The 113668-nt window shown below is 72.0% G+C and carries 103 protein-coding genes, 2 tRNA genes and 1 riboswitch (1 of these 106 cut by a window edge); of the genes, 51 read left to right on the forward strand and 54 right to left on the reverse strand.

The genetic code is table 11. The annotated features are described in order from the left end of the window. Positions 1–99 precede the first annotated feature (99 nt). The 6 genes from ACZ4MF_RS07400 to ACZ4MF_RS07425 form a co-directional block, all read right to left on the reverse strand. A complete protein-coding gene (locus tag ACZ4MF_RS07400; protein WP_467490705.1) occupies positions 100–1377 on the reverse strand; it encodes a hypothetical protein in 1278 nt (425 codons plus the stop codon). Then, positions 1374–2486 carry a hypothetical protein gene (locus tag ACZ4MF_RS07405; protein WP_467490707.1) on the reverse strand — a complete coding sequence of 371 codons (1113 nt, stop codon included), beginning with the start codon at positions 2484–2486 and terminating at the stop codon, positions 1374–1376. The genes ACZ4MF_RS07400 and ACZ4MF_RS07405 overlap by 4 nt, the downstream gene beginning before the upstream one ends. After that, on the reverse strand, positions 2483–3364 hold the full coding sequence (locus tag ACZ4MF_RS07410; RefSeq protein ID WP_467491551.1) for a hypothetical protein: 882 nt from the start codon (positions 3362–3364) through the stop codon (positions 2483–2485). The genes ACZ4MF_RS07405 and ACZ4MF_RS07410 overlap by 4 nt, the downstream gene beginning before the upstream one ends. A gap of 50 nt (positions 3365–3414) precedes the next feature. Further along, positions 3415–4128 carry an LPXTG cell wall anchor domain-containing protein gene (locus tag ACZ4MF_RS07415; protein WP_362821494.1) on the reverse strand — a complete coding sequence of 238 codons (714 nt, stop codon included), beginning with the start codon at positions 4126–4128 and terminating at the stop codon, positions 3415–3417. A gap of 150 nt (positions 4129–4278) precedes the next feature. Beyond that, complete coding sequence (locus ACZ4MF_RS07420; RefSeq protein WP_467490709.1) at positions 4279–4872, reverse strand: ATP-binding protein; 594 nt, start codon at positions 4870–4872, stop codon at positions 4279–4281. Positions 4873–5141: 269 nt separating this feature from the next. After that, on the reverse strand, positions 5142–5519 hold the full coding sequence (locus ACZ4MF_RS07425) for an STAS domain-containing protein (protein WP_356027327.1): 378 nt from the start codon (positions 5517–5519) through the stop codon (positions 5142–5144). 249 nt (positions 5520–5768) lie between these two features. Here ACZ4MF_RS07425 and ACZ4MF_RS07430 point away from each other — a divergent pair, with 249 nt between their 5' ends. Both ACZ4MF_RS07430 and ACZ4MF_RS07435 read left to right on the forward strand, forming a co-directional pair. Next, on the forward strand, positions 5769–6677 hold the full coding sequence (locus tag ACZ4MF_RS07430; RefSeq protein WP_071374639.1) for an RNA polymerase sigma factor SigF: 909 nt from the start codon (positions 5769–5771) through the stop codon (positions 6675–6677). 359 nt (positions 6678–7036) lie between these two features. Next, positions 7037–8566, forward strand: a complete 1530-nt coding sequence (locus ACZ4MF_RS07435; protein WP_467491552.1) for a ricin-type beta-trefoil lectin domain protein — start codon at positions 7037–7039, stop codon at positions 8564–8566. Positions 8567–8589: 23 nt separating this feature from the next. Here the strand turns inward: ACZ4MF_RS07435 and hutI are convergent, their stop codons facing one another. The 4 genes from hutI to hutU form a co-directional block, all read right to left on the reverse strand. Beyond that, the gene (gene hutI, locus ACZ4MF_RS07440) at positions 8590–9765 is read right to left on the reverse strand and encodes an imidazolonepropionase (RefSeq protein WP_467490711.1); all 1176 of its coding nucleotides are present in this window, start codon (positions 9763–9765) and stop codon (positions 8590–8592) included. Positions 9766–9785: 20 nt separating this feature from the next. Beyond that, positions 9786–11123, reverse strand: a complete 1338-nt coding sequence (locus tag ACZ4MF_RS07445; RefSeq protein ID WP_467490713.1) for a formimidoylglutamate deiminase — start codon at positions 11121–11123, stop codon at positions 9786–9788. After that, on the reverse strand, positions 11120–12322 hold the full coding sequence (locus ACZ4MF_RS07450; RefSeq protein ID WP_467491553.1) for an allantoate amidohydrolase: 1203 nt from the start codon (positions 12320–12322) through the stop codon (positions 11120–11122). The genes ACZ4MF_RS07445 and ACZ4MF_RS07450 overlap by 4 nt, the downstream gene beginning before the upstream one ends. An 89-nt stretch (positions 12323–12411) precedes the next feature. Then, entirely contained in the window at positions 12412–14076 is a 1665-nt protein-coding gene (hutU, locus tag ACZ4MF_RS07455; RefSeq protein WP_071374642.1) for a urocanate hydratase, read from the reverse strand. A 123-nt stretch (positions 14077–14199) separates the two neighbouring features. On the opposite strand from hutU, the gene ACZ4MF_RS07460 reads away from it, so the two are divergent. The 5 genes from ACZ4MF_RS07460 to ACZ4MF_RS07480 all read left to right on the forward strand — a co-directional run bounded on the left by ACZ4MF_RS07460 (position 14200) and on the right by ACZ4MF_RS07480 (position 17916). Further along, positions 14200–15588 (forward strand): type III PLP-dependent enzyme domain-containing protein, encoded by a 1389-nt coding sequence (locus tag ACZ4MF_RS07460; protein WP_467491554.1) that lies wholly within the window; start codon positions 14200–14202, stop codon positions 15586–15588. Positions 15589–15766: 178 nt separating this feature from the next. Beyond that, positions 15767–16162 (forward strand): hypothetical protein, encoded by a 396-nt coding sequence (locus ACZ4MF_RS07465; protein WP_356027279.1) that lies wholly within the window; start codon positions 15767–15769, stop codon positions 16160–16162. After that, positions 16159–16971 carry a transcriptional regulator gene (locus ACZ4MF_RS07470; protein WP_467490716.1) on the forward strand — a complete coding sequence of 271 codons (813 nt, stop codon included), beginning with the start codon at positions 16159–16161 and terminating at the stop codon, positions 16969–16971. Before ACZ4MF_RS07465 ends, ACZ4MF_RS07470 begins: the two co-directional genes overlap by 4 nt. Positions 16972–17017: 46 nt before the next feature. Further along, positions 17018–17521, forward strand: a complete 504-nt coding sequence (locus ACZ4MF_RS07475) for a roadblock/LC7 domain-containing protein (protein ID WP_467490718.1) — start codon at positions 17018–17020, stop codon at positions 17519–17521. A gap of 20 nt (positions 17522–17541) precedes the next feature. Further along, complete coding sequence (locus tag ACZ4MF_RS07480) at positions 17542–17916, forward strand: roadblock/LC7 domain-containing protein (RefSeq protein ID WP_467490720.1); 375 nt, start codon at positions 17542–17544, stop codon at positions 17914–17916. A gap of 4 nt (positions 17917–17920) precedes the next feature. On the opposite strand, the gene ACZ4MF_RS07485 is transcribed toward ACZ4MF_RS07480, so the two are convergent. From ACZ4MF_RS07485 to ACZ4MF_RS07495, 3 genes are all read right to left on the reverse strand, one after another. After that, positions 17921–18532 (reverse strand): hypothetical protein, encoded by a 612-nt coding sequence (locus ACZ4MF_RS07485; protein WP_467490722.1) that lies wholly within the window; start codon positions 18530–18532, stop codon positions 17921–17923. A gap of 106 nt (positions 18533–18638) precedes the next feature. Further along, positions 18639–19520: a MurR/RpiR family transcriptional regulator gene (locus ACZ4MF_RS07490; protein WP_467490724.1), complete on the reverse strand. Its 882-nt coding sequence runs from the start codon at positions 19518–19520 to the stop codon at positions 18639–18641. After that, complete coding sequence (locus ACZ4MF_RS07495) at positions 19517–21034, reverse strand: aromatic amino acid ammonia-lyase (RefSeq protein ID WP_467490726.1); 1518 nt, start codon at positions 21032–21034, stop codon at positions 19517–19519. Before ACZ4MF_RS07495 ends, ACZ4MF_RS07490 begins: the two co-directional genes overlap by 4 nt. Before the next feature lie 141 nt (positions 21035–21175). Here ACZ4MF_RS07495 and ACZ4MF_RS07500 point away from each other — a divergent pair, with 141 nt between their 5' ends. From ACZ4MF_RS07500 to ACZ4MF_RS07525, 6 genes are all read left to right on the forward strand, one after another. Then, complete coding sequence (locus ACZ4MF_RS07500; RefSeq protein WP_467490728.1) at positions 21176–22210, forward strand: ABC transporter ATP-binding protein; 1035 nt, start codon at positions 21176–21178, stop codon at positions 22208–22210. Further along, positions 22207–22848, forward strand: coding sequence for an ABC transporter permease (locus tag ACZ4MF_RS07505; RefSeq protein ID WP_467490730.1), 642 nt, complete (start codon positions 22207–22209; stop codon positions 22846–22848). The genes ACZ4MF_RS07500 and ACZ4MF_RS07505 overlap by 4 nt, the downstream gene beginning before the upstream one ends. A gap of 1 nt (position 22849) precedes the next feature. Continuing rightward, positions 22850–23548, forward strand: coding sequence for an ABC transporter permease (locus ACZ4MF_RS07510; RefSeq protein WP_467490732.1), 699 nt, complete (start codon positions 22850–22852; stop codon positions 23546–23548). A gap of 13 nt (positions 23549–23561) precedes the next feature. After that, a complete protein-coding gene (locus ACZ4MF_RS07515) occupies positions 23562–24494 on the forward strand; it encodes an ABC transporter substrate-binding protein (RefSeq protein WP_467490734.1) in 933 nt (310 codons plus the stop codon). 156 nt (positions 24495–24650) lie between these two features. Further along, positions 24651–25283: a carbonic anhydrase gene (locus ACZ4MF_RS07520; RefSeq protein ID WP_467490736.1), complete on the forward strand. Its 633-nt coding sequence runs from the start codon at positions 24651–24653 to the stop codon at positions 25281–25283. Positions 25284–25399: 116 nt separating this feature from the next. Further along, the gene (locus ACZ4MF_RS07525) at positions 25400–25831 is read left to right on the forward strand and encodes a hypothetical protein (RefSeq protein WP_467490738.1); all 432 of its coding nucleotides are present in this window, start codon (positions 25400–25402) and stop codon (positions 25829–25831) included. Between the two features lie 18 nt (positions 25832–25849). Here the strand turns inward: ACZ4MF_RS07525 and ACZ4MF_RS07530 are convergent, their stop codons facing one another. After that, entirely contained in the window at positions 25850–26611 is a 762-nt protein-coding gene (locus ACZ4MF_RS07530; RefSeq protein ID WP_467490740.1) for an SDR family oxidoreductase, read from the reverse strand. Positions 26612–26758: 147 nt separating this feature from the next. Here ACZ4MF_RS07530 and ACZ4MF_RS07535 point away from each other — a divergent pair, with 147 nt between their 5' ends. Beyond that, positions 26759–27607, forward strand: a complete 849-nt coding sequence (locus tag ACZ4MF_RS07535; protein ID WP_467490742.1) for a helix-turn-helix transcriptional regulator — start codon at positions 26759–26761, stop codon at positions 27605–27607. Positions 27608–27977: 370 nt separating this feature from the next. On the opposite strand, the gene ACZ4MF_RS07540 is transcribed toward ACZ4MF_RS07535, so the two are convergent. Beyond that, positions 27978–29369: a cystathionine beta-synthase gene (locus ACZ4MF_RS07540; protein WP_356027247.1), complete on the reverse strand. Its 1392-nt coding sequence runs from the start codon at positions 29367–29369 to the stop codon at positions 27978–27980. A 164-nt stretch (positions 29370–29533) separates the two neighbouring features. Between ACZ4MF_RS07540 and ACZ4MF_RS07545 the strand changes: the two genes are divergently transcribed. The 3 genes from ACZ4MF_RS07545 to ACZ4MF_RS07555 all read left to right on the forward strand — a co-directional run bounded on the left by ACZ4MF_RS07545 (position 29534) and on the right by ACZ4MF_RS07555 (position 33000). Continuing rightward, positions 29534–30553 (forward strand): SGNH/GDSL hydrolase family protein, encoded by a 1020-nt coding sequence (locus ACZ4MF_RS07545; protein ID WP_467490744.1) that lies wholly within the window; start codon positions 29534–29536, stop codon positions 30551–30553. Between the two features lie 163 nt (positions 30554–30716). Next, entirely contained in the window at positions 30717–31934 is a 1218-nt protein-coding gene (locus tag ACZ4MF_RS07550; protein ID WP_467490746.1) for an acetyl-CoA C-acetyltransferase, read from the forward strand. A gap of 283 nt (positions 31935–32217) precedes the next feature. Next, on the forward strand, positions 32218–33000 hold the full coding sequence (locus ACZ4MF_RS07555; RefSeq protein WP_467490748.1) for a hypothetical protein: 783 nt from the start codon (positions 32218–32220) through the stop codon (positions 32998–33000). Positions 33001–33021: 21 nt separating this feature from the next. Here ACZ4MF_RS07555 and ACZ4MF_RS07560 read toward each other — a convergent pair whose 3' ends face one another. Next, the gene (locus tag ACZ4MF_RS07560) at positions 33022–33333 is read right to left on the reverse strand and encodes a hypothetical protein (protein WP_079172946.1); all 312 of its coding nucleotides are present in this window, start codon (positions 33331–33333) and stop codon (positions 33022–33024) included. Between the two features lie 99 nt (positions 33334–33432). Here ACZ4MF_RS07560 and ACZ4MF_RS07565 point away from each other — a divergent pair, with 99 nt between their 5' ends. After that, positions 33433–33663, forward strand: coding sequence for a DUF4287 domain-containing protein (locus tag ACZ4MF_RS07565; RefSeq protein ID WP_067045839.1), 231 nt, complete (start codon positions 33433–33435; stop codon positions 33661–33663). A 62-nt stretch (positions 33664–33725) separates the two neighbouring features. Here ACZ4MF_RS07565 and ACZ4MF_RS07570 read toward each other — a convergent pair whose 3' ends face one another. From ACZ4MF_RS07570 to ACZ4MF_RS07580, 3 genes are all read right to left on the reverse strand, one after another. Then, positions 33726–34601, reverse strand: a complete 876-nt coding sequence (locus ACZ4MF_RS07570; protein WP_467490750.1) for a Bax inhibitor-1/YccA family protein — start codon at positions 34599–34601, stop codon at positions 33726–33728. Positions 34602–34771: 170 nt separating this feature from the next. Beyond that, positions 34772–35947, reverse strand: a complete 1176-nt coding sequence (locus ACZ4MF_RS07575) for a 4-hydroxybenzoate 3-monooxygenase (RefSeq protein ID WP_467490752.1) — start codon at positions 35945–35947, stop codon at positions 34772–34774. 151 nt (positions 35948–36098) lie between these two features. Then, a tRNA-Leu gene (locus ACZ4MF_RS07580) sits at positions 36099–36185 on the reverse strand. A gap of 429 nt (positions 36186–36614) precedes the next feature. Between ACZ4MF_RS07580 and ACZ4MF_RS07585 the strand changes: the two genes are divergently transcribed. Further along, on the forward strand, positions 36615–37385 hold the full coding sequence (locus ACZ4MF_RS07585; protein ID WP_356027230.1) for an ABC transporter ATP-binding protein: 771 nt from the start codon (positions 36615–36617) through the stop codon (positions 37383–37385). Continuing rightward, entirely contained in the window at positions 37385–39913 is a 2529-nt protein-coding gene (locus ACZ4MF_RS07590) for an ABC transporter permease (RefSeq protein ID WP_467490754.1), read from the forward strand. Before ACZ4MF_RS07585 ends, ACZ4MF_RS07590 begins: the two co-directional genes overlap by 1 nt. 65 nt (positions 39914–39978) lie before the next feature. Here the strand turns inward: ACZ4MF_RS07590 and ACZ4MF_RS07595 are convergent, their stop codons facing one another. Then, complete coding sequence (locus ACZ4MF_RS07595; protein WP_467490756.1) at positions 39979–41283, reverse strand: class I SAM-dependent methyltransferase; 1305 nt, start codon at positions 41281–41283, stop codon at positions 39979–39981. 202 nt (positions 41284–41485) lie between these two features. Continuing rightward, positions 41486–42862: an NAD(P)/FAD-dependent oxidoreductase gene (locus ACZ4MF_RS07600; RefSeq protein WP_356027222.1), complete on the reverse strand. Its 1377-nt coding sequence runs from the start codon at positions 42860–42862 to the stop codon at positions 41486–41488. A gap of 537 nt (positions 42863–43399) precedes the next feature. On the opposite strand from ACZ4MF_RS07600, the gene ACZ4MF_RS07605 reads away from it, so the two are divergent. Next, positions 43400–43606, forward strand: coding sequence for a hypothetical protein (locus tag ACZ4MF_RS07605; RefSeq protein WP_467490758.1), 207 nt, complete (start codon positions 43400–43402; stop codon positions 43604–43606). Positions 43607–43777: 171 nt separating this feature from the next. On the opposite strand, the gene ACZ4MF_RS07610 is transcribed toward ACZ4MF_RS07605, so the two are convergent. The 13 genes from ACZ4MF_RS07610 to ACZ4MF_RS07670 form a co-directional block, all read right to left on the reverse strand. Continuing rightward, a complete protein-coding gene (locus ACZ4MF_RS07610; protein ID WP_467490760.1) occupies positions 43778–44731 on the reverse strand; it encodes a Ppx/GppA phosphatase family protein in 954 nt (317 codons plus the stop codon). Further along, positions 44728–45276, reverse strand: coding sequence for a DUF501 domain-containing protein (locus ACZ4MF_RS07615; protein WP_467490761.1), 549 nt, complete (start codon positions 45274–45276; stop codon positions 44728–44730). Before ACZ4MF_RS07615 ends, ACZ4MF_RS07610 begins: the two co-directional genes overlap by 4 nt. Positions 45277–45333: 57 nt before the next feature. Further along, on the reverse strand, positions 45334–45810 hold the full coding sequence (locus tag ACZ4MF_RS07620) for an FtsB family cell division protein (protein ID WP_467490763.1): 477 nt from the start codon (positions 45808–45810) through the stop codon (positions 45334–45336). Between the two features lie 122 nt (positions 45811–45932). After that, on the reverse strand, positions 45933–47219 hold the full coding sequence (gene eno / locus ACZ4MF_RS07625) for a phosphopyruvate hydratase (protein WP_467490765.1): 1287 nt from the start codon (positions 47217–47219) through the stop codon (positions 45933–45935). Positions 47220–47555: 336 nt separating this feature from the next. Continuing rightward, positions 47556–48272, reverse strand: coding sequence for a transglycosylase family protein (locus ACZ4MF_RS07630; RefSeq protein ID WP_467490767.1), 717 nt, complete (start codon positions 48270–48272; stop codon positions 47556–47558). A 4-nt stretch (positions 48273–48276) separates the two neighbouring features. After that, positions 48277–48451, reverse strand: a riboswitch (cyclic di-AMP (ydaO/yuaA leader). A gap of 182 nt (positions 48452–48633) precedes the next feature. Then, positions 48634–49737 (reverse strand): transglycosylase family protein, encoded by a 1104-nt coding sequence (locus ACZ4MF_RS07635; protein WP_467490769.1) that lies wholly within the window; start codon positions 49735–49737, stop codon positions 48634–48636. Between the two features lie 192 nt (positions 49738–49929). Continuing rightward, complete coding sequence (locus tag ACZ4MF_RS07640; protein ID WP_467490771.1) at positions 49930–51252, reverse strand: cytochrome P450 family protein; 1323 nt, start codon at positions 51250–51252, stop codon at positions 49930–49932. 26 nt (positions 51253–51278) lie between these two features. Beyond that, positions 51279–52277 carry a nucleoside triphosphate pyrophosphohydrolase gene (locus ACZ4MF_RS07645; RefSeq protein ID WP_467490773.1) on the reverse strand — a complete coding sequence of 333 codons (999 nt, stop codon included), beginning with the start codon at positions 52275–52277 and terminating at the stop codon, positions 51279–51281. A 119-nt stretch (positions 52278–52396) separates the two neighbouring features. Beyond that, a complete protein-coding gene (locus ACZ4MF_RS07650; protein WP_356027320.1) occupies positions 52397–53053 on the reverse strand; it encodes a SurA N-terminal domain-containing protein in 657 nt (218 codons plus the stop codon). A 147-nt stretch (positions 53054–53200) separates the two neighbouring features. After that, positions 53201–54028 (reverse strand): glycoside hydrolase domain-containing protein, encoded by an 828-nt coding sequence (locus ACZ4MF_RS07655; RefSeq protein WP_467490775.1) that lies wholly within the window; start codon positions 54026–54028, stop codon positions 53201–53203. A gap of 72 nt (positions 54029–54100) precedes the next feature. Then, positions 54101–55594, reverse strand: a complete 1494-nt coding sequence (locus tag ACZ4MF_RS07660) for a protein kinase domain-containing protein (RefSeq protein WP_467491555.1) — start codon at positions 55592–55594, stop codon at positions 54101–54103. Positions 55595–55632: 38 nt separating this feature from the next. Beyond that, positions 55633–56268, reverse strand: a complete 636-nt coding sequence (locus ACZ4MF_RS07665) for a hypothetical protein (protein ID WP_467490777.1) — start codon at positions 56266–56268, stop codon at positions 55633–55635. Between the two features lie 127 nt (positions 56269–56395). Then, positions 56396–58768 (reverse strand): N-6 DNA methylase, encoded by a 2373-nt coding sequence (locus tag ACZ4MF_RS07670; protein WP_467490779.1) that lies wholly within the window; start codon positions 58766–58768, stop codon positions 56396–56398. Positions 58769–58959: 191 nt separating this feature from the next. Here ACZ4MF_RS07670 and ACZ4MF_RS07675 point away from each other — a divergent pair, with 191 nt between their 5' ends. Continuing rightward, positions 58960–59676 carry a hypothetical protein gene (locus ACZ4MF_RS07675; RefSeq protein ID WP_467490781.1) on the forward strand — a complete coding sequence of 239 codons (717 nt, stop codon included), beginning with the start codon at positions 58960–58962 and terminating at the stop codon, positions 59674–59676. An 84-nt stretch (positions 59677–59760) separates the two neighbouring features. After that, on the forward strand, positions 59761–60495 hold the full coding sequence (locus ACZ4MF_RS07680; protein WP_467490783.1) for a hypothetical protein: 735 nt from the start codon (positions 59761–59763) through the stop codon (positions 60493–60495). A gap of 75 nt (positions 60496–60570) precedes the next feature. Here ACZ4MF_RS07680 and ACZ4MF_RS07685 read toward each other — a convergent pair whose 3' ends face one another. From ACZ4MF_RS07685 to ACZ4MF_RS07705, 5 genes are all read right to left on the reverse strand, one after another. Then, positions 60571–61314, reverse strand: a complete 744-nt coding sequence (locus ACZ4MF_RS07685; RefSeq protein WP_467490785.1) for an N-acetyltransferase — start codon at positions 61312–61314, stop codon at positions 60571–60573. Between the two features lie 51 nt (positions 61315–61365). Beyond that, the gene (locus tag ACZ4MF_RS07690; protein ID WP_467490787.1) at positions 61366–62088 is read right to left on the reverse strand and encodes an HNH endonuclease family protein; all 723 of its coding nucleotides are present in this window, start codon (positions 62086–62088) and stop codon (positions 61366–61368) included. Between the two features lie 244 nt (positions 62089–62332). Further along, on the reverse strand, positions 62333–65866 hold the full coding sequence (gene mfd, locus ACZ4MF_RS07695) for a transcription-repair coupling factor (protein WP_467490789.1): 3534 nt from the start codon (positions 65864–65866) through the stop codon (positions 62333–62335). A gap of 188 nt (positions 65867–66054) precedes the next feature. After that, entirely contained in the window at positions 66055–68637 is a 2583-nt protein-coding gene (locus ACZ4MF_RS07700) for an ABC transporter permease (RefSeq protein WP_467490791.1), read from the reverse strand. Further along, positions 68634–69422: an ABC transporter ATP-binding protein gene (locus tag ACZ4MF_RS07705; protein ID WP_071374676.1), complete on the reverse strand. Its 789-nt coding sequence runs from the start codon at positions 69420–69422 to the stop codon at positions 68634–68636. Before ACZ4MF_RS07705 ends, ACZ4MF_RS07700 begins: the two co-directional genes overlap by 4 nt. Positions 69423–69907: 485 nt before the next feature. On the opposite strand from ACZ4MF_RS07705, the gene ACZ4MF_RS07710 reads away from it, so the two are divergent. The 10 genes from ACZ4MF_RS07710 to ACZ4MF_RS07755 all read left to right on the forward strand — a co-directional run bounded on the left by ACZ4MF_RS07710 (position 69908) and on the right by ACZ4MF_RS07755 (position 80176). After that, positions 69908–71434, forward strand: coding sequence for an MFS transporter (locus ACZ4MF_RS07710; RefSeq protein WP_467490793.1), 1527 nt, complete (start codon positions 69908–69910; stop codon positions 71432–71434). A 203-nt stretch (positions 71435–71637) separates the two neighbouring features. Further along, positions 71638–72093 carry a DUF485 domain-containing protein gene (locus ACZ4MF_RS07715; protein ID WP_467490795.1) on the forward strand — a complete coding sequence of 152 codons (456 nt, stop codon included), beginning with the start codon at positions 71638–71640 and terminating at the stop codon, positions 72091–72093. Then, positions 72090–73736, forward strand: a complete 1647-nt coding sequence (locus ACZ4MF_RS07720; protein ID WP_467490797.1) for a sodium/solute symporter — start codon at positions 72090–72092, stop codon at positions 73734–73736. The genes ACZ4MF_RS07715 and ACZ4MF_RS07720 overlap by 4 nt, the downstream gene beginning before the upstream one ends. 248 nt (positions 73737–73984) lie before the next feature. Then, a complete protein-coding gene (locus tag ACZ4MF_RS07725) occupies positions 73985–75190 on the forward strand; it encodes an ATP-binding protein (RefSeq protein WP_467490799.1) in 1206 nt (401 codons plus the stop codon). Further along, the gene (locus ACZ4MF_RS07730; RefSeq protein WP_356027171.1) at positions 75187–75588 is read left to right on the forward strand and encodes a roadblock/LC7 domain-containing protein; all 402 of its coding nucleotides are present in this window, start codon (positions 75187–75189) and stop codon (positions 75586–75588) included. Before ACZ4MF_RS07725 ends, ACZ4MF_RS07730 begins: the two co-directional genes overlap by 4 nt. Next, a complete protein-coding gene (locus ACZ4MF_RS07735) occupies positions 75585–75956 on the forward strand; it encodes a DUF742 domain-containing protein (protein ID WP_356027169.1) in 372 nt (123 codons plus the stop codon). Before ACZ4MF_RS07730 ends, ACZ4MF_RS07735 begins: the two co-directional genes overlap by 4 nt. Further along, positions 75931–76545, forward strand: coding sequence for a GTP-binding protein (locus ACZ4MF_RS07740; protein WP_467490802.1), 615 nt, complete (start codon positions 75931–75933; stop codon positions 76543–76545). Before ACZ4MF_RS07735 ends, ACZ4MF_RS07740 begins: the two co-directional genes overlap by 26 nt. 100 nt (positions 76546–76645) lie before the next feature. Beyond that, positions 76646–77950 carry a cytochrome P450 family protein gene (locus tag ACZ4MF_RS07745; RefSeq protein ID WP_467491556.1) on the forward strand — a complete coding sequence of 435 codons (1305 nt, stop codon included), beginning with the start codon at positions 76646–76648 and terminating at the stop codon, positions 77948–77950. 157 nt (positions 77951–78107) lie between these two features. Then, positions 78108–79370: a cytochrome P450 gene (locus ACZ4MF_RS07750; RefSeq protein WP_467490804.1), complete on the forward strand. Its 1263-nt coding sequence runs from the start codon at positions 78108–78110 to the stop codon at positions 79368–79370. Further along, entirely contained in the window at positions 79367–80176 is an 810-nt protein-coding gene (locus ACZ4MF_RS07755) for an enoyl-CoA hydratase/isomerase family protein (protein WP_467490806.1), read from the forward strand. Before ACZ4MF_RS07750 ends, ACZ4MF_RS07755 begins: the two co-directional genes overlap by 4 nt. A 208-nt stretch (positions 80177–80384) precedes the next feature. Here ACZ4MF_RS07755 and ACZ4MF_RS07760 read toward each other — a convergent pair whose 3' ends face one another. The 3 genes from ACZ4MF_RS07760 to ACZ4MF_RS07770 all read right to left on the reverse strand — a co-directional run bounded on the left by ACZ4MF_RS07760 (position 80385) and on the right by ACZ4MF_RS07770 (position 85377). Continuing rightward, positions 80385–81269, reverse strand: a complete 885-nt coding sequence (locus ACZ4MF_RS07760; RefSeq protein WP_467490808.1) for a cellulose-binding protein — start codon at positions 81267–81269, stop codon at positions 80385–80387. 309 nt (positions 81270–81578) lie between these two features. Beyond that, positions 81579–84356, reverse strand: a complete 2778-nt coding sequence (locus tag ACZ4MF_RS07765) for an SUKH-4 family immunity protein (RefSeq protein WP_467490810.1) — start codon at positions 84354–84356, stop codon at positions 81579–81581. A 10-nt stretch (positions 84357–84366) separates the two neighbouring features. Continuing rightward, positions 84367–85377: an SMI1/KNR4 family protein gene (locus tag ACZ4MF_RS07770; protein WP_467490812.1), complete on the reverse strand. Its 1011-nt coding sequence runs from the start codon at positions 85375–85377 to the stop codon at positions 84367–84369. 262 nt (positions 85378–85639) lie between these two features. Between ACZ4MF_RS07770 and ACZ4MF_RS07775 the strand changes: the two genes are divergently transcribed. Both ACZ4MF_RS07775 and ACZ4MF_RS07780 read left to right on the forward strand, forming a co-directional pair. Further along, entirely contained in the window at positions 85640–86155 is a 516-nt protein-coding gene (locus ACZ4MF_RS07775; RefSeq protein ID WP_467490814.1) for a YwqJ-related putative deaminase, read from the forward strand. A gap of 82 nt (positions 86156–86237) precedes the next feature. Then, positions 86238–86774 (forward strand): SUKH-3 domain-containing protein, encoded by a 537-nt coding sequence (locus ACZ4MF_RS07780; RefSeq protein ID WP_467490816.1) that lies wholly within the window; start codon positions 86238–86240, stop codon positions 86772–86774. 30 nt (positions 86775–86804) lie between these two features. Here the strand turns inward: ACZ4MF_RS07780 and ACZ4MF_RS07785 are convergent, their stop codons facing one another. Beyond that, positions 86805–88121 (reverse strand): sensor histidine kinase, encoded by a 1317-nt coding sequence (locus ACZ4MF_RS07785; RefSeq protein WP_467490818.1) that lies wholly within the window; start codon positions 88119–88121, stop codon positions 86805–86807. Between the two features lie 166 nt (positions 88122–88287). Between ACZ4MF_RS07785 and ACZ4MF_RS07790 the strand changes: the two genes are divergently transcribed. From ACZ4MF_RS07790 to ACZ4MF_RS07820, 7 genes are all read left to right on the forward strand, one after another. After that, positions 88288–89154 carry a hypothetical protein gene (locus ACZ4MF_RS07790; RefSeq protein ID WP_467490820.1) on the forward strand — a complete coding sequence of 289 codons (867 nt, stop codon included), beginning with the start codon at positions 88288–88290 and terminating at the stop codon, positions 89152–89154. A gap of 22 nt (positions 89155–89176) precedes the next feature. Next, positions 89177–89248: transfer RNA gene (locus ACZ4MF_RS07795), tRNA-Gln, on the forward strand. Between the two features lie 122 nt (positions 89249–89370). Beyond that, positions 89371–90819 carry a bifunctional UDP-N-acetylglucosamine diphosphorylase/glucosamine-1-phosphate N-acetyltransferase GlmU gene (glmU, locus tag ACZ4MF_RS07800; protein ID WP_467490822.1) on the forward strand — a complete coding sequence of 483 codons (1449 nt, stop codon included), beginning with the start codon at positions 89371–89373 and terminating at the stop codon, positions 90817–90819. A gap of 154 nt (positions 90820–90973) precedes the next feature. After that, on the forward strand, positions 90974–91954 hold the full coding sequence (locus ACZ4MF_RS07805) for a ribose-phosphate diphosphokinase (protein WP_467490824.1): 981 nt from the start codon (positions 90974–90976) through the stop codon (positions 91952–91954). A gap of 173 nt (positions 91955–92127) precedes the next feature. Continuing rightward, complete coding sequence (locus ACZ4MF_RS07810; protein ID WP_467490826.1) at positions 92128–92721, forward strand: 50S ribosomal protein L25/general stress protein Ctc; 594 nt, start codon at positions 92128–92130, stop codon at positions 92719–92721. A 75-nt stretch (positions 92722–92796) separates the two neighbouring features. Beyond that, positions 92797–93399, forward strand: coding sequence for an aminoacyl-tRNA hydrolase (pth, locus tag ACZ4MF_RS07815; RefSeq protein WP_467490828.1), 603 nt, complete (start codon positions 92797–92799; stop codon positions 93397–93399). 52 nt (positions 93400–93451) lie between these two features. Next, positions 93452–93958 (forward strand): hypothetical protein, encoded by a 507-nt coding sequence (locus ACZ4MF_RS07820; RefSeq protein ID WP_467490829.1) that lies wholly within the window; start codon positions 93452–93454, stop codon positions 93956–93958. Between the two features lie 78 nt (positions 93959–94036). Here ACZ4MF_RS07820 and ppc read toward each other — a convergent pair whose 3' ends face one another. Next, positions 94037–96781: a phosphoenolpyruvate carboxylase gene (gene ppc / locus ACZ4MF_RS07825; protein ID WP_467490831.1), complete on the reverse strand. Its 2745-nt coding sequence runs from the start codon at positions 96779–96781 to the stop codon at positions 94037–94039. Between the two features lie 298 nt (positions 96782–97079). Here ppc and ACZ4MF_RS07830 point away from each other — a divergent pair, with 298 nt between their 5' ends. Beyond that, a complete protein-coding gene (locus ACZ4MF_RS07830) occupies positions 97080–98087 on the forward strand; it encodes an acyl-CoA desaturase (protein ID WP_467490833.1) in 1008 nt (335 codons plus the stop codon). Then, positions 98084–98761: a TetR/AcrR family transcriptional regulator gene (locus ACZ4MF_RS07835; RefSeq protein WP_071379360.1), complete on the forward strand. Its 678-nt coding sequence runs from the start codon at positions 98084–98086 to the stop codon at positions 98759–98761. Before ACZ4MF_RS07830 ends, ACZ4MF_RS07835 begins: the two co-directional genes overlap by 4 nt. A 10-nt stretch (positions 98762–98771) precedes the next feature. Here the strand turns inward: ACZ4MF_RS07835 and ACZ4MF_RS07840 are convergent, their stop codons facing one another. Together ACZ4MF_RS07840 and ACZ4MF_RS07845 are read right to left on the reverse strand one after the other, a co-directional pair. Beyond that, positions 98772–99155, reverse strand: coding sequence for a VOC family protein (locus ACZ4MF_RS07840; protein WP_467490836.1), 384 nt, complete (start codon positions 99153–99155; stop codon positions 98772–98774). A 2-nt stretch (positions 99156–99157) separates the two neighbouring features. Further along, positions 99158–99982: a trans-aconitate 2-methyltransferase gene (locus ACZ4MF_RS07845; RefSeq protein WP_467490838.1), complete on the reverse strand. Its 825-nt coding sequence runs from the start codon at positions 99980–99982 to the stop codon at positions 99158–99160. 88 nt (positions 99983–100070) lie between these two features. Here ACZ4MF_RS07845 and ACZ4MF_RS07850 point away from each other — a divergent pair, with 88 nt between their 5' ends. Continuing rightward, positions 100071–100568, forward strand: coding sequence for a MarR family winged helix-turn-helix transcriptional regulator (locus tag ACZ4MF_RS07850; RefSeq protein WP_356027122.1), 498 nt, complete (start codon positions 100071–100073; stop codon positions 100566–100568). On the opposite strand, the gene ACZ4MF_RS07855 is transcribed toward ACZ4MF_RS07850, so the two are convergent. After that, a complete protein-coding gene (locus ACZ4MF_RS07855) occupies positions 100527–101294 on the reverse strand; it encodes a response regulator transcription factor (RefSeq protein WP_356027120.1) in 768 nt (255 codons plus the stop codon). The two genes, ACZ4MF_RS07850 and ACZ4MF_RS07855, sit on opposite strands and share 42 nt — an antisense overlap. A 319-nt stretch (positions 101295–101613) precedes the next feature. Here ACZ4MF_RS07855 and ACZ4MF_RS07860 point away from each other — a divergent pair, with 319 nt between their 5' ends. From ACZ4MF_RS07860 to ACZ4MF_RS07875, 4 genes are read left to right on the forward strand one after another with little or no spacing between them, the layout of a single operon-like run. Next, the gene (locus tag ACZ4MF_RS07860) at positions 101614–102060 is read left to right on the forward strand and encodes a GNAT family N-acetyltransferase (protein WP_356027117.1); all 447 of its coding nucleotides are present in this window, start codon (positions 101614–101616) and stop codon (positions 102058–102060) included. Between the two features lie 30 nt (positions 102061–102090). Next, positions 102091–102381 (forward strand): hypothetical protein, encoded by a 291-nt coding sequence (locus ACZ4MF_RS07865; protein ID WP_467490841.1) that lies wholly within the window; start codon positions 102091–102093, stop codon positions 102379–102381. Continuing rightward, positions 102378–102551 carry a hypothetical protein gene (locus ACZ4MF_RS07870; protein ID WP_467490843.1) on the forward strand — a complete coding sequence of 58 codons (174 nt, stop codon included), beginning with the start codon at positions 102378–102380 and terminating at the stop codon, positions 102549–102551. Before ACZ4MF_RS07865 ends, ACZ4MF_RS07870 begins: the two co-directional genes overlap by 4 nt. Further along, the gene (locus ACZ4MF_RS07875; protein ID WP_467490845.1) at positions 102548–102691 is read left to right on the forward strand and encodes a hypothetical protein; all 144 of its coding nucleotides are present in this window, start codon (positions 102548–102550) and stop codon (positions 102689–102691) included. The genes ACZ4MF_RS07870 and ACZ4MF_RS07875 overlap by 4 nt, the downstream gene beginning before the upstream one ends. Before the next feature lie 33 nt (positions 102692–102724). Here ACZ4MF_RS07875 and galK read toward each other — a convergent pair whose 3' ends face one another. The 3 genes from galK to galT are packed head-to-tail and all read right to left on the reverse strand — an operon-like array spanning position 102725 to position 105908. Beyond that, complete coding sequence (gene galK, locus ACZ4MF_RS07880; protein WP_467491557.1) at positions 102725–103879, reverse strand: galactokinase; 1155 nt, start codon at positions 103877–103879, stop codon at positions 102725–102727. Positions 103880–103887: 8 nt separating this feature from the next. Further along, positions 103888–104850 carry a UDP-glucose 4-epimerase GalE gene (gene galE, locus ACZ4MF_RS07885; RefSeq protein WP_467490847.1) on the reverse strand — a complete coding sequence of 321 codons (963 nt, stop codon included), beginning with the start codon at positions 104848–104850 and terminating at the stop codon, positions 103888–103890. Next, on the reverse strand, positions 104847–105908 hold the full coding sequence (gene galT / locus ACZ4MF_RS07890) for a galactose-1-phosphate uridylyltransferase (protein WP_467490849.1): 1062 nt from the start codon (positions 105906–105908) through the stop codon (positions 104847–104849). The genes galE and galT overlap by 4 nt, the downstream gene beginning before the upstream one ends. Positions 105909–106097: 189 nt before the next feature. Here galT and ACZ4MF_RS07895 point away from each other — a divergent pair, with 189 nt between their 5' ends. After that, positions 106098–107789, forward strand: a complete 1692-nt coding sequence (locus ACZ4MF_RS07895; RefSeq protein WP_467490851.1) for a sodium:solute symporter family protein — start codon at positions 106098–106100, stop codon at positions 107787–107789. A 21-nt stretch (positions 107790–107810) separates the two neighbouring features. Then, the gene (locus ACZ4MF_RS07900) at positions 107811–108134 is read left to right on the forward strand and encodes a hypothetical protein (RefSeq protein ID WP_467490853.1); all 324 of its coding nucleotides are present in this window, start codon (positions 107811–107813) and stop codon (positions 108132–108134) included. A 90-nt stretch (positions 108135–108224) separates the two neighbouring features. On the opposite strand, the gene ACZ4MF_RS07905 is transcribed toward ACZ4MF_RS07900, so the two are convergent. From ACZ4MF_RS07905 to ACZ4MF_RS07920, 4 genes are all read right to left on the reverse strand, one after another. Continuing rightward, positions 108225–108908: a helix-turn-helix transcriptional regulator gene (locus ACZ4MF_RS07905; protein WP_467490855.1), complete on the reverse strand. Its 684-nt coding sequence runs from the start codon at positions 108906–108908 to the stop codon at positions 108225–108227. Between the two features lie 213 nt (positions 108909–109121). Further along, complete coding sequence (locus ACZ4MF_RS07910) at positions 109122–110939, reverse strand: outer membrane protein assembly factor BamB family protein (protein ID WP_467490857.1); 1818 nt, start codon at positions 110937–110939, stop codon at positions 109122–109124. Positions 110940–111033: 94 nt separating this feature from the next. Then, positions 111034–112848, reverse strand: coding sequence for an outer membrane protein assembly factor BamB family protein (locus ACZ4MF_RS07915; RefSeq protein WP_467490859.1), 1815 nt, complete (start codon positions 112846–112848; stop codon positions 111034–111036). A gap of 257 nt (positions 112849–113105) precedes the next feature. Further along, positions 113106–113668, reverse strand: partial view of an ABC-F family ATP-binding cassette domain-containing protein gene (locus ACZ4MF_RS07920; RefSeq protein WP_467490861.1) — the 3' portion only. The gene runs 1246 nt beyond the window's last position; the window shows 563 of its 1809 coding nt (coding positions 1247–1809); its start codon lies off the right edge, out of view; its stop codon occupies positions 113106–113108.

A 113668-nucleotide genomic window follows, 5' to 3' on the forward strand; every position in this document is an offset into this window, starting at 1 on the left:
ACGACTCAATTTGCTCGACCGTCAGCACATCAGCACACAGTCACATCAACGACAGGCGACGTTGATCGTCACCCCAGATGCGGTTGCAGTACTAGGGGTTTATCGCGTCCTGCGTCCCGGCATGAACGTGAACACCGCGCCGCCCAGCAGGATCGCCGTGCCGGCCACCAGGCCCAGTGCCTTCAGGGCGCCGTGGTCGCTCGCGCCGGTGTCGGCGAGGCCGCCGGAGCCGCCGCCGGAGCCGGTGGTGCCGCTCGTGCCGCCGCCGGTGGACGTGCCGCCGGACGCGCCGCCCGGCTGCTGGCTGGTGTCCAGGGTGAGCGAGACCTCGGTCTTCGTCGGCGTGCAGGTCGTGGTCGTACCGAGCGCCTTGACCGTGAGCACGCCGGGGGACAGCGTCGAACTGCCGCTCGCGCCCGGTTTGTAGGTGCCGGTGAGGTCCGGGATGGTGATCGGGTCGCCGGACTTGATTGGGCCGGCGTTCATCGGCCCCTCCACATGCACCGTGCCCTTGTCCGCGCCGCCCAGCACCACCTCCATGGACGGCTTCACGGAGTTCGCCGGGATGTCGGCGGGGCTGTTCATCACGGACTTCTTGAACTGCACGGTGAGGTCGAAGTTCCCGCCGTTCTTCCTGGCGTTGATCTGCACCGGCGAGGTCGCGCTCTTGTCGCCGATCGGGGTCTTGCAGGCGTACGGGATCTGCACCTCCTTGCCGGTGAAGTCGGTCTGACCGCCGCCGCCGGTGGACGTGGCCGTGGGCGTGCCCGACGGGGTCGGGGTGGCCGTCGGCGTGGTCGTCGGGGTGGTCGTCGGCGTCGTGGTGGGTGTGCCGCCACCGGCGCCCGTCACCTGGATCGTCGCCGCCTTCTGGACGGTCTCCTTGGGCGTGCACTTGGTGTCGGTCGACATCGCGTTGACGGTGTACGCGTCCGGCGTCAGCGTCACCTCGCCGGCCGTCGTCAGTTTCAGGCTGCCCTTCATGTCGGACAGCACCATGTCGCCGCCCTTGGGGATCGCCGGGTTCTGCCGCGGGCCCTGCATGGCGATGTCGGCGCTCTGCGCGCCGGCCGCCTTCAGCACCCCGGACGGCTGGACCGAGTTCGCGGGCAGGTCGATGATGTTCGGGTTCTTCGACGCGGCCTGGACGAACTTCCACACGACGTCCACCGTGTCGCCGACCTTCGCGGTCGCCGGTGCGGTGATCTCGACCTTGGTGGTGCCGTCGACGGGGGTGATCCCCGCGGGCGGCACGCAGTGGGTGGCGAACGACACCTCGGCCGCCTGTGCGGGGGTCGCGGCGAAGCCGAGCAGGACGCCCGCACCGCACAGCGCCAGCGCGGCGCCCGCGGCCGTACCTCTCCTTCTGTTGCTCACGTGGGTCCCTTCGTGGTGGGAGTCGTAGGACTCGTCGGGCTGTCGGTGTGCGGTGCGGAGAGCCGGCCGGCCGGGCCGCCCGGGACGGAGTCCGGGGCGAACCACGGCAGGGTCGGGGTCGAGGGGGGCGGATCTTCGGAGCCGGAGCCGGTCCGGGAGCGGGGCAGCGGCAGGCGCAGGGCGGGCAGACGCACGCCGCGGGTGCGGTGGGCGCCGCCGGGGCGAGGGGGCCGTACCCGGTCCACGACGGCCATGCCGATCCGGAACAGCGCGGCCGGGACCACGAGGCAGAGCAGCAGCCAGAACAGGGTCACGCCCCAGGGCCGGCCCACGCCCCACGGCTGCTCGGCGAGCACCTTGCCGTCGTACTTCAGGGACACGGTGTAGTCGCCGTGGGCCCCGGCCGTCAGCTCGACGGGCAGCTTGACCTGCGCCTTCTTACCGGGCGCCAGAGTGCCCTGCCACTGCCGGTCGTCCCACTGCGGCGCGAAGACGCCGTGCGCGGAGCCGACCTGGAACACCGGGTCCTTGATCGCGCTCGTGCCGGTGTTGCCGATCGTGAAGACCAGGCTGCGGCTCGGCGGCGCCCCGAACCAGGTCAGCAGGCCGCTCGAACCGGTCAGCCGGGTGTCCGACAGGATCGCCAGCCGACCGCCGGACGGCTCGGCGGGCAGCGGGGCGACCGGATGCCCGGCGACCTCCAAGGCCGCGTCCGCCGTCGCCTGCGCCCCGGTGACCGTGGCCACGTGCACCACACAGGGGCAGGGCACGGGCGGTTCGGCGACCGGGAGTCCCTTGCTGAAGGCGCCCTGCGCGTCGGTGGTCACGGCTCGGCCGTCGCCGTTGGCACAGGAGTTGGTGCCGCCGATCACGCCCCGGGCGGGTGTGGCGCGACCACACACCAGCAGCATCAGCAGCGTGTTCGGCCGCCAGCCCGTACCGCTCGCGGTGACCGAGCCGCCGGTGCCGGCCTGGGTCGTGGACAGTTTCACGGTCGGGCCGTCCGCCGCGTGCGCCGGGGCGGCGAGGGGGAGGGCCGCGCAGAACAGAAGCAGCGCGAGCACCGTCGCGCCCACCGGCCGCCGCGCACGCCCCACATGTCCGCTCACTTCACCGCGCCTTCCGTCAACTCAAGGTCAGGACACGGGAGTTCGGCAGACCCCTGCGGGACGTCCGCCGGTGCGCGGCCCCGTCGGCGGCGTACGGCGAACAGCGCGCCCGCCCCGGCCAGGACGACACCGCCCGCCCCCGCCGACGGCGCCCACGGCACGAACCGGGCCGACGCGGCCGCCGTGTCGCGCGCGCCGCCCGGCGCCGTGACCGTCAGCCGTACGTCGACGGCGTCCAGCGCGGGCCGGTCGGGCCAGGGCTCGGTGAGCCGCACCCGGGCGCCGGGGCGCACCCGGAGCGCAAGGGCGCGCGGGGCGCGGTCCAGCACCAGGCCGAACACGCCGTCCGCGCGCACCGCGAGGGTCGGCGCGAGCACGGTTGTACCCCGGTTGACCAGGTCGTACGTGATGCTGTGGGCGTGCACGGCGAGGTGTTCGACGGTCAGCGCGGCGAGCGCCGGACCGCCCACCCGGAGCCGGACCGGCACGCTCACGGTGCGTCCCTTCGTGTCCCGTACGACGACGGCGCCGGAGCGGACTCCGGGTGCGTCGCCGGCCGGGACGGTCACCGTGAAGGGCACCTCGGCGCGGGTGCGGGCGGGGACCCGCAGCGACGGCCGGGCGAACACGGTCCGCAGGCCGGTGCCGGAGAACCGGACGGCGAGCGGCGCGCGCCCGGAGTTGGTGACGGACACCGCGTCCTGGAGGACGGTACCGGGCGGGCCTTCGGCGTAGAAGGACGGCCGGCCGCCGCCGACGGGTGCGACGGACCAGCCCGGGTCCGCGGCTGCGGCGGGCGGCGCCGCGCCCAGCACGGCGAGGAGCAGACAGGCGGCCAGGGGCAGGGGGCGGGTCAGGGCGCGGGCGGCGGACGGCATGGGCGGCTCCAGCGGTGGCCAGGGGGCGGCGGCGTACGGCTCGACCGGGGTCAGCGGCGTACGGACTGCCCGCGGCGGGTCAGCCACAGCGCACCGGCCGCGCCGGCGAGGAACACCGTCGCGCCGAGCGTGCCGAGGGCGACCGCCGAGTCCTCGGGGCCGGTCTGCGGGAGCTGTCCGGCGGCGGAGGTGCCGCCCGAGGCCGACGAGGACGACCCCGCGGAGGACGAGCCGCCCGAGGAGGAGGAACCGCCGGCCGCCGTCACGTCCAGGGTCAGGCCCGGCCCCGGGCTGTTGGTCGGCGTACAGGTCGTCGTCGTACCGAGCGCCTTGATGGTGAGCGTGCCCGGTGTGAAGGTGACCTTGCCGGTCTTGTTCGGGGTGTACGTCCCGCTCAAGTCACTGATCTTGATGGGCGTGTTGGCGGGGATCGCGGCCGCGTTGGGGGGCCCGCTGACCGGGAGCGAGCCGCTGTCGGCGCCGCCCAGCCGGATGGTGGCGCTCGGGGTCATCGCCCCCTTGCCCAGCTCGACCGGGCTGGAGGAGACACCCTTCTGCCAGGACATCGTGATCTTGTAGTTGGCGCCGCTCTTGACGCCCGTCATGCTGATGGGCGAGACGGCGCTCTTGACCCCGATCGGCGTCTGGCAGCGGTAGTTGACGTCGACGACATCGGCATGCGCCGCGGGCGCCGCCAGCAGCAGCACCGACCCGGCGAGGGTCGCGGCGGACGCGAGCGCGGCGGTTCGTTTCGGGTACGACACGATCGGCCCACCCCATTCCTGACGGTTCATCAGATGGGCCGTCAAGGTACGCCGGGGCGCGTGAGGAAGGAAGAGACGGTACGGGGGAGGATTCGTGACGAAGACGGTCCGCGGGCGGCGAGCTCAGGAGCTGCGGCAGCCCGACGGCGCTCACAGCGGGGCGCCCAGCTCCGCCCACACCGTCTTGCCCGCCCGCCCCGGGGCCCGGACGACCCCCCAGTCCAGGCAGAGCCGCTGCACGATGAACATCCCGTGGCCACCCGGGCGGCCGGCCCGGTGCGGGGTGCGCGGGGCCGGCTGGCCGGTGCCGCGGTCGGAGACCTCCAGCCGGATCACCTTGTCGTCACGGACGAGGACGAGTTCGTCGGGGCCCTCGGCGTGCAGGCAGGCGTTGGTGACCAGTTCGGAGACGACGAGCAGCACGTCCTCGGCGGCGGCGCGCTGGTCGGCGGTGGCGGCGGGCAGCCAGCCCCACGCGTACAGCGCCTGGCGCGCGAAGTCGCGGGCGAGCGGGACGACCCCGCTCTCGCCCTCCAGGGTCAGCCTGCGGGTCTGCCGCCCGCCGACGCCCTGCGTACCGCCGGCGTCCCCGGCCTGCGCGTCCGTCTCCGCCCGCACGGGCATGCCCGCGGCCGCCGCCTCCATGGGCGCGCCCGTGCCCGGCGCACCCTCCTCGGACGCCCCGGAAGCGCCGCTGGACTCCGGGCCGCGGTCGCCCGGCGAGCAAGGCCGGGTGGTGCTCATCAGCGCTTCACCTCACCGATCCACCAGTTCACGTTTCAAAGGCCGACAGCGGTCCGCACCGACCGGCCGCCACCTGCCCACTCCTGCTTACTTCTGCCCACTCCCGTGTCCACTCCCGCCCCCTCCTGCCCTCTCCTGCCCGACCGATCCGGCGGAACACCCCCCGATTTCGTCACAAGGGGGGCGCGGGACACGAACGCCGTCCGACGGAGCGGCGGGCGGGAGCGCGGGCAGGGCGCGAAGGACGGGGCGAGCGGGGCCGGGCGGACTCAGTCGGCGCCGGGCGCCAGGGCCGCGGCCACGGAGTCGTGCACGGTGAAGACCGCTTCGGCTCCTGTGATCTCGAACACGCGGGCCACCACCGGCTGCATCCCCGCCAGATGGACCCCGCCGCCGGCGGCCTCGGCCTTCAGCCGGGCGCCGAGCAGGACGTTCAGGCCCGTGGAGTCGCAGAACTCCAGGCGCGTGCAGTCCACGACGAGGCGCGAGAAGCCCTTGGCCAGAAGGTGGTCGAGGGGCTCGCGCAGCAGATCGGCGGTGTGGTGGTCAAGCTCACCCGCCGGCTGGACGACGGCACTGGAGCCCTCTTCCCGCACCTCCACCAGGAGCCGGCCCGACTGTGCGCTGCCGACCATCCCGTGGTCCATGCCGTTCTCTCTCCCGAGGTCGTGGCCGCTGATGCCCTCGAACATTACGCCTTCCGAACGCACTCCGACACCTGAACAACCTCACATATTCGGACATATGCGAACGGAACGCACTTGCGATCGCCTCACGGAAGCCGGTAGGGCTAGTAAGGACACAAACCCCACCGGGCCGCGACGGCCCACGTCGGCTTTGGAGGCGCCGCACTCCGCAGTGCACGCATTGGCATCGGCAGCCATACGCCGAGAACGATGGAGGACACCATGTCACCCCGGCTCGACGCATCGCATACCCAGTCCGCGACGTCGACACCCCCACCGGAACAGCTGGATCGGACCATCGACCCCCTCGACCCCGTCGAGGGACTCCCGGAGATCCCGCCGTACGACGAGATCGGCCCGGTCGACGCGCGGGCCCTGTCCAAGACCCTCTTCGAGCGTCTCGCGACGCTGGAGGAAGGGACGCACGAGTACGCGTACGTCCGCAACACTCTCGTCGAGCTGAATCTCGCACTCGTCAAGTTCTCGGCCTCGCGCTTCCGCTCCCGCAGCGAGCCGATGGAGGACATCATCCAGGTCGGCACGATCGGCCTGATCAAGGCGATCGACCGCTTCGAGCTGTCGCGCGGGGTGGAGTTCCCCACCTTCGCGATGCCGACGATCATCGGCGAGATCAAGCGGTTCTTCCGTGACACGTCATGGTCCGTGCGCGTCCCGCGCAGGCTTCAGGAACTCCGCCTCGACCTGGCCAAGGCCGGGGACGAGCTGGCCCAGAAGCTGGACCGCTCCCCCACGGTCGCCGAGCTGGCCGAGCGGCTCGGCCTGAGCGAGGACGAGGTCGTCGAGGGCATGGCCGCCTCGAACGCCTACACCGCCTCCTCGCTGGACGCCCAGCCCGAGGAGGACGAGACCGAGGGCGCGCTGGCGGACCGGATCGGGTACGAGGACCACGGGCTGGAGGGCATCGAGTACGTCGAGTCCCTCAAGCCGCTGATCGCCGAACTCCCGTCCCGGGACCGGAAGATCCTCTCGCTGCGCTTCGTGGCGAACATGACCCAGTCGGAGATCGGTGACGAACTCGGCATCTCCCAGATGCATGTGTCCCGGCTGCTCTCCCGCACACTGGTGCGCCTGCGCAAGGGGCTGACGGTGGAGGAGTGAGCTCCGCCCCGCGACCCCGCGACGCCGTTCCGAGGTGACACCGCCGCAGCGACGGCCCGGCCGCCGGCCCGCACCGGCACCGGGCCGCTGCGGCGTGTGCGGGCGGGTGACGCATGTGCGGGCCGGCTGACGCATGTGCCCCCAACCGTTATCCGGTTACCCCGGGAAACCTCTTTTCCCGCCCGGCACCCTCCACCACCATGGGCCCACAAACCGGCCGGTAGGTCGGACGGGGGCCCGGGCTGCGCGGCCGCCCGGCGTCGCGAGGAGGCGGGACGATGGCTCAGGGGGACGACGCCGGGGCGGACGGGGCCGGGGCGGACGGGGCCGTACCGGAAGGCGGCGCGCCGGAACGAGGCATGCCGGCAGGGGACACATCGGAGAGCGGCTTGGCGGACGCGCCGGACTCGCGCCTCGCCGAGCTCCTCCGCACACCCATCCCCACGGCGTACCCCGCGTTGCAGGAACTGCGCCGACGGCACCACCCGGCGGTCCTCGCCTACGCCCGGCTGTGCGCGGCGAGCGAGTCCGCCGCCCGCCGGCTGGCGGCCGAGACCTTCACCACGGCGGCCCGCGAAACGGCGCGCGGCGTCGACCCGGCCGTCCCGCTGCGCCACCGCCTCCTGCTGCTGACCGCCCGGCTGGCGACGGCCTGGGCGCGCGACGAGCGCTCCACGGGAGTCGATCCCGGCCTGCTGCTCGTGCGGAACGCGTCCGGCCTGCCCGACGGCCCCGTGCCGCCCCTCCTCCCGGCGTTCCGCTCGCTGCCCTCCCGCACCCAGGGCCTGCTCTGGTACGGCGTACTGGAACAGGAGCCGCAGGAGCGCACCGCCGCCTTCCTCGGCCTGAGCCGCACGGACGTGACGTACGGCACCCCGCAGGCCCTCACCTCCCTGTCCCGGGCCTGCCTGCGCCTGCGCCTGGCCGCCTCCGACGACCCTCGCTGCGCCGACTTCCGCCGGCTGATCGAGGAGGCGGTACGGCCGGACGGCCCGCGCCACAGCGCCGACCTGGACGCCCACAGGGCGCGCTGCCCGCACTGCACGGCCGCCTACGAGGACCTGCGGGCCCTGCGGGACGCACCCCGGCCGACCCTGGCGGAGGGCCTGCTGCCCTGGAACGGCGCGGCGTACCTGCGCACCGAGGAGCCACCGGCCACCGCCGGCCCGCCCGCCGCCCGGCCGGGAGCGACGTGGCCCGCCGGGCGCCGCGCCCTGCTGACCTCGGCGGCCCTGGGCGTGGCCCTGATCCCGCTCCTGGTCTTCCTGCTCACCCCGGACCGCACCCGGGAGCGGGAACCGGTGTCGGCGACCCCGCCCCCTCCCCCGGTGACGGCGACGGCGACGGTCTCGGTGCCCCCGCGCCCGTCCGCGTCCGCGTCCCCGTCAGGCTCCTCGCACTCCCCCTCCCCCAGTGGGACTTCCCTTGGCCCGACCACACCGGCACCGGCACCCACACCGCGCCCCACGCCCTCGTCCACACCCCCGGGAACGTCGTACGCCCAGGTGGTGAACCTCGCCACGGGCCGCTGTCTGGACATCCGCGACGGCGACCCGGAGCAGGGCAACGACGTCGTCACGGCCCCCTGTTCCGACTCCCCGACCCAGCGCTGGCGCGTGGACACCCGCCTGGGTGTGGTCCGTTCGGCGGCCGACGACTCGTTCTGCCTGGACAGCCGGGGCGCGACCGACCGGGGCGTCGGCGTCTGGACCTGCGACTCGGTCCAGGGCCGCAACGGCGCCAACCTCCGTTTCACCGTCACCCCCGACGGCACGATCCGCCCGGCCATCGCCCCGGACACGGCGGTGACCCCCGACGGCCGCCACGACGTCTCCCTGAACCCGCTGGACGGGGGCGACGAGCAGCGCTGGCGGGCAGGGGCTGCCTGAACTCCGCGAACGGCGCGGGCCGTTCAGACCACCCGCTCCCCCCGCCGCCACACCCCGCTGACCAGGGGCACGCCCGGCCGGTAGGCGAGGTGGACGTGGCTCGGCGCGTCCAGGAGGGTCAGGTCGGCGCGGGCGCCCGGGGTGAGGCGGCCGATGTCGGTGCGGCGCAGGGCCGCCGCACCGCCCGCCGTGGCCGACCAGACCGCCTCGTCCGGGGTCATCCGCATGTCGCGCACGGCCAGGGCGATGCAGAAGGGGACGGAGGAGGTGAAGGACGAGCCCGGGTTGCAGTCCGTGGACAGGGCGACCGTCACGCCCGCGTCCAGCAGGCGGCGGGCGTCCGGCCACTCGGCGCGGGTGGAGAACTCGGCGCCGGGCAGGAGGGTGGCGACCGTGGCGCTGTTCGCGAGGGCGTCGACGTCCTCGTCGGTCAGGTGCGTGCAGTGGTCGGCGCTGGCCGCGTCGAGTTCGACGGCGAGCTGGACGCCGGGGCCGTAGGAGAGCTGGTTGGCGTGGATGCGGGGGTGCAGGCCCTTCGCCCTGCCGGCGGTGAGGATCGCGCGGGCCTGGTCGCCGTCGAAGGCCCCCTTCTCGCAGAACACGTCGATCCAGCGGGCGTGCGGGGCGCAGGCGTCCAGCATCTCGCCGGTGACCAGGGCGACATAGGCGGCCGGGTCGTCGGCGTAGTCGGGGGAGACGATGTGCGCGCCGAGGTACGTCACCTCGTCGGTGTGGCGCGCGGCGATGCGCAGGGCGCGGGACTCGTCCTCGACCGTGAGGCCGTAGCCCGACTTCGTCTCGAAGGTGGTGGTGCCCTGACGGAGCGCCTCCGCCAGGTGGTGGGTCAGATTCGCCTCCAGGTCCGCGTCGCTCGCGGCGCGGGTGGCCGCGACCGTGGTGCGGATGCCGCCCGCCGTGTAGGAGCGGCCGGACATACGGGCGTTGAACTCCTGGGTGCGGTCGCCCGCGAAGACCAGGTGGGAGTGGGAGTCCACGAAGCCCGGCAGCACCGCCCGGCCGCCCGCGTCGACCCGGTTGTCAGTGGCGGGTGCTTTGCTGGATTCACCGGTCCACGCGACGCGGTCGCCGTCGAAGACGACGGCCGCGTCCTGGATCAGACCGAGAGGGGAGCCGTCACCGAGGGAGGGGTCGTTGGTGACCAGCGTGGCGATGTTGGTGATGACGGTGCTGCTGCTCATGGTGTCCTCGTGGGTGGTGGTCAGGAGCGGAGGGCTTCGACTGCCCGCGCGAGGGCCTGCGGCACGTCGGGTACGAGCGTGTGCGCCCCGTCGCGTACGACCTGCCGCCCGCCCACGACCGTGTGCCGTACGTCCGCCCCGGTCGCCGCGAATACGGCCGTCTCGGCGCCCAGTCGGGGCAGCGGACCCGCTGTCCTGACCGAGTCGAGGGCGATCGTCGTGAAGTCGGCGAGAGCGCCCGCCTCCAGCGTGCCGGCCTCGTCCCAGCCGAGGGCGGCGTGGCCGTCGGCGGTGGCGGCCCGCAGCAGGGAGTTCGCGGTCCAGTGGCCCCGGGTGCGGGTGCGCAGCCGCTCGTTCAGCTCCATCGCGCGCGCCTCTTCGAGCAGGTCGATGACGGCGTGGCTGTCGGAGCCGAGCGAGAGCGGGGATCCGGCCCGCTGGAGGGCGACGGCCGGGCCGATGCCGTCGGCGAGGTCGCGCTCGGTCGTCGGGCACATGCAGGTGCCGGTGCCCGAGCCGCCGAGCAGGGCGATGTCCTCGTCCGTGAGGTGGGTGTTGTGCACCCCGGTGGTGCGCGGCCCGAGGACACCGTGGTCGGCGAGCAGCCGGGTGGGCGTGCAGCCGTGGGCGGCCTGGCAGGCGTCGTTCTCGGCGGTCTGCTCCGACAGGTGCACGTGCAGCGGGGCCCGCCGTTCCTCGGCCCATCGGCCCACGGTCGCCAACTGGGCGGCGGGCACGGCCCGTACGGAGTGGATCGCCGCCCCGATCCGTGCGTGATCCCGTTCCTTGAGAACTGCACAGCGTTCGGCCCAGGCCTCCGCGCTGCCGTCGGAGAACCGCAGTTGGTGGGCGTTGGGGGCCTCGCCGAATCCGGCGGAGAGATAGCAGGTGTCGAGGAGGGTGATCCGGATGCCGGCCTCGGCGGCGGCCCCGATCAGCGCCTCGCCCATGGCGTTGGGGTCCGCGTAGGGGGTGCCGCCGGGCGCGTGGTGCACGTAGTGGAACTCGCCGACGGCCGTGATGCCGGCGAGGGCCATCTCGGCGTACACCGCGCGGGCGAGCGCGTGGTAGGTCTCCGGGCTGAGCCGGTCGGCGACGGAGTACATCACCTCGCGCCAGGTCCAGAAGGTGCCGCTGCCGACCTGGACGGTGCCGCGCAGCGCCCGGTGGAAGGCGTGGCTGTGGGCGTTGGCCAGGCCGGGCAGGGTCAGGCCGCGCAGCACCTCGGCGCCGGGCGGCGGGGCGGTGACACCGGTGCGGACGGCGCTGATCCGCCCGTCTTCCACGTCCAGGGCGACGCCCGGCTCGACGGTGGTGTCGAGCCAGGCGTGCTCCAGCCAGTAGGTCGCCTTGGTCACGTGCGGGCCAGCCCTTCCAGTACGTCGGCGAGCGCGTGCACCCCGGCCAGGCAGTCGTCCTCGGCGGCGGACTCGGCCGGGGAGTGGGAGACCCCGGTGGGGTTGCGCACGAACAGCATGGCGGTCGGAATGCTCCCGGAGAGGATTCCGGCGTCGTGTCCGGCCCCGGTCCCGAGGACGGGGACGGTCAGGCCGGTGTCCTTGCCCAGGATGCGGCCGAGTTCGTCGCGCAGGGCGTGGTCGAACTCGACGACGGGGGTGAAGGACTCCCGGACGACGTCGAGGTCGATGCCGTGGGCGTCCGCGTACTCCCGGGCCGCCTTCTCGATGCCGCCGACCACCGTGTCCAGGGTGTCCTGGTCGGCGGCGCGGGAGTCGAGCCAGCCGCGCACGAGGGAGGGGATGGCGTTGACCCCGTTGGGCTCGACGGAGATCTTCCCGAAGGTGGCCACGGCACCGGCGAGCGCGGCCTCCCGGCGGGCGGCGAGCACGGTCTCGGCGTAGGACAGCATCGGGTCGCGCCGGTCCACCAGCCGGGTGGTGCCGGCGTGGTTGGCCTCGCCCCGGAAGTCGAACCGCCAGCGTCCGTGCGGCCAGATGGCACTGGCGATGCCCACCTGGTCCCCGGACAGGTCCAGCGCCCGGCCCTGCTCGACGTGCAGCTCGACGAAGGCGCCGATCCGGGCCAGCCGCTCGGGGTCGGCCCCGATGGCGTCGGGGTCGTACCCCGCGGCCTCCATGGCGCGCGGGAGCGTGACCCCGTCCGCGTCGGCCAGCAGGTGCGCCTGCTCGACGGTCAGCTGCCCGGCGGTGAGCCGCGACCCGACGCAGGCGAGCCCGAACCGGGCGCCCTCCTCGTCGCCGAAGTTGACGATGGCCAGGGGCTTGCCGAACCGCACGCCCCGGCCGCGCAGTTCATCGAGCGCGGCGAAGGAGGACACGACCCCGAGGGGCCCGTCGAAGGCCCCGCCGTCCGGCACGGAGTCGAGATGCGACCCGGTGACGACGGCGTCCCCGGCCGCCGGGTCACCGAGCCAGGCCCACTGGTTCCCGTTCCGGTCGACCTCGTAGGCCAGCCCGCGCGTCTCGGCCTGCTCCTTGAACCAGGCCCGGCACTCGGCATCGGCCCCGGTCCAGGCGTACCGCCGGTAGCCACCGGAGTCGGAGTTCCGGCCGACGGGGAGAAGCTCGCGCCACATCTCCTGGAAGGAGGGCGTGCGGTGGCCGGCGGGGCCGACGGACGGTGTGCCGTCGGCCCGTACCGGCCGGGGCGCGGCAGAGCGCTGGGTCACGCGCCGTCACCCTCACGCATCGGCACCCGGACCCCCCGCTCGGCCGCGACCGACTCGGCGATGTCGTACCCGGCGTCCACGTGCCGGATGACGCCCATGCCCGGGTCGTTGGTGAGCACGCGACGGATCTTCTCGCCGGCGAGCTTCGTGCCGTCGGCCACGCTGACCTGCCCGGCGTGGATGGACCGTCCCATGCCCACGCCGCCACCGTGGTGGATGGAGACCCAGGAGGCACCGGAGGCCACGTTCACCATGGCGTTCAGCAGCGGCCAGTCGGCGATGGCGTCGGAGCCGTCGAGCATGGCCTCGGTCTCGCGGTACGGCGAGGCCACGGAGCCGCAGTCCAGGTGGTCGCGGCCGATCGCCAGCGGGGCGGCCAGCTCGCCGGAGGCGACCATGTCGTTGAAGCGCTCGCCGGCCTTGTCGCGCTCGCCGTAGCCGAGCCAGCAGATGCGCGCGGGCAGGCCCTGGAAGTGGACGCGCTCGCGGGCCATCGTGATCCAGCGGGCCAGGGACTCGTTCTCCGGGAACAGCTCCAGGATCGCCTTGTCGGTCTTGGCGATGTCGGCCGGGTCGCCGGAGAGCGCGGCCCAGCGGAAGGGGCCCTTGCCCTCGCAGAACAGCGGGCGGATGTAGGCGGGGACGAAGCCGGGGAAGGCGAACGCGCGGTCGTACCCGGCGAGTTGGGCCTCGCCGCGGATGGAGTTGCCGTAGTCGAAGACCTCGGCGCCTGCGTCCATGAAGCCCACCATGGCCTCGACGTGCTTCGCCATGGACTCACGCGCACGCGTGGTGAAGCCGGCCGGGTCCTTGGCGGCGGCGTCGGCCATGTCCTCGAAGGCGACGCCCACCGGCAGGTACGACAGCGGGTCGTGGGCGGAGGTCTGGTCGGTGACGATGTCGATCGGCGCGTTCATCGCGAGCAGCTGCGGGACCAGCTCGGCGGCGTTGCCGAGGACGCCGACGGAGAGCGGGCGGCGGGCGTCGCGGGCCTCGGTGGCGAGCTGGAGGGCGTGGTCCAGCGAGTCGGCCTTCACGTCGAGGTAGCGGTGCTCGATGCGGCGCTCGATGGCGCGCGGGTCGCAGTCGATGCAGATCGCGACGCCGTCGTTCATGGTCACGGCGAGCGGCTGGGCGCCGCCCATGCCGCCGAGGCCGGCGGTGAGGGTGATCGTGCCCGCGAGGGTGCCGCCGAACTTCTTCGCGGCGACGGCGGCGAAGGTCTCGTAGGTGCCCTGGAGGATGCCCTGGGTGCCGATGTAGATCCAGGAGCCGGCGGTCATCTGGCCGTACATGGTCAGGCCGAGGGCCTCCAGGCGGCGGAACTCCTCCCAGTTGGCCCAGTCGCCGACCAGGTTGGAGTTGGCGATGAGGACGCGCGGGGCCCACTCGTGGGTCTGCATGACGCCGACCGGGCGGCCGGACTGGACCAGCATGGTCTCGTCCTGCTTGAGGGTCCTCAGGGTGCGGACCATCGCGTCGAAGGAGCGCCAGTCACGGGCGGCCTTGCCGGTGCCGCCGTAGACGACGAGCTTGTCGGGGTGCTCGGCGACCTCGGGGTCGAGGTTGTTCTGGAGCATCCGCAGGGCGGCTTCCTGCTGCCATCCCAGGGCACTGAGTTCCGTGCCGCGCGGGGCTCGTACGGGGCGGGGTCCCGACATCGTCTGCCTCCTCCTGTTGCTATGTCTATTCACATCCTGACTTCCTGAATAGACCTAGTCAATACATCGGGGGGAGCGCGTTCGCACGTCGTCGGTGTTTGGCTGGATGCACCTGAGGCCGACCTGAGGGGAGACACCGTGGAGCGGGATGTCGATACCGAGGCGCGGGAGCGCGCCGCCCGGCGGGACGAGGCGGTGCGCGCGGCCGTGGAGCAGGGGCTGCTCGGTCCGGGCGCGGCCGTGGTGGGACTGCTGGACGTGACCGGGATCCGGCGGTCGGCGGCGGCGCTGCGGGCGGCGTTCGACACGGCCGTACCGCCCGGCACGCCGGTGCTGCACGCCTTCGCGGTGAAGGCCACCCCGCTGGTGCCGGTGCTGCGGCTGCTGCACGAGGCGGGGCTCGGCGCGGAGGTGGCGAGCCCCGGCGAGCTGGCGCTGGCGCGGGCGGCCGGGGTGCCGGCGGAGCGGACAGTGCTGGACGCGCCCGCGAAGACCCCGGCCGAGCTGCGCGAGGCACTGGCCCTCGGCATCGCCGTGAACGCCGACAACCCGCAGGAGCTGGACCGGCTGGACGCACTCGTCCGCACGGGGTCCACCCGCTCCCCGCTGGGCCTCAGGGTCAATCCGCAGCTCGGCGGCGGCTCGATCCGGGCGACGTCCACGGCGACGGCGACCTCCAAGTTCGGGGTGCCCCTGCGCGACGAGGGGGCGCGCGAGTGGGTCGTGCGGGCGTTCCTGGCGCGGCCGTGGCTGACCCGGCTGCACGCGCACACCGGCTCACAGGGCATCCCGCTGCCGCTGCTGGCGCGGGGCGTGGCGGAGACGTACGCGCTCGCGGAGGAGATCAACGCGCGCGCCGGCCGGCGGCAGGTCGACACGCTCGACGTCGGCGGCGGGCTGTCCGTGGACTTCGCCTCGGAGGTGACGGAGCCGACGTACGCGCAGTACGCGCGCGTGCTGGCCGATCAGGTGCCGGGACTGTTCGACGGGCGCTACGGGCTGGTGACCGAGTTCGGGCGCTCGCTCATGGCACGGCACGGGACGGTGGTGGCGCGGGTGGAGTACGCCAAGAGCGCGGGCGGACGGCGGATCGCGGTGACGCACGCGGGCGTGCAGGTGGCGACGCGGACGGTGTACGCGCCCGAGGCGTGGCCGCTCAGGATCGCCGCCTACGACGCCAAGGGGCGCCCCAAGCAGGGGCCGGAGGTGGTGCAGGACGTGGCCGGGCCGGCCTGCTTCTCGGGCGACCTGCTCGCCGAGGGGCGCGCGATGCCCGCGCTGGAGCAGGGCGACCACGCGGCGGCGCTGGACACGGGCGCGTACTACTTCGCCCACCACTACGCCTACAACTCCCTTGCCCGGCCCGGCATCTACGGCTTCGCACCGGACGGCGCGGGAGGCGTCGCCTTCGCGGTCGTACGGGAGCCGCAGACCGTCGCCGAGGTGGTGGCGGAGTCCGGAGGGGCGCACGCGGACGCGCTCACCATCCTGCGGGCGCCTGGGAGCCGTTGACGCACGCCGCTCCCCCGCGCACAACTGGATCAACTCCAGCGTCACAGAGGCCAGTTGGCCCACACTAGTACGCCGGACGCATGTTCCACTGGAAAATGCCAAAGGCCTCACCCGCGGCGCGCACGGTGCGTAGTGTCGGCGTCACTCAGCCGGAGTCCCAGGCGGGAGGGGAGCCACGGTGCCCGGAATCGACGAGTGCCTGCTGGAAGCGATGCGGTTGCCCGGTGCGCGGGGTGCCTCGCTCGTGGACTGGACGAGCGGACTGGCGCTCGGCACGGTCGGGGAGGCGCCCGGCGGCGATCACGAAACGACCGCCGCCGAGGCCGCCGAGCTGGCCCGGATGGCCGCCGAGCACGGCGCGTTCGCCCTCCACGGTGACGGCGCCGACGACGGGCGGCCACCCGTCGAGGACGTGATCGTCAGCAACCGCGACAGCTACCACCTGCTGCGGTTCGTGGACACGTCCTTCGACAGCAGCGTGTTCCTGCACCTGTGGCTCGGCCGCGAGGACGGCAACCTCGCGCTCGCCCGGATCCGCCTCGGCGAGATGGCCGCCCGGCTGGTGCTGGGATGACCGTGACGCACATACCTCCGCTGCCGGTGCGCGACAAGGCGGCCGGCCGGGCCCTGTCACCGATGCTGACCCGGCTGGCCGAGGAGCGCGCCACCGGCGTCCTGGTGCGCGAGCACGGCGTCCTGCACCTCGCCGAGGGCCGGGTGGTGCACGCCGAGAGCCCCTTCTCCCCGGGCCTCGACGTGCTCCTCACGGCCCACGGCACCCTCGCGGCCGGTGCCTGGCAACAGGCCGCCGCGCGCACCACGGGCCCGCCGCGGACCGTCGAACTCCTGCTGGAATCGGGGCTGTTGCCCGCCGGCGCGCTGGAGCTGTGCCACCTGGACGCGCTGTACGACGCCGGGTACTTCGCGCTGGCCCCGAGCAGCACCCCGGGCCGCTTCCGCTACGACAACGCCCCCCGGCTCGGGCCGCTGCCCTCGGTGCCGGTCGTCGCGCTGGAACGCGAGACGCTGCGCCGTCGGCTGCTGCTGCACCGGCTGTGGCCCGACCCGGCCGCCGACAGCGCCCCGCTGATCCGGGCCGACCCGGTGGCACCCGCGCCGCTCACGCCCCGGCAGCGGGCGGTCCTGGACCGCGTGGACGGCGTCCGCACGGCCACCGGGATCGCCCGGAACCTGGGCCGGCAGGCCTTCCACACGCTGGTCGACGTGCGCCGGCTCGCGGCGGCCGGCCGGCTCGCGGCGGCCGGCCGGCTCGCGCCGGTGCCGCCCGCGATCCCGGACCCCGTGCCGCCGTACCCACCCCCGGTCGCCGACCCCGACATCGCGCTGCTGAAGAGGCTCAGGGATGCGCTGGAGGCGCTTTGAACGGCACCGCCCCGCCGAGCACCGCCCCGCCGAGAGGAGAGAGCTGATGGTGTCCGAGGAGGACCTCCGGGCGGTCCTGGAGGAGCTGCACCGGCTGCGTACCCGGGTGCCGCAGCTCACCGGCGCCCTGGCGGCCGGCGTCGACGGACTCGTCGTCGCCCACGACACCCCCGGCGTCGACCCCGAGGGCCTGGCCGCGCTGACCGCCGCCGCGCTCGGCGTGGCCCTCCGGGTCAGCGACGCGACGGGACACGGCGGCTTCCGCGAGCTGCTGGTGCGCGGCGAGGGCGGCTACGTCGCCACCTACGCCGCGGGCGGCACCGCCGTGCTGACCCTGCTCGCCGAGGGCCGGGTCAACGTCGGGCGGCTGCACCTGGAGGGCCGCCGGGCCGGCGCCCGGATCGGGGAGCTGCTCGACGCCGCCGAAGCCACCGCCCGGGCCGCCCGCCCGCCCCGCAGGGCGCTCGGCGCCGTCAGCCCCGCACCCCCGACCCGCCCCCGTACGACCCGCACCGCGAGCGCCGACGTGCGCACCGCAACCGACAGTTGAACGATCCGAGAGGACTCACCATGGCGAACACCGAGACCGCGCTGAAAGAGGCGCTCACCTCCATCGAGGGCGCCACCGGCGTCGCGCTCGTCGACTACACCAGCGGGATGGCGCTGGGCACGATGGGCGGCAGCAAGACCTTCGACCTGAACGTGGCCGCCGCCGGAAACACCGACGTGATCCGCGCCAAGATGCGCACGATGGAGATGCTGGGCCTCAAGGGCGGGATCGAGGACATCCTGATCACGCTGACCGACCAGTACCACCTGATCCGCCTGCTCAGCAGCCGCGGCGGCAACGGCCTGTTCCTCTACCTGGTCCTGGACTCGTCCCGGGCCAACCTGGCGATGGCCCGGCACCAGTTGAGGAGGATCGAGGAGGAACTGGAGGTCTGAGCCTCTAGGCGAGCGCCGCGGTGCGGCGGCGGGCTCCGCCCGGGGCCGCGTCGCCGGCCGCGATGCCCGTACCGCGCAGGCCCGTCACGGCCTTCCCCACCGGGTTACCGCCGCGCGGGCCCAGCCGGTCGACGCGCACCCACAGCAGCGTCTGCCCGGCCCGCTCGCGCCGCCCGATCCAGGCGGCCTTCAGCCGCAGTCCGGTGCCGAGCCCGGCGAGCAGCAGGCCGCCGGCCGCGGGGAGGACGAAGGACGAGCCCAGCGCCAGGGCGAGGGCGAGCAGCAGCCGCCAGCGGTGGCCCCGGCGCCAGACGCGCACGGTCACCGCCCGGTCCTGGAGCACGTCGTACTTGCCCGCGCGGGCCGCGCCGCGCGCGAGAACGTCGTACCGCCCCCGCCGCGCGAGCGGTACGGCGGCCGCGGCCACGAGGAACAGCGCGGCCCCGGCCAGCACCCCGGTCCGGCGTCCGGTCAGTCCGGGCGGCAGCCCCCCGATCCCGGCCGCGACCACCCCGGACCACCACAGCGGTGCGGCCCCGGCCCGTACGACGACGGCCACCCGGGCCAGCCCGCGTCCCCCGCGTCCCCCGCGTCCTTCTCGTCCTGCGCGCGCCACGTCGGCCTCCCGTGTCACGTGTTCCCACAGCGCCTCTATGTCGCAGGGAAGCTAGTGGGCGAACCTGAGACGAGTCTGAGAGCATCCGCGAGAGCCCGCAGGCGGGTCACTCCACGAACAGGCCCCGGGCCGCCGCCTTCGCGTCGAACTCCTCCAGCCGGGCCTGCGCCTCGGGCAGGTCGTCGCAGACCGCCTCCAGCAGCACCCGGCCGAGCAGCATCGGCGCGCACGCGGTGTCGAAGGCGAGCCCGGTGCCGACGGCGGCGGGCAGCAGCAGGTCGGAGTACTTGGCGACCGGTGCGAACGCGGAGTCGGCGACCGTGACCGTGGTCAGCCCCACGTCCTTGGCGTAGGCGAGGGTGTCGACGACCTCGCGCGGATGCCGGGGCAGCGCGAAGCACAGCAGGGCCGACGCGCCCGCGCGGACGACGGCGTCGATGCGGTCCTGGAGCATCGTGCCGCCCTCGTCGAGCAGCCGGACGTCCGGGTGGACCTTGGCCGCGAAGTACGAGAAGCCGTACGCCTGGGAGGCGGCCGCGCGCAGCCCGAGCACCGGCAGCGGCCGGGACGCGGCGAGGATCCGGCCGGCCCGCTGCACCGGGCGCGGGTCGGCGAGCAGTTCGGCGAGGTGCCGCAGGTTCTCGATCTCGGCCTCGACGGCCTGCTGGTACTCGTTGAACGCGCCCGCCTCGGCGGCCGGTTCGGCGGGCACGACCTCGCGCAGATGCCTGCGCAGCGCCGGATAGCCGTCGAAGCCGAGCGCGACGGCGAACCGGGTCACCGACGGCTGGCTGACCCCGGCCAGTTCGGCCAGCTCCACGCTGGACAGGAAGGCCACGTCGGCGGCCCGCCGGACCATGCTGTGCGCGATCCGGCGCTGGGTCGGGGTGAGCCGGTGCCCCTCGAAGAGCGCCTGCAACCGGCCCGCGGGACTGTCCGGGGCGCCGGACGGCACACTCTCGGTGTCGGTACTCCTGTCCACGCTCATGACGCGCTCCCCCTCCAGATGTCCGTGAACCGGCCGAGCAGTGCGGCGGCCGCCGCCACGTCGTCCGTGAGCGGCCGGTCGGCCGGGTCGGTGCCGAGGACCGGCTCGGCGAGCGCGAAGGCCCGGCCGGCCGGCAGCCCCGGGTCGGGCCGCAGGTCGCGCAGGCGCAGCGCGCGGACGGCGGCGACGAGCTCGCAGCCGACCACCAGACGATACGCACCGCACGCGCGCAGGGTCTGCCGCGCGGCGAGCGAGGCGAAGCTCGCCTGTTCCTCGACGCCCCGGGAGAGTACAGCGTGGCCGAGCGAGGCGGGCGCGGAGAAGGCACGCAGGTCGCCGAGGGCGGCGGCGGCCGCGTACTCCAGGATCATCACGCCGGAGGCGGCCGGTGCGGAGTCGGCGAGGAAGGGCCGCAGCCGGGTGTAGGCGGGCTCGTTGAGGGTGGACAGGCGGGAGGTCGACAGCCGGGCCACCTGGGTGAGGGCCAGCCTGAAGTGGTCGAGGGCGAGGGCGAGTCGGGCCGCGTAGAAGCCGCCGTGGTGGTAGGCGGCCTGGTCCTCGGGGACGATGAGCGGGTTCTCGGCGGCCGCGTTGATCTCCACGTCCAGCACCCGCTCCAGGGCGTCGGCGGCGTCGTGCGCGGGGCCGTGGATCTGGGGCAGGCACCGGAAGCCGTAGGGGTCCTGGATCCGGCCGAGCGGCGGAGTGGGCCGGTCGGCGGCGCCGATCAGCTCGCGCATCCGCCGGGCCGCCTCGGCGCTGCCCCGGTCCGGGCGGGCGGCGTGCACGGGGGCGGCGTAGGCCTCGTGGGAACCGTCGACGGCGAGCAGGGACAGGGCGGCGACGACCTGGGTGGCGGCGACGAGCCCGCGCAGCTCGTGCAGGGCGAGCGCGGACTGGCCGAGGGTCAGGGCGTTGCTGCTGATCAGGGCGAGGGCGTCGTTGTTGTCGAGGCGCCGCGGGGCGGGGGCGCCCGCGCCCCGCCACGGGTGTTCCCCGGCGAGGGCGAGGCCGACCTGGGCCAGGCCCGCTATGTCGCCGGTGCCGACCGAGCCGAACTCGTTGACGACCGGGTACGCGCCCGACTCCAGCGCCTCGCACAGCGCGGTGACCACGCTCGGCCGCAGCCCGGCGCCGCCGGCCAGCAGCTGGTTGGCGCGGACGGCGAGGGCGGCGCGCACCTGCCGGGCGGGGAGTTCCTCGCCGATCGCGCCGGCATGGCTGCGCAACAGGCGCAGGCCGTGATCGGAGGCGGCCTCGGTGGGCACGTCCTCGTTCCGGTTGGCGCCGACGCCGGTGGAGCGGCCGTAGACGCGCCCGGTGGCGGCGATCTGCCGGGCGGCGTTCCAGGACTCCTCCACGCGCAGCATCGCCTCGGGCGCGGGGACCGGCCGCGCGCTCCCGTCGGCGAGGCGCACGACGTCCTCGACACCGAGTCCGGACCCGTCCAGCACCACGGTCGCGGATCGCGCAGACGACACGGACGGCGATGCATCCACTATGCGAGACGACAACACGCCCAAGCTCCCCTCAATCCGGACACCCGATCTTGCCCTTCGGTCATCCGTTACAGCGGATTAACGCCGAACCGTTGACAAGCTATTCACACACCAAGAACTCTGCATGACGTTATACAGCCGGGCAAGGGACATCTCATGATCCAGTTCGACGCGGTCCACAAGCGCTTCCCCAACGGCACCACAGCGGTCCACGACCTGAACCTGGAGATACCGGAGGGCGGCATCACCGTCCTGGTCGGATCCTCCGGTTGCGGCAAGACCACCACCCTGCGGATGATCAACCGGATGGTCGAGCCGACCTCCGGCACCATCCGCGTCGGCGGCCAGGACGTCACCCGGCAGGACGCGGCCGCGCTGCGCCGCTCCATCGGCTACGTCATCCAGCAGGCCGGCCTCTTCCCGCACCGCACGGTGCTCGACAACATCGCCACCGTCCCGCTGCTGCTCGGCAGGCGCCGCAAGGAGGCCCGGGCCCGCGCCGCGGAACTCCTGGAGACCGTGGGCCTGGCCCCGGAGGCCGGCCGGCGCTACCCCCACCAGCTCTCCGGCGGCCAGCAACAGCGCGTCGGCGTCGCCCGCGCCCTGGCCGCCGACCCGCCCGTCCTGCTCATGGACGAGCCGTTCGGCGCGGTCGACCCGGTGGTACGCGCCCAGCTCCAGGACGAACTACTGCGACTCCAGGCGGAGTTGAGCAAGACCATCGTGTTCGTCACGCACGACATCGACGAGGCGGTGCGGCTCGGCGACCAGATCGCCGTGTTCCGCACGGGCGGCCACCTGGTCCAGTGCGCCCCGCCCGCCGAACTCCTGGCCCGCCCGGCCGACGACTTCGTGGCCGACTTCCTCGGCGCCGAGCGCGGACTGAAGCTGCTGTCCCTGACAACCCTCGCCGATGTCCCGCAGGGACCGGCACCCGAAGGCGGCCCCTGGACCCTCGCCCTCGACGCGCAGCGCAAGCCCCTCCACTGGGCCTCTCAGGACGCCGAGATCCCGGTCCGCCCGCTGCGGGACACCGACTCGCTCCTCTCCGCCCTCAACGAGTCGGTCGCCTCTCCCACCGGCCTGATCGCCCGCGTCGACCCCGACGGCGTCCTCACCGGCGTCACCTCCCGCGACGACATCCACGAGCGCGCCGGCCGCGCCCACGCGGAAGTGCGGGTGGCCGCATGACGATCGACTGGTCCTGGATATCGGCCCACACCGACGACCTCACCACCCTGACGCTCTCCCACCTCCAGGCCGCTCTCACGGCCGTCGCCCTCGGCCTGCTGATCTCGCTGCCGCTGGCCGTGGTCGCCCACCGGCTCCCCCGGCTGCGCGGCCTGCTGCTCGGCCTGTCCAACGTCCTGTTCACGATCCCGTCGATCGCGATCTTCGTCCTGCTGCTGCCGGTCAGCGGCCTGACCCGCACCACCACCGTCACCGGGCTGACCGTCTACACCCTGGTCGTCCTGCTGCGGAACACCGTCGAGGGCCTGGACTCGGTCCCCGTGAAGGTGAAGGAGGCCGCGAAGGCGATGGGCACGCGCCCGCTGCGCACGCTGCTGACCGTCGAGTTCCCCCTCGCGCTCCCCGTGATCTTCGCCGGCGTCCGCATCGCCACCGTCATGTCGATCTCCCTGGTCTCCGTCGCGACCTACATCGGCGACGGCGGCCTGGGCCAGCTCTTCACCGACGGCTTCCAGCGCAACTTCCCGACCCCGGTGATCGCCGGAGTGGTCCTCACCCTGATCCTCGCCGTCGTCGCGGACGCGGCGCTGGTCGCCGTCCAGTACACCCTCACCCCGTGGACCAGGAGGCGAGCCTGAGATGTACGAGCTCCTCAAGAACCTCGGTGTCTGGCTGACCAGCAGCTCCCAGTGGACCGGCCCCGACGGCATCGCGCACCGCCTCGCCGAACACCTCCAGTACTCCCTGCTGGCCACGCTCATCGCCGCCGCCATCGGACTGCCGCTCGGCCTGCTGATCGGCCACACCGGCAGGGGCGCGTTCCTCGCGATCAACCTCGCCTCCTTCGGCCGCGCCCTGCCGACCGTCGGCCTGGTCGTCCTGGTCTTCCTGGCCGGCGGCCTGTCGATGCTGCCGGTGTACGTCGCGCTGGTCGCCCTCGCCGTCCCCGCGATCGTCACCAACACCTACGCCGGCATGACGGCCGTCGACCCGGACGTGAAGGACGCTGCGCGCGGCCAGGGCATGCGCGGCCACCAGGTCCTGTTCCAGGTGGAACTGCCGCTCGCGCTGCCGCTGATCATGACGGGTCTGCGCCTCGCCCTGATCCAGGTCGTCGCCACGGCGACCATCGCCGCGTACGTCTCCTTCGGCGGCCTCGGCCGCTACGTCTTCGACGGCCTCGCCCAGCGCGACCTGGTCCAGGTGCTCGGCGGCGCGGTGCTGGTCGCCGTCGTCGCCATCGCCCTGGACATGACCCTGGCCGCCCTCCAGCGCTTCCTCTTCCTCCCCCGCTCTCGACTTCGCTCGAGCGGGGGGACCCCCACCCGCACCGCTTAGGGAACCCCCTGACATGAATCGACGTACCGTCCTCGGCGGCCTGTTCGCGGTCGCCTCCGTCCCCGCCCTCTCCGCCTGCGCGAGCGGCGTCACCTCCCTCAACGGCTCGGGCTCCGCCGCCGGCGGCGGTGGCTCCAGCAAGGGCGGAGTCACCATCGGCACCGCCAACTTCACCGAGAACCAGGTGCTCGGCTACCTGTACGCCGCCGCCCTCCAGGGAGCCGGTGTGAAGACGACCGTCCGCCCCAACCTCGGCACCCGCGAGATCGTCATCCCGGCCCTCAGGGGCGGCGACATCGACCTGCTGCCCGAGTACCAGGGCGCCCTCCTCAACTACCTCGCCCCGAAAGCCACGGCCACCGAGTCGGGCGAGATGCAGAACGCCCTCACGCAGGCCCTCCCGGCCGGCCTCCAGGTGCTGCCGTACGGCACGGCGGAGGACTCCGACGCCTTCGTCGTCACCAGCGAGACCGCGAGGAAGTACGGGCTGACGTCCCTCGCCGACCTGAAGAAGCAGAACGGCAGGCTGGTCATCGGCGCCGCGCCCGAGGTGAAGAAGCGCCAGGTCGGCGCGGTCGGCCTCAAGGACGTGTACGGCGTGGAGTTCAAGGAGTTCAAGTCGCTCGACTCCGACGGGCCGCTGGTCAAGGGCGCGCTGAAGAAGGGCGACGTGGACGTGGCGAACCTGTTCACCACCGACACCGACATCAGGGCCAACGGCTGGGTGGTGCTCACCGACCCCGAGCACCTGATCCCCAGCCAGCACATCGTCCCGCTCATCGCCGACCGCAAGGCCGACGACACCGTCCGCAAGGCCCTCGCCAAGCTGGGCAACCTGCTCACCACGGCCCAGCTCACCGAGCTGAACCGGCAGGTGGACAACGACAAGAAGGACCCCCAGGACGTCGCGGACGCCTATGCCAGGCAGCACGGACTGGTGAAGTAGCCGGACCGGTCGCAATGATCTGACGACGAATCAGCCAAGTGTCGTTAAACGGAAACGGAACGTAACGATTCCGCTGCGTACCGTGAAGAGAAGCTCCATGAAAGGCGCTGAAGACACTCCTGGTTACGGCACTGGTACGACTCCTGAGGACGCGTCATGGCCTCCGATCGCAAGGCCTTCCTGACGGCCGCCCCGGCACCGGCCGCGCCCCGCCCCATACCCCCGGGCGGCCCGGCCGGGCTCCCGGCCACGGCGGCCGCCGCGCTCGACGAACTCCTCGCCGGCAACGCCCGCTACACCACCGGCCGCTCCCGGCGGCACCTGCCCGCCGCCGGGGAGCAGCCGTTCGCGGTGATCGTCGGCTGCGTCGACTCCCGGGTGCCGCCCGAGCTGGTCTTCGACCAGGGCCTCGGGAACCTGCTGTGCACCAGGACGGCCGGGCAGGTGCTGGACGAGGCGGTGCTCGCCTCCGTGCAGTACGGCGTCCAGGAACTCGGCATCCGGCTCGTGCTGGTGCTCGGGCACGAGCGGTGCGGCGCGGTCGCCGCCACGCTGGAGCACCTGCGCACCGGGGCGGCCGTGCCGGGGCATCTGGAACTGCTGGTGGACGAGATCACACCCGCCGCGCACCGCACCCGGGGGCAGGGCGGGGACTGGGCCGAGCACACCATGCGAGCGCACACCACGTGGGTACGGGACGTCATCCGGGCCGACCCGGCGTTCGGCTCCGCCGGGGTGGAGGCCGCGCGATTCGACCTGGACAGCGGGATGGTGAGCCTGCTGCGCTGAGCCTGTTGTCCTGAGCCCGCCGTTCCACCCCTGCTGTCCCACTCCCGCCGTCCCCGCCCCGGACAGGGGGGCTATCCCCAGTGCGGCGAGGGCGGCCGCTCCCTAACCTGAACGGCATGAGCACTCTGGACCCACGGGACGTGGACCTGCGCAAGGATCTCGACGCCACGGTGCGGGCCCGCCGCGAGCTGGGCGAGGACTACGACACGGCGCTGCTGGACTCCTTCCTGGAGAAGGCCGAGCGGCGCATCGACGACATGGTGGGCCGCCGGGTGCAGCGGCACCTGGCCGAGCAGCGGATGGCGAGCGCGCGCGGCGCGCGACGGCCGAAGGACGCCGACACCTGGGTGGAGCGCTTCGGGTTCGCGATCATCTCGCTGGTCCTCGCGATTCCGCTGACCGCCGTCTGCGGCGGCATCGCGGGGACGACCGGGACGATCGCCGCCTGGGTCGGCATCGTCGGCGTCAACTTCGCCCAGGCGGTCCGGCTCAACCCCGAACTGCTCGCCGGCCGGCGCGACCGCGACCGCTCCCGCGACGACGGCTGAGCGGACGCCGGGAGCGGATCAGACCTGCCGGGTCGGAAGGACCATGATCTGGCGGAGGTTGACGTGCCGGGGACGGCTGGTGGCGTAGGCGACGACGTCCGCGACCTCCGCCGCCGTCAGGCCGCCGAGCACGTCGAACATGCCGTCCAGCTGCCCGGACAGCTCCGTGCTGTCGATGTGCGTCGCCAGCTCGGTCTGCGTCAGGCCCGGCTCGATGTTCGTCACCCGCACGTCCCGCGGCCCGAACTCGCCGCGCAGGGACTGCGAGAGATAGGTGACCGCGGCCTTCGTGGCGCCGTACACCGCGTAGTTGGGGTACGGGACGTGGGCGCCGACGGAGGAGACGTCGACCAGGTCGGCGGTGCGGCCCTCGCCGGCGGCGGCCACCAGGTCGGCGCCGAAGGCGCGGATGACCCGCAGGACGCCGCCGACGTTGGTGTCGAGCATCCGCTGCCACTCGTCCATCCGGCCGTCGGCGACGGGGTTCGGGAGCATGACACCGGCGTTGTTGACGACGAGGTCGACGGCCCCGAAGGTCTCGTGCACCAGGTCCCGGGCGGCGTCCACGGACGCGTCGTCGGTGACGTCGGCGGCCACGGCGAGCGCCTCGCCCCCGTCGGCCCGGATCTTCTCCACCAGCGTCCGGAGCCGCTCGGCGCGCCGGGCGAGCAGCGCCACCCGGGCGCCCTCGGCGGCGAGCTGGACGGCGAGCGCCTCGCCGATGCCGCTGGCGGCTCCGGTGACGACGGCGGTGCGGCCGGACAGGTTCGCGTACGACATGGGCGTTCCCCCTGGGGATCGGCGCCGGGGCTGCTCCCCGGCGGCTGACACCACCCTCGCCGGGCCCGGCGGCCGTACCCAGGGATGCGCTTTTCCTGGGTATGCCAGTACCAGGTTCGCGTCCGCCCGCTCCCCTACGATCGAGCCATGGACGGGGACTGGCTGGACGGCGAGATCGGCGGCTTCCTGCGCTCGCGGCGCGCACGGATCCAGCCCGAGGAGGTGGGGCTGCCCAGCCATGGGCGGCGCCGCGTACCGGGCCTGCGCCGCGAGGAGGTGGCCCAGCTCGCGGGGGTGAGTGTCGACTACTACATCCGGCTGGAGCAGGGCCGGGGGGCGAGCGTCAGTGACGCGGTGCTGGACGCGGTCGCGCGGGTGCTGCGGCTGGACGAGACCGAGCACGCCTACCTGCGGACGGTGGCCCGCCCGCAGCACCGGCACCGGGGCGAACGGCCCGGGCACCGGCCCGCGCCGCAGGTCCGCCCCGGCGTGCAGAGCCTGCTCGACAGCATGGAGCGCAGCCCGGCGTTCGTGCTGGGCCGCCGCATGGACGTGCTCGCCTGGAACGCGCTCGGCGACGCGGTGAACGGCTTCAGCCGCGTCGCCCCGGCCGGGCGGAACATGCCCCGGCAGGTCTTTTTGAACCCGTCCGCCCGTGAGCTGTATCCGGAGTGGCCGGCGGTGGCCGCCACGACGGTGGCCAACCTGCGGATCGCCGCCGGCCGGCACGCCGACGACCCCGAGCTGTGCGCTCTGGTCGGCGAACTCTCCCTGAAGAGCGAGGACTTCCGCCGGCTCTGGGCGGACCACGAGGTCAGGGAGTGCGCGTACGGCGTGAAGAAGATCCGGCACCCGGTCGCGGGCCTGCTGACCCTGCCGTACGAGACGTTGACGGTCGGCCAGGACCCGGAGCAGACGCTCGTGGTGTACACCCCGGAGAAGGGGTCGGAGACGGCGGAGCGCCTGGCCCTGCTGGCGAGTTGGACGACCGTCTAGACAGCTGACGGCCGTCCGCGAGCGCCGACGGCCGTCCGGAAAGCTTTCGCGGGGACCGCCGCACCCCCGTTTCCGGGGGGCGGGACGACGGCGGTCCCCGCGAGGGACGCGGGCCGGGTCAGGGCCGGGCATCACGCGTCCGTGGCGTCCATGGAGGTCCGGGAGCCGCTCCGGAGGTCCTTGGCGCCGTTCGGCGTCGGCCTGGGCGGGGAGCCGCTCCCACCCCTGCCGACGCCCACCAATGTGCCGGACCCGTGTTAAGCGTGTGCTGCGCGGACGTGACACGCTCGTACCACTTCCGCGAAGTCCGCCCGACCGGCAGGCCACCCGCAGGTGCCGCACGGAAACCGGCGCTTCACCGTGCGTTCGGCTACTGCTTGCCGCCCTGGGCGAGGAAGGCCAGCAGGTCCTGGCGGCTGACCACGCCGGTCGGCTTGCCCTCGACGAGGACGATCGCCGCGTCCGCCGAGCCGAGCACCTGCATCAGGTCGCCGACGGACTCGCCGGAGCCGACCTGCGGCAGCGGCGGGCACATGTGCTTCTCCAGCGGGTCCTCCAGGGAGGCGCGCTGCGAGAACAGGGCGTCCAGCAGCTCCCGCTCCACGACCGAGCCGACGACCTCGGCGGCCATCACGTCCGGGTGGCCGGCGCCCGGCTTGACGACCGGCATCTGCGAGACGCCGTACTCGCGCAGCACCTCGATGGCCTGGCCGACGGTCTCCTCGGGGTGCATGTGCACGAGGGAGGGGATGGTGCCGCCCGCCTTGTGGTTCAGGACGTCGGCGACGCGGGCGCTGGGGCCCTCGTCCTCCAGGAAGCCGTAGTCGGCCATCCACTCGTCGTTGAAGATCTTGCTGAGGTACCCGCGCCCGCTGTCCGGCAGCAGCACGACCACGACGTCGTCCGGGCCCAGCCGCTCGGCGACGCGCAGGGCGGCGACGACGGCCATGCCGCAGGAGCCGCCCACCAGCAGTCCCTCCTCCTTGGCCAGGCGGCGGGTCATCTGGAAGGCGTCCTTGTCGGACACGGCGACGATCTCGTCGGCGACGGTGCGGTCGTAGGCGGTCGGCCAGAAGTCCTCGCCGACACCCTCGATCAGGTACGGCCGCCCGGAGCCGCCGGAGTACACGGAGCCCTCCGGGTCGGCGCCGACGACCTGGACCTTGCCGTCACTGGCGTCCTTCAGGTAGCGGCCGGTGCCGGAGATGGTGCCGCCGGTGCCCACGCCCGCCACGAAGTGGGTGATCTTCCCCTCGGTCTGCTCCCAGAGCTCGGGGCCGGTCGAGTGATAGTGGGAGAGCGGGTTGTTGGGGTTGGAGTACTGGTCCGGCTTCCACGCGCCCGGGGTCTCGCGGACGAGCCGGTCGGAGACGTTGTAGTACGAGTCGGGGTGCTCGGGGTCCACGGCGGTCGGGCAGACCACGACCTCGGCGCCGTACGCGCGCAGCACGTTGATCTTGTCGGTGCTCACCTTGTCGGGGCACACGAAGATGCACTTGTACCCCTTCTGCTGAGCGACGATCGCGAGCCCCACACCCGTGTTGCCGCTGGTCGGCTCCACGATGGTGCCGCCCGGCCTCAACTCGCCGCTCTGCTCGGCGGCCTCGATCATGCGCAGGGCGATGCGGTCCTTCACGGAGCCGCCTGGGTTGAAGTACTCGACCTTGGCAAGGACGGTCGCCTGGATGCCCTTGGTCACGTTGTTGAGCCGCACCAGCGGGGTGTTGCCGACGAGGCTGATCATCGAGTCGTGGAATTGCACCGTTGTCTCCGGTTGCTGTGCACAAAAACAGTGGTCGTAGTGGTTCCGCCAGCCTACGGCCCAGGCGTGCGACGTGGTGGTCGTTCACTCCCCGTTGAGATTGGCGCACGGGCTGTACGGGGCAAGGAGTGGGTGTACGGCTACGAGGGAGGTGGCGGCGACGCATGACGAGCATGTCGAGGGCCCGGGTGGCCCGGCGCATCGCGGCCGGAGCGGCGTACGGCGGTGGTGGGGTCGGCCTGGCCGGCGCGGCCGCCGTCGGCCTGCTGCTGGCGGAGGTACGGCTGGCCCGGCGCCATGTGGGCAACGGCAGCGGCGGCCGGGTGCCGGTGGCCGACGGGATCTACGGCCACACCTACGACGTCCCCGGCGAGCCGCCCCTCAGGCTGGCCATGCTCGGCGACTCGACGGCGGCCGGGCAGGGCGTGCACCGGGCGGGCCAGACGCCGGGGGCGCTGCTGGCCTCGGGACTCGCGGCGGTGGCGGAACGCCCGGTGGAGCTCCGTGTCGTCGCCCAGCCCGGCGCCCAGTCGGACGACCTGGACCGGCAGGTGTCCCTGACCCTCGGCGGCCCCTCGCCCGTCCCCGACATCTGCGTGATCATGGTGGGCGCGAACGACGTCACCCACCGGATGCCGCCGACCCGTTCGGTACGGCACCTGTCGTCGGCGGTACGGCGGCTGCGCACGGCCGGGGCCGAGGTGGTGGTCGGCACCTGTCCCGACCTCGGCACGATCGAGCCGGTGCAGCAGCCGCTGCGCTGGCTGGCCCGGCGGGCCTCGCGGCAGCTGGCGGCGGCCCAGACGATCGGCGCGGTGGAGCAGGGGGGCCGCACGGTGTCGCTGGGCGACCTGCTGGGCCCGGAGTTCGAGGCGAACCCCCGGGAACTGTTCGGCCCGGACAACTACCACCCCTCGGCCGAGGGCTACGCGACGGCGGCGATGGCGGTCCTGCCCACGGTGTGCGCGGCGCTCGGTCTGTGGCCGGCGGAGGAGGAGCGTCCGGACGTGCTGCGGCGCGAGGGCTTCCTGCCGGTGGCCCGGGCCGCGGCCGAGGCCGCCTCGGAGGCGGGCACGGAGGTCACCGCGGCGATGCCGACGGGCCCCCGCGGCCCCTGGGCCCTGCTGAAGCGCCGGCGCCGCCGCCGTGTCCCGGAAGCCGAACCGGCGACTCCGTCGGTATGACCGCCCCGGCCCACCCGCGCCTCTCTCGGCCGAGCAGCCGGACGTCCAAGCAAGCGCTTAGTAAATTGCGGTCAGAGTCACACCACCACACACGTGACCTGGACCATACGGAGCGGTAACTTCCCAGACGGCCCTGCCCAACTTCCTGTCCACTGGAGCCGTGATGCCCGAAGCCGTCATCGTCTCGACCGCCCGCTCCCCCATCGGCCGCGCCGGCAAGGGTTCCCTCAAGGATCTGCGCCCCGACGACCTGACCGCCACGATCATCCAGGCCGCCCTCGCCAAGGTCCCCGAGCTGGACCCGAAGGACATCGACGACCTGATGCTCGGCTGCGGCCTTCCCGGCGGCGAGCAGGGCCACAACCTCGGCCGCATCGTCGCCGTGCAGATGGGCATGGACCACCTGCCGGGCTGCACGATCACCCGCTACTGCTCCTCCTCCCTGCAGACCTCCCGCATGGCCCTGCACGCCATCAAGGCCGGCGAGGGCGACGTCTTCATCTCGGCCGGTGTCGAGACGGTCTCCCGTTACGTCAACGGCAGTTCGGACATGCCGAGCGGACGCAACCCGCTCTTCGCCGAGGCCGAGGCCCGTACCGCCGCCGTGGCCGAGTCGACCGGCTCCACCTGGCACGACCCGCGCGAGGACGGTCTGCTGCCCGACGCGTACATCTCGATGGGCCAGACCGCCGAGAACCTGGCCCGCGTCAAGGGCGTCACCCGCCAGGAGATGGACGAGTTCGGCGTCCGCTCGCAGAACCTCGCCGAGGAGGCCATCAAGAACGGCTTCTGGGAGCGCGAGATCACCCCGGTGACACTGCCCGACGGCACGGTCGTCAGCAAGGACGACGGCCCGCGCGCCGGCGTCACCCTGGAGGGCGTGTCCGGGCTCAAGCCGGTCTTCCGCCCCGACGGGCTCGTCACAGCCGGCAACTGCTGCCCGCTCAACGACGGCGCCGCGGCCGTCGTCATCATGTCCGACACCAAGGCCCGCGAGCTGGGCCTGACCCCGCTCGCCCGCATCGTCTCCACCGGCGTCTCCGGCCTGTCCCCCGAGATCATGGGCCTCGGCCCGGTCGAGGCCAGCAAGCAGGCGCTGCGCCGCGCCGGCCTGACCATCGGCGACATCGACCTGGTCGAGATCAACGAGGCCTTCGCCGCCCAGGTGATCCCCTCCTACCGGGACCTCGGCATCGACCTCGACAAGCTGAACGTCAACGGTGGCGCCATCGCCGTCGGCCACCCCTTCGGCATGACCGGCGCGCGCATCACCGGCACGCTCATCAACTCCCTCCAGTGGCACGACAAGCAGTTCGGCCTGGAGACGATGTGCGTCGGCGGCGGCCAGGGCATGGCGATGGTCATCGAGCGCCTCAGCTGAGCCACCAACCGTGACGGGACGGGCACGTCCCGTCATGAATCGGCCCGGAACCGAGGAAACGCCACGGTTCCGGGCCTTTTCGTGATCCAATCTCACCCAGGATGTGACCTATCTCGCCTGCCGGTCATATCAGTGCAGGTCAACGCAGGTCAGCGCGGTACGGGGGGAGTCCACGAGGTCAAAGTCCTGTCCGTTTCGTGACGTTACGCACTGACAGCTGGATAGTCCGCCCTTCAAGCTGATGTAGGAAGTCGGGGGTCGACTTTGAACCGGGAGTACGTCAGTGAGCGCCATGCCGATCGCCCTGCTGCTCACCACGGTCGCCACGGGCGCCGTGGGCGTCGCCGTCCTGCGCACTGTCCTGCAGCTGCGCCGCCAGCTCGCGGCGCTGCAGCAGCAGCTCGCCGAGGACCGGGCCGCCGCCACGCGCGCCCTGCTGCCGAGCGCCCGCACGCAGGCCGACGCGGAGCAGATACGTGCCGCCGTGACCGAGGCGCTCGCCGAGGAGCGGGAGCGCGAGCTGGCCGAGGCGCGCGCCTTCTGGGCCGCCCAGGAAGCCCGTGACGCCTCCGACGCGCCGTCCCTGCTCGGGCTGAGCGACACCGAGCTGTTCCTGCCCCGGCAGGGCGACTTCGCCGGCCTGGAGCCGGTGTCCGAGCCGACCGCCGAGCCCGACGAGTTCGCGGGAGACTCCCCGGAGCTGGCCGCCGCCCGCCGCCGGCACCCCTCGCACCCCGACTTCGTCCCGGTGCAGTCCCCGGTCGTGGGCGACCACGAGCGCACGGTGACCACGCTGGAGCAGCTGGCCGCCGACCGTGTCGAACTGGCCGACGTCCGCCCGGGCCCGCTCGGCACCCTCGACGTCTACGTCTTCGCCGACGGCACCACCCTGTGCATGACCCCGGGCCACCGGGAGACCGCCGAACGCCTGGCAGCGGCCGTGGAGTCGGGCGACACCCCCTACCTCCTCGGCGGTTCGGGCATCTCCGGCGCCTACACCCTGACCTTCGCCTGCGGCGAGGAGATGGTGTACATCCTGGCGGACCGGGTCATCGCGTCCCTGTAAGGGCTCCTTCGCGGCGGGCCCTCAGACCCCCGCCTTCTGCCGCGCCTCCTCGACCAGCCGCACCGCTTCGGCCACCTCGTCCTCGGTCCGCAGCACCAGTCCCACATCATGTGCGGCCACGAGGATCTGATCGGCGGCGGCGAACATCCCGGCATCCGGCATCTCCCGGGGCTCGCTCCCCGGCTCCTCGACACGCTGCGCCCACCGGGCCAACTGCCGGGCCAGCGCCAGCGCCTCCGCGGCCGCGCCTCGTTGCAGCCGGCTCTGCGGGGCGGCCCGCAGCCGGTCGGCGAAGAACTCCACTGCTTGGGTCAGGGGCGTCGTATCAACCACGCGCCGAGCGTAACCCGCCGCACTGTTGCCAACACGCGAACGCTCAGGCACGGTGACGTGAAGGACCGGCTTACATCCCCTTTGCGTTCGGAGGCGCCGATGTCCCAGCTCTTCTCCGAGGAGACCCACCGCAATCTGCTCGCCCGCATCCCCCACTGCACCGGTCGTGAAGTCTCCGACTGGCTGCGCACCGTAGAAGAAGGCCCCGCCCTGGTCCGCTTCGAGGAGAAGGTCAGCTGGCTCAGGCACGAGTACGACCTCGCGTACGGCCACGCGAAGGCGATCGTGCACGAGTACGACTTGAGGAGGGCGGCCCGCAAGCTGCTCTAGACGCGAGAAGGCCCCGGGCCGTGACAGCCCGGGGCCTTTTCAGTCGACTTCGGCCTCGGCCGCTAGTCGTTGCTGGTGAAGATCGCCACCAGCCGCAGCATCTCGACGTAGATCCACACCAGGGTCATGGTGAGACCGAACGCGGCGAGCCAGGACTCGTTCCGCGGGGCGCCGTAGGCGATGCCGTCCTCGATCTGCTTGAAGTCCAGCGTCAGGAAGAACGCACCGAGCAGGATGGCGAAGATGCCGACGAGCGCGCCGAGCGGGCCGAAGCTGCGCAGGCCGCCGTTCTCGGCGACGCCGAACACGACCAGCAGCAGGTTGACCGCCATGACGGCCATGAAGGCCATCGCGATGGCGAGGCCCATCCGGGCGTAGCGCGCGGTGACGCGGATCCAGCCCGCCTTGTAGACCAGCAGGGTGGCGCCGGCGACCGCCATCGTGCCGAGCACCGCCTGGAACGGGGCGCCGCTCCAGCGGCTGTTGTACATCTCGCTGATGACGCCGAGGAAGACGCCCTCGAACGCGGCGTACCCCAGGATCAGGGCGGGGGACGGGGTGCGCTTGAAGCTCTGGATCATCGCCAGGACGAACGCGACCAGCGCGGAGCCGACGGCCAGGCCGTAGCTCGTCGTCGACACCGGCAGCAGCGCCCAGGCGAGGACGGCGCCGAGGGCGACCGTGCCGAGCGTCATGGCCGAGCGGACGACGACGTCGTCCATGGTCATCCGGTCGGTGGTGACCGGGGCCTGCGGGGGCGCGCCCTGCTGAAGGCTTTGCTGGGCGTACGGGTTCTGGGCATACGGGTTCTGCGCGTAGGGGTTCTGCGCATACGGGCTGCCCTGTGCGTACCCGGCCTGCGGTGCGGTGTTGAAGCCGGCGTAGCCGTTGTCGCGGCTGAACCCCCGTCGCGAGAAGACCGGGTTACTGCTCCTCATCTCACTCCTCCATGGCTGCCGTGCGCAGCCTTGGCTCAAAGCGTAATGGATTGGCAAAGGACCGACCATGATACCTGAGGAGGATCTTTCCCCTGCCGTGCTGCGCAACACGCTACGCGTGCGGGCGATTCCCGGCCACGGGTGATCGCGTTCCATGACGAACCTGGGACCTAACCGAGAGGAAACCCCGTGTACGCCTCGGCCAGGTCGGTCTGCGCCGCGCGCGAGGAGGCGATCCGCTCCAGCCGCGCCCGCTGGAGCCCGGCCTCGAAGGGCGTGGTGTCCGGGGCCGGATGGAGCAGGGTCGTCATGTCGTAGGAGAAGCGCTCGGCCTGCCACACCCGGCGCAGACAGGTCGCCGAGTAGGCGTCGAGCAGGTCCGGGGAGCCGGTCTCCCGCTCGTGGACGAGCGCCCGGGCGAAGGTGACGACGTCGCCGACGGCGAGGTTCAGCCCCTTGGCGCCGGTCGGCGGGACGATGTGAGCGGCGTCACCGGCGAGGAAGAGGCGGCCGTGGCGCATGGGTTCGTGGACGAAGGAACGCATGGGCGTGACCGACTTCTGGGTGATCGGCCCGCGCTCCAGCCGCCAGTCGTCGTCCGTCTCCAGCCGCCGGTCGAGTTCCGACCAGATCTCGTCGTCGGTCCACTCCTGCGCCCGCGTGCCCTCCGGCACCTGGAGGTAGAGGCGGGAGACGGACGAGGACCTCATCGACAGCAGGGCGAAGCCGCGGTCGTGGCGGGCGTAGACGAGTTCGTCGTGCGAGGGCGGGACGTCGGCGAGGATGCCGAGCCAGGCGTAGGGGTACGTCCGCTCGGACACGCGGGCGACCGCGGCCGGCACGGCGGCCCGCGCCACGCCCCGGAAGCCGTCGCAGCCGACGACGTAGTCGCACTCCAGCACGTCCTCGCGCCCCTCGTGCCGGAACCGCACCCGCGGGCGGTCGCCGGCGGCCCCCTCGACGCCGAGCGCCTGCGCCTCGAACAGCAGCGGTCCGCCCTCCGCCAGTTGGAGGGCGATGAGGTCCTTGCAGACCTCGGTCTGGGCGTAGACCATCACGGACCGTCCGCCGGTGCGGGCGGGGAAGTCGACGCGGTGGCGGGTGCGGTCGAAGCGCAGCTCGATGCCGTCGTGCCGCAGGCCCTCGCGGTCCATCCGCTCCCCGGCGCCCGCCGCGCGCAGCACGTCCACGGTTCCCTGCTCCAGGATCCCGGCGCGCTGGCGCTGTTCGACGTAGGCCCGGTCGCGGCTCTCCAGGACGACCGCGTCGATGCCCGCGCGGTGCAGCAGTCGCGCGAGCAGCAGCCCGGCCGGCCCCGCTCCGATGATCCCGACGGTGGTGCGCATGGATCCTGCCCCTTCCCGCAGCGACGAGCCCGCTGTCCGCCATTGCCGTTGTTCGCCTGGTGAAATTTTCTTCACCACTTGGCGGGCATGAGTCTCCGCCGGGGTGTGGGTGATGTCAATGGCTGAACGGTGAAGGCGGAGAGCGGCGCGGTGGTGCCCGGAGCCGGACTTGAACCGGCACGCCCGCGAAGGGGCAGCGAGGTTTAAGCTCGCCGTGTCTGCATTCCACCATCCGGGCAGGCCATGGGCTCCGCGTCGAGGTTCCGAGCCTATCGGGGCCCATACCCCGAACAGCGGAAGGGCGGACCGATGTTGTCTTATTTTATTGACGTCTGAGGGTGCATCAGCCCATGGAACGCGCCATCCGCACTTGCCAGACAGCGTGACGTGAGGGGGGCACGCGCGTACGTGAAATGACGGAATTTCACCGTTCGAACGAGGGCGTTCCACCTGTTCTCGACACTGCCGCGACCACCGCGCGGGCGTGCCTCCTTCGATGTGGTTCCTCAGGGTCCGCCGTCCTCCCCAGGTATGACACGGCGGCCTCTTGTCCGCCCCGAGTCGCCCTCGGGAACCGGAACAGCGACTGACGCGGAGCGCCGTTCACGCCGAGACGATGGAGCGGTCCTCAGGAACACACGTCACCCCCCGACAGGAGCACCTCCCCGTGACCACCACACCCACCGCAGGCCGGACCACCGCCGTGGCCGCACGTGCCACGGAGCTGTCGAAGATCTACGGGCAGGGTGAGACCCGGGTGGTCGCCCTGGACCGGGTCTCCGTCGAGTTCCGGCAGGCCGAGTTCACCGCGATCATGGGCCCCTCCGGCTCCGGCAAGTCCACGCTGATGCACTGCGTGGCGGGCCTGGACACCTTCTCCTCGGGTTCCGTGCGCATCGGCGAGACCGAGCTGGGCTCCCTGAAGGACAAGCAGCTCACCAGGCTCCGCCGGGACAAGATCGGCTTCATCTTCCAGGCCTTCAACCTGCTGCCGACGCTGACCGCGCTGGAGAACATCACGCTCCCGATGGACATCGCGGGCCGCAAGCCCGACAAGGCGTGGCTGGAGCGGGTGATCGAGATGGTGGGCCTGTCCGGGCGGCTCAGCCACCGGCCCTCCCAGCTCTCCGGCGGCCAGCAGCAGCGCGTGGCGGTCGCCCGCGCCCTCGCCTCCCGGCCCGACATCATCTTCGGCGACGAGCCGACCGGAAACCTCGACTCGCGCTCCGGTGCCGAGGTGCTCGGCTTCCTGCGCAACTCGGTGCGCGAGCTGGGCCAGACCGTCGTCATGGTGACCCACGACCCGGTCGCCGCCGCCTACGCGGACCGCGTCGTCTTCCTCGCGGACGGGCGGATCGTGGACGAGATCCACGGCCCGACCGCCGACGCCGTCCTCGACCTCATGAAGCAGTTCGACGCGAAGGGCCGTACCAGCTGATGTTCCGCACCGCCCTGCGCAACGTCCTCGCGCACAAGGCCCGGCTCCTGATGACGGTCCTCGCCGTCATGCTCGGCGTGGCCTTCGTCTCCGGGACGCTCGTCTTCACCAACACCATCTCCGACGCCTACCAGAAGAGCTCCGCCAAGGGCTTCGACCAGGTCGACGTCGCCGTCCGGGCCACGTACCAGAACTCCGAGGGCGACAGGGTCGGCAGGACGCCGGACCTGACCCAGGCCGTGCTGGACAAGGCCGCGAAGGTCCCCGGCGCCGCCTCCGCGACCGGCGTCGTCAGCGGCTTCACCGCCGTCGCCGGCAAGGACGGCAAACTGCTCGGCGGCGACTGGCAGTCCGCCGGCGGCAACTACTGGGGCACCAAGGACGCCCGGTACCCGCTGGTCAGCGGCCACGCCCCGCGCGGGAGGGGCGAGGTGCTGCTCGACTCCGAGACCGCGAAGCGGGCGGGCTACAAGGTCGGCGACACCGTGCGGCTCTCCGTCGACGGCCCGGTCCTCACCCCGACCGTCGCGGGCATCTTCACGACCGACGACGGCAACGTCGCCGCGGGCGGCAGCCTCGCCCTGTTCGACACGCCGACCGCGCAGCAGCTCTTCGGCAAGAAGGGCGGCTACGACGAGATCGACGTCAAGGCCGCGGCCGGCACCAGCCAGACCGCGCTGAAGTCCGCGCTGGACTCGACGCTGCCGAAGCATCTGGTGGAGACCACCACCGGCAAGCAGCTCGCCGACGACCAGGCGAAGACGATCGCGAACTCGATGAGCGGTCTGAAGCAGGCCCTGCTGGTGTTCGCCGGCATCGCGCTGTTCGTCGGCACGTTCATCATCGCCAACACCTTCACCATGCTGGTCGCCCAGCGCACCCGGGAACTGGCCCTGATGCGCGCGGTCGGCGCCTCCCGCCGCCAGGTCACCCGCTCGGTGCTGATCGAGGCGTTCGCGGTCGGCGCGGTCGCCGGTGTGGCCGGTCTGGCCGCCGGTATCGGCATCGGCGCGGGACTGCGCTCGCTGCTCGGCTCCTTCGGCGCGAGCGTGCCCGACGGGCCGCTGGTGATCAGTTCCGGCACCGTGGTCGCCGCGCTCGCGGTCGGCGTCCTCGTCACCATGCTGGCCGCCTGGCTGCCCGGCCGCCGGGCCGCGAAGATCCCGCCGGTGGCGGCGATGAGCAGCGTGCACGCCAAGGCCACCACCAAATCGCTGGTGCTGCGCAACACCTTCGGCGCGCTGTTCTCCGGGGCGGGCGTCGCCGTGGTCCTCGCGGCCACGTCGATGAACGCCGACTCCGCCCAGGGTCCGATGGGCATCGGCGCGGTCCTGCTCATCATCGGCGTGTTCATCCTGACCCCGCTGCTGTCCCGCCCGCTGATCGCGGCCGCCGCCCCGGTGCTGCGCGTCTTCGGTGTCGCGGGCAAGCTGGCCCGGCAGAACTCGGTGCGCAACCCGCGCCGTACGGCGGCCACGGCCTCCGCGCTGATGATCGGTCTGACCCTGATCACCGGCATGACGGTGATGGCGGGCAGTCTGCAGACCGCCATCGACAAGATGGCCTCCTCGGCGATCCGCGCGGACTACGTCGTCTCGATGGCCAACCGCTCTCCGCTCTCCCCCGAGGTGGCGACGAAGCTCGCCACGGCCGACGGCGTCACCGCCAGCAGCCCGCTGCGCAACGCCGCCTCCCGCATCGACGGCAAGACGGAGTTCCTGACGGGCGTCGACGGCGCGTCCATCGCGAAGCTGACGGACCTGAAGGTCGACGACGGCACGTTCAAGGTCGGCGGCTCGCAGGTCGTCGTGGACAAGGACCGGGCCAAGGAGTACGGCTGGACGCCCGGTTCGCACTTCACCGCGCACTTCGAGGACGGCAGGGCCCGGCAGCTGACCGTCGCCGGTGTCTACGAGGGCAACGACATGATCAACGGGATCATGCTCGACGACAAGGTCCTCACCCCGCACCTGAAGAACCCGGCCGACATGCAGGTCATGGTCAAGACGGCGGACGGCGCCTCCGAGGCGACGAAGGACCGGCTGGCCAAGGACCTGGGCACCAACCCGGCGATCAAGATCCAGGACAAGAAGGACATCTCAAACCAGATCGCCCAGATGTTCACGACGATGCTGAACATGCTCTACGGCCTGCTCGGCATGGCGGTGATCGTCGCGGTCCTCGGTGTCATCAACACCCTGGCCATGTCCGTCTTCGAGCGCTCCCAGGAGATCGGCATGCTCCGCGCGATCGGCCTGGACCGCAGGGCGGTCAAGCGGATGGTCCGCCTGGAGTCCCTGGTGATCTCCCTGTTCGGCGGCGTGCTCGGCATCGGCCTGGGCGTCTTCTTCGGCTGGGCGGCCGGCCAGCTGCTCGGCACCAAGATGCCGACGTACGAACTGGTCCTGCCCTGGGGCCGGATGGCCCTCTTCCTGCTGCTGGCCGGCGCGGTCGGCGTCCTGGCCGCCCTGTGGCCGGCCCGGCGCGCGGCCAGGCTGAACATGCTGACGGCGATCAAGGCCGAGTAGCCGCAGGGCAGCGAACGGGAAGGGGGGCCTCGCGGCAGCGGGGCCCCCCTTCCCGTCACGGGCCCTCAGGCGGTGTTCCAGGTGCGGGTGCGCGGCGGCAGCCCCGAGGCGCCCGACTCCGGGGTGCGCACGGCCAGGACCTGGTTGACGCCGATGCGGTTGCGCTCGAAGGAGAGCGCGCAGGCGGCCATGTACAGGCGCCAGACGCGGGCGCGGCCGGGGCTGGTGAGCCGGACCGCGCGGTCCCAGTCCGCCTCCAGGTTGCCGACCCACCGGCGCAGGGTGCGGGCGTAGTGCTCGCGGATCGCCTCCACGTCCCGCACCTCGAACCCGGCGCGTTCCAGCTGGGTGACGGTGGTGCCGATGGGGGCGAGTTCGCCGTCGGGGAAGACGTAGGCGTCGATGAAGTCGTCCACCTCGTACGCCGTCTCGTCGCGCTGCGGGCGGCGGGCGATCTGGTGGTTGAGCAGCCGGCCGCCGGGCTTGAGCAGGGCGTACAGCTGGCTCGCGTACTCCAGATAGCGTTCGGCGCCGACGTGTTCGGCCATGCCGATGGAGGAGACGGCGTCGAAGGGGCCGTCCACGACGTCCCGGTAGTCCTGGACGCGGATCTCCACCAGGTCGGCCAGCCCCTCGTCGGCGACCCGCTTGCGGGCGTAGGCGGCCTGCTCCTGGGAGAGGGTGATCCCGACGACGTTCACGCCGTGCTCGCGGGCCGCGTGGATCGCCATCGAGCCCCAGCCGCAGCCGACGTCCAGCAGCCGCTGTCCCTCCTTCAGGCCGAGCTTGGCGCAGACGAGTTCGAGCTTGTCGCGCTGGGCGGACTCCAGGGTCTCCGCATCCTCGACGGTCCCCCAGTATGCGCAGGAGTAGACCATCGAGGGGCCGAGGACCAGCTCGTAGAAGTCGTTGCCGACGTCGTAGTGGTGGCTGATGGCCTGCCTGTCGGTGCGCCGGGTGTGCAGATGCCGGCGGGGCCGGCGGACCTCCTCGCGCGGCGGGGCGGGCGGCAGCGGGGGCCCGGCGAGCCTGAGCAGGTCGAGGGCGGCGGCGCGTACGCCGGGGTCGCGCAGGGCCTGGCGGAGGGTGCGGTCGTCCTCGCCGCGCTCCCACACCAGGGACGCCATCGCGTCCAGCGCGGTGTACAGGTCGCCCTCGACGTCCAGGTCGCCGGCGACCCAGGCGCGGGCGAGGCCCAGTTCACCCGGTTTGAACAGGATGCGGCGCAGGGCGCGGCGGTTGCGCACGACCAGTGCCGGCGCGCCCGGCGGCCCGGCCTGCGATCCGTCCCAGGCCCGGATCCGTACCGGGAGCGGAACTCCCAGCATCTGCTCGGCAAGACGACTCAGCCGCGACGCGGCGTCGGCCATGGCGCACACCTCCAAGACGACGATCCCGGATGCCGGTTACCACGTAAACACCACGACGGCCTCGGTGCAGTCCCGCAAAGGAGTTACGACTGGGCAAAACCGCTGTAGCGGCCATGTACTTTCCGGGTCCCGGGAACGCCGAAGGACCTCCCGCACCACGGATGGCGGGAGGTCCTTCGGGGTGTGCTCAGGTGACGCGAGGTCAGGAGGCCTTGGCCTTCTCCTCGGTCTTGGCGGCGACCGGAGCCGGCTTGGCCGCCTCGTAGAACTCCTCGCGCGGGTTCTCCATCGCGCCGAGGGAGACGACCTCGCGCTTGAGGAACATGCCGAGGGTCCAGTCGGCGAAGACGCGGATCTTGCGGTTGAAGGTCGGCATCGCCATGCCGTGGTAGCCACGGTGCATGTACCAGGCGAGACGGCCCTTGAGCTTGATCTTCATCTTGCCCATGACGATCATCGCCACGCCCTTGTGCAGGCCGAGACCGGCGACCGCACCCTTGTTGGCGTGCTCGTACTCCTTCTGCGGGAAGCCCCGCATACCGGAGACCACGTTGTCGCCGAGGACCTTCGCCTGGCGCAGCGCGTGCTGGGCGTTCGGCGGGCACCAGGCGTTCTCGTTGCCCGCCTTGCGGCCGACGAGGTCCGGGACCTGCGCGTTGTCGCCGGCGGCCCAGATGTAGTCCGTGCCCTTGACCTGGAGGGTCGGCTCGCAGTCGACGTGGCCGCGCGGGCCGAGGGGCAGACCGAAGCGGGAGAGGGCCGGGTTCGGCTTGACGCCGGCGGTCCAGACGATCGTGTTGGAATCGACCTCGAGGCCGTTCTTCAGCACGACGTGGCCGTCGACGCAGGAGTCCATGGAGGTGGAGAGGTAGATCTCCACGCCCCGGCTCTCCAGGTGCTCCTTGCCGTACTGGCCGAGCTTCGGGCCGACCTCGGGAAGGATCTTGTCAGCGGCGTCGACGAGGACGAACCGCATGTCCTCACGGGAGACGTTCTTGTAGTACTTGGCCGCGTCCCGGGCCATGTCCTCGACCTCACCGATGGTCTCCGCACCCGCGAAGCCACCGCCGATGAAGACGAAGGTGAGCGCCTTGCGGCGGATCTCCTCGTCGGTCGTGGAGTCGGCCTTGTCCAGCTGCTCCAGCACGTGGTTGCGCAGGCCGATGGACTCCTCGATGCCCTTCATGCCGATGCCCTGCTCGGCGAGGCCGGGGATCGGGAAGGTGCGGGAGACCGCGCCCATCGCGATGACGAGGTAGTCGAAGGGCAGCTCGTACGCCTCGCCCACCAGCGGGGCGATCGTGGCGACCTTGCGGTCCTGGTCGATGGTGGTGACCCGGCCGGTGAGGACCTCCGCCTTCGGCAGCACGCGTCGCAGCGGGACGACGACGTGGCGAGGGGAGATGTTGCCGGCGGCGGCTTCGGGAAGGAAGGGCTGGTAGGTCATGTACGACCGGGGGTCGACGACCGTGACGGTCGCCTCTCCGAAGCGCATCTTCTTGAGAATGCGCCGAGCTGCGTACAGGCCTACGTACCCACCGCCTACTACGAGGATCCTGGGACGCTCCGTGGTGCTCATGGCATCGAGTATCCACCCGCTCCCGGGGGGGTGCTCGTGCGCCCCTTCACAAGCTTCGACAGTGCCCGTGCTACACTCCGCGGCTCGCGTGACACAGGTCATGACGGACGAGGGGAACCGCAGCAGCCCGATGTCCGTTGTCAAGGCCGTGTGAGCTGCCCCTCCGGGTCACGACCGGGGGTGCGAGCCGCTCGGAACACCCCCCTCGGCGCGCGATCCGAAGGTGGCGCACGGACCCCCATCTGAACGCGTTCAAAGGGCTCTTCGGCCCCCGAAAGGCCCAACAGGACCCCTTACGCGCCCCGACCGGGCCCAATTCCTTGTGAAGAACTTCACGAAGTTTTCCGACGGCACGTCACCGAGGGGCCCCGGAGACCCCCGGGAAGCCGCTCAAACGTTATCCGACCTGCTCAGCAGAAGGCTACCGGGGAGTAATAAAGGGAGCCGTGGAACAGCGCGTCACCCGGTCGCCCGGCCGTTCACCCGTCAGCCACGCACCGCGCGAGAGCCGGGCGAAGCTCCCCTAGCGTGCCAAACATGAACACTTCACAGAAGGCCTCCCGTAAGGCCGTCAAACGTATAAGCGCGATCAGCGCGGTCCTGGGTGTCGCACTCGCCGCGGGGACGGCGACGGCCGCATCAGCCGTGGCGGCGACACCCGCCTCCCACCTCACCACCATCCAGGCGGCCGCCCCGGCCGGCGGGCACGGATGCCACGCCCTCATCGGCATCCTCTGCGCCTGACGGTCATCCCCCGTGACCGAGGCGACGGCCCTGGTTCCTCCCCCTGCGGAACCGGGGCCGCTCCGCGTCACCGCGGCACTGGGGGGTGTCGTTCGGATCATCCCGGCGTCGCGGGGTCGAGTCGGCCGGCAGGCGCCGTTCCGCACGGCCGGCCTGATCCGAACGACACCCCTAGCGAAGCTCCTCCGCCACCGCCCACGCGATGCCGTCGAGGATGTCGTGCTCGCTCACCACGACCTCTCCGGCGCCGATCCGCTCCATGATCGCGAGCAGGACGAGGGCGCCCGCGCCGATGACGTCGACCCGGCCCGGGTGCAGGGACGGGATCGCGGCGCGCTCGGCGTGCGTGGAGCGCAGCAGCGACTCGGTGATCTCGCGGACGCGGTCGTAGGAGACCCGGGAGTGGTGGATGCGCGCCGAGTCGTACTCCGGCAGGTCCTGGGCGATGGCCGAGACGCTGGTGACGGACCCGGCGAGACCCACCAGGGTGTGCGCCTCGCGCAGCGGGACGGTCTGTTCGGCGAGGTCCAGGGCGGCCTCGATGTCGGCCCTCATGGCGGCGATCCGCGTCGCGGAGGGCGGGTCGGAGACCTCGCCGCCGTGCACCAGGTGCCGCTCCGTCATCCGCACACAGCCGACGTCGACCGAGCGCGCGGCCCGCACGTGCTCCTCGCCGACGACGAACTCGGTGGAGCCGCCGCCGATGTCCACGACCAGGTACGGCCGGGCCAGGTCGGCGCGGCCGGTCAGCTCCTTCGTGGCGCCGGTGAAGGAGAACTCGGCCTCCTGGTCGCCGGTGATCACCTCCGGTTCGACCCCGAGGATGTCCAGCACACCGCGCACGAACTCGTCGCGGTTCTCGGCGTCGCGGGAGGCGGAGGTGGCCACGAAGTGGAGCTTCTCGGCGCCGTGCTCCTTGATGATCGCGGCGTACTCGCGGCAGGCCGCGAAGGTCCGCTCCAGCGCCTCGGGCGCGAGCCGCCCGGTGCGGTCGACGCCCTGGCCGAGCCGCACGATGGTCATCCGGCGGTCCAGGTCGACCAGTTCACCCGTGGCCGGGTCGCAGTCCGCGACCAGCAGCCGGATGGAGTTGGTCCCGCAGTCGATGGCGGCGACACGCGTCACTTCTCGTCCCCCTCGGTGGCCTCGGTGACCCCGGTGGGCGTCACGCACGCGCCCTTGCGCCACCACTCCGGCAGCATCGCCAGCGCCTCGTCGCCGAGCGGGTTCACACCCGGGCCGGCGGCCAGCGAGTGGGCCACCAGGACGTGCAGGCACTTGACCCGGTCCGGCATGCCGCCCGCGCTCGGGAAGCCCTTCAGCTCCTCGATCTCGTCCCGGCGCCGGATGTAGTCCTCGTGCGCGGCCCGGTAGGCGGCGGCCAGCTCCGGGTCGGCCGCCAGGCGCTCGGTCATCTCCTTCATCACGCCGTTGGCCTCCAGCGTCCCGATGGCGGAGGACGCCTTCGGGCACGTCAGGTAGTACAGCGTCGGGAAGGGCGTGCCGTCGGGCAGCCGCGGCGCCGTCTCCACGACGTCCGGCTGGCCGCACGGGCAGCGGTGCGCGATGGCCCGCAGACCCCGCGGCGGGCGGCCCAACTGCTGCTTGAAGGCCTCGACGTCCGCGTCGGTGGGCTCGGTGCGCGAAGTGGGCGGCGGAGGGGTTTCCATGACTGCTTTCAGAGCGGCTTTCTCAGAAGGGGCGGTGGATCGGGGCGTGCTGTCGGTTCACTGGTCGGAGGCGTCGGACTTGTCGACCCCGTCCCAGACGTTGGCGTACCAGGGCCGCTGGGCGGCCTTCAGGTCGGCGCGGGACTGCTTGGCCGTACCGGGATCGACGACCGTGTACCCGGTCTCCCCCGGCATCACATAATGCAGCCGCCGCCGGATCTCCTGCTCGGCGTAGGCGTCGTCCTGCCAGCGTGCCTTGAGGTCGCGCAACTGCTCGACGCGCCGCTCGGCCTGTTGCCTCTGGCGCTGGAGGTCGGAGATCTGCGCGCGCTGGGAGACGTACTGGCGCATCGGGTACGCGAGCGCGACGATCATCGTGCACAGCACCAGCACGAGCAGCGCCGCGCGCCCGGTGAGCCGGGAGCGGCGGGCCTGCCGCTTGGTCTGGGAGCGGTAGACCCGGGCCGCCGTCTGCTCGCCGAGCAGCCGCAGCCTGGTCGCGGTGGAGAAACGGTCCCGGTCCCTCGCGGCCATCTGGCTCTCGCCTCCCCTTGCGCTGTGCCTGGCACGCCTCACACGTGCGTACGTCCCCGGACACGGTACGGGACCGGTACGGGGACGTACGTACGACTGGCTAGGACTTACCTCTTAACGGCTCAGCCCTTGAAGCGCGGGAAGGCGGAGCGGCCCGCGTACACCGCGGCGTCGTCGAGGATCTCCTCGATGCGCAGCAGCTGGTTGTACTTGGCGACGCGCTCGGAGCGGGCCGGGGCGCCGGTCTTGATCTGGCCGCAGTTGGTGGCGACGGCCAGGTCGGCGATGGTGACGTCCTCGGTCTCGCCGGAGCGGTGCGACATCATGCACTTGAAGCCGCTGCGCTGGGCCAGCTCGACGGCGTCCAGGGTCTCGGTCAGCGAGCCGATCTGGTTGACCTTGACCAGCAGGGCGTTGGCGGTGCCCTCCTCGATGCCGCGGGCGAGGCGCTCGGGGTTGGTGACGAACAGGTCGTCGCCGACGAGCTGGACCCTGTCGCCGAGGCGGTCGGTGATGACCTTCCAGCCGGCCCAGTCGTCCTCGAACAGCGGGTCCTCGATGGAGACGAGCGGGTACGCGGAGACGAGCTCCTCGTAGTACTCCGTCATCTCGGCGGCGGAGCGCTCCTTGCCCTCGAAGAGGTACTTGCCGTCCTTGTAGAACTCGGAGGCGGCGACGTCGAGCGCGAGGGCGATCTGCTGGCCGGGGACGTAACCGGCCTCCTTGATCGCCTCCAGGATGAGGTCGAGGGCGGCGCGGTTCGACTCCAGGTTCGGGGCGAAGCCGCCCTCGTCGCCCAGGCCGGTGGACAGGCCCTTGGACTTCAGGACCTTCTTCAGCGTGTGGTAGACCTCGGCGCCCCAGCGCAGCGCCTCGGAGAAGGACTCGGCGCCGATCGGAGCGATCATGAACTCCTGGATGTCCACGTTGGAGTCCGCGTGCGAGCCGCCGTTGAGGATGTTCATCATCGGCACCGGCAGCAGGTGCGCGTTGGGGCCGCCCAGGTAGCGGAACAGCGGCAGGTCGCTGGCCTCGGAGGCGGCGTGGGCGACGGCGAGGGAGACGCCGAGGATGGCGTTGGCGCCGAGGGAGCCCTTGTTGTCGGTGGCGTCCAGGTCGAACATGGCCTGGTCGATCAGGCGCTGCTCGGTGGCGTCGTAGCCGACCAGCTCCGGGCCGATCTGCTCGATGACGGCGAGGACGGCCTTCTCGACGCCCTTGCCCTGGTAGCGGTTCGGGTCACCGTCGCGCAGCTCGATGGCCTCGAAGGCACCGGTCGAGGCGCCCGACGGAACGGCGGCACGACCCGTGCTGCCGTCGTCGAGGCCGACCTCGACCTCGACCGTGGGGTTGCCTCGGGAGTCCAGGATTTCCCGGGCTACGACGACGTCGATGGACGGCACGAGCATCTCCTTCTTGGATGTGACGCTGGAAGTGCGGGGCGGTGTGCCTTGCGGCTGCGCCGTGCGACTAGAGCCTAACCGTCTCCGGGGGATCGGCCCGCGACCGACCGCCCCGTGAACGCGGTGGGACATGCAGACGGTACCCATTGTTCACCCTCGGAACAAAGGGGGCCGTCGATGAGGCCCGGCTGAAGAGTGGGGAAACAGAAAGCCCCGCCCCGGCGCGTACGGGGGAACACGCGCCGGGACGGGGAGCCCGTGGGGACGGGGGTGACCCTCACGGGGTCCTCAGTGTGGGGGGTGGGGATGTGAGGGCGCTGTGCGTCCGGCCGGAGCCGGATGTCACTTCAGGTGCAGCTGCTGACCGGGGAAGATGAGGTCGGCGTTGTCGACGATGTCCTTGTTCAGCCGGAACAGCTTCTGCCAGCCGCCGGCGACGTGGTGCTTCTCGGCGATGGAACTGAGGGTGTCGCCCTTGACGACCTTGTACTCGCCGTCGCCCTTCTTGACCTTCTTGCCGGTCGGGGTGGTGACGGTCTTGCTCGCCTTCGGGGCCGTGCGCTCGGTGGAGCGGGTGGCGGCCTGCTGGTCGGCGGAGCGGGTGGTGGCGCTGCCGGAGGAGCCGCTGCCCGCCGAGCCGCTGCCGGTGGAGCCGGAGCCGGTGCTCGGGGCGGAGCCGTTGTACGGGGCGGAGGACAGGCCCGTGCCGCAGACCGGCCAGGCGCCCTTGCCCTGCGAGGCGAGGACCTTCTCGGCGACGGCGATCTGCTGCGCCTTGGTGGCCTGGTTGGCGGTCGAGGCGTAGGCGGTGCCGCCGTACGCGGCCCAGGTGGAGGCGGAGAACTGGAGGCCGCCATAGAAGCCGTTGCCGGTGCTGATGGACCAGTTGCCACCCGACTCGCACTGGGCGACCGCGTCCCACTCGGAGGCGGTGGCGGCGGAGGCGTTGCCTGCCGCCATCAGCGGGGCGGCGACGGCGGCACCGGTGACACCGGCCAGCGCGACGACGCGGACGGCCTTGGACGGACGGCGGTGCTTGCCCTTGCCGGAAAACAGCATGGATCGATCCCCTCACCGACGCCTGCGAGGTGAGCTGTCGGGTTCGGGCCGGTTGAGTTGCCCGGCCGCACGCCCGCTGTCGCGGGCCTGCGGCTTCACCCCAAGCCGGATCCGGCGTCAACTGCCGGTTCCAGCGCCTACCTTGGGTCCCCCGCTCCTGCCTACGGCGCTTGACGCGACGACTGTTCCCGGACGGCCGCTGGCAGGATTCGGCGTTGCGGCAGCCGGAGCTCGTGGTGACGAGCGGTCCTGACCGTAGACAGGCGATCGACGGAATTTCAAAGACGATCAGGGCTTCTGAGACTCATCCCACACTTTCGCCAAAACGGACATTAGCGATCAAGCGGGGCGCCAACTCGCCTTACTCCGCGTCCTTTTCGTGACCGACTTCCAGGGTCTGACCGGCGGCGATCTGGTTCGGGTCGGCCCCTATCACCTTCTTGTTGCCGTCATAGAGCGCGCGCCATCCGCCGTCGACGCCGAGAGAGTCGGCGATGGAGGCGAGCGTGTCGCCCTCACGGACCGTGTAGGTGCCCGTCGGGCGACCCGCGTGGCGACCCGAGGACGCGGCATCCTGACCGTTTGTCACGTTTTCGTCCGCACTTCCGCCGCGGTGACGTCCGCCACTGCTGAGCGCTCCCGTGTCGACGAGGCTCCAGGAACCGGTGCTCTGCGGGTAATTGTCCGACTCGTCGGTTCCGGGGGTGGCACTGGGCGAACTGTCGCCGCCCTGCGCACCCCCGTCACCGGAGGAACCGGTGGAACCATCGAAACCGGACGTGCCCGCCTTGTCGCCCTTATCGGACTTGCGGCCGCCTGCACCCTTGGAGCCGTGCGACGCGCCCGACCCCTTGCCGTCCCCGTCGCTCGCACTCGGTCCGGGCGTGGCGCCGGTGCCCGAGGAAGCGTCCGCGCCGGAGCCGGACGTCGAGCCGGAGTGGGCGCCCGACCCGTCCCCGGAGCCCGAGTCGGACCCGGATGAATCCGACAGACCGGACGAGTCGGAACCGTTCGTCGATCCGGAGTCGCCACCCGAGCCCTTGCCGTTCCCGGAGTTCCCGACGCCCGTGTCGACGTCGACCGAACCCGAGTTGGAGGTCAGCCCGGCGGTCAGCGCGCACATGGTCCACGGCTTGGTGCCCTGGTCGGCGAGGATCTTCTCGGCGACGGCGATCTGCTGATTGCGGCTGGCCTGGTCGGCGCTGTCGGCGTACTGCGCGCCACCGTACTTGTCCCAGTCGTCCTGCGATATCTGGAGACCGCCGTAGTACCCGTTGCCGCTGTTCTGGCTCCAGGAGCCGCCGCTCTCGCACTCGGCGACCTTGTCCCACGTGGTGCCGTCGGCCGCGTGGGCGCTCGCGGCGCCGAGCAGCGGGATGGCGATGGCGGAGCCGGTCACGCCGGCCGCGACGAGGAGGGCCGGAGCCTGACGGGGGCGACGGTGACGACCGTTCCCGGTGAGCATGCGGAAGCCTTTCGTGCGACAGCAGGACCGGCGCGGCGGCGGACGGTGCCGGTCGCCACGCTGATGGGTGAACGTATCGGCACACGATCACTTGTCACAAGTTAATGCCGCGCAGATCACGTGAAGATCACAAGGTTGAATCCCTGTCATGTTTCGTTTCCCACGAGGCCGTTACGCCGGTTTCGCCCACCCCTACGACGCTTGTACGGCAGCGGCGGTTCCCCCGCCGGCGGGGGCCGGGGTGAACTCGACCGGCAGGGTGCGCAGCCCCCGCATGATGAGCCCGCCGCGCCAGCGCAGCTCGGCCGGATCGGCGGCGAGCCGCAGGTCGGGCAGCCGGGTGAACAAGGTGGCGAGCGCGCTCTGGCCCTCCAGGCGGGCGAGCGGCGCGCCGAGGCAGTAGTGGATGCCGTGGCCGTAGCCGAGGTGTGGGTTGTCCCGGCGGGAGAGGTCCAGCACGTCCGGCTCGGCGAACCGCTCCGGGTCCCGGTCGGCCGCCGCGAGCACCACGAGCACCGGGTCGCCGGGCGCGATGTCCTGCCCGCCGATGACGAGCGGCTCGGTGGCGAACCGCCAGGTGGCCAGCTCCACCGGGCCGTCGTAGCGCAGCAGTTCCTCGATACCGGTCTCCAGCAGGTCCCGCTCCCCGCGCGCCAGGGAGTCCTGGAGCCGCCGGCGCTGCCCGGGGTGGGTGAGCAGGGCGTAGGTGCCGTTGCCGATCAGGTTCACCGTGGTCTCGAAACCGGCGAACAGGAGGATGAAGGCCATGGCGGCGGCCTCGTTCTCGGTGAGGTGCTCGCCGTGGTCGAAGGCGCGGATGAGGCCGGAGAGCAGGTCCTCGCCGGGCGCGGGCTCGGCGGGCAGCGCCTCGCGCTTCTTGTGGATCAGCTCGGCGAGGTAGCCGCGCATCTTCTTGACCGACCGCGCGACCCCGCCGCGCGGACCTCCGCCGTGCCGGATCATCATCCCCGCCCAGTCCCGGAAGTCGTCCTGGTCCTCGCGCGGGACGCCGAGCATGTCGCAGATGGCGTAGATGGGCAGGGGGAAGGCGAACTCGTGGATGAGGTCGGCGGACCCCCTTTCCGCGAAGCGGTCGATGAGCTGGTCGGTCAGCTCCTGCACCCGGTGTGCGAACTCGGCGACACGGCGGGGTGTGAACGCCTTGCTGACCAGCCGTCGCAGCCGGGTGTGGTCCGGCGGGTCGATGTTCAGCAGATGTGTCATCAGCTCGGCCTTGCGCTCGCCGGGGATACCGGTCTTGCCCTTGGCGTGCGCGGGCTCGTCGTGATGGGCCGGGTTCTTGCTCAGCCGCTGGTCGGCGAGGGCCTGCCGGGCATCGGCGTACCGCGTGACCAGCCACGCCTCGACCCCGCTGGGCAATCGCGTCCGGTGCACGGGGGCGTGCTCCCGCAGCCAGGCGTACGCCGGGTACGGATCGGTGGCGAACTCCCAGGAGAACAGCTCGGGAACGCCGGGCGCGCCGGGGGCGGGCGAGGGGTGGTGCTGGTCGGTCACCCCTCGACGGTATCCGGCGCCGCCCGTCACCCCTGCTCCGGTGCCGTGCCTTCCGCCCGGCGTATCGCGTCGCGGTACACCCGCGCCGCCGCGCGCAGGGCCGCCTCCGGGTCGACGCCGGCCGCCTCGGCGCGGACCGCCAGGTCGAGCAGGTCGTAGCCGACGCCCTCGCCGCGCGGGAGGGGGACGTCCAGGCCCGCCGTACGGGCGCGGGAGGCGAGCTTGGCGGCGAGGGCCAGGCCGGGCTGGCCGAGCGGGACGCCCTCCGTGACCGAGGTGCGCCGCTTCTCCTCGGCCTTGGTGCGCAGCCAGTGCTCCTTGACGTCCTCCGGGGTCTCGGCCTTCTCGTCGCCGAAGACGTGCGGGTGGCGGTGGATGAGCTTGGCGACGATGCCGCCGGCCACGTCGTCGACGGAGAAGGGCGCGTCCGGGTGCTCCTCGGCGATCCGGGAGTGGAAGACGACCTGGAGGAGGACGTCGCCCAGTTCCTCGCGCAACTCCTCGCGGTCGCCGGCCTCGATCGCCTCGACCAGTTCGTACGCCTCCTCGATGCCGTACTTGGCGAGGCCCTCGTGGGTCTGCCGGGAGGACCAGGGGCATTCGACGCGGATCCGGTCCATGACCTGCACGAGGTCGAGCAGGCGGGCACCGGGCAGGTCGTAGGAGGCGGGCAGCAGCTCCAGCTCCGGCATGGCGACCCGGCCGGAGCCGGCCAGCCGGGCCAGGCCGTCGGTGAGCGCGGGCTCGCCCTCGCCGGTGGCCACGACCACGACCGTCCGCCCGCCGGCGCACGCGTCGACCAGTTCCTGCGCGGTCGGCGACGCCTCGGTCACCGGTATCCCGGCCTCGCGCAGATACGGCAGCTGCGGGTGCGCGCCGTCCGCGCACAGCACGGTGTCGGCCGCGCGCAGGGCCTGCCAGGCGGGCCAGGACAGCAGGCCGGGGGCGACGCGGTGGCTGGTGGTGAGCAGGACGATGCGGCCGGGGCCGGCCGTGGGGGCGAGGTCGGAGCTGGATGCGTTCACGATCCGAACGTAACCCACGGCGCCGACGAGCGGATTCGGTTATCCACAGGCAGGGGAGAGTCGTGTGACCGTATGACCGACACGCCGACGCGCAGACGTCCGTGGGCCGCAGGGCCGTGCTACGCCGTCACCGGCTCTCCGCCCCCGGCGCCCGTCGTGACCTCCCGCACCCAGGGTGTCCTGGCGTCCACCCGGCTGCTCTTCTGCACGTCCCAGGTGCCGTAGCGCGGATTGAGGTCGATGCGCAGCTCCTGGGACGCCTTGGACAGCGCCTTCCAGAAGGCGGGCTGGCTGGTGTCGGTGCCCAGCTGCTTGGCCAGCTTCTGCGCCTCCAGCTGGAGCCGGAGGTTGTCGTCGAGGCGAGCCGGGGCGATGCCGTACTTCTGGAGCCAGGCCGTCTCCAGCGCCGTGGCGCCGCCCGCCTGCTGCTCCAGGCTCGTACGCATCTGCTCGACCTCGTGGCGGGTCACCGAGACGCCCTGGTCCTGCGCGGCGCGGTGCAGCACCTGGTCGAGGACCATGTTGTGCAGGGTGTCGCGGGTGAGGCTGCTGGTGGAGGCGAGGACCTGCTGGTACTGGGCCTCGTCGGGCACCGCGGCCCGCTGTGCCCTGCGGACCTCGTCGACCCGGTTCTCCAGCTGGGAGACGGTGATCCGCTGTCCGCCGACGACGGCCGCGGCGCCCGGGTGCGCATCGCTTCCGCAGGCGGTCAGCAGGGGTGCCGCGGCGGCGATCGCGGCGGTGAGGACGAGCGCGGTGCGACGGCGGCGGTGCAAGGAAACCTCCAAGGGGAGATTGTGCGACGGAGCACAAAGTCTTGCGGTGATCGATGGTAGGCAGTGGGAGGGCCGGGGCCAACCCATGGGACCAACGATTCACGCGCGCTTCGGGCACCGCCGCACGCGCCTCTTACGCCGCAGGGCTCAGCCGACGACGGCCACGGGCGCGTCCCACGCGTCGCGGTCGACGGTGAGGGTGACGCCGCCGTGCGTCTCCTTGCTGTTGACCATGTACTGATGGCCGCGGCTGTGGTTCGTGAACCGGCTCGTCCCCCACGGCCAGTCCGCGGTCGTCGTGTTCTGCTTGTCCCACAGCGCGTACCAGAGGTTGCCCGGCAGGTCCGTCCTGTCCTTGGCGGTCGCGATCGCCTTGGCGCTGGAGCTGCTGAAGCCGTAGTAGCCGCTGCGGTACGTCTTCGCGCGCAGCCCCTTGTCGAAGGCGCGGACGTACGTCAGCACGGCGTCGTTGCACGCCGTGTTCGTGGTGTCGTACGCCTCCATGTCGAGGTAGACCGGGCTGCCTGCCTTCATGCCGAGCGCGGAGGCCTTGGCCACGGCGTCGGCGGCGTCCTGCGTGCCCAGGGAGGCGGCCGTCGACGCGGTCAGCTTCTCCGGGTTGGAGCCGGACTGGCAGGGCGGCTGGGCGCCGACGTAGAGCGGGACGAGCTTCCAGCCGAGGGAGTCGACCGACTTCACCCAGGAGGCGGTGAGGTTGGGCTGGGCGCAGCCGCGGTTCCTGCCGCCCACGTACACGGCGGCGGCGCCGTAGAAGCCGGTGTGCCAGGCCTTCATCGCGGACAGCGAGGGCGCGGTGCACGTGTCGAACGCGCGCCCGGTGAACGTCTTCTGCGCCGGCCAGACGGTCGCGGCCATGGAGGTCTGCGCGGCGATCCCGGCTCCGGCGACCACGGCGGCGCCGACCGCCGCCCACGTGATGTATCTGCGCTTCTTCGACTGCCGGTGACCGGCCATGATCCCCACCCCTTGCGTGTGTCGCCCCTGCCTCACCCGGCAGAGCGAAGCGCAAGGTATCAACTGCCCCCGCTAGCCGCGCACCTGGCCCAGCCATTGCAGGGTGCGCCGGATCTCCAGGGCCATCGGGTGGCCGGGGCCGTGCAGCCGCTCCACGTCCATCAGCAGGCGCGCGAGCGTGTCGTGGGCGGAGGGCCGGTCGCCGAGCGCGAGCAGGAGATGGCCGATGCGCCGGCGCACCTCGTGCGCGAGCTGGGGGTCGCCGGAGACGTACTGGTTCTCGTAGTACGGCAGCAGTGCACGGTACTCGGCGAGCGCCGCGGCCGGTTCGCCGAGCTGTTCCAGACACTGCGCGGACTCGTAGCGATAGCGCAGCGACTGCGGGTCGGCCTGGCCGGCCTCGGCGGCGCGCTCGGCGGCCAGGCGGCGCAGTTCGGGCAGCGCGCGCCGGTACTGGCCGTCGTCCATGAGCGTGGCCGCGTACTGCTTGCGCAGGGAGCGCACGACCGGGGAGTGCTCCCCGTGCTGTACGGCGGCCGCGGGCAGGATCGCGCCCAGGATGTCCACGGCCTGGGTGATGCGCCCCTCCCCCAGCAGCCGCTTGACCTCGTCCACGGCCGCGGCGACGTCGGGCTTCCCGTCCACCGGGGGCGCCGGCGCGACGGGGGCGGGCTGGTGCGCGGGCGTCCGTGCGCGGTCCGGCCAGGGGGCGTGCGGCCGCAGGAACGGGCGTGTGGGGTCCAGGGGCGCCCCGGTGGGCGTCCCCCGCGCGGGCAGAAGCGGCGCCAGGTCCTCGTACACCTCCTGCGCGGAGCCCGGCCGGTGCTGGGGGTCCTTGGCGAGCAGCCGCAGGACGAGCGCCTCCAGCGCCTCGGGGACCTCGGGGCGGATCCGGCGCACGGGCTGCGGGGGCTCGTACAGATGCCGGTGCAGCACGCCGAGCGCCGTGGAGCCCGCGAACGGCACGTCCCCGCTGAGCAGTTCGTGCAGCAGCACACCGAGCGCGTACAGGTCGGTGTACGGGCCCACCGCGCCGCCCATCGCCTGCTCCGGCGCCATGTAGGCGGGCGAGCCGATCGGGGAGCCGGTGTGGGTCAGGCGCGTGGTGTCGGTGTCCATGACCGAGGCCACGCCCAGGTCGAGCACGGTGACCGTGCCGTCCTGCTTCACCATCGCGTTGCGCGGCTTGAGGTCGCGGTGGACGATCGGCACGGCGTGCACGGCGCTCAGCACGGCGCACAGTTGCGCGGCCACCGCGACCGCCCACGGCCACGGGTACGGGTCGTGCTCGGCGAGGTGGTCGGACAGGTCGGCGCCGTCGACGTACTGCATGACGAGGAACAGCTCCTCGCCCTCGCTGCCCGCGTCGTGCACGGTGACCAGGCCGGGGTGGTCGACCTGCGCGGTCACCCGGCACTCGCGCAGGAACCGGCGGCGCAGCTCGTCCGCCTCCTGGCCCGCCACCTTGTCGGGGCGCAGCAGCTTCACCGCCACGCGCCGGTCGAGCCGCCGGTCGTACGCCGTCCACACCTGGCCCATGCCGCCCTGCCCTATGAGCGTGGACAGTTCGTACCGGCCGGCGACGACTCGTCCTGCCGCCACGCTCACCTTCCGCCCTCGTGCCCGTCGGGCCGGCCGTCGTGCTTGCGCAGGTAGTCGCTCAGCTCGTCCAGTTCGGCGCGGACCTGCTCGATGTGGCTGGGCGCCGGGCGCTGGGGCGGTGCGGGGATGTGCGGCCGGGGCGCGGCGGTGTGCGGTATCGGGGCCGGGGCGTACGGGAGTTGCGGCGTGCTCGCGGTGATCGGGGCGGTCGGGGTGGTCGTCGCGATGAACGGCGCCCCGGGCCGCGGGTGTCCGTAGCCCGGCGCCGACGGCACCTGCCCGGCGTAGGCCCGACGGAGCCGGTGGAAGTGGCGTATGTCCGCGTAGAGGTAGTAGCCCGCGCAGGCGACGGCGTTCAGCAGCAGCATGCTCATGCCCAGGTTGCCGTTCGGCGAGCTGAAGTCGTCGGTGTGGTCGGTGCTGAAGAGGCCGAAGCAGATGCCGAGGACCACCACGGATCCGCCGAAGAACCACCACTCGGCGGGCCTGCGCGACACGATCGCCGCGCGCAGCGGCGCCACCCACGCCAGGAATCCGAGGCTGAGGAGCGCCACCATCACGAAGATCACGCGCAACACGACCAGCACCCCGGTCGAGGGTGGCTGCGGCGGAGGCGGCGCGTAGCCGTGGCCGTGCATGGCTGCTCCTGGAGGCCTGAGCGTGCGGACGTGTGTGCTGAGTCCGAGCGTATAGGCCGACACGGACAGCCGGTCCCGGGTGTACCGAACCGTTGCCGCGCCACGCGCCCTCAGGCCGGTGCCACCGTCACTCCGGTGCCACCGTCCCGTCCGTCAGCCCGTCGTACATCCCGCGCACGAGTTGCTCCCCGAGCCGGCCCGCGAGCCGCAGCGCCCGCTCGAACTCGTCGAGCGCGCGGAAACGCGCGCCGTAGCGCCGTTGTTCGTCCAGCGGGAGCCGGGGCAGCTTGAGCCGGCGCACGTCCAGCCGGGTCGCGGTGGAGGCGTAACTGCTGGCCTGCCGGTTGTTCGCGGTGCCACGCAGGAAGCCGGCGAGGAACCACGGGTCGAGCGCCGTGCGATCGGGGCGCAGCAGCACGAGGTTGCGCCCCAGGACGGCGCCCCCCGTCGCGTCGTCGATCACGCGCGCCACCGCGCCCCCGCCGAGCACCGGTACGACGATGTCGCCCGGCTCGGTCAGCACGGCCTCCTCCTCGCTCACCGGCAACGTCCCGGAGGGTGCGGTTCCGGCGAGGACGTCGTGGTCGGTGAGTACCGGCACGCGGGCGTGGCCGCCGTTTCCACCGGTGCGCATCACCAGCGCGCCCCCGCGCGCGAGTTCACCGACGGTGGTGAGCGGCCAGCGCACGCCGGGCGCGGGCACGGCGGGAGGGGGCGTGCGATCGGCGGTCAGGCTCAGGGTCGCGCCGAGGCGCTCGCGCACCGCCGTGAGTTGCTCCGCCCCGTCGGCCACGGCGGCCGGCGGCAGATGGCGTGCGGGCGCGAGGTCGACGTCGTCGTCGAGGAGTTCGATGACCGGCACGGACCGCGCGAGCCCCGGCCGCTCCGCCGGCCGGCCGGTGCGCTCGAAGCTCCGCCAGGCGTCCAGGACGGCCTCGCGCACCGCCGCCCAGTCCGGACCGCCGCGCCCCTCCCCCGCGAACCTCCCGGTGTCCACGAGCAGCACCTCGGGCGCGGCCGGCGTCCGGTCGGGCCGGCGCAGCACCCACACGTGCAGCGGGATGTTGTACGGCGGTGCCGCCCCGACCGGCAGTGCGACCACGGCCCGCAGCGCCCCCCGGCGCAGCAGGTCGGCGCGGATCCGGCGCCCGGAGCGGCGGGAGGCCGCGGCCGGCGGCATCAGCAGCACGGCCGTGCCGCCGTCGGCCAGCCGGGCCAACGCGTGCTGCACCCAGGCCAGTTCGGACTCCGTGCGGGCCGGGAAGCCGTACTCCCAGCGGGGGTCGTAGGCGAGTTCGTCATGGCCCCAGTTGCGCTCGTTGAACGGCGGATGGCACAGCACCGCGTCGGCGCGCAGCTCCGGGTGGGCGTCCGCGCGCAGAGTGTCACCGACGGCGCCGCGCACGGTCGCCCGGGAGCGCAGCGCGAGCCGCAGCGCGGTGAGCGCGGCCAGGCCGGGCGCGCTGTCCTGGGCGTACAGCTCCTGGTCGGGGCGGGTGTCCACGGCGCACAGCAGGGTGCCGGTGCCGCAGGCCGGGTCCAGGACGGTGCGGGCGGGGCCGGCCAGGTCGGCCATGAGACCGGCGAGTTCGGCCGGGGTGAGCGTGTACTGGCGGGGATTGACGTCCAGATGCCGCCCCAGCAGGAACTCGAAGGCCTGCCGCGCCCCCATCTCGGCGGCCAGCTCGGCGGCGCCCCTCAGGAGCGGGACGGAGGGGAGGAGCTGGGGGCCGGTGGGAGTACGGACGGCGGGGGCGGCGTGAGGGGCGGGGGCGGCGTGAGGGGCGGGGCTCGTGTGAACGGGGGCGGTGTGAGCTGCGGCGTGAGCGGCGGGCGTGCCGTGAACACTTGGCGAGGCGTTCACAGCCTGTGCGTCGTGGGAGGCGTTCACACGCTGCACCCCTCCGGCCGCGTTCACACCGCGCGCGCCACCGGCCGCGTTCACGCCCGGCACACCTCCAGACGGGATCACATCCGGCACCTCGCCGACCGCGTTCACACCCGGCGTCTCGCGGGACGCGTTCACGGCCCGCGCCTCGCCTGATGCGTTCACGGCCTCCCCGGCGTCCCCGCGCCCACCGCCGTGCACCCCCCGCCCCGGTGCTCCGCCGAAGCGCGGGGTCAGCACCTGCTCCAGCGCACCGGTCAGCACGGCGGCCAGACGTGCGTCGGAGCCCGCGCTCGCGTCGAGCCAGACGGTCGGGCGCTCGTGGATCAGCAGCAGGGTGCAACCGGTGTGCACCAGGGCGGTCAGCGGGCCCTCCGGGTGGCCGACCAGTTGCTGCCAGACGCGCTCCCGCAGCGGTACCTCCGCGAGTTTTCCCTGCTTGCGCAGCCAGGCCTCGACCGCGGTGAGCGCGAAGGAGGGGCTGGTCTCGGTGCCGCCGACCGGCTTGGGGAAGTCGGCGTGCCGGCGGCGCCAGTTGCTGACGGCGGCGCGGCCCACTCCGGCGAGCCGGGCGATACCGGCCGCGGTCACCTCTGTCGCGTTGTCCTGCACCGGCCCCGCTCCCCTCGTACCGTGTGTGCGCCGAGCATACCGGCGTGAACGGGATCGACGCATTCACGACCGTGTACACATCCACTCACATGAATCATGTTGACTCGGTTCACAGCCTCTGCTCTTATTGACCCAGCGAACGGAGCGGCCGCCGGAGGGGGAGGCCGCCTCGCTGGGGAGGGGAATTCGCCATGGGCATGAAGGCCAGGCTCGCGCTGGGCGCCGTCGTGGGGATCGCCGTCATCGGTTCCGTGTCCGCGAACGCGGGCAGCAACGGCAAGGGCGGCGACGGCTCCGGCGGACAGGGCAAGGATGCGTCCGCCTCCGCCGGGCACCAACCCGGTGGCACGAAGGGCTCGGGGAAGGGCTCAGGAACGGGCGCGGGGGGCGGCGAGGCCGGCGCCGAGAAGGCCGTGCTCGCCGGGGACGGTGACTTCCGGGTCGGTTCCGACGTGAAGCCGGGCACGTACCGCACGCGCGGCAACACCGACGGCATGTGCTACTGGGAGCGCGCCAAGGACGCCTCGGGCGGGACCGGCTCCCTGATCGCCAACGACAACGTCAGCGGCACGAGTTACGTGACCGTCAAGGCCACCGACAAGATCTTCAAGTCCAGCGGCTGCAAGGACTGGGAGGCCGTCGGCCCCAGGGCGAAAGGCACGCCCGCCACCTCGATGGCCGGCGACGGGGGCATGTTCAAGGTCGGCACGGACATCGCGCCGGGCACCTACCGGTCGACCGGGAACAAGGACGGCTCCTGCTACTGGGAGCGCGCCAAGGACGCCGAGCACGGCGTGGACTCGATCGTCGCCAACGACAACGTGACCGGCACCGCCGTCGTGACCATCGGCGCCGGCGACGCCTACTTCAAGACGACCGGCTGCGACGACTGGAAGAAGGCCTCCTGACCAGGCCCCTCCCGTAACACCGCCGGCCGCTCACACGCTCCATTGTCCGTTCACCCTGTTCCACCCATCCCCTGAAGGACTGTCATGCGCCACTCGTCCCGCGTCGCCACGCTCCTCGCCGTCGCGGCACTCCCGCTGGCCCTCACCGCCTGTTCCTCCGGTTCCTCGGGTTCCGCCGACGCGTCCACCGGCGCCTCCGCGAGCGCCGGGCCGGCCAAGGAGAAGGACGTGAACGCCGGGCCGGCCACCGGTACGCAGCTGAAGCAGGCGCTGGCGCCCGCATCGGCCTTCCCGGCCGGGCTCACCCTTGAGGCCGACGGCGCCGCGGACAGCGGCGTCCAGTTCGTCTCGCCGTCCGGCAAGAGCACCGGAAAGCCCGACTGCACCCGGCTGGGGGGCACGTCCTGGATCCAGACCACCGGTCTTGAGGGAGGCGTGTCGTTCGCTCAGAACGACTACGCGACCAAGGACAAGACCCAGGAAGTGGCCCAGGAGATCGACGAGTTCCAGGGCGACGCGGCGGCCGCGCTGATGAAGGACCTGCGGTCCGTCGCCGCCGAGTGCGCCACGTTCACGGACACCGAGGCCCACGCCACGGTGAAGGTCACGGGCCGGTCCACGCCCGGACTCGGTGACGAGGCCTACACGATGACCCTGACGAGCGGCGCCTGGCAGAACGGCACCACGCTCCTCGCGGTCCGGTCCGGCACCGCCGTGGTCACCGTGCTGTCCACGGCCGGCAGCGACAACGGCGCCGCGTCCGCGCGAAAGGTGACGGCCCAGGTGCTCGGCTCCCTGAAGGACATCAAGACCGCCTGATCCAGGAGCCGGTCCCCCGCCCGCGTACGGCATGGGCGTGAGCCGCGGCCTCCGGGCCGCGGCTCACCCGCGCCCTCACAGCGCGTGCCGCATCCACACGTTGGGCTCGACGTAGACGCCGTACCCGCGCTCCGCCTCGCAGCGGACCGGGACGAGCGCCCCGGGTACCTCGACGTCCCCGGTGGTGTCGAACGGCAGCCCGGTCCAGCGGCGCCACTCCTCCAGTGCGGCGCCGACCGTCATGGAGGCCGGGGCGACGGAGTCGATGGTGCCGTCCACGCGCGCGTGGACGCGCAGCCACGGGTCCTGCGGCAGCCCGTCGGGGCGTACCCGGCAGGCGTACTCGGTCATCGGGGTGTGCGGTTCGAGGTGCTTGGCGCTGGGGCGGACGGGGGCGACGACCTCGCGGAAGCCGTGGGCACGGGCGTTGTCCCGCATCGCCGAGAGCATGACGGCGGACAGGCCGTGGCCCTGGGCGCGCGGGGCGATGGTGACGGCGACGGCGCTCACGGTGTCCGGGCGGGTGCCGCGGCGCAGGTCGGCGAAGGCCCACAGCAGGACCTGGTCCCAGCCCCGCGCGGGCAGCGCGCCCCGGCCCTCGGCGTCGAGGGCGAAGGGCACGCTGAAGGCGTGGGCGAGGATCTCGCCGTGCTCGTCCTCGGCGAACAGCGCGTGCTGCGGCAGTTCGGCAGCGATACGGCCGTAGTGCGCGGTGCCCACGGGGTCGTTGGTCACGAACTCGGGCCAGGTGTCGGCCATCTCGAACACGGCGCGCAGCCGGTCGGGCCGCTCGGCGACACTGCTCACCTTGACGTCCATGACCTTCACGGTAGGCGGCGCCCCGCCCGGCCCGGTACCGGATTTCCCGGCTCACTTCGCCGTGAAGCGCTCCGGTGCCTTCGTCGGGTTGCCCCCGGAGGGGAGTTTCTGGCCCGGGCAGCCGGCGAGGACCTTCTTCATGGCGGCCTTCTCGGCGTCGGTGACCCACAGGCCGTACTTCTTCTTCACGGCGACCTGGGTGGCCACATAGGTACAGCGGTACGCCCCGTTCGGCGGCAGCCAGGTGGCCGCGTCGCCGTCACCCTTGCCGCGGTTGGTGCCCGCGTCGACCGCGATGAGGTTGAGGGGGTCGTTGGCCAGCGCGATGCGCTTGCCGGCGTCCCAGTACCCGGCGCCCTTCTGCCAGGCGTCGGAGAGCGGGACGACATGGTCGATGTCCACCTGGCTGGCGCCGCGCCGGTAGGTGATCTCCTTGCCGGAGTAGGGGTCGGGTTCGAGCAGGCCGTACGTGACCCTGCAGCTGCCGCCGGTGGTCTTCACGCTCTTCAGGTCCCGCTTGAGGATGTCGTCGCGGGTGTCGCAGGAGTTGGAGTCGGTGTCCGCCCAGGCGGTGCCGAACCGGGCGCGGGAGTAACCGGTCTTCGGGGCACGCCCCTTGACGGTCAGTGCGTCGACGGCGGCCATGACCGCGCCCCCGCCGCCGGACCGCTCGGGCCCGGAGGCCCCCTTGGTCTTGTCCGTGTTGCAGCCGGCCACGGCGGTCACCACCACCACGGCGGCGGCCGCGACCGCCCCGCCCCTCAGACGCGTCACGGTACGTCCCCCTCGCTCGCTCTCCCCGGCCCGCCCGCGGACACAGGCGGAATCGTTCCTTCCCTTACGGTAACCGCCCTATGACCAGGGGAAGATGGGGCCCAAAGGGGCGTATCAACGCAATTCGCGAACGAGTTGGGGCATACGGGGGCCCGTCAGGGGGAGTACGGCCGCGGCTCCTGTGCGCCCGGTCACTCCGCACCCCCGCACGCTCGACCTTGACGCAGCCCCCGAGGGCCGCCCGCTACGACCCGAGGACCGAGGCGAGGAACTCGCCGACCCAGCCCAGCAGTTCGCGGCCGACCAGCGGCTTGCCGCCGACCTTCGCGGGCTTCGGGCGGGGGACGAGCACCTGGTGCACGGCCGGCTTGACGACCGTGCCCGGGTACAGCCTTTTGAGGCGCAGTTCCTGGGACTCGCGCAACTCCACGGGCGCGAAGCGGATGTTGGTGCCCTGGAGCACGATCTCGCCGACGCCGCACGCGCGCGCCAGCATCCGCAGTCCGGCCACGAGCAGCAGGTTCTCCACCGGCTCGGGCAGCTTGCCGTAGCGGTCGGTGAGTTCCTCGCGGACGGCCTTGATGTCCTCCTCGCTGTTGGCGGAGGCGATGGCGCGGTAGGCCTGGAGGCGAAGGCGCTCGCCGGGCGCGTAGTCGTGCGGGACGTGCGCGTCGACGGGCAGCTCGATCTTGACCTCGAGCGGGGCCTCCTCCTCGATCTCCCCCGTCTCCAGCTGGCGCCGGTAGTCCGCGACCGCCTCGCCGACCATACGGACGTACAGGTCGAAGCCGACGCCCGCGATGTGGCCGGACTGCTCGCCGCCGAGCAGATTGCCGGCGCCGCGGATCTCCAGGTCCTTCATCGCCACGTACATGCCCGCGCCCATCTCGGTGTGCTGGGCGATGGTGGCCAGGCGCTCGTGCGCGGTCTCGGTCAGCGGCTTCTCCGGCGGGTACAGGAAGTACGCGTACCCGCGCTCGCGGCCTCGGCCGACGCGGCCGCGCAGCTGGTGCAGCTGGGACAGGCCGAAGGTGTCGCCGCGCTCCACGATGAGGGTGTTGGCGTTGGAGATGTCGATGCCGGACTCGACGATCGTGGTCGAGACGAGCACGTCGAACTTCTTCTCCCAGAAGTCGACGACGACCTGCTCCAGCGCCTGCTCGGACATCTGGCCGTGCGCGGTGGCGATACGGGCCTCGGGGACGATCTCGCGCAGGCGGGCCGCGGCCCGGTCGATGGACTCGACCCGGTTGTGGATGTAGAAGACCTGGCCCTCGCGCAGCAGTTCGCGGCGGATGGCGGCGCCGATCTGCTTCTCCTCGTACGGCCCGACGAAGGTGAGCACCGGGTGGCGCTCCTCGGGCGGGGTGGTGATCGTCGACATCTCGCGGATGCCGGTGACCGCCATCTCCAGGGTGCGCGGGATGGGCGTGGCCGACATGGTCAGCACGTCGACGTTGGCGCGCAGCTTCTTCAGCTGTTCCTTGTGCTCGACGCCGAAGCGCTGCTCCTCGTCGACGATGACCAGGCCGAGGTCCTTGAACCGGGTCTCGGAGGAGAACAGGCGGTGGGTGCCGATGACGACGTCGACCGCGCCGTCCTTGAGGCCTTCCAGGACGGCCTTGGCCTCGGTGTCGGTCTGGAAGCGGGACAGGGCCTTGACGTTGACCGGGAACTGGCCGTACCGCTCGGAGAACGTGCCGAAGTGCTGCTGCACCAGCAGGGTCGTCGGCACGAGGACGGCGACCTGTTTGCCGTCCTGTACGGCCTTGAAGGCGGCCCGCACCGCGATCTCGGTCTTGCCGTAGCCCACGTCGCCGCAGATCAGGCGGTCCATGGGGACCGTCTTCTCCATGTCCTCCTTGACCTCGGCGATGGTGGTGAGCTGGTCCGGGGTCTCGGCGTAGGGGAAGGCGTCCTCCAGCTCGCGCTGCCAGGGCGTGTCGGCGCCGAAGGAGTGGCCGGGGGCCGCCATGCGCGCGCTGTAGAGCTTGATCAGGTCGGCGGCGATCTCCTTGACCGCCTTCTTGGCGCGGGCCTTGGTCTTGGTCCAGTCCGCGCCGCCGAGGCGGTGCAGGGTGGGCGCCTCGCCGCCGACGTACTTGGTGATCTGCTCCAGCTGGTCGGTCGGGATGTAGAGCCGGTCGCCGGGCTGGCCGCGCTTGGCGGGCGCGTACTCCACGACGAGGTACTCGCGCGTGGCGCCCTGCACGGTGCGCTGCACCATCTCGATGTAGCGGCCGACGCCGTGCTGTTCGTGGACGATGTAGTCGCCCGCCTCCAGGGTGAGCGGGTCGATGGTCTTGCGGCGGCGGGCCGGCATCCGCGCGCCCTCGCGGCCGGCGGCGCGCTGGCCGGACAGGTCGGTCTCGGTGAGCACGGCGAGCCGCAGGCCCGGGTCCACGAAGCCGTACTCGATCGAACCGCACGAGACGTGCACGATCGACGGGGTCGGTTCGGTGAGGTCGGTGTCCAGGCGGGCGGCGATGCCCTCGCCGCCGAGGACCTCGACGGTGCGGGCGGCCGGGCCGTGGCCCTCGGTGACGAACACCGCGCGCCAGCCGTCGGCGAGCCAGCCCTTGGTGTCGGCGAGGGCCCGCGCGGTGTCGCCGCGGTAGGTCTCGGGCGCGTGCATGCCGAGCTTGAGGGTGTCCGCGTCAAGCTCTTCGTCGGCGGCGAACGGTGAGACGGACCACCACATCATGTCCAGCTCGCGCGCGCGGTCGCGGACGTCGGCGATGGACCACAGGGAGGCCGCGCCGACGTCGATCGGGGCCTCGCCGCCGCCGGCGGTGGCCGCCCAGGAGGCCTGGAGGAACTCCTGGCTGGTGGCCACGAGGTCGGCGGCACGCGTGCGGACCCGCTCCGGGTCGCAGACGACGGCCATCGAGCCCTTGGGGAGGACGTCGAGCAGCAGCTCCATGTCGTCCACGAGGACCGGCGCGAGCGACTCCATGCCCTCGACCGCGATGCCCTCGGCGATCTTGTTCAGGAGCTCGCCCAGTTCCGGGTGTTCCTCGGCGAGCGCACGCGCGCGTGCGCGGACGTCGTCGGTGAGGAGCAGTTCGCGGCACGGCGGGGCCCACAGTCCGTGCTCGGCGACTTCGAGGGAGCGCTGGTCGGCGACCTTGAAGTAGCGGATCTCCTCGATGTCGTCGCCCCAGAACTCCACGCGCAGGGGGTGTTCCTCGGTGGGCGGGAAGACGTCCAGGATGCCGCCGCGCACGGCGAACTCGCCGCGCTTCTCGACCAGTTCCACGCGCGCGTAGGCGGCGGCAGCGAGGGCCGCCACGATGTCGTTCAGGTCGGCGCTCTGCCCGGTCCGCAGGGACACGGGCTCCAGCTCGCCGAGGCCCTTGACCTGCGGCTGGAGCACGGAGCGCACGGGCGCGACGACGACGGAGACCGGGCCGGTCTCGGGGTCGTCGGGGCTGGGGTGGGCCAGGCGCCGCAGGACGGCGAGGCGGCGGCCGACGGTGTCGCTGCGCGGGCTGAGCCGCTCGTGCGGGAGGGTCTCCCAGGAGGGGTACTCCACGACGCCCTCTTCGGGCAGCAGGGAGCGCAGGGCGGCGGCCAGGTCCTCGGCCTCGCGGCCCGTCGCCGTGACGGCCAGCACCGGGCGGCCCGCCTCGCGGGCGAGGGCGGCGACCGCGAAGGGGCGGGCCGCCGGGGGGCCGACGAGGTCGACGTGCATGCGGTTGCCGTCCGCGGCCGCCGTGATCGCTTCCGCGAGGGCGGGGTCCTTGACGAGGGCGTCGAGCAGACCGTGCAGGCTCATGTGGGCTTTCCGTCCGAGGGGTGGGCAACGTCCCCCAGCGTACGACGCTGCCGACGTCGCCGTCGGGCCTGTGGACAACCCGGTGCCGGGGAGTCCCGCAGAACTCCCCGGCACCGGGTCTTTCCCCCGCAACCCCCGTATGCGGTGGTGGTAGGACCAGCTGCGGCAGCTGGTCGGCCCTGTCGCCGCTAGTCCGTCGCGATGGCGTTCAGGACGTTCATGCGGCCCGCGCGGAACGCCGGGATCAGGGCGGCGAGCAGGCCCACGAAGGCCGAGGCGACGAAGACCGTGATGATCGTCGGCCAGGGGATCTCCAGGATCTTCAGGCCCTGGAGCGCCAGGAGCTTCTGGGCGGTCGCGCCCCAGCCCATGCCCAGGCCGAGGCCGAGCAGGGCGCCGAAGAGGGCGATCACCACGGACTCCAGGCGGATCATGCGGCGCAGCTGGCGGCGGGAGAGTCCGATGGCCCGCATGAGGCCGATCTCCCGGGTCCGCTCGACCACCGACAGGGCCAGGGTGTTCACCACGCCCAGGACGGCGACGATGATCGCGAGGGCGAGGAGGCCGTAGATCATGTTGAGCAGCTGGCCGATCTGGTCCTTCAGCGCCTTCTTGTAGTCGGTCTGGTCGCGCACGGTCAGCTGCGGGAAGTCGTCGTGCAGGGCCGACTTCATCGCCTTGTAGGCGGCCGCCTGCTGTCCGTCCCTGGCGGTGGCGAAGACCATCTGGTCGAGCGGCATCCGGTCGGCGGGGACGTGCTGCGCGAGCGTGGCGATCGATGTGTACAGGGCGCTCTGGTCGATCACGTCGTCGCTGCTGGTGATCGCGCGGACCGTCAGGCGGGCGGCGGAGCCGTCCTTGAACGCCACGGTGATCTTCGAGCCGAGGTGGATGCCGTGCGCCCTGGCGAACTTGTCGTGGACGGACATCGAGTCGGGCAGGTAGGCGTCCCTGAGGTCCCCGGCGAGGGTCTTCTTGCGCAGGTCGGTCGCGTACGTCGGGTCGGCCGCCGTGATCTCCGTGTCCTTGAGCGTCCGGCCGTCCGGGGTGGTGAGGTCGGCCTGGGCCGGCCGGTACTCGGTGACCCGCGCGAGCTGCGGGGTGGCCCTGAGGAGCTTGACCGCCTGGGGGGTGATGAGCTGCTGATTGTCCGGCTGGACGATGAAGTCCGTGCCGACGGTCTTGTCGAGCTGGTCGGTGGCGGAGGCGACCATGGAGGAGCCGACCACCGACAGGCAGGCGACCAGGGCCAGGCCGATCATCAGGGCCGCGCCGGTGGCACCGGTGCGGCGCGGGTTGCGCAGCGCGTTGCGCTCGGCCATGCGGCCCACCGGGCCGAAGACGCGCAGGACGATCGCGCCGAGGATCCGGACCAGGCCGGCGGCGAGCAGCGGGCCGATGACGACGAAGCCGATCAGGGTGGCCACCACGCCGAGGCCCAGCCAGCCGGAGCCGGCCTTGGCCTTGTCGGCGGTGGCGGCGACGTACAGGCTGTAGCCGCCGGCGCCGGTGAGGAGCAGGCCGATCACGGCGCGCAGCAGGCCGGCCTTGGCGTCGGCCGGGGTGCCGGCGTCGCGCAGGGCGGCCATCGGGGAGATCTTGCCGGCCCGCCGGGCGGGCAGGTAGGCGGCGAGGACGGTGACGACGACGCCGAGGATCAGGCCGACCGCGGGAGTCGTCCAGGCGATGGTCAGGTCGTCGGTGGACAGGTGCATGCCCATCTGGCCCATGAGCTTCATCAGGCCGACCGCGATGCCGACGCCCGCGCCGACGCCGAGCACGGAGCCGATCACCCCGAGCAGCAGGGCCTCGATCAGCACGGACCGGTTGACCTGCTTGCGGGAGGAGCCGATGGCGCGCATCAGGCCGATCTCGCGGGTGCGCTGGGCGACGAGCATCGAGAAGGTGTTGATGATGAGGAAGATGCCGACGAGGAGGGCGATCCCGGCGAAGCCGAGCATCGCGTACTTCATGACGTTCAGGAAGCTCTTGACGCTCTTCTGGTTGGCGTCGGCGACCTCCTTGGCGGTCTGCACCTTGTAGCCGTGGCCGAGGGCGGCCGTGACGTTCTTCTTCAGCTGGTCGTTCGTCACGCCCTGGGCGGCGGTGACGTTGACGTTCGTGTAGACGCCGGTCCGGCCGACCAGGGTCTGCTGGGCGGTCTTCGTGTCCAGGTAGAAGACGGCCGCGCCCGGGTTGGTGACCTTGAAGGCGGCGATGCCGGACACGCGCGCGTGGTGCGTGCCGACGACCGAGATCATGCCGATGTCGGAGCCGATCCTCAGGTGGTGCTTGTCGGCGGTGTCCTCGTCGACCATGACCTGGTCCGGGCCCTTGGGCGCCGCGCCCTTGGTGATCTGCATGGTGCGGGCGTCGTTGCCGTTCCAGCTGCCCACGATGGTCGGGGCGCCGCTGCTCGGCGACAGCTTGTCCTTGTTCGCGTCGATCACGGTGACCGACGTGGAGAACACGGTGCCCTCGGCCGACCGCACGCCCTGGGCGCCGCGGACCGTGCCGAGCACGGCGGCCGGCAGGACCGGGGGCCTGCCGGTGCGGGAGGTCGTCTGGCCGGTGTCGGAGGAACTCCTCGCGCTGACCGTCACGTCCGAGGCCGTGGCCTGGAACAGTTTGTCGAAGGTGGTGTTCATCGTGTCGGTGAAGACGAGGGTGCCGCACACGAACGCCACCGACAGCAGGACCGCGACCGCCGAGAGCGCCATCCGGCCCTTGTGCGCGAAGAAGTTGCGCATCGAGGTCTTCAGGACGGTCATGACGTACGTCCCCGGGCGTCGAAGTCCTTCATGCGGTCCAGGACCTGATCGGCCGTCGGCTGGTACATCTCGTCGACGATCCGGCCGTCGGCGAGGTACAGCACGCGGTCCGCGTAGGAGGCGGCCACGGGGTCGTGGGTGACCATCACGATGGTCTGGCCGAGTTCGTCCACGGAACGGCGCAGGAAGCCGAGCACCTCGGCACCCGCGCGCGAGTCGAGGTTTCCGGTCGGCTCGTCCCCGAAGATGATCTCCGGGCGGGCGGCGAGCGCGCGGGCCACGGCGACGCGCTGCTGCTGTCCGCCGGAGAGCTGGGTCGGCCGGTGCCTGAGCCGCCCGGCGAGGCCGACGGTCTCCACCACGCGGTCCAGCCAGGCCCGGTCCGGCTTGCGGCCGGCTATGTCCATGGGCAGCGTGATGTTCTCCAGCGCGTTCAGGGTCGGCAGCAGGTTGAACGCCTGGAAGATGAAGCCGATCCGGTCGCGCCGCAGCTGGGTGAGCTTCTTGTCCTTCAGGCCGGTGATCTCGGTCTCGTCCAGGTAGATCTGCCCGGACGAGACGGTGTCGAGGCCGGCGAGGCAGTGCATCAGGGTGGACTTGCCGGACCCGGAGGGGCCCATGATCGCGGTGAACTGGCCCCGGGCGATGTCCACGTCGACGTGGTCGAGGGCGACGACACGGGTCTCGCCGGACCCGTACGCCTTCACGACCTGCCGCGCCCGCGCGGCAACGGCCGTAGTCCCTCCAGTACCCCCGTGCCTGGGAATGGTCACAGCCGATGTCACGGTATGTCTCCTATGTCGGTTGACAGGTCGGTGCAGGGTGCGCCGCGGTGCGGTGCGTCGTCCTGGGTACGTCGATGAGTCTCGCGGCCGGCGGGGCGCCGCGCGCTGGTGCGAAGCCCCGTCTTTCCCTGGGGTAAACCCCACCCCCGCCGGTTCGGCCGGCCGCCCCCCCCCCCAGCGGCGTAAAGCCAGGTTAAGGAACGCTCCCGGCCCGTCTCCTCCTCCGCCCGGACGAACCCTCCCCGAGCCCTGGTACGGAGACACCCCTAGGGGTCCTCCGTCCTGGGGCGGAGACCGTCTCGGGGTCGTCTCCACCCTTCGACGCCCCGAGCCTCCACCCTCCCGTCGCGTCAGGGTCAAGTCCACGGGCTCGCGGCGGCCTCGCGGCGGCCTCGCGGAACGCAGATGGCTGCAAGGGGCACGGGGTAGGTTCCCCGGGGATCCGGGGATTCCGGCAGCCCGGGACGCGTGGGGAGGGATCAGCGGTGGGGAGCACACGGCCCGCGGTACGCGGCGGCACCGGCGAGCGGCACGGCACCCGGCGGCGGGGGGCGGTCGTCGCCGCGCTGATGCTGTCGATGGCGCTGGCGGCGCTCGACTCCACCATCGTCTCCACGGCCGTACCGCAGATCGTCGGCGACCTCGGCGGGTTCTCCGTCTTCTCCTGGCTGTTCTCCGGCTATCTGCTCGCCGTGACCGTCTCGCTGCCCGTCTACGGCAAGCTGTCCGACACCTTCGGCCGCAAGCCGGTACTGGTGGTGGGCTCGGCCGTGTTCCTGCTGGGCTCGCTGCTGTGCGCGGCCGCGTGGAACATGGCGGCGCTGATCGCGTTCCGGGTCGTGCAGGGCCTGGGCGGCGGGGCGTTGCAGGGCACCGTGCAGACCCTGGCCGCCGATCTGTATCCGCTCGCGGAACGCCCGAAGATCCAGTCGAAGCTGTCCACGGTGTGGGCGGTGTCGGCGGTCGCCGGGCCGGGGCTCGGCGGACTGCTCGCCGCGTACGCCGACTGGCGCTGGATCTTCCTGGTCAATCTGCCGATCGGCGCGGCCGCGCTGTGGCTGGTCGTCCGCCATCTGCACGAGCCCGCGCGGGAGTTGCCGCAGAGCGCCGAAGAGGGCACGGGACAGCGGGCACGCGCGCGCGTGGACTGGGCCGGGGCGCTCGCGGTGTTCGCGGCCGGCGGGGTGCTGCTGACGGCGCTGGTGCAGGGCGGGGTCGCCTGGCCGTGGCTCTCGGCGCCCTCGCTCGCGCTGTTCGCGGCGGGCCTCGCGCTGACCGCCGTCGTGGTGTGGGTGGAGCGGCGGGCGGCGCAGCCGATCATCCCGGGGTGGGTGTGGCGGCGCCGGACGATCGCGGCGGTCAACCTGGCGCTCGGCGCGCTGGGGCTGCTGATGGTGGCGCCGAGCGTGTTCCTGCCGACGTACGCGCAGTCGGTGCTCGGACTCGCGCCCGTGGCCGCCGGGTTCGTGCTGTCGGTGTGGACGCTGAGCTGGCCGGTGTCGGCGGCGCTCAGCCAGCACGTCTACCGGCGCATCGGCTTCCGCGACACCGCCCTGCTCGGCATCGGCCTGGCGACGCTGATCCTGTTCGCGTTCCCGTTCCTGCCCTACCCGGGGTCGTGGTGGCAGCCGACGCTGCTGATGCTGCTGCTGGGCGGCGCGCTGGGGCTGTTCCAGCTGCCGCTGATCGTCGGGGTGCAGTCGACGGTGGGCTGGTCGGAGCGGGGCACCACGACCGCGTCCGTGCTGTTCTGCCGGCAGACCGGACAGACCCTCGGCGCCTCGCTGTTCGGTGCCGTCGCCAACGGGGTGCTGGCCGCGCGGCTGGGCGGCGCGGGCGATCTGGACTCCGTCACGCGCGCGTTGAACGCCGGTACGGCCCCGGGCACGACCCGGCGGGCGATCGCGGACGCGGTGCACGCGGTGTACCTCGGCGCGGCCTGCGCGGCGGCCCTGGCCTTCCTGGTCCTGCTGTTCCTCGCACCGCGGCGGTTCCCGGTCCGCACCGAGTGAGCGCCGTCGCCCGGCACGGCTTGGTCAACGCGGGTGACACCCCACGCCGGAAACGTTTTTGCGAAGTAAGCGCATACCGACCGGCCAGTTCGGCGAAAACGCCGCGCGGCCCGGGTACCCGCGAGTAGCGTGCGGGGCTCCGCCCACCCCCCACCTCCCTGCGGTCCGCCGCCACGGACCCGAGCCACGCAAGGAGCCCCGGGATGTCCCACGACCCGTCGCACACCCCACACGCGTCGTACGCGCCGCCCCACGCGCCGTACGACCCGCAGCCCCCGGCCCCGCTCACCTACCCCTGGCAGCCCCCGTCCCCCGAACCGGCGCGCGTCCCCCACCGCCCGCCCCGCGCGCCCGTCGGTCACCACCGCGACCTGCGCGTCCTGCGCGGCGCCTACCGGTGGCAGCGGCGCACCGCCACGCTCACCGCGCTCGGCTACTTCACGCTGTTCCTGGTGCTGTCCGCGGGCGCACCCGGCGTCATGACCCGCCCGGTCGCCGACGGCATCCCGGCCGGCCTGCTGCTCGCCCTGCTCCAACTGCCCGTCACCTGGCTCGCGATCGCCCTGTACGAGTACACCGCGCGCGTGCACGTCGATCCGCTCGCGGACCGCATCCGCGCGGAGGCCGCGCTGGACGCCCGGCGCGGAGCACTCCGATGAGCGCGGCCGCCGTCTCCCCCGCGGTGTGGGGCCTCACCGCTTTCAGCGGCCGGACCCAGACCATGTCCCTGGTCGCCTTCTCGACCGTCGCCACGGTGACCCTGCTGCTGTGCGTGATGACCGGCCCCGACCACGACGACCTCGACGAGTTCTACACCGGCTACGGCTCCCTGTCCCCGCTGCGCAACGGCCTCGCCATCGCCGGCGACTACATCTCCGCGGCCACCGTCCTCGGCACCGGCGGCGTGATCGCCCTGTGCGGCTACGACGGGCTCGTGCTCGCCCTCAGCACGGCGCTGTCGCTGATGCTGCTGATGTTCCTGCTGGCCGAACCGCTGCGCAACGCGGGCCGGTTCACCATGGGCGACGCGCTCGCGCGCCGGCTGCCCGGCCGCTGCGTGCGCGTCACGGCCTGCGCGGTGACCATCGCCGCGCTGCTGCCGCTCATGCTGGTGCAGCTCGCCGGAGCGGGCCAGCTGATGGCGTTCATCCTGGGCTTCTCGGACGCGTCGCTGAAGACCGCGTGCGTCGTGGCGTTGGGCACCCTGATGATCGCGTACGCGGCGATCGGCGGCATGAAGGGCACCGCCCTGATCCAGATCCTGAAGATCGTGACGCTGGTCGGTTCGGGCGCCGTGGTCGCCGTACTGATCCTGCGCCGCTTCGACTGGGACCCGGGCGCCCTGTTCTCCGCCGCCGCCCGGCGCAGCGGTGCCGGGCCCGCCTTCCTGCACTCCGGGCTGGAGTTCGGCACGTCGGGCCGCTCCCGGCTGGACATGATCGCCTCCGAGCTGACCGTCGTGCTCGGCGGCGCATGCCTGCCCCACATCACCATGCGCATGTACACCGCCTCCAGCGCCCGCCAGGTGCGCCGCTCGATGTCCTGGGCGGTGTCGATCGTCGCCCTGTTCGTGCTGGTCATCACGGTGGTCGGCGTCGGCGCCACCGCGCTGCTCGGCCGCGGCGTGATCGCCGGGGCCGATCCGCAGGGCAACACGGCGTATCTGCTGGGCTCCCGGGCGGCGTTCGGGGCGGACGTGTCGGTGCCGGAGACCTTCCTGTTCACCCTGGTCACCACCGCGATCTTCCTGACCCTGCTGGCCTCGGTGGCCGGGATGATCCTCGCCTGCGCCAACTCCCTCGCCCACGACGTCTTCGCCGCGCGCGTGCGGGAGATGCCGCCCCGGCGCGAGATGGCCCTCGCGCGCGTGTCCGCGCTCGCGATCGGTGTGCCGACGATCCTGCTCGCCACCCTGGTGCAGCACCACAGCCTGCAGCCCCTGGTGACGCTCTCCTTCTGCCTGGGCGCCTCGGCCCTCGCGCCCGCCCTGGTCTACGGCCTCTTCTGGCGGCGCTACACCCGCGGCGGGCTGCTGGCCACGCTGATCGGGGGCACGCTCAGCGTGCTGCTGCTCATGCCGGGCACCAAACTGGTCTCCGGCTCGCCCCTCGCGGCTTTCCCGCACGCCTCCTTCACCTATTTCCCGTTCACCACGACCGGCATCGTCTCCATCCCGGCCGGCTTCCTGTTCGGCTGGCTCGGCACGCTGGCCTCCGGGCGCGACAAGGCGGAGCAGCAGCGGCGCCAGTACGAGGCGGTGGAGGGATGGATCCTCGCGGGGGCCGTACGCAGGGGAAATTGATGGAGAGTCAAGTTTCTTCGCCGCCGAGACATGTGGACGTTCGGTGATGACCAGTTAAACAGCAACAGGTGCAAGCTTGTTGACACGTTGTGACTGATACGATCATGCCACTTTTCGGTAGGCTGACGGCGCGTCGTGATGACGTGCACGGGGGAAGTCTGCAAGGCCCCGTCGCTAAGGAGTGGATGTTGGTCCGCCTGCAGGACTGAGGCCTGTTCCCCCGCGCGACGCGACTTGAAGAGAGTCTCATGACGTCATTGACCCAAGATCCACTCCTGTGGATCTTGATTGTTGTGCTCGCCGCTGCGGTGATCGCAGTACTGCGGGCCAGGAGAACCAACCAGGCTCTCCGAAGAAAGAAGAACGACCTCGAAGCCGGCCTCACCGCCGCCCGCGGCGAGGCCGGGCAACTGCACGCGCACATCGCGACGTTGAGCGCGCAGCACGACCACGACCTGGCCGACGTCCGCGCGGACGCCGAGGCGGCGACGAAGGCCGTGCTCAAGTCCGCGATGGGCACCCTGCAGTCCCTCGCGGAGGAGCAACAGCTCCTCCTGGACGGACTGTTGAAGAAGTACGGCGACGACACCGGCGTGCTCGCCGACCTGATGTCCGTCGACCACACCGGCAGTCAGTTCGGCCGCCGCGCCAAGGGCATCTCGGTGCTGTGCGGCGGCTGGCTGGGCCGCCGCGACAGCGCCGCCAGCGTCTACGACGTCGCCCGCAGCGCCCAGGGCCGTATCAAGGACTTCAGCCGCGTCGGCGTCCATTCCCAGGTCGGCATCTCCATCGCGAACAAGGCCGTGGAGCCGGTGGCCGTCGTCCTCGCCGAGCTGCTGGACAACGCGACCAACTACAGCGCCCCCGGCACACCGGTCGAGGTCAACATCCAGGCCGTGCCCACCGGCGTGTGCTTCATCGTCGACGACGCGGGTCTCGGCATGGACCAGGAGACCAAGGACCGCGCCGCCGCCCTGCTCTCCCCCGACCGCCCGGTGGACATCACCGCGCTCGGCGACCCGCCCCGGTTCGGCTTCGCCGTCTGCGGCATGCTCGCCGCCCGCTACGGCTTCGCCGTGTCCGTCGGCTCGGTCTCGCCCTACGGCGGTGTGCGCGCAGTGATTCGTGTCCCGGAGGATCTCCTGACCGCCGACGTCCCGCAGCCCGAGCCCGTCCAGGAGCCCGGCGTCGAGGAGGCCCCCGCCCCGCAGCGGCTGGCCCCGGTCCCGGTCGTGGGCCCCTCGCACGTGGTGGGGACCACGCAGGGCGGTCTGCCCAAGCGCCGGCGGCGCAAGGGCCCCGTCCCGGTGGCGGCCGTGCCCGACGCCGCGCCCCTCGCACAGGAAGGCACGTCCGTACCCGCCAGCGAGGTGACGGCGTCGCGGATCGGAGCGTTCGCCCGCGGAACGCAGCTCGGGCGGGACAACACCACGGAAGGACCTCAGAACCAGTGAACACCGACCTGTCGTGGGTGCTGAACGACGTGCTCGAGGTGCGCGGGGCCCGCCACGCCATCCTCGTCTCGGGGGACGGCCTGCTGCTGCAGCGCTCCGACGACATCAGCCGGGACGACGCGGAGACCAACGCGGCCGCGATGAGCTCGATGCAGTCGCTCAGCCGTGCCGTCGCGGGGTTCGTCGGGGCGGGTCACGGGATCTGGAAGCAGACGCTGCTGGAGTACGACGGCGGCTGGATCTTCCTCAGCGCCGCCGGCCAGGGCTCCTACCTGGCGGTCTCGGCCGCGCTGGACGTCGACATGGAGGCGGTGTCGTTCCGGATGCAGAAGACGGTGAACGCCCTCAGCAAGGCGATGAGCGTGGCGCCCCGCTCGGAGAGCGGTGCCCGCTCATGAGGACGCCCGGCGAGGAAGCGGTCACCAGCGACTTCGTCCGCTCCTATGTCATCACCGGCGGCCGGAGCCTGCCCACCTCCGAGGACCTCGCCCTGCACAGCCTCGTCACCCTGGCTCCCGAGCGGACCCTTCCGCTGGGGGCCGGCCCCGAGGTCAGGGCGATCTGGGAGCTGGTCTCGGGGGGATACCTGTCCGTCGCCGAGGTGGCCGGCCACCTCGAACTGCCCGTCGGCGTCGTCCGGCTGCTGCTGACCGATTTATCGGCCCAGGGGCACCTGCTGCTGCGCGCCGCCCCGCCCCGACACCAGAACGTAGACAGAGCGACCCTCGAAAAGGTTCTGAATGGACTCCAATCCCTCATCGGCTGAGACGGCGGACGGGAGCGCAGGCGGCTCCATCTACGTCTCCAGCGAGGTGACCAGTGCGGCGAAGATCCTGGTGGTCGGGCACTTCGCCGTGGGCAAGACGACCTTGATCGGCTCGCTGTCGGAGATCACCCCGCTGCGCACCGAGGAGAAGATGACACAGGCGTCGCTCCACGTGGACGACCTGCACGGCGTGACGGGCAAGACCACGACCACCGTGGCCCTGGACTTCGGCCGACTGACGCTGAGCGACGAACTCGTGCTGTACCTGTTCGGCACCCCGGGCCAGCAGCGGTTCATGCAGCTGTGGGAGGACATGGCCCGCGGCGCGCTCGGCGCCCTGCTGCTGGTCGACCCCGGCCGGCTGGAGGAGACGTTCCCCGTCATCGACCTCATCGAGAGCTACGGGCTGGAATACGCCATCGCGGTCAACACCTTCGAGGCCGACCGGGTCTACGCGGAGGAGGAGGTCCGCGAGGCGCTCGACCTGCTCCCGGACACCCCGGTCGTCTACTGCGACGCCCGCGACCGCCAGTCCTCCGGCCACGCGCTGATCGCGCTGGTCCGTCATCTGCTCGACCGCGCGGCCTGACCAGCCCGCCGGCCCACCCCCGGCCCTCGCGCCGGGACCTGGAGGAAGAAGTTTCATGGACAGCCCGATCGCATCCGCCGCCGTCGGTGGCAGATGCCCCATGCACGACGCCACGTTCGCCGCCGACCCGCACGAGGTCTACGACCGACTGCGCGCGATGGGCCCGGCCGGCCCCGTCGAACTCGCGCCCGGTGTCGACGCCACCCTGGTCGTCGGGTACGAGACGGCGCTGCGCGTCCTGCAGAACCCCACGCTCTTCGCCCGCGACGCCCGCCGCTGGAAGGCCCTCAACGAGGGGCGCATCGGCATGGACAACCCGGTCCTACCGATGATGGCGTACCGGCCCAACTGCCTGTTCACGGACGGCGCGGTGCACCTGCGGCTGCGCAAGGCCGTCACCGACAGCCTGGCGCGGCTCAACATCAGCCGGATCCGCCGCGACGTCGAGCCGATCGCCGACTACCTGATCGACCAGTTCAGCGAGCGCGGCCGGGCCGACCTGCTCAACGACTACGCCAAGCTGCTGCCGCTGCTGCTGTTCAACAAGCTCTTCGGCTGCCCGGCGGACATCGGTGACACCCTCACCAGCGCCATGTCGGCGATCTTCGACGGCAAGGACGCGGTGCGCGCCAACGAGGAACTCACCGCCTGCCTCATGGCGTTGATCGCCCTCAAGCGCCGCCAGCCCGGCGACGACGTCACCTCCTGGCTCATCCAGCATCCGGCGGGCCTGACCGACGAGGAGCTCAAGGACCAGTTGGTCATGCTGATGGGCGCGGGCGTCGAACCCGAGCGCAACCTCATCGGCAACGCCCTGCTCCTGCTGCTCGCGCCCGACGAGGACCAGGGCGCCGGCATGCTGGTGGAGGAGGCGATCGACCATGTGCTGTGGCACCAGACGCCGATCGCCAACTACGCCACCCACTACCCGCTCCAGGACGTCGACCTCGGGGGCGTGGTGGCCGGGGCGGGCACCCCGGTCGTCATCAGCTTCGCCGCCGCCAACAGCGACCCCGCGCTGACCGAGGCCCGGCGCGCCCACGGCAAGGGCGCCCACCTGGCCTGGGGCGCGGGCCCGCACGCCTGCCCGGCCAAGGACCCGGCGCAGGTCATCGCGGTCACGGCGGTCGAGCGGCTGCTCAACGCGCTGCCCGACCTGACCCTGGTCGTCCCCGAGAAGGACCTCCAGTGGCGGCCGGGCCCCTTCCACCGGGCGATGGTCGCCATGCCGGTGGCGTTCAGCCCCGCGCCGGCCACCCGGATGGCGGCGCACCTCCAGAGCCGGTCCGCGCACGTCCCGGCGGAGCAGCCGCACCCGGTCGCGCCGGCCGCCGCGTCCACGCGTCAGGAACCGGCCAGGAAGAAGGGTTTCTGGAGCTCGTTCCTGGACATTTTCCGTGTCTGACACGGAACCGGATGCCGTACTTGTGGCGGAAAAGTGACGACGGTGAAATCCAGCCACGGCATGTGACAGGAGCAACACGCAGAGGCGCATGATGCGGGGGAGGGGAAGGGTAGGTTCCGGCGGTATCGGTAGCGTCCATGCCACAAAGGAGCTTCGCGTGACCGCCGTTGGCGACATACGCGGTACCACGACCGACCGCCGGGCCGTCATCTCCCTTCTCCGTCGCCTGCGTTCTGCCGAGGGGCAGTCCAACCCCCTCCCTGTCTGGGCCGATTTACGCGCTCTTGGCGATGTGGTGCCCGCCCCCTGGGGCGGCTTCTTCGTCACCGGATTCGACGCCTGCAACCAGGTCCTGCGCGGCAGGAACTGGCTGACCCCGGACTTCGCCTGGCAGCAGCGCCAGTCCGACGCCGAGCGTTGGCATGCGCCTGCCACCCAGGAGATGACCCGGACCCTCTCCCGGCTCAACGCGCCCGCTCACACGAGTCAACGCCGCGCCCTGGGCAACCTCTTCGACCGGCGCACCCTGGAGGTCATGGAGCCCCAGGTCACCGCCCACGTCACCCGGCTCCTGGACCGCCTCGACGACGAACTGCGCACCCGGGGCGAGGCCGACTTCGCCGCCGTCGTCGGCGAACAGCTCCCCATCCACACCGTCGGCCGGTGGCTCGCCATCCCGGAGGAGCACTATCCGCGCATCCTGAGCTTCACCCACCGCCAGGTGCACGCCCAGGAACTGCTGCCGACCAAGAGCGAACTCGCCGTGTCCGCCGATGCCACCCTGGAGATGCGGGCCTTCTTCACCCGCCTGATCAGCGAGCGGCGCGCCCGCCCCGGGGACGACGTCCTGTCCGGCTGGATCCGCTACTGGGACGCCGTGCACGCGGGCGACCGCGCGGCCGCCGACCAGATCCTCTACGACCTGACGATGTTCATCACCATCGCCTCCCTGGAGACCACGGCGACCCTGCTGACCAACGCCGTCTGGCTGCTGACCGGCGAGCCCGCCCGGGCCGAGCGGCTGCGCCGCCGGCCCGAGGACCTCGACGACGCCATCGACGAGGTCCTGCGCTACGACCCGCCGATCCATCTCAACTCCCGTGTCGCCGCCGACGACACCGTCCTCGCCGGGGTGCCGGTCGCCAGGGACACCACCGTCCACGTCCTGTACGGCGCCGCGAACCACGACCCCCGCCGCAACCCCGAGCCCCACGTCTTCGACATCCGGCGCCGCGGCAGCCACCTCACCTTCGGCGGCGGCGCGCACTACTGCCTCGGCGCGGCCCTCGCGCGGCTGGAGGCCCGGGTCCTGCTCGCCGAACTGCTGCGCCGTTTCCCCGCGTTACGGCCCGCCCAGCCACCCGACTACGCCCCTCGTATGGTCTTCAGACGCGCCGCCTCCCTGAAAGTGACGACATGACGACCGCCCCGCCCCTCACCGCGCTCCCGGCCGGCCGGATACTCAAGACCCTGCGCGCCGACCGGCAGGGTCCCGTGCTGACCATAGAGCTGAACGTCCCCGAACAGGGCAACGCCGTCACCGACGCGATGCTGGACGATCTGCTGACCGTCCTCGGCGACGCCGACCCCGCCGACCCCGCCGTCCGGGTAGTGGTGCTCCGCGCGGCCGGCCCCGACTTCTGTCTCGGCGGCGACCGGAGCGAGTTCGCCGAGCACCTCGCCGCCGACCCCACGGCGAGCGGTATCCGGCTCTCCGGCGCCAAGGCGCGCCGCGTCTGCGACGCGCTCACCGCCAACCCCGCCGTCACCATCGCACGCGTGCAGGGCAAGGCCATCGGCGCCGGCCTCGCCCTGGCCCTCGCCTGCGACCTGCGGGTCGGCGCCGACGACGCGACCTTCCGCCTCCCCGAGCTCGCCCTCGGCCTGCCCACCGCCTGGGGCGGCCTGCTCCCGCGCCTGATCAGCGAGGTCGGCGCCGCCCGCGTGCGCGAACTCATCCTCACCGGACGCGTCTTCGACGCCACGGAGGCGGCGGCCCTGTCCGTCCTCCAGAAGACCGTCCCCGCCCACGAACTCGACGCGGCCGTCAGCGCCTGGGCCGGGCCCATCGTCCGCCGTCCCCCGACCGCCCTGAGGGTCACCAAGACCCTCCTCAACTCCCTGAGCGCCGCGACCCGCCTCGCCGACGCCTCCGCCTTCGACGCCGAGCTCATGGCGGCGGTGGTGGCGGAACAGTTCCGGTCCCGATCCCACGAGACCGGCTGACCGCAACGAGGGGGTGTCGTTTGGATCATCCCGGCGTCGCGGGGTCGTCTGGCGCGCACTCCCCCAGAGGGGCACCCCCAGCCGCGTGGTCGTCGATCGCCGACTCCCCCACGCTCGGCTTCGCTCGCGCGGGAGGGGCCCGACTACCCCGCCCGGGTCGGCCGGTCCGCACTGTCCCTCACGGCCGGCCTGATCCAAACGACACCCCCTAGTCCACCGCTCGCCCCGTCAGCATCATCAGGCGATTGCGCACGGTGTCCATCTGCGCGTGCACGACGTCCCAGGTCTCGCCGTGCTCGCGCAGCACCTGCTCGGTCTCGCCGGCGATGCGTTCCTCGCGCACGCGTGCGTGCGCGAGGATCTCGGCGGCACGCACGCGTGCCTCCTCCTGGTCGCGGGCCGCCGCCTCCTCGGCCTCCCGCAGGGCCCGCTCGGCCGCGGCCAGTTCGGCCTCGGCCCGGGTCATCCGCTCGGTGTACCGCGCATCCAGCGCGGCGGCCCGCTCGGCCTCCACGCGCTCCACCTCGGCCCAGCGCTCGGTGTGCTCCCGGGACTGCTCGCCGAGCATGCCGGTGGCGCGCTGCCGTACCTCGCGCACCGCCGCGAGCGCCTCCGTACGCCCCGCCTTCACCGCCCGTCGGCTGCCGATGCGGTAGTCGTCGGCCTCGGCGCGTGCGGCGAGCAGGAGCCGTTGGGCGTAATCGTCGGCTTCCGCGCGGAGCGCGTCCGCGGCGTCCCGCGCCTCCTGGAGGGCACGCGCCGCGTCCGCCTCGGCCTGCGCGACCCGCTTCTCCGCCTCACGCCGCGCGCGTTTCCTGAGGTCCGCCGCCTCCTCCTGCACGACCTGGAACAGGCGCCGCGCGGAGTCCCCGAGCGTCTCGTACGTCTGCGGCGCGAGCTGCGCGACGACCTCGCGCGCCCGGGCGGCCTCCTCCCCCATCTCCCGGGCGAGCACGGTCAGCCGCGCGGCGCGCTCCCACGCGGCGTCCCGGTCGTCGAACAGCGCCCGCACGAAGGCGTCCACCTGATCGGGGCGGTAGCCGCGCCCCCGGACGGTCACGAAGCCGTGCGGCGGCATCGATGCACTGGTCACCGTGGGAACCCCTCTCCACCAGACATCCACGACATACCCGTCAGGTTGATTTCGCGCACATCTTGATGGATCGGGCGTAAGTGTTCATAACCCGACACTCCGCAGCCACGTCACGCTCGAATACCCGCACGCCGCGATCGGCGTCGTACGGGCGGCCGTTCGCGGCACCAGGTCGGCACGGCGGACGAGCACGCCGCGAACCCGTTCGGCCGACGGGCGCCCGGGTGGAACACGGACCGGCCGCACAACGCGGGATGCCCTCCACGCACGCGTGAAGGGCATCCCGAATTCACCACCGGACGGCGTTCGCTACAGCAGGCCGTCCCACATCTGCTCCAGCAGCACCGACCACCAGCTCTCCGGCGAACCGAGCGCCGCCGGGTCCAGCGCGGCCAGCTGCGCCTGGAAGTCGACGGTCCAGCGGCCCGCCTGCTCCTGGTTGAGGCCGTACCGCAGCCGCCACATCCGGCCCAGCAGTGCCAGACAGCGCGCGAACTCCGGCAGCCCGGTGTTCACGAACTGCGGCGGCACCGGAGCACCGCCCGGCCCCGCCTCCACGGGGACGGCGACGATGTTCGCCGTCCCGTACTGCACACAGATCGCCCGGCCGAAGTCGGTGCCCATCACGAGGTACGAGCCCGCGTCCGCCGCCGGCTGCACCCCCCGCTCGGCCGCCAGCTCCGCCAGCGTCGGCACCGGCCGGCCCGGCTGGGCCTGCGCCCAGAAGAACGGCCCCATGTCCACCGGCAGCCCGGCCACCACCAGCGTGTGCGCCACGACCGGCGGCACGCCCTGCCGCGACACCGCCTGCTGCTCGAACCGGAACACCGCCGGCCCGAACGCCGCCGCCAGCTCCTGCCCGATCCCCTCCGGCGGGAGGGGCGGCACGGCCTGCACCGGCGGCAGCGGCGCCCGCACCGGCGCGGGCCGCGCGGGCCCGTCCGCCACCTGGTGCAACTCGCCCTGGTGCGCCAGCAACTGCTGCATCCCCTGCTGCCGACTCGCGTGGTCCGTGCCGTACGGCGCGATGCTCGCGATCCGCGCCTGCGGCCACTGCTCCCGGATCATCCGCGCGCAGTAGGCACCCGGCAGCTCGCACGACTCCAGCTCCGTGTGCAGCTCCAGCACCTGGTCCGACGGCACGTTCATCGCCCGCAGCTCATGGAAGATCTGCCACTCCGGATGCGGCGTGCCCGGCGCCGAACGCCGGATCAGCTGCTGCTCCGAACCGTCCTGCGCGCGGTAGCGCAGCACGGCCTGGTAGCCGGGGCCGACCGTCGGCTGCCCCTGCGGCGGATACCCGTACGCCGGCGCCTGCCCCGGAACGGGCCCGCCCGGCGGCATCGGCTGCGGGGCGCCCGGCGGCATCCCGGGGGCGCCCGGACCGGGCGGGGCAGGCGGGGCGGGCGGCACAGGCGCGCCCGGTCCGCCCACCGGCGGGGCGGCGAGCATGGTCTCCGCCTGGTGCACGGCACCCCGGCCGCCACCGGGCGCACCGGGACCGGCGGGAGCGCCCGGAGGCTGCGGCGCGCCGGGTACGCCAGGAGCCCCGGGGGCTCCCGGAGGCTGGGGCGCGCCGGGCGCGGGGGGCATGCCCGGGACACCCGGGACGCCCGGAGGCTGCGGTGCGCCGCCCAGCTGGCTGGGGCCGGCCAGCATCGTGGCCGCCTGGTGCACGTTGCCTCCGGGCGGGGCAGGCGGGTTGGGGGCGCCCGGCGCGTTCGGCGTGCCCGGAGCGCCCGGGCCCTGGAGCCCCTCCGGCCCGAGCGCCGGCGCGAACTGCGTCGGTACATACGCGTTCGCGGACGCGCTCGGCGCGGGCGGCGGCGCACTCCCCGGCCGCACGCCCGGCGCGCCCGGGGCACCCGGCGGCGGAGGCGGCGCGCCCGCGCCACCGCGCGCCCTCCTCGGCGGCGGCGCGGCCTTGCTCGTCGCGGCGTCCGCGATGTCCCCGGCGTTCGGCGCGAGCGACCGCCCGGACGTGCCGGAGTCCGCCGACATCAGCGACGCGTCCGGAGCGCCGCCCGGCGCCTGCGGATAGCCGTACGAGGGGGCGCCCGGAGGCGGCGCAGGCGTGTGGGCGCCCGGGGGCGGGAACGGGGCCCCGAGCGCCGGAGCCTGGGCCGGTACGCCCGGCGGCGGCGTGCCGGGTGCGCCCGGCGGCGGCGTGCCGGGTGCGCCCGGCGCCTGCGGATAGCCGTACGGCGGCGTACCGGGCGTCGGGGGCGGGGGCGTGCTGGTCTGCGCGGCACCCGGCGCGGCCGGAGCCCCGGGCACCCCGGGTGCACCAGGCACTCCCGGCGCTCCAGCGGGAGCGGGCGGACCGCCCTGCGTGCCCGGCAGCCGGGAAGCGTCGAGCGCCGGGGCGACCGCCGTCGGCGGCAGCTGGCTGCCCCCCGACATCAGCGCCGTCTTCGCCTCCGGCGTGGACGCCGGAGGCCGGGGAACGTCGGGCTCGCTCAGCGGCGGCGCGAACACCGTCGCGGGCAGCGGCACGGAACGGTCGTCCTCACCCGGGTCCGCGTTGGTGTCCGTACCGGCCCACGGCGTCGCGCCCACCGGCACATCGGCAGCAGGCGCTCCCGCGGGAGGCACGGCCGCGGGAGGCGCGGCGGCCGGCACCCCGGCCCGCGTCTGCGCCGGCCCCGCACCACCGGCAGCCGAAGCCCCGGCAGCGGCACCGGACCCGGGCTCCGGACGCCGTTCACCGATGCCCATCTTGTCCGCCGCCTCCTGCAACCACTCCGGCGGAGTCAGCAGGAACGACGTCTGGTTCAGGTCGACACGGGCGGGCGCCGGTGCCGGTGCCGCGCCCTGCGGGCCGTCGGGACCGCCGTACTCCTCCTCGAAGCGGCGGATCACCTCACCCACCGGCAGCGCCGGCCACAGCGTCGCCTCCCCGCTGTCGCGGGCGATGACGAGCCGCTGCGCACCCCCGTCCGAACGCGGGCCCTCCGCCCGGTCCTCGCCCCACACCACGAACCCCAGCTCGAACTCCCGCACCCGCACCTCACGATGCTGGTACGCGGGCACGTCGCCGTTGATCCACTCCTCGGCGCGCTCCTGCGCCTGCGCGTAGGTCACCATCGCCTGAAGCTCACTCCCCCACCGGACCGGACGACGCCGAACCGGACGACACCGGGACGACATGGGCGAAACCACCGTCGACCATCAGATTCGCCACCGTCTCCAACTCCGGCGGACTACCCGCCAACCGGGACAGGAACGCGTCGAAGTCGTCGCCCGCCGGCAGCAGCAACCGCTCCACCCGCTCCGCCGGCGACCACGACGGATCCACGTCCCGCACATCGTCGTACGCGCAGAACCACACCGAACCCGGCCGCGCGCCCTTCACCTTCACCGCGAGCAGGCCGCCCTGGACGAACGCGACACCGAGGTAGTCCTTCGTCAGATGGTCGCGCAGACACTTGTTGACGTACACGAGGTCGTTGACCGCCGCCTCGTCCCGCACCGTGAAGAACGGCTGGTCCACCAGCAGACCCAACTCGGCGTCCAGCGCCGTGCCCACCGGCGCGCAACCGCCCGCCGCCTTCAGGAACGAGCGGTACGCGCCCGGCAGCCGGTAGCCGAGATCCTCCTCGACCCCCAGCACCTGCGCCTCCGACACCGCCGCACCCGACTTCGGCAGCCCGAAGTGCGCCGGCCGCGTCTCCTGCAACGGCCGCGTCCCGCGCTTGCCATGGTCCACCGGCGCCGTCGCGATCCCGCCGTGATGCCGCAGCAGCGCCTTCACCTCGACCGGAACCAGCTCCAACCGCCGCGTACCCGCGACGTGGTGCCACGTCCAGCCGTGCGGCGTCGCCACGTCCGGCACCGTGTCCCACAACTCGTGCCGGTCCGCGGCCAGCGCGGCGTTCGCCGACACGAAGTCCGTCAGCCGCAGTTCGTCGACCCCGAACCCGTCCGGCGGCTCGGCGATCTCCACCGCCACGCGCGCGTACGGAGCGAAATCCGGGTAACCGCGCTCGTCGACCCGTACTCCTCTCGGGTGACGCGCCGCCCGGACCGGATCCGGAAAGTGCACGACCTGCCCGGCGTAGGCCGCGTTCGGTGGCGCGGCTTGCTGCCCGAGCCGACCTGTCGTCATGGCGGTAGCCCCCTGCGGCGTTCTCTTAGGCCTCAATCGGCGGTGTCGATCGCGGATGGCGACAGCCTATGCGGTACACGCACCCCGGTCACCGGCCCACCGCAACCCACGGAAAGCACCCCTCCGCTTCCGTGACCGGCCGTCACCCCACCGTGACGACCTGCCCCGACCGTGGCGTGTCGCCCCGCCCCAGCTTCCGCACGAGCCACGGCATTTGGCACCCTGTGTCCTTCGGGGGGATGCCCGGGAGGGGAAGACGATCATGAATACCTTGCACCACGGAGGTACCGACGTGCGCTCCGGCGACCCCCGCATCGGCTGGAGCGGCCCCGACGCACCCCCCGTCCCCACCCTCCGCCACCGCCGCGACGGCATCCTGCCCACCGTCGCCGCCGCCCTCTCCGTCCACGGCGCCACCCTCACCGGCACCGCCGCCCGCGGCGACACACCCCCCGCCCTGCACCACCTCGTCCAGGACTTCCTCGACACCCTCACCAGCGCCCAACGCGACCGCTTCACCGGCCGCTGCGCCGAGACGATCCTCATCTCCCGGCACATCACCGCCGCCGACGCCACCCGCAGCAAACGCGCCGCCCGCAAACCCATGACCAACAGCGAGGCCCGCAAAGCCCTCAAACACGCCAAACTCACCGCCCGCCGCATACGCGAGGACGGCGACCCCCTCCACGGCAGTTTCGCCACCCCCTGCCGCGCCTGCACCGCCCTCAGCGCCCACTTCGGCGTCCGCATCGTCGACCCCACGGCAACCGACGGCTGACCCGCGGCAACCGACGGCCGAAGACCGCCGTCACCCCCCGTACCAACGCCGCACCACCGCCGGCACGACGAACGAAGGGCAGATGCACCCCGACCACGCCACCACCCCCAAGCTCCCCCGCCCCACCACCGAGCACGGGGCAACCGCACCACGCTTCGCCGTCCCCGTCGACGCCGCCCTGCGCTCCGCCGGCTGGCAACCGGGACGCTGGGACATAAAACAAGCCGAGTTCTGGGCCGACACCCTGCGCGAGCACACCTCACCCGCCGGCCACCGGCACACCGTCTTCCCCGCCGCCGTCGAGGCCTGGGCCGAATTCGGCGGACTCCGCATCACCCCCGGCGGACCCGGCCGCCAGATCGCACCCGCCACCCTCCACCTCGACCCGCTCCACGGCCGCCACCTCGCCCGCACCCTCGGCGACCTCGGCCTCGCCCTCGGCACCGAACTGTGCCCCCTCGGCCAGGAGACCGACACCACCGCGGCACTCGCGATCGACGCCGAAGGCCGCGTCTACACCCTCGACCACACCGGCGACTGGTACGTCGGCCCCGACATCGACCACGCCCTCGCCACCCTCATCACCGGCATCGAACCCGTACGCCTCACCGCCGGCTGACCACCGGCCCACCGCACGGACGCCACGGGGCTACACCGCCGGAATCACCGCCGACACCCGAAAGCCCCCCGCGTCCGTCGGCCCCGACACGAACACACCGCCCAGCGCCGCGACCCGCTCCCGCATCCCCACCAGACCGTTCCCACCCGACGGCAGCCCGGCCGCGGACGCGGAACCCGGCTCCGGCGGCGCCTCGTTCTCCACCTGCATCGCGATCTCCGACACCCGGTGCGCCAGCCGCACATGCGTCTTCGCACCCGCCGCGTGCTTGTGAACGTTCGTCAACGCCTCCTGCACCACCCGGTACGCCGTCTGCTCCACCTGCGCCGCATACGACCGCGCCTCCCCCATCACCGACAGCTCCACGACCATCCCTGCCGCCGCCGACTGACCGATCAACTCGTCCAGCTCCGACAGACACGGCCCTTCCCCGGACACCGCCTCGTCCACCGCCCGGGAAGCCGCCGCAGCAGCCGCCTCCCGCACCGCCGCCAACGGCACCCCCGCACCCCGCCGGCCCACCACGTCCTCACCGGCCCGCAGCACCCCGAGCATCTCCCGCAACTCGGTCAGCGCCTGCCGCCCCATGTCCCCCACCAGAGCGGCATTGCGCACCGCCTTCTCCGGATCCTTCCGCGCCACCGCCTGCAACGCCGCCGCATGCACCACCATCAGGCTCACCCGGTGCGCCACGACGTCGTGCATCTCCCGCGCGATCCGCGTCCGCTCCTCACCCCGCGCCCACTCGGCCCGCTCCTCCGCCCGCTCCGCGAGCAACTGGAGCTCCCGCTCCAGCGAGTCCGCCCGCTCCCGCAGGCTCTCCATCAACCGCCGCCGCGCACCCACGTACAGCCCGAACAGCAACGGCGGAGCCGTCAGCCCCAACGACGTCGTCACCGCCGCGAACGGCACGAACCAGTCACCCAGCGTCAGATCCCCGCGCGCCATGCTCTGCCGCACCCGCACGAACGTCACGATCATCGTGCCCAGCAACGACATCCCCGCCAGCGCGCCGATCACCCGCCGCGGCAGCTCGCACGACGCCAGCGTGTACAGGCCGACGATGCCCATCAGGAAGCCCATCTCGGCCGGCGTGATCGCGATGGCGACCAGCACGACGGCGATCGGCCACTTCCGCCGCACCAACAGCACGGACCCGGCGATCACCCCGAACAGAACCCCCAGGAACACCGGAATCCCCGCGTCCCGCGCGAACGGCACCCCCTCGGCACCGCACTCCAGAGCCGACACCAGCGCCAGACTCCCGTCGAGCACCGCACTGCGCCACCTGGCCCACCACCAGGGGCCGGTCGGGCCCCCGGTGTGCTCTTCCCCCGTCGTGGTCATGCATCCAGCCTACGGGCGACCGGTCCGCCATTTCCGGCGACTTTCGCCTACCGCAGCACACCACACTCCGTGACCGAGCGACCTCGAAACGATCGGATATCCCTCGAACTGGTGAACCACACTCGTTCACGTCCGGAACGGATCATTCCGCCAGGACGGTACGCGCATGACACATGCACACGGCAAATACGCCGACTTCGAGGCCTTACGGGAGCGGGCGGTGGCCCTGCGACGGGCGGGGCTCAGCCGACGACAGATCCGCGACCGCCTGCACGTCGACAACAACGACATCCTCAACCGCCTCCTGGAGGGCGAGCCCCCACCGGACTGGACCAAGCGCCCGAACGCGAAGGACGACCTGCGGGACAGGGCGAGGGAGCTACGACTCCAGGGCTGGACGTACGACCAGATCCAGGTCGAGCTGGGGTGCTCGAAGAGTTCGATCTCGCTGTGGGTGCGGGACCTGCCGAGGCCAGAGCGCAAGCGCAGCACCGACGAGGCAGCGGCCATCGCGCGCAGGGGCTGGGAGGAGAAGCTGCGCATCCGGGACGAGGAGCGGCAACAGACCAAGGAAACGGCCAGGCTGGCGGTCGGCGACCTCTCGGAACGCGAGCTGTTCCTGGCGGGCGTCGTCCTCTATTGGGCCGAGGGAGCCAAGGACAAGGCCTACAGCGACCAACGGCGTGAGAACTTGCAATTCATCAACAGCGACCCCAACGTGATCCGCTTCTACCTCGCCTGGCTCACGTCGCTAGGAGTAGAACGCGACCGTATGCGATTCCGTGTCAGCATTCACGAATCTGCGGACGTCGTGGCAGCCGAGGCCTTCTGGGCCGGCCTGGTCGGGGTGGACCGCTCAACGTTCCAGTCGAGCACCCTCAAGAAGCACAACCCCCGCACGAACCGGAGGAACACCGCGGACGCCTATCACGGCTGCTTGGTCATCTACGTACTCAAGAGCGCCGACTTGTACCGTCGCATGGAGGGCGCCTGGTACGGCATAGTAGGAGGCGCCGCTCGACAGCCTGACTAAATGTCCGGTTTGGTCGAGATGTTCCCCCGTGGTGTAATTGGCAGCACTGTGGCTTTTGGTGCCATCTGTCCGGGTTCGAGTCCTGGCGGGGGAGCCTTGTTCGGTTCGGGTCCTGACCGGTGTCACCACCGTCAGGGCCCGCTCTCATGTCCCCCAAGAAACGCCCCGGTATCCTGCGGCTGTATCCCCACCCATCCAGAGCCGAAGGGCAACCCCGTGAGCGCCATTCGCCCGGCCGCCGTCGTCGTTCTCGCAGCGGGTGAGGGCACCCGTATGAAGTCGGCCACACCGAAGGTCCTGCACCAGATCTGCGGCCGCTCCCTCGTGGGCCATGTGCTGGCCGCCGCCCGTGAGTTGGACCCGCAGCACCTCGTCGTGGTCGTCGGTCACGCCCGTGAGCAGGTCGCCGCGCACCTCGCCGAGATCGACCCCGGCACCAGGACCGCCGTGCAGGCGGAGCAGAACGGCACCGGGCACGCCGTGCGGATGGGTCTGGAGGAGCTGGGCGGCACCGTGGAGGGGACCGTCGTGGTCGTCTGCGGGGACACGCCCCTGCTCACCGGCGACACCCTGAAGCAGCTCGCCGCCACGCACGCCGCCGACGGCAACGCCGTGACCGTGCTGACGGCCGAGGTGCCGGACGCGACGGGGTACGGGCGGATCGTGCGCGACGAGGCGACCGGCGCGGTCACCGCGATCGTCGAGCACAAGGACGCGACCGAGGCCCAGCGGGCGGTCCGGGAGATCAACAGCGGGGTGTTCGCGTTCGACGGGCAGCTGCTGGCGGACGCGCTCAAGAAGGTGCGGACGGACAACAGCCAGGGCGAGGAGTACCTGACCGATGTGCTCGGGATCCTGCGGGAGGCCGGGCACCGGGTCGGGGCGTCGGTGGCGGGCGATCACCGCGAGATCGCCGGGATCAACAACCGGGTGCAGCTCGCCGAGGCGCGCCGGATCCTCAACGACCGGCTGCTGACGGCGGCGATGCTCGACGGGGTCACCGTCGTCGACCCGGCCACGACCTGGGTCGACGTGACCGTGACCTTCGAGCGGGACGCGGTCGTGCACCCGGGGACGCAGCTGACCGGTGCCACGCACCTGGCCGAGGGTGCGGAGGTCGGGCCGAACAGCCGGCTGAAGGACACCGAGGTGGGTGCGGGCGCGCGGGTGGACAACACCGTGTCCGACTCGGCCCATATCGGTCCGAACGCGACGGTGGGGCCGTACGCGTATCTGCGGCCGGGGACGAGGCTGGGCGCCAAGGGCAAGATCGGGACGTACGTCGAGACGAAGAACGCCTCGATCGGGGAGGGGACGAAGGTGCCCCATCTCTCCTACGTCGGTGACGCGACGATCGGTGAGTACACGAACATCGGCGCGGCGAGCGTGTTCGTGAACTACGACGGCCAGGACAAGCATCACACCACCGTCGGGTCGCATTGCCGGACGGGTTCGGACAACATGTTTGTGGCTCCTGTCACGGTCGGGGACGGCGCTTACACCGCCGCCGGGTCCGTGATCACGAAGGATGTGCCGCCCGGTTCGCTGGCCGTGGCCCGTGGTCAGCAGCGGAATATCGAGGGTTGGGTGGCCCGGAAGCGTCCGGGGAGCGCGGCGGCGAAGGCGGCCGAGGTGGCGTCCCGGCAGGGCGAGAGCGAGGACTGACCGGAAACGTGTGCGCCAAACACGGCGTACCGTGATAAGTGCACATCCGCACGCGTGCATCCGCACCCCTACCAGCTGGTTCGGCCTTTCATGCCCAGACGGGAGGCCGTACGAGCAGCCGGCTGGATGAGACAACCTCTGAGGAGACAGTGCTGTGACCGGGATCAAGACGACCGGCGAGAAGAAGATGATGTTCTTCTCCGGCCGCGCCCACCCCGAGCTTGCCGAGGAGATCGCCCACCAGCTGGGTATCGGGGTCGTCCCGACCAAGGCCTTCGACTTCGCGAACGGCGAGATCTACGTCCGGTACCAGGAGTCGGCGCGTGGTGCGGACTGCTTCGTGATCCAGAGCCACACGGCTCCGATCAACCAGTGGATCATGGAGCAGTTGATCATGCTGGACGCGCTGAAGCGTGCGTCGGCCCGTTCCATCACGGTGATCGTGCCTTTCTATGGTTACGCGCGGCAGGACAAGAAGCACCGGGGTCGTGAACCGATTTCGGCGCGTCTGATCGCCGACCTGATGAAGACGGCGGGTGCGGACCGGATCCTGACGGTGGATCTGCACACGGACCAGATTCAGGGCTTCTTCGACGGCCCGGTCGACCATCTGTTCGCGCTGCCGCTGCTCGCCGACTACGTGGGCGACAAGGTGGACCGGGACAAGCTGACGGTCGTGTCGCCGGACGCGGGTCGGGTGCGGGTCGCGGACCGCTGGTGCGACCGGCTGGGTGCGCCGCTGGCGATCGTGCACAAGCGGCGTGACAAGGACGTGGCGAACCAGGTGACCGTCCACGAGGTCGTGGGTGAGGTCAAGGGCCGTGTGTGTGTCCTGGTGGACGACATGATCGACACGGGTGGCACGATCTGTGCGGCCGCCGACGCGCTGTTCGCGCACGGCGCCGAGGACGTCATCGTCACGGCGACGCACGGTGTGCTCTCCGGTCCGGCCGCGGACCGGCTGAAGAACTCGCGGGTGAGTGAGTTCGTGTTCACGAACACGCTGCCGACTCCGGGTGAGCTGGCGGCGGACCTGGACAAGATCAGGGTGCTGTCGATCGCTCCGACGATCGCGAGCGCGGTGCGTGAGGTCTTCGAGGACGGTTCGGTGACGAGCCTGTTCGACGAGCAGTGAGTCGCTGAAGATCCTTTTGGGTACGGCCTGCCCGCCGAGTAGACTGCTGAGGTTGCTCGGCGAGGGAGGCCGTACGCGTATGTACGGCGCTCCGTTATCGACGCGCTCTTCGTAGCAGGCCGTTCGTGGCCGGGTGACCCCGTCCGTTCCTACCTCTACGAGGAGTGATCAGCATGTCCGAGGTGAAGCTCGCCGCCGAGACCCGTACCGAGTTCGGCAAGGGTGCGGCCCGTCGCATCCGCCGCGAGAACAAGGTTCCGGTTGTCCTGTACGGCCACGGCACCGACCCGGTCCACCTGACCCTGCCGGGCCACGAACTTCAGATGGCGCTGCGTACGCCGAACGTCCTGATCTCCCTGGACATCGACGGCAAGGCCAACGAGCTGGCGATCCCGAAGGCCGTCCAGCGTGACGCGATCAAGGGTTTCCTGGAGCACGTCGACCTGCTGCTGGTCAAGCGTGGCGAGAAGGTCACCGTCGAGATCCCGGTGCACACCGAGGGCGAGCTGGCCCCGGGGGGCAACCTACTGGAGCACGTCCTGTCGGCGCTGCCGGTCGAGGCCGAGGCCACGCACATCCCGGAGGCCGTGACGGTGTCCGTGCAGGGTCTGGAGGCCGGTGCCTCCGTCCTCGCCAAGGACATCTCGCTGCCGAAGGGCACCACGCTGGCCGTCGAGGGGGACGCGGTCGTGCTGCAGGTCCTGGCCGCGCAGGCCGAGGAGACCGAGGGCGAGGCCGCCGAGGGCGAAGAGGTCGCCGAGGCCTGAGCGCCGTAGGCGTCGTCAACTGTTCAGCCGCCGCTCCCTTGTCCGGGGGCGGCGGCTGGCGCGTATCAAGGAGACATGGACGTGACCACCGCCGCCAGTGACCCCTGGCTGATCGTCGGGCTCGGCAATCCCGGGCCGGAGTACGCCATGAACCGGCACAACGTCGGTTTCATGGTGGTGGACCTGCTCGCGGAGCGGATCGGGGGGAAGTTCAAGCGGGCGGGCAAGGCGCAGGCGCAGGTGCTGGAGGGGCGGATCGGGCCGGCGGGGCCGGCGAGCCGCCGGGTGGTGCTGGCGAAGCCGACGTCGTACATGAACCTGTCCGGTGGTCCGGTGAACGCGCTGAGGGACTTCTACAAGGTGCCGGTGGCGAACGTCGTCGCGGTCCATGACGAGCTGGACATCGATTACGGCGTGCTGCGGCTGAAGCTGGGCGGCGGGGACAACGGGCACAACGGTCTGAAGTCGATGACGAAGGCGATGGGCGCGGACTACCACCGGGTGCGGTTCGGGATCGGGCGGCCGCCGGGGCGGATGCAGGTGGCGGACTTCGTGCTGAAGGACTTCTCGTCGGCGGAGCGCAAGGAGCTGGACTACTTCGTGGACCGTGCGGCGGACGCGGTGGAGTGCCTGCTGGCGGAGGGGCTGGAGCGGGCGCAGAGCGCGTACAACTCCTGACATGTACTTCTACGGCGGACACGCGAGTTGACCCGCCGCGTGGGTATGGCCAATGATCCCGGCCATGCCTGCCACAGCCGCCACCGCCCGCCAGGTGTCCGTGTCCGCGTTGCGCCTCGGGCGGGTCGTGGCGATGGGCGCGGTCGCCGCGCTGATCCTGTTCGCCGGGGTGTGGGGTTCGTGGGGGACCGCGCAGCACGTGATGCTGGCCAAGGGGCGGGAGGCGGGCACGGTCCGGGTGACCTCCTGCGTCAAAAACACGTGTGCCGGCCCGTTCACGCCGACGACGTCGGGGTCGCGGGTACGCGCGCGTGTGGAGCTGCCGGAGTCGGTGGCGGTGCGTGTGGGGCGGACGTACGACGTGGTTTTGAAGCCGGGTACGGCGGACGCGGTGCGCTCGGGGCCGGCGGGGATCCTGTACGCGTGGGTGCCGCTGGGCGGGGCGCTGTTGCTGGCCTCGGTGGTGGTCGCGGGCGGGATGCGGCTGACGCGGGTGGCCTGGGTGCTGGGGCTGTCCGGTGCGGGGCTGTTGACGGCGGCGTTCGTGGCGATCCAGTGAGCTGGGGAAGAGGCTGCGGAAAAGAGGGTGCCCCCGGGGTCGTACGGCCTCGGGGGCACCGTCTGTGTCGGGGCCGGGTCAGCCGGTGTTGCGCAGGCCGGCCGCCACGCCGTTGACGGTGAGGAGCAGGGCGCGGGAGAGCGTCGGGTCGGCCTCGGCGCCGGCGGCGGCCGCGTCGCGCTGGCGCTTGAGCAGGGCGACCTGGAGGTAGGAGATCGGGTCCAGGTAGGCGTCGCGGATGGTGAAGGTCTGACGCAACGCGGGCTGGGCGTCGAGCAGTTCGCGCTCGCCCGTCACGCGCAGGACCTCGCGGACGGTCAGCTCGTGTTCGGCCTTGATGGTGTCGAAGACGTGCTTGAGGTCGTCGGGGACGAGGGTGTCGACGTAGTGCTGGGCGATGCGCAGGTCGGTCTTCGCGAGGGTCATCTCGACGTTGGAGATGAAGTTCTGGAAGAAGTGCCACTGCTGGTGCATCTCGTCGAGCACGGTGTCCCCTTCCTGCCGCAGGCCCGCCTCGCGCAGGGCCTTCAGGCCGGAGCCGACGCCGAACCAGCCGGGGACGATCTGGCGGGACTGGGTCCAGCCGAACACCCACGGGATGGCGCGCAGGCCGTCGAGTCCGGCGCCGGAGTCGGGCCGGCGCGAGGGGCGCGAGCCGAGGTGGAGGTCGGCGAGCTGGTCGACGGGGGTGGAGGCGAAGAAGTACGCGGGGAGGTCCGGGTCCTCGACGAGCCTGCGGTAGGCGCTGTGGGCGGCGTCCGAGACGACGTCCATGGCGGCGTCCCAGCGGGCGAGGGCCTCGTCGGACTGGCGGGGTGCCGTGTGCAGGGCGGAGGCCTGGAGGGTGGCGGCGACGGTCAGTTCCAGGTTCTCCCGGGCGAGGGAGGGGATCAGGTACTTGTCGGAGATGACCTCGCCCTGCTCGGTGACCTTGATCTCGCCTTCCAGGGTGCCCCAGGGCTGGGCGAGGATCGCGTCGTGGGAGGGGCCGCCGCCGCGGCCGACGGTGCCGCCGCGGCCGTGGAAGAGGCGCAGCCGTACGCCGTAGCGGTGGGCGACGTCGCGCAGTCGGCGCTGGGCGCGGTGGATCTCCCACTGGCTGGTGGTGATGCCGCCGAACTTGGAGGAGTCGGAGTAGCCGAGCATGACCTCCTGGACGTCGCCGCGCAGCGCGACCAGGCGCCGGTAGGACGGGTCGGAGAGCATGTCCTCCAGGATGGTGTCGGCGGCGCGCAGTTCGTCGGTGGTCTCCAGGAGCGGGACGATGCCGATCTTGGCCCAGCCGGCGTGCAGGTCGATCAGGCCGGCCTCGCGGGCGAGGACGGCGGCGGCGAAGACGTCGTCGGCGCCCTGGCACATGGAGATGATGTACGACTCGATGACCTCGGGGCCGAAGACCGCCAGGGCCTTCTTGACGGTCTCGAAGACGCCGAGCGTCTTGGCGCCGGCCGCGTCGACGGGTGCCGGGGTGGGCGCGAGCGGCCTCCTCGACCTGAGCTCCTTGGCGAGGAGCTTGGCGCGGTACTCGCGGGGCATGTCGGCGTAGCGCCAGGACTCCTCGCCGAGCCGGTCGAAGAGCTGGCCGAGGGCGTGGTGGTGGGCGTCGGCGTGTTCGCGGACGTCCATGGTGGCGAGCTGGAGGCCGAAGGCGGCCAGGGTGCGGATGACGCGGCCGAGGCGGCCGTCGGCGAAGAGGCCGCCGCGGTGCTCGCGCAGCGAGGTCTGGACGAGCCGCAGGTCGCTCAGCAGCTCGCCGGTGCCGAGGTAGTCGCGGCCGTCCTCGTGCGGGGTGCCCTTGGCGAGGCGCTGCTTGGTGTTCTCCAGCTTCTGCCGGATGCAGGTGGCCTTGAGCCGGTAGGGCTCCTCGGCGTTGAGGCGCTTGTAGCGGGGGCTGATCTCGGGCAGCTTGTCCAGGTCGGTCTGGAGGGAGGTCAGCAGTTCCTCGGTCGCGCCGGCGTAGCGGATGGAGTTGGAGAGCAGGCCGCGCAGCTCGTCGATGGTCTCCAGGGCGTCGTTGATGCCGTGCTCGTGCTGGAGGATGAGGACGTCCCAGGTGACCTGGGGGGTGACGTTGGGGTTGCCGTCGCGGTCGCCGCCGATCCAGGTGCCGAAGGTGAGGGGGCGGGTGTCGTCGGGCAGCTTCACGCCGACCCGCTCCAGCTCGGCGGTGAGGTCCTCCAGGACGTCGCCCACGGCCCCGGCGTGCAGTTCGTCGAGGTAGTAGATGGCGTTGCGGGCCTCGTCCGCCGGTTCCGGCCGTACGACGCGCAGCTCGTCGGTCTGCCACACCAGGTCGATGTTCTCGGCGAGGCGGACGTCGTGGCGGCGGCGGTCGGAGTCCAGGACGGGGGCGTCCAGGAGGGCGGCGATGCGCCGGAGCTTGTTGAGGACGGACCGGCGGGCGGCCTCGGTGGGGTGCGCGGTGAAGACCGGGCGCACGTTGAGGTGCTGGACGGTCTGCCTCAGGTGCTCGGGGTCGGCATCCTTGAGCCGGTCGGCGGTGCGGGCGAGCAGGCCGCCCTCGGCGGCGCGGCGGGCGCGCAGCTCGCGGCCGCGGTGCACCTGCTCGGTGACGTTGGCGAGGTGGAAGTAGGTGGAGAAGGCGCGGACCAGCTTGGCCGCGGTCTGCAGCTCGGTGCCGCGCAGCAGCTCGGCGGCGGCCTCGCCGTCCTCGCGGGTGAGGCGGCGGACCTTCTCGACCAGGTCGAGCAGTTCCGGGCCCTCCTGCCGTACGAGGGTCTCGCCCAGGAGATCACCCAGGCGGCGGATGTCGGCGCGCAGCTCGCTGCCGGTCGTGGTGGTCTGGTCGTCGGCACTGCTCACAGGTGCGGCTCCTTGCAGTGTGGAACGTCTGGAGGGAACCCGGCGGTCTGCCACACGGCGGGGAGCCGCATACGGGCTGGAGCGTCCGGGAAGGAAACTTCAGCGGACCGCGCTGTCCGACCGAGACCAAGGATAGGTGTCCATACGGGCGCGCAGGCTGTGGGGCTCTTGCCGCCGTGTGACACGCTGCCATACTTACGACGCCGTAGGTTACGGAACCGTAGGGAATATCGTCGACTCCCGTCCGGTTCCGGCCGCCCGGTGTCCGCCCCGACCCTCGACCCGCCAGGGGACGCGCATGACCTCCAGTTCCGATGTGATCGACGAAGCCCGTAAGGCCACCGACACCTCCGCCCCCTCCGCCACGCTGGGCGGCGAGCAGAAGCGTTCGATCGAGCAGATCACGCTGCTCCTGTTCATCATCGTGCCGTTCCTGGCACTGGTGGCGGCCGTGCCGCTGGCCTGGGGCTGGGGGGTGAGCTGGCTCGACCTGGGCCTGCTGGTCTTCTTCTACTTCCTGGGGTGCCACGGCATCACGATCGGTTTCCACCGGTACTTCACGCATGGTTCGTTCAAGGCGAGGCGGCCGCTCAGGATCGCGCTGGCGATCATGGGGTCGCTGGCCGTCGAGGGCCCCCTGGTGCGCTGGGTGGCCGATCACCGCCGGCATCACAAGTTCTCCGACGCCGAGGGTGACCCGCACTCGCCGTGGCGGTTCGGGGAGACCGTGCCGGCGCTGATGAAGGGCCTGTGGTGGGCCCACATCGGCTGGATGTTCGACGAGGAGCAGACCCCGCAGGAAAAGTACGCGCCGGACCTGGTCAAGGACCCGGCGATCCGGGCGATCTCCCGGCAGTTCGTGATGTGGACGGCCGTGTCGCTGGCGCTGCCCCCGCTGGTCGGCGGTCTGGCGACGATGTCCTGGTGGGGCGCGTTCACCGCGTTCTTCTGGGGTTCACTCGTCCGGGTGGCGCTGCTCCACCATGTGACCTGGTCGATCAACTCGATCTGCCACGCGGTGGGCAAGCGGCCGTTCAGGTCGCGGGACCGTTCGGGCAACGTGTGGTGGCTGGCGGTGCTGTCCTGCGGGGAGTCGTGGCACAACCTGCACCACGCCGACCCGACCTCGGCGCGGCACGGGGTGATGCGCGGCCAGGTCGACTCCTCGGCCCGCTTCATCCGGATCTTCGAGCTGCTCGGCTGGGCGTACGACGTGCGCTGGCCGTCACGCTCACGTATCGATTCGCGCCGTAACACCGGTGATGACGGCTCCCGGCGCCGGAAGGTGAGCGCCGAGGCGGCATGATGGAGGCCGTGGCGACCGACTCCAGCAGCACCTCCAGCACCGACAAACCGCGGCGGACCCGCCGGACCCGTATGACCGGCGCCGAGCGCCGCCAGCAGTTGCTGGAGATCGGTCGCACCCTCTTCGCGGCGAAGGGCTTCGAGGGCACGTCGGTGGAGGAGATCGCGGCGAAGGCCGGGGTGTCCAAGCCGGTGGTGTACGAGCACTTCGGCGGCAAGGAGGGGCTGTACGCGGTGGTGGTGGACCGCGAGATGCGCCGCCTGCTGGACATGGTGACCGGCTCGCTGACCGCCGGGCACCCGCGCGAACTGTGCGAGCAGGCCGCCTTCGCCCTCCTGGACTACATCGAGGAGTACACGGACGGCTTCCGCATCCTGGTCCGCGACTCCCCCATCCCGCAGTCGACGGGCTCCTTCGCCTCGTTGATCTCCGACATCGCCACCCAGGTGGAGGACATCCTGGGCCGCGAGTTCAAGAGCCGGGGCTTCGACCCCAAGCTCGCTCCCCTCTACGCCCAGGCGCTGGTCGGCATGGTCGCGCTGACCGGCCAGTGGTGGCTGGACGTGCGCCGCCCGAAGAAGGCGGAGGTCGCGGCCCATCTGGTGAACCTCGCCTGGCACGGGCTGGACGGACTGGAGCAGAAGCCGCGGCTGATAGGGCACCGCAAGGCGTAGTCCCGGGCGGTCACCGGGGCTGGAGGAACTCCAGCCGGTTGCCCACCGGGTCCTGCGAGTAGAAGCGCAGATGGCCGGGGAGGTTGTCGTCCCAGGTCACCGGGGCGCCGAGCGATTCGAGGCGGGCCGCGTACTCCTCGATCCGCGTGACCCTGAGCCCCGGGTGCGCCTTCTTCGCCGCCCGCCAGTGACATTCTCCGCCTCCGGCGGGAGCTTCCTCCATGCCGATGTGCAGCTGGACGTAGCCCGCCTCGAACCAGCAGCCCCCGCGTGCCGCCAGCACGGGCGGCTTGGGGATCTCCGTCATGCCGAGGACGCCGACGTAGTACGCCCGCAGCGCGTCCTCCGACCCGGGCGGGGCCGCGAGCTGCACGTGATCGACCGCGACGAGCATGCTCAGGCCTCCTTGACGGCGACGGCGAACAGCCGGCGGAACGGCATGACCGTGCCGTACGGCGCGCTCGGGTAGGCCGCGCGCAGCAGGTCCCGGTACTCGGTGAGGAACGCGTCGCGTGCCTCGGGGTCGTCGGCGAGCACGGTCAGCGCGGGCCGCAGTCCGGTGCCCTTCACCCAGTCCAGGACGGCGTCCTCGCCGTGCAGGACGTGGTGGTACGTCGTCTGCCACACGTCGGTGGCGCAGCCGAGGCGGGCGAGCCGGTCGAGGTAGGCGCCGGGGGTGTGCACGGAGTCGGTGCGGCGCAGGACCTCGCCGAGGCGCGTCTTCCAGCGGGGCGTGGCGGCGAGGTCGCGCATCAGGGCGTGCAGCGGGGCGTCGATGTTGTCGGGCACCTGGAAGGCGAAGGTGCCGCCGGGCTTCAGGGCGCCGATCCAGTCGGCGAACCGGTCGGCGTGACCCGGCACCCACTGGAGCGTGGCGTTGGAGACGATCAGGTCGCACGGCTCCGCGGGCGTCCAGGTGCGCGCGTCGGCGGCGGCGAAGTCCAGCAGGCCTCCCCCGGCTGTGGGGCCCGCGTGGCCGGTGTGGGCGGCGTCGAGCATCTCGGACGAGTTGTCGTACCCGGTGACGTGCGCGCCCGGCCAGCGCTCGGTGAGCCGGACGGTGACGTTGCCGGGGCCGCAGCCGAGGTCGGCGATGCGCGGGTGCCCTGCGGGCGGCTGCGTGGGGAGGGCGGGGACGCGGGCGAGGAGGTCTGCGAAGGGGCGGGCCCGATGGTCGGCGTGGCGCAGGTACTGACCGGGGTCCCAGGTGGGGTTCGTCATGCCCATCACTCTCCCCTCCCCATTATCTTGATGTCAAGAGACTTGAGGTCAAGAGACTTCATGTCGACACAACCACTACACTGATCGCATGGAGGACGAGGTCGATCGGCTGGTCGCAGCGTGGCGCCGGGAGCGCCCGGACCTCGACGTGGAGCCGCTGGAAGTGCTCAGCCGGGTGAGCAGACTGGCCCGGCACCTGGACCGCGCACGCCGGCTCGCCTTTTCCGAGCACCAGCTGGAGCCCTGGGAGTTCGACGTGCTGACCGCGCTGCGCCGCGCGGGATCGCCGTATCAGCTCTCGCCCGGGCAGCTGCTGACGCAGACCCTGGTCACCTCGGGCACCATGACCAACCGGATCGACCGGCTGGCCCAGAAGGGCCTGGTGGAGCGGCTTCCCGATCCGAGCGACCGGCGGGGTGTGCTGGTCCGGCTGACCGGGACCGGCCGGGACCGCGCCGACCAGGCGCTCGCGGGCCTGCTGGAGCAGGAGCGGGCGATCCTCGCCGAGCTGTCCCGCGCCCAGCGCGCCGAACTGGCCGGGCTGCTACGCCAGTTGACCGCCCCGTTCGACAACATCCCCGGTTAGGTCGGCCGGACCGACGCCCGCGCGCCGGGCGAGCGCCACGGCGGCCAGCGTGGAGTGGACCCCGAGCTTGCCGAGGACGTTCTGCATGTGGGTGCGCACGGTGTGCGGGGAGAGGAACAGCCGCTCGGCGACGGCCTTGCGGCCCAGCCCGGCGACCATGCAGCGCAGCACCTCCCGCTCGCGCGGGGTGAGGGACTCCACGAGCCGCTCGCTCTCGGTACGGTGCCGGCGGGCGGCGGTGAGTTCGCGCAGGACGCCGGTGAGCAGGGCGGGCGGCAGATGGGTCTCGTCGCGCAGCACGCCCCGGATCACCGTGAGCAGCCGGGACAGCGAGCAGTCCTTGGCGACCCAGCCCGAGGCCCCGGCCTGGAGGGCGAGCGCCGCCCGCCGGGGATCGTCCTTCTCGGCCAGCACGACGATGCGCACGGCCGGCTGAGCGGCCCGGACCCCGGTCACGAGCGAGATCCCGTCGACGAGCCCCTCCGCGTTGCCCTCCTGCACGGGCACGGCCGGGCGGCTGCCGGGCACGTTGCCGCCGAGATCGGCGTCGACGAGCAGGACGTCGAAGCGGCGCCCGTCGTTCGCCGCCCGCTCCAGGCAGCGCAGCGCGGCGGGACCGCTGCCGGCGGCGGAGACCTCGACGTCGGGCTCGGCGGCCAGGGCGGCGGCGAGCGACTCGGCGAAGATGCGGTGGTCGTCCACGACCAGGACTCGGATGCGAACCACGAAACCCCCTTCCCCAGGCTCCGCGCGGAGCAGGGGATACCCAAGGTTTGGAAAACCCGGCCGACCGGCCGAAGTCCGGCGAACGCCGACCCACGTCGGGCACGACACTCACGGAGCACGACACCCGCGGAAAGGGACGCCCCCGCACGGCCGCCGCCGTCGCGGAGACTGCTACCCCCACCGCGGGCGCCGTACCCGCATGTCTCGCCCCCTGATCAGCACCGGCCCCCACCGGTGCTGCTCCTCAGAGTACGGATGCGAGCACGCAGCGGAAGGAGATTTACAGAACTGGCCGTCCGGCGCGTTTATCGTGTGCCGCATGTTTCGTATTGAGGCGGAAGTCGACAAAGCCCGACGCGATCTGCTCCACTCCCGGCTGCGGGACACCAACACGGCGGCGTCCCCGGTGCTGGCCGCACTGCGCGGTACCCCCGGCGCGCGCGAAGTCCCCCTCCACGTCTGGGCGTTGGACGAGACCGGTGGCCTGGCCGGCGGCCTGGTCGGCCACACCTGGGCGACCTGGCTGCACGTCACCTATCTGTGGGTCGACGCGGTCCACCGCGGCGCGGGGCTCGGCTCCCGCCTCCTGTCGCGGGCCGAGCACATCGCCACCACCCGGTCCTGCACGGCGTCCCGCCTGGAGACCTGGGACTTCCAGGCCCCGCGCTTCTACCAGAAACAGGGCTACGAGGTGGTCTGCGTGATCCCGGACTATCCGCCGGGGATCACGGAGTACACGCTGACGAAGCGGCTACCGGTGCGGTGAAACCCTCACCATGAAGGGAGCCTGACCGTCATGACCGCAGACCCGGCAGCCCCCGGCTCGTCCCGTCTCCCTGCCATGCGCACCATCGGTGAACTCCGGGCGGCCCGCACTCTGGGCCACGGCTTCCCCGGCGACGCCGACGACTTCGAGGCCGAGCTGCCGCGCGAGATCAACCACGCCGACCCGGCCGATCTCAGCGGCGTCGTCCGTCTGGTGGAGGAGTTCCGGGGCCGGATCGCCGCCCGGCAGGATCCCGGTTTCGATCACGCCGTGGCCGCGGCCGTCGCCGAGATCCGGGCCACCCGGGGCTCCGGCCGTTGACCGGGAACCGGCAGCCGGTCGTCGCCGAGATCACGCACGAGGCCCTCGCGCGCCGTCGGGCCATCGGCCACGGGGCCCGCGAAGCCGTGGAGACCCGCCGCGCCGAACTGGAGAAGAGCCCGGCCCTCGGCCGGCAGGCCCGCAGCGCGGTCGGCGACATGAAGCTGTGACGACACGCATCGAGGCCACGGACACCCGCCCGGCGCTCACGGTCACCTACGTCTACGACGCCCCGCCACCCGAGCCCGGACTGATCCGTATCGCCCTCGTCTCACCGGTCCGCTTCGCGGGCGGCGACGCCGGCCTCTGACACCGGCGCCCTCGCACCCCGGGGCTGCGGAACTCAGACCACCCGCCCCGCCCCCGCCGACGGCACCGCCTCGAAGACCCGGGGGGTCGTGAAGCCGGCCTTGGCGAAGGCCTCTTCGATCGCCTTGGTCAGGGTGTCCACCTCGGTGGCGTCGGCCAGGACGATGGCCGAGCCGCCGAACCCGCCGCCCGTCATACGGGCGCCCAGGGAGCCGGCCGCGAGAGCCGTGTCGACGACCAGGTCCAGCTCCGGGCAGGAGATGCGGAAGTCGTCGCGCAGCGAGGCGTGGCCCTCGGTGAGGACGGGGCCGATCGCGCGGGTCTCACCGGCGCGGAGCAGGCCGACGACCCGCTCGACCCGCTGGTCCTCCGTCACCACGTGGCGGACTAGACGGCGCACCTCCTCCTCGTCGCCCAGCCGCTCCAGCGCCGCGTCCAGGTCCGCGTACGGGATGTCCCGCAGGGCGTCGACGCCGAGCAGGGCCGCGCCCTTCTCGCAGCCGGCCCGGCGCTTGCCGTACTCGCCGCCGCTGTGCGCGTGCTTGACCTGGGTGTCGACGACCAGCAGGCGCAGCCCCTCGGCCGCGAGGTCGAAGGGGATCTGCTGCTGGGACAGGTCGCGGGTGTCGAGGAAGAGCGCGTGGCCCGCCTCGCAGCAGGCCGAGGCCGTCTGGTCCATGATGCCGGTCGGCGCGCCGACGTAGACGTTCTCGGCGCGCTGGCACAGGCGGGCCAGCTGCCAGCGCTTGAGGCCCAGGCCGTAGAGGTCGTTCAGGGCCAGGGCGATCACCACCTCCAGCGCCGCCGAGGAGGACAGGCCCGCGCCCGTCGGGACCGTCGAGGACAGGTGGACGTCCGCGCCCGTGATCCCGTGGCCCGCCTCGCGCAGCGCCCAGACCACACCCGCCGGGTACGCCGTCCAGTTCGCGTCGCTCCCGGGGGCGAGGGCGTCCAGGCGCAGCTCCACCGCGTCGCCCCCGATGTCCGCCGAGTGCAGGCGCAGGATCCCGTCGTCCCGGCGCGAGACCGCCGCCGCCGCCCGGTGCGGCAGCGCGAACGGCATGACGAAGCCGTCGTTGTAGTCGGTGTGCTCGCCGATCAGGTTGACCCGGCCCGGCGCCGCCCACACCCCCTGCGGCCCGGCGCCGTACAGCTCGGTGAAGCGCTCCGCGACCTGCTGTGCCCCCACTGGTGCCACTAGTGCTCCTTAGCGATGTGCTGCGCGAACTCCCAGGCGTCCGCGACGATTCCCGCGAGGTCCGCGCGGGACGGGTTCCAGCCCAGTTTCTCGCGGGCCGTCCGCGCCGAGGCGACCAGGACCGCCGGGTCGCCGCCGCGGCGCGGGGCCGCGACCTCGGGAATCGGGTGGCCGGTGACCTGGCGGACGGTCTCGATGACCTGGCGGACCGAGAAGCCGTTGCCGTTGCCGAGGTTGCAGATCAGGTGCTCGCCCGGACGGGCCGCCGCGACCGCCAGCAGGTGGGCCTCGGCCAGGTCCGCCACGTGGATGTAGTCACGGACGCAGGTGCCGTCCTCGGTCGGGTAGTCGTCGCCGTAGACCGAGATCGCCTCGCGGCGGCCCTGGGCGACCTGGAGGACCAGCGGGATCAGGTGCGACTCGGGGTCGTGCCGCTCGCCGAAGGCGCCGTACGCGCCCGCGACGTTGAAGTAGCGCAGCGACACCGCGGCCAGGCCGTGGGCGGTCGCCTCGCTGGTGATCATGTGGTCGACGGCGAGCTTGGTGGCGCCGTAGGCGCTGGTCGGCTGCGTCGGGGCGCTCTCCAGGATCGGGACCTGCTCCGGCTCGCCGTACGTGGCCGCCGTGGAGGAGAAGACGAGCCTGCGCACGCCCGCCTCGCGCATCGCGCCGAGCAGGGCCAGGGAGCCGGCGACGTTGTTGTCCCAGTACTTCTCCGGCTTCACCACCGACTCGCCGACCTGCGAGAACGCGGCGAAGTGGAGGACGCCGTCGTAGGAGGGGTCGAGCCACTTGGCGGCGTCACGGATGTCGCCCTCGATGAAGGCGGCCCCGGCCGGGACGCCCGCGCGGAACCCGGTCGAGAGGTTGTCGAGGACCGTCACCTCGTGGCCGGCCTCCAGCAGGTGCTGGGCGACCACGCTGCCGACATAACCCGCCCCGCCCGTCACCAGGTACTTCATGAACTCGCTACCTCTCGCAGTCGCTCGGCCGCGCGCTCCGGCGGCACGTCGTTGATGAACACGCTCATGCCGGACTCGGAACCCGCGAGAAACTTCAGCTTGCCGGAAGTGCGGCGGACGGTGAAAAGCTCGAGGTGGAGCGCGAAGTCGTCGCGCGTGACACCGTCGAACTCCTCCAGTGCGCCGAACGGGGCCTGGTGCCAGGCCGCGATGTACGGCGTCGGAGGCTCACCTTCGCCGAAGATCCGGTCGAAGCGCCTCAAGAGTTCCAGATAGACCTGGGGGAACTCTGTGCGTGCCGCCTCGTCGAGCGCGAGCAGGTCGGGTACGCGACGCTTGGGGTACAGGTGCACCTCGTACGGCCAGTGCGCCGCGTACGGCACGAAGGCCACCCAGTGTTCACTCTCCAGGACGACCCGCTCACCGGCGCGTTCCCGCTCGACGACCGCGTCGAACAGGTTCTCCCCGCCGGTCGCCTCCTTGTGGGCGGCGAGCGAGCGGAGCATCAGCGCGGTGCGCGGGGTGGTGAAGGGGTAGGCGTAGATCTGCCCGTGCGGGTGGCCGAGGGTCACGCCGATCTCCTCGCCCCGGTTCTCGAAGCAGAAGACCTGCTCGACGGCGGGCAGGTGGGACAGCTCCGAGGTGCGGTCGGTCCAGGCGTCCAGCACCAGGCGGGCCTGCTCCTCGGTGAGGCCGGCGAAGGAGGCGTCGTGGTCGGAGGTGAAGCAGACGACCTCGCAGCGGCCGGAGGCACCGGCCAGCGACGGGAAGCGGTTCTCGAAGACGACGACGTCGTACGACGCGTCCGGGATCTCGCTGAGCCGCTCGCCCCGTGTCGGGCACAGCGGGCACTCGTCGGCCGGCGGGTGGTACGTGCGGCCCTGGCGGTGCGAGGCGACGGCCACCGCGTCGCCGAGCAGCGCGTCCCGGCGGATCTCGGACGTGGTGACCGTACGGTCCAGGGGACGGCGGTCGACGGCGTCGCGGACGGTGTCGTCCCGGAGATCGTAATAGATCAGCTCACGACCGTCGGCCAGCCGTGTCGAGGTCTTCTTCAACGCCGGACTCCTCTGCGTCCCACTGCATCCCGCACCCAATCACTCAACACAATCAAACATAACAGACCACAACTCACCACCCCCAGGATCATCACAATCAAACAAAGAACACCAACAGAAGTGTTCAATTACTAAACGCGGAGGCGTAGGTTCCGCTGAGGATCAGTTCGCGCAACGAAGCGAGTACTCATGCAAACCCCCACATACGGACCGACGAATCTGGCGGCGGGGCTACAGCTCCCCGTCAACTGGCTGGACTACACGATCCTGGCGATCTACTTCGTCGTCGTGCTCGGCATCGGCTTCGCGGCCCGCCGCTCGGTGAAGACCAGCCTCGACTTCTTCCTCTCGGGACGCTCGCTGCCCGCCTGGATCACCGGCCTCGCCTTCATCTCGGCGAACCTGGCGGCCACCGAGATCCTGGGCATGGCCGCGAACAGCGCCCAGTACGGCGCCTACACCGTGCACTGGTACTGGATCGGCGCCATCCCGGCCATGGTCTTCCTGGGCCTGGTGATGATGCCCTTCTACTACGGCAGCAAGGTCCGCTCGGTCCCCGAGTTCCTGCTGCTGCGCTTCGACCGGGCCGCCCACCTGCTCAGTTCCATCCTGTTCGCGCTCGCCGCGATCCTGATCGCGGGCGTCAACCTCTACGCCCTCGCGATCGTCGTCGAGGCGCTGCTGGGCTGGCCCCAGTGGGTCGCGATCGTCGTCGCCGGCGCGTTCGTCCTCGCGTACATCACCCTCGGCGGCCTCTCCTCGGCGATCTACAACGAGGTGCTCCAGTTCTTCGTGATCCTGGCCGCCCTCATCCCGATCACCGTCCTCGGCCTGAAGAAGGTCGGCGGCTGGGGCGGTCTGACCCACAAGCTCACCGAGTCCCACGGGCACAACTTCACCACCGCCTGGGGCGGGACCGGCATCGGCAGCGCCAACCCGCTCGGCGCGAACTGGCTGACCATCGTCCTCGGCCTCGGCTTCGTCCTCTCCTTCGGCTACTGGACGACGAACTTCGCCGAGGTCCAGCGCGCCCTGTCCGCGAAGAACCTCTCCGCCGCTCAGCGCACCCCGCTCATCGCCGCCTACCCGAAGATCTTCATCGTCTTCCTGGTGATGATCCCGGGCCTGGTCGCCGCCGCGGTCGTCCCGCACTTCGGCACCGCCGCCTCCGGCTACCAGTACAACGACGCCATCCCCTACCTGATGCAGGAGCTGCTGCCCAACGGCGTGCTCGGCATCGCGGTCACCGGTCTGCTCGCCGCCTTCATGGCCGGCATGGCGGCCAACGTGTCGTCGTTCAACACCGTGTTCACGAACGACATCTGGGCCAAGTACGTGGTGCGCGGCCGCGAGGACGCGTACTACGTCCGCTTCGGCCGCCTGATCACCGCCATCGGCGTGGCCGCCTCGGTCGGCACGGCTTTCCTGGCCTCCTCGTTCTCGAACATCATGAGCTACCTCCAGACGCTGTTCTCCTTCTTCAACGTGCCGATGTTCGTCGTCTTCATCGTCGGCATGTTCTGGAAGCGCGCCTCGGCCAAGTCCGGCTTCTGGGGCCTGCTCGCGGGCACCGTGACCGCGATGGTCAACTACTTCGTGCTCTACAAGGAGGGCATCATCTCGATCCCCTCCGACCAGGGCGCCAACTTCGTCTCCGCCATCGCGGGGTTCGTCGCCGGCGCGGTCGTGATGATCGCGGTGTCCTTCTTCACGAAGCCGAAGCCGGCGGAGGAGCTCCAGGGCCTGGTCTACGGCACCCGCTCCCCCGGCATGGCCGAGGCGCCCGCCGCCGGCGACGACGCCTGGTACCGCAAGCCGGCCCTGCTGGGCTGGGGCGCGGTCGTCCTGGCCGCCGCCTGCTACATCCCGTTCTCGTTCTGACGCGGAAGGACCGAGGAAATCATGAGCGACAACGCACACGACGGCTTCCACTACAGCGAGGAGGACGTCCAGCGGGAGGTCACCGACCTGGAGAGCAAGTCCGCGACGGCGGCCCGCATCTTCGACCTGCGCCGCATCATCGGCGGCCTGTTCGTGCTGTACGGCGTCATCGTCACGATCACCGGCATCACCGACCCGCGGTCGGCCATCGACAAGGCCCAGGGCGTCAACATCAACCTCTGGACCGGGATCGGCATGCTGCTGCTGGGGGCGTTCTTCCTGGTGTGGCTGAAGTTGCGACCTACACCTCCGGCGGTTTCGCCGCAGGAGACGCAGGGGGAGTAAAGCTCCGTTCCCGTCTGCGGGTGCGCGGAGGCTGGTCGCGCCCACGCGGCGAAGCCGCAAAGCGACACAGCCCCGCGCCCCTGAGGGGCGCTACACGGAGCCGGGATCCAACGGCCCTGCCCTGTCCAGCAACCCCGTCCTCGCGGCCAGTGCCGCCGCCTCCAGCCTCGACCCCACCCCCAGTTTCATCAGCACCCGCTGCACATGCGTGCGTGCGGTGCTCGGGGCGATGCCCATGCCGGCCGCGATCAGGCGGGTGTCCTCGCCGTCGGCCACCCGGACCAGGACCTCCACCTCCCGCGGCGTGAGCATTTCCAGCAGCCGCTGTGCCTCGTCGTCGGGCTGGGCCGCCGGGTTGAGCAGTTCCCCGAACGCGCCCTGGAGCAGCTGCGGAGCCACCGCGGCCTCCCCCGCCCGGGCCTTCATGATGGCCCGCTCGACGCCCTCGATCCGCTCGTCGTGCCGGACGTACCCCGAAGCCCCCGACGCGAACGCCGCCGCGATGCCGCGCGGCGACGGCACCGGGCCGAGCACCACCACCGCCACCTGCGGCCGTTCCCGCTTGATCTTCACCACCGGGTCGAAGATGCCCGGTTCGGCCGGTGCCGCCGTACCCAGCAGGCACACCTCGGGCGCCCGTGCGATCACCAGGTCCGCCGCGCCCGCGGCCGGTGCCGCGGCGGCGAGCACCCGGTGCCCGCGCAGCTTGAGCGCCGACGCCAGCGCCTCCGCGAGCAGGCGATGGTCGTCGACGACCATGAGCCGTACTCCCATAGAGCCACCCCCCAGTCCCCCCGTGGACGCCCCACTATGGACGTCCACCGGCCCGCAAGGACAGAGGGCCCCCCGGCACCTCGCCCTTCATGCCCCCGGAAGCTACACGCTTGTTCGACGTATTGCTGCCCCTCTTGATGAGAAGTGCCCCGGATCGATGAAATCCGGGGCACTTCTTGGTATGTCACCCATTCGGGCGACGGCGCGCAAGGCTCAGCCCTTGGTGCCGAACGCCGTCACCAGATACTGCTTGCCGGCCCCCGCGTACGGCTTGTTGGCGAACACCGCCGACATGAACAGCCGGCCGTCGCCGAAGAGGATCTCCGCGGAGTCCGGCAGCATGCTGGTCTCCGCGTTCCGCACGTCCTGGGCGGCGGGATTCTCCAGCAGCTCGGTGGCCTTGGAGCCGACGCCGTCGATGCTGACGATCTGGCCGCCCTTGTTGTACGGCGGCCGCTTGTAGGCGAGCAGGTTCGAGCCGTCCATGCGCAGCGGGGAGAGCGTGTAGCCGTCCCCGGCCTCGACGCGCTGGCCGGTCGGCTTTCCGGTGTTCAGGTCGAAGGAGACGATCTCGTTGGTGCTGCCGAACTCGCCGTTGCCGTCGTGTTCCGCGGTCGGCAGGTACAGCCTGCCGCCACCGACGACGATCTCCTTGCAGCTCTCGACGGTCGTGGTCTCGCAGTGGCCGCCGTAGGTGTCGTTCGGCGCGGAGATGTGGGCGAGCAGCTTGCCGGTCTTGTCGTCGACGGAGAAGTACTCCAGGGACTTGCTGTCGGAGCCGGCCTGGGCCGCCACCACCAGCGGGTCGGTGGAGACGACGGACGCGTAGTCGATGCCCGAGTCCATCGTGTAGTCGGCGATCACCTTGCCCGACCGCGGGTCGATGTTCTGGACGTGCACCTGCTGGTTGCCGAAATCGCCGCACTTGCGCACCGCGACCAGCTTGGCGCCGCCGCCGTAGCCGGCGTCGTAGCAGGTGTCGGCCGCCTTGGGCTGCCACAGCACCGTGCCGGAGTCCAGGTCGAGCGCGGCGCCGCCGCTGGTGCTGCCGACCGCGACGGTGTGCTGAGCGACCGTCACATTCTCGAAACTGATCGGAGAGTCACCGGAGTTGACCGACTTCGTCCACAGCTTCTTGCCCGTGTCGAGGTCGATCGCGGCGATCTGGGTGCAGCCCGCGAAGGAGTTCTTGCCGGGCATCTTCGGCTGGTAGGCGATCGCCGTCCGGTTGTCCGCGCCGATGTGCTCGCTGGCCTGGCAGACCGGGCCGGGCAGCTTGATCGTCCACCGCTTGGCGCCCGTGGCCGGGTCGTAGCCGACGACCTCGGCGATGCCGCTCTTCGCGTACACCTTGTCGGTCAGCCACGAGCCCGGGGTGCTGACCAGGTCGTCCGTCGTGGGCATCGGGACCTGGAACAGCACGCCGGCGGCGGGGTTCGCGGGCACCTTCTCCTTGCCGCCGCCCGAACCGCCGGTGCCGCCGGTACCGCCGGTACCGTTCTTGCCGCCGCTGGAGGAGGCGGTGTCGCTCTTGTTGCCGTCGCCGCCGGAGGAACCGGCGTACCAGATGCCGCCGCCGACGATCAGCGCGATGGCGACGACCGCCGCGACGACGATGAACAGGGCGGTGTTGTTCCGGCCGCCACCGGCCGGCGCCGGCTGCATCGGCACGGTCTGCGGCTGGCCCGGATAGCCGTAGCCCGGCTGCGCGCCCTGCATCGGCTGTGTGGGCTGCGCGTACGGGTTCTGCGCTCCGGGAGCGCCGTAGGGGGCGGCCGCCGGCTGCCCGCCCGGGTAGCCGTAACCGGGCTGCGGCGGCTGCGGGGCCGGCGGCTGCTGCGGGTAGCCGTAACCGGGCTGGGGCTGTTGCGGGTAGCCGTAACCGGGCTGCGGCTGCTGGGCAGGCGGCGCGGGGGGCGCCGGCGGGGCGGCCGGCGGCTGGTCCTGCGGCGCGCCCGGGGGCGGGGCCGGGGGGCCGAAGCCGGGCTGCTGCGGGGGCTGGTTCGGCGGCGGAGGGGGCGGCTGGGTCATGACGCGGATACCTCGGTGAGGCGGGGCCGGCGGACGGCCTGACGGCACAGGGACGGGGACGTGGACGGACGGGGAAGGCGACGCAGGCCGCGGCTCAGTTGCCGAAGGCCATGATCAGCTTCTCCTTCGTCTTGTCGTTGCCGGACAGCCGGCCGGACGAGATGAAGAACCGCCCGCCGGACCAGTCGATGACGCCGTCGTAGAAGGTGTCCTCGATCCGGGCCGCGCCCGAGGGGTTCTGGAGCAGCTTGGAGGTCGTGTGCGAGGAGCCGCCGAGCGGGATCGAGACCACCTGGCCGCCCGCGTCGTACGACGGCTGCACGTACGCGACGAGCTTGCCGCCGTCCTCCTTCATCGGGTACATCGGCTCGCCCGCCGGGGACTTGGCCCGCCACCTCGCCTTGCCGTCGGCGAGGCTGACCGCGACGATCTCGTTGGCGCTGCCGGTGGTGTCCGTCGGCAGGTACAGCGTGTCGGCGTCCGCGACGACGCCCTGGCAGCCCTGGAGGTCGCGTTCGAGGATCTGCCAGCCGCAGCGCGGGGCGAACTTCTCGTCGACCTTCACCTCGGAGCGGAACCTGCCGTCCTTGGTGAAGGTGGAGATGTTCCACGCCTTCTTGTCCTGGTTGGTCAGGTAGACCACCAGCGGGTCGACGGAGAACATCCGGCTGACCTGCCAGCCCTTCTTCACCGCCTGGGTCCACTTGACCTTGCCCGTGGCCGGGTCGAGCTCCTGGATCTCGTCGTGCTCGCCGGACGTGCCGGCGCCGCACGAGGCCACCTGGACCAGCCGGCTCGCGCTTCCCGCGTACGCGGCCGGGAAACAGGCCGAGCCGTACTTCTTCTCGTCGTACAGCTTCTTGCCGCTGTCGATGTCGTACGCCGTGCCCGACTCCGACCGGGCGACCATCAGCGTCCTGCCGCTCACGGTCAGCTCGACGTTGAGCGCGCTGTCGAACAGCCCGCCGTCGGCGACCTCGCCGCTCCAGCCCTTCTGGCCGGTCGCGAGGTCGATCTGCTGGAGCTGGTTGCACTTGGCGTTGTCGCTGACACCGCTCATGTACGCCACGACGACCTTGTCGTCGGCCGACTTCTGCGGGGTGACCGCGCAGATCTTCTGCGGGAGGCCGATCGGGGCCCAGGCGGGCTTGCCGTCGCCGACGCCGTAGGCGAAGACCTGCTTGTACGCCGCCTTCACCGCCACCTTATCGGTGATCCACATGCCGGGGGCGTCGGCGCCGGAACCGGGCACGTCCGGGGCCGACTGGTACCAGAGCACCTTCGCCTCGCCGGACTTGCGGCCCGCGTTGAGGTTCTCCGGGTCGTCGCCGCCGCTGTTGGAGGGGCTCGGCGAACCGGAGGCGTTCTTGGGGTCGTCGCTCTGCTGGGCGACGGGCTTCTTCTTGCCGTCGCCGCCGCCGGTGACCGCGTACACGGTGCCGCCGATGACGGCCAGCGCGGCCACCACGGCACCGACGATCAGCGCCGTCCTCCGCCTGCCGCCCCCGGCACCCGGCGCGCCGGCGGGCGCGCCCGGGTACGGCTGCTGCTGCGGGTACCCGAAACCGGGCTGCTGCGGGTAGCCGTAGGGGCCCGGAGTGCTGGGCGGCGTCGGGGAGTTGTACGGGTTCTGGGCGCCGGCCGCGGCCGGGGCGCCGTACGGGCCGGGCTGCTGGGGGTAGCCGTAACCGGGCTGCGGTCCGGCCGGGGGCTGCGGCGGGGCCGCGGGCGGCTGGGCCGGCGGCGGAGGGGTGCCCTGCGGTGCGGCCGGAGGGGTCTGCGGGGCGCTCGGGGGGCCGAAACAGCCCTGGGCCGGTGGCGTTTGCGGGGCTCCGAATCCGCCGCCCGGCGGCTGGTCCTGCGGCGCTCCGAAACCGCCCTGCGGCGGCTGGTTGGGCGGCTGGGTCATCAGCGCTCTTCCCCCTCGTTCACTGATTTTTAGCCACGCCCTGAGGTTCTTGACGGACCCTGGGTCGTTACTCAGACAGTTCTCAGACGGCCCTTTCTATCACCCGCCCCTGACAGCGCACGGGCCCGGATCCGTCGCTGTTCCCAAGGGAGAACCGGCCCGTGATGCCGCCGTTACGCGCCTTCACGCCCCCTTCACGCGGTGCACGCGAGGAGGGGGCGCGGTGGCTGGTTCACGTCGTGGAGGGAGGGCCCGCGCTACGCGTCCTCGGCCAACTCCAGCCAGCGCATCTCCAGTTCCTCACGCTCCGACGCGAGGTCGCGCAGCTGGGCGTCCAGGTCGGCGACCTTCGCGAAGTCGGTGGCGTTCTCGGCGATCCGGGCGTGCAGCGTGGACTCCTTCTCGGAGATCTTGTCCAACTGGCGCTCGATCTTCTGGAGTTCCTTCTTGGCGGCGCGCTGGTCGGCGGCGGTCTTCTCCTGCGTGGCCGGCTTGGGCGCCGCGGCGGAGGGCAGCGCGGCGACCGCCTCCTCCATGCGCCGGCGCCGCTCCAGGTACTCGTCGATGCCGCGCGGCAGCATCCGCAGGGCGCCGTCGCCGAGGAGGGCGAACACCCGGTCCGTGGTGCGCTCGACGAAGAACCGGTCGTGGGAGATGACGATCATCGAGCCGGGCCAGCCGTCGAGGACGTCCTCCAGCTGGGTGAGGGTCTCGATGTCGAGGTCGTTGGTGGGCTCGTCCAGGAACAGGACGTTGGGCTCGTCCATCAGGAGGCGCAGGAGCTGGAGCCGGCGCCGCTCACCACCGGAGAGGTCGCCGA

The organism is Streptomyces sp. NPDC025793 (assembly GCF_055558375.1).

Excerpts from the sequence above, each read along its gene's own strand:
- ACZ4MF_RS07410 (WP_467491551.1), bottom strand. The coding sequence starts at position 3,364 with ATGCCGTCCGCCGCCCGCGCCCTGACCCGCCCCCTGCCCCTGGCCGCC.
- ACZ4MF_RS07420 (WP_467490709.1), bottom strand. The coding sequence starts at position 4,872 with ATGAGCACCACCCGGCCTTGCTCGCCGGGCGACCGCGGCCCGGAGTCC.
- ACZ4MF_RS07425 (WP_356027327.1), bottom strand. The coding sequence starts at position 5,519 with ATGGACCACGGGATGGTCGGCAGCGCACAGTCGGGCCGGCTCCTGGTG.
- ACZ4MF_RS07430 (WP_071374639.1), top strand. The coding sequence starts at position 5,769 with ATGGAGGACACCATGTCACCCCGGCTCGACGCATCGCATACCCAGTCC.
- ACZ4MF_RS07435 (WP_467491552.1), top strand. The coding sequence starts at position 7,037 with ATGCCGGCAGGGGACACATCGGAGAGCGGCTTGGCGGACGCGCCGGAC.
- hutI (WP_467490711.1), bottom strand. The coding sequence starts at position 9,765 with ATGAGCAGCAGCACCGTCATCACCAACATCGCCACGCTGGTCACCAAC.
- ACZ4MF_RS07450 (WP_467491553.1), bottom strand. The coding sequence starts at position 12,322 with ATGTGGCGCGAGCTTCTCCCCGTCGGCCGGAACTCCGACTCCGGTGGC.
- hutU (WP_071374642.1), bottom strand. The coding sequence starts at position 14,076 with ATGTCGGGACCCCGCCCCGTACGAGCCCCGCGCGGCACGGAACTCAGT.
- ACZ4MF_RS07470 (WP_467490716.1), top strand. The coding sequence starts at position 16,159 with ATGACCGTGACGCACATACCTCCGCTGCCGGTGCGCGACAAGGCGGCC.
- ACZ4MF_RS07475 (WP_467490718.1), top strand. The coding sequence starts at position 17,018 with ATGGTGTCCGAGGAGGACCTCCGGGCGGTCCTGGAGGAGCTGCACCGG.
- ACZ4MF_RS07480 (WP_467490720.1), top strand. The coding sequence starts at position 17,542 with ATGGCGAACACCGAGACCGCGCTGAAAGAGGCGCTCACCTCCATCGAG.
- ACZ4MF_RS07490 (WP_467490724.1), bottom strand. The coding sequence starts at position 19,520 with ATGAGCGTGGACAGGAGTACCGACACCGAGAGTGTGCCGTCCGGCGCC.
- ACZ4MF_RS07500 (WP_467490728.1), top strand. The coding sequence starts at position 21,176 with ATGATCCAGTTCGACGCGGTCCACAAGCGCTTCCCCAACGGCACCACA.
- ACZ4MF_RS07505 (WP_467490730.1), top strand. The coding sequence starts at position 22,207 with ATGACGATCGACTGGTCCTGGATATCGGCCCACACCGACGACCTCACC.
- ACZ4MF_RS07510 (WP_467490732.1), top strand. The coding sequence starts at position 22,850 with ATGTACGAGCTCCTCAAGAACCTCGGTGTCTGGCTGACCAGCAGCTCC.
- ACZ4MF_RS07515 (WP_467490734.1), top strand. The coding sequence starts at position 23,562 with ATGAATCGACGTACCGTCCTCGGCGGCCTGTTCGCGGTCGCCTCCGTC.
- ACZ4MF_RS07520 (WP_467490736.1), top strand. The coding sequence starts at position 24,651 with ATGGCCTCCGATCGCAAGGCCTTCCTGACGGCCGCCCCGGCACCGGCC.
- ACZ4MF_RS07525 (WP_467490738.1), top strand. The coding sequence starts at position 25,400 with ATGAGCACTCTGGACCCACGGGACGTGGACCTGCGCAAGGATCTCGAC.
- ACZ4MF_RS07530 (WP_467490740.1), bottom strand. The coding sequence starts at position 26,611 with ATGTCGTACGCGAACCTGTCCGGCCGCACCGCCGTCGTCACCGGAGCC.
- ACZ4MF_RS07535 (WP_467490742.1), top strand. The coding sequence starts at position 26,759 with ATGGACGGGGACTGGCTGGACGGCGAGATCGGCGGCTTCCTGCGCTCG.
- ACZ4MF_RS07545 (WP_467490744.1), top strand. The coding sequence starts at position 29,534 with ATGACGAGCATGTCGAGGGCCCGGGTGGCCCGGCGCATCGCGGCCGGA.
- ACZ4MF_RS07550 (WP_467490746.1), top strand. The coding sequence starts at position 30,717 with ATGCCCGAAGCCGTCATCGTCTCGACCGCCCGCTCCCCCATCGGCCGC.
- ACZ4MF_RS07565 (WP_067045839.1), top strand. The coding sequence starts at position 33,433 with ATGTCCCAGCTCTTCTCCGAGGAGACCCACCGCAATCTGCTCGCCCGC.
- ACZ4MF_RS07570 (WP_467490750.1), bottom strand. The coding sequence starts at position 34,601 with ATGAGGAGCAGTAACCCGGTCTTCTCGCGACGGGGGTTCAGCCGCGAC.
- ACZ4MF_RS07575 (WP_467490752.1), bottom strand. The coding sequence starts at position 35,947 with ATGCGCACCACCGTCGGGATCATCGGAGCGGGGCCGGCCGGGCTGCTG.
- ACZ4MF_RS07590 (WP_467490754.1), top strand. The coding sequence starts at position 37,385 with ATGTTCCGCACCGCCCTGCGCAACGTCCTCGCGCACAAGGCCCGGCTC.
- ACZ4MF_RS07595 (WP_467490756.1), bottom strand. The coding sequence starts at position 41,283 with ATGGCCGACGCCGCGTCGCGGCTGAGTCGTCTTGCCGAGCAGATGCTG.
- ACZ4MF_RS07600 (WP_356027222.1), bottom strand. The coding sequence starts at position 42,862 with ATGAGCACCACGGAGCGTCCCAGGATCCTCGTAGTAGGCGGTGGGTAC.
- ACZ4MF_RS07605 (WP_467490758.1), top strand. The coding sequence starts at position 43,400 with ATGAACACTTCACAGAAGGCCTCCCGTAAGGCCGTCAAACGTATAAGC.
- ACZ4MF_RS07615 (WP_467490761.1), bottom strand. The coding sequence starts at position 45,276 with ATGGAAACCCCTCCGCCGCCCACTTCGCGCACCGAGCCCACCGACGCG.
- ACZ4MF_RS07620 (WP_467490763.1), bottom strand. The coding sequence starts at position 45,810 with ATGGCCGCGAGGGACCGGGACCGTTTCTCCACCGCGACCAGGCTGCGG.
- eno (WP_467490765.1), bottom strand. The coding sequence starts at position 47,219 with ATGCTCGTGCCGTCCATCGACGTCGTCGTAGCCCGGGAAATCCTGGAC.
- ACZ4MF_RS07630 (WP_467490767.1), bottom strand. The coding sequence starts at position 48,272 with ATGCTGTTTTCCGGCAAGGGCAAGCACCGCCGTCCGTCCAAGGCCGTC.
- ACZ4MF_RS07635 (WP_467490769.1), bottom strand. The coding sequence starts at position 49,737 with ATGCTCACCGGGAACGGTCGTCACCGTCGCCCCCGTCAGGCTCCGGCC.
- ACZ4MF_RS07655 (WP_467490775.1), bottom strand. The coding sequence starts at position 54,028 with ATGGCCGGTCACCGGCAGTCGAAGAAGCGCAGATACATCACGTGGGCG.
- ACZ4MF_RS07665 (WP_467490777.1), bottom strand. The coding sequence starts at position 56,268 with ATGCACGGCCACGGCTACGCGCCGCCTCCGCCGCAGCCACCCTCGACC.
- ACZ4MF_RS07675 (WP_467490781.1), top strand. The coding sequence starts at position 58,960 with ATGGGCATGAAGGCCAGGCTCGCGCTGGGCGCCGTCGTGGGGATCGCC.
- ACZ4MF_RS07680 (WP_467490783.1), top strand. The coding sequence starts at position 59,761 with ATGCGCCACTCGTCCCGCGTCGCCACGCTCCTCGCCGTCGCGGCACTC.
- ACZ4MF_RS07685 (WP_467490785.1), bottom strand. The coding sequence starts at position 61,314 with ATGGACGTCAAGGTGAGCAGTGTCGCCGAGCGGCCCGACCGGCTGCGC.
- mfd (WP_467490789.1), bottom strand. The coding sequence starts at position 65,866 with ATGAGCCTGCACGGTCTGCTCGACGCCCTCGTCAAGGACCCCGCCCTC.
- ACZ4MF_RS07700 (WP_467490791.1), bottom strand. The coding sequence starts at position 68,637 with ATGACCGTCCTGAAGACCTCGATGCGCAACTTCTTCGCGCACAAGGGC.
- ACZ4MF_RS07715 (WP_467490795.1), top strand. The coding sequence starts at position 71,638 with ATGTCCCACGACCCGTCGCACACCCCACACGCGTCGTACGCGCCGCCC.
- ACZ4MF_RS07720 (WP_467490797.1), top strand. The coding sequence starts at position 72,090 with ATGAGCGCGGCCGCCGTCTCCCCCGCGGTGTGGGGCCTCACCGCTTTC.
- ACZ4MF_RS07725 (WP_467490799.1), top strand. The coding sequence starts at position 73,985 with ATGACGTCATTGACCCAAGATCCACTCCTGTGGATCTTGATTGTTGTG.
- ACZ4MF_RS07735 (WP_356027169.1), top strand. The coding sequence starts at position 75,585 with ATGAGGACGCCCGGCGAGGAAGCGGTCACCAGCGACTTCGTCCGCTCC.
- ACZ4MF_RS07740 (WP_467490802.1), top strand. The coding sequence starts at position 75,931 with ATGGACTCCAATCCCTCATCGGCTGAGACGGCGGACGGGAGCGCAGGC.
- ACZ4MF_RS07745 (WP_467491556.1), top strand. The coding sequence starts at position 76,646 with ATGCACGACGCCACGTTCGCCGCCGACCCGCACGAGGTCTACGACCGA.
- ACZ4MF_RS07755 (WP_467490806.1), top strand. The coding sequence starts at position 79,367 with ATGACGACCGCCCCGCCCCTCACCGCGCTCCCGGCCGGCCGGATACTC.
- ACZ4MF_RS07765 (WP_467490810.1), bottom strand. The coding sequence starts at position 84,356 with ATGGTGACCTACGCGCAGGCGCAGGAGCGCGCCGAGGAGTGGATCAAC.
- ACZ4MF_RS07770 (WP_467490812.1), bottom strand. The coding sequence starts at position 85,377 with ATGACGACAGGTCGGCTCGGGCAGCAAGCCGCGCCACCGAACGCGGCC.
- ACZ4MF_RS07775 (WP_467490814.1), top strand. The coding sequence starts at position 85,640 with ATGAATACCTTGCACCACGGAGGTACCGACGTGCGCTCCGGCGACCCC.
- ACZ4MF_RS07780 (WP_467490816.1), top strand. The coding sequence starts at position 86,238 with ATGCACCCCGACCACGCCACCACCCCCAAGCTCCCCCGCCCCACCACC.
- ACZ4MF_RS07785 (WP_467490818.1), bottom strand. The coding sequence starts at position 88,121 with ATGACCACGACGGGGGAAGAGCACACCGGGGGCCCGACCGGCCCCTGG.
- ACZ4MF_RS07790 (WP_467490820.1), top strand. The coding sequence starts at position 88,288 with ATGACACATGCACACGGCAAATACGCCGACTTCGAGGCCTTACGGGAG.
- ACZ4MF_RS07810 (WP_467490826.1), top strand. The coding sequence starts at position 92,128 with ATGTCCGAGGTGAAGCTCGCCGCCGAGACCCGTACCGAGTTCGGCAAG.
- pth (WP_467490828.1), top strand. The coding sequence starts at position 92,797 with ATGGACGTGACCACCGCCGCCAGTGACCCCTGGCTGATCGTCGGGCTC.
- ACZ4MF_RS07820 (WP_467490829.1), top strand. The coding sequence starts at position 93,452 with ATGATCCCGGCCATGCCTGCCACAGCCGCCACCGCCCGCCAGGTGTCC.
- ACZ4MF_RS07830 (WP_467490833.1), top strand. The coding sequence starts at position 97,080 with ATGACCTCCAGTTCCGATGTGATCGACGAAGCCCGTAAGGCCACCGAC.
- ACZ4MF_RS07835 (WP_071379360.1), top strand. The coding sequence starts at position 98,084 with ATGATGGAGGCCGTGGCGACCGACTCCAGCAGCACCTCCAGCACCGAC.
- ACZ4MF_RS07840 (WP_467490836.1), bottom strand. The coding sequence starts at position 99,155 with ATGCTCGTCGCGGTCGATCACGTGCAGCTCGCGGCCCCGCCCGGGTCG.
- ACZ4MF_RS07845 (WP_467490838.1), bottom strand. The coding sequence starts at position 99,982 with ATGACGAACCCCACCTGGGACCCCGGTCAGTACCTGCGCCACGCCGAC.
- ACZ4MF_RS07850 (WP_356027122.1), top strand. The coding sequence starts at position 100,071 with ATGGAGGACGAGGTCGATCGGCTGGTCGCAGCGTGGCGCCGGGAGCGC.
- ACZ4MF_RS07860 (WP_356027117.1), top strand. The coding sequence starts at position 101,614 with ATGTTTCGTATTGAGGCGGAAGTCGACAAAGCCCGACGCGATCTGCTC.
- ACZ4MF_RS07865 (WP_467490841.1), top strand. The coding sequence starts at position 102,091 with ATGACCGCAGACCCGGCAGCCCCCGGCTCGTCCCGTCTCCCTGCCATG.
- galE (WP_467490847.1), bottom strand. The coding sequence starts at position 104,850 with ATGAAGTACCTGGTGACGGGCGGGGCGGGTTATGTCGGCAGCGTGGTC.
- ACZ4MF_RS07895 (WP_467490851.1), top strand. The coding sequence starts at position 106,098 with ATGCAAACCCCCACATACGGACCGACGAATCTGGCGGCGGGGCTACAG.
- ACZ4MF_RS07900 (WP_467490853.1), top strand. The coding sequence starts at position 107,811 with ATGAGCGACAACGCACACGACGGCTTCCACTACAGCGAGGAGGACGTC.
- ACZ4MF_RS07905 (WP_467490855.1), bottom strand. The coding sequence starts at position 108,908 with ATGGGAGTACGGCTCATGGTCGTCGACGACCATCGCCTGCTCGCGGAG.
- ACZ4MF_RS07910 (WP_467490857.1), bottom strand. The coding sequence starts at position 110,939 with ATGACCCAGCCGCCCCCTCCGCCGCCGAACCAGCCCCCGCAGCAGCCC.
- ACZ4MF_RS07915 (WP_467490859.1), bottom strand. The coding sequence starts at position 112,848 with ATGACCCAGCCGCCCAACCAGCCGCCGCAGGGCGGTTTCGGAGCGCCG.